The 115,343-nt window shown below is 67.5% G+C and carries 111 protein-coding genes and 1 pseudogene (2 of these 112 running past the window's edge); 62 read left to right on the top strand and 50 right to left on the bottom strand.

Annotated elements, in window-relative coordinates; genetic code table 11:
* The 8 genes from NL241_RS30910 to NL241_RS30875 form a co-directional block, all read right to left on the bottom strand.
* Positions 1-623 carry the 5' portion of an ROK family protein gene (locus NL241_RS30910; protein WP_494395961.1) on the bottom strand. 559 nt of this gene lie to the left of the window's left edge, so the window shows 623 of its 1,182 coding nt (coding positions 1-623); the start codon lies at positions 621-623; its stop codon lies beyond the left edge, outside the window.
* Positions 624-3,089 (bottom strand): beta-glucosidase family protein, encoded by a 2,466-nt coding sequence (locus NL241_RS30905; RefSeq protein ID WP_494395960.1) that lies wholly within the window; start codon positions 3,087-3,089, stop codon positions 624-626. It lies immediately after the preceding gene.
* A gap of 27 nt (positions 3,090-3,116) precedes the next feature.
* On the bottom strand, positions 3,117-3,965 hold the full coding sequence (locus NL241_RS30900; RefSeq protein ID WP_494395959.1) for a carbohydrate ABC transporter permease: 849 nt from the start codon (positions 3,963-3,965) through the stop codon (positions 3,117-3,119).
* A gap of 1 nt (position 3,966) precedes the next feature.
* Entirely contained in the window at positions 3,967-4,923 is a 957-nt protein-coding gene (locus tag NL241_RS30895) for a carbohydrate ABC transporter permease (protein WP_494395958.1), read from the bottom strand.
* Between the two features lie 2 nt (positions 4,924-4,925).
* Positions 4,926-6,221, bottom strand: a complete 1,296-nt coding sequence (locus NL241_RS30890) for an extracellular solute-binding protein (RefSeq protein WP_494395957.1) — start codon at positions 6,219-6,221, stop codon at positions 4,926-4,928.
* Between the two features lie 97 nt (positions 6,222-6,318).
* On the bottom strand, positions 6,319-7,398 hold the full coding sequence (locus NL241_RS30885) for an ABC transporter ATP-binding protein (protein WP_494395956.1): 1,080 nt from the start codon (positions 7,396-7,398) through the stop codon (positions 6,319-6,321).
* 282 nt (positions 7,399-7,680) lie between these two features.
* On the bottom strand, positions 7,681-7,956 hold the full coding sequence (locus NL241_RS30880; protein WP_494395955.1) for a hypothetical protein: 276 nt from the start codon (positions 7,954-7,956) through the stop codon (positions 7,681-7,683).
* A 19-nt stretch (positions 7,957-7,975) separates the two neighbouring features.
* Positions 7,976-8,152 carry a hypothetical protein gene (locus tag NL241_RS30875; RefSeq protein ID WP_487693167.1) on the bottom strand — a complete coding sequence of 59 codons (177 nt, stop codon included), beginning with the start codon at positions 8,150-8,152 and terminating at the stop codon, positions 7,976-7,978.
* A gap of 150 nt (positions 8,153-8,302) precedes the next feature.
* On the opposite strand from NL241_RS30875, the gene NL241_RS30870 reads away from it, so the two are divergent.
* Positions 8,303-8,944, top strand: a complete 642-nt coding sequence (locus NL241_RS30870; protein WP_494395954.1) for a response regulator — start codon at positions 8,303-8,305, stop codon at positions 8,942-8,944.
* A 3-nt stretch (positions 8,945-8,947) separates the two neighbouring features.
* Positions 8,948-10,120 (top strand): sensor histidine kinase, encoded by a 1,173-nt coding sequence (locus tag NL241_RS30865; protein ID WP_494395953.1) that lies wholly within the window; start codon positions 8,948-8,950, stop codon positions 10,118-10,120.
* Positions 10,121-10,141: 21 nt separating this feature from the next.
* Here NL241_RS30865 and NL241_RS30860 read toward each other — a convergent pair whose 3' ends face one another.
* From NL241_RS30860 to NL241_RS30830, 7 genes are all read right to left on the bottom strand, one after another.
* Positions 10,142-11,014: an EamA family transporter gene (locus tag NL241_RS30860; protein WP_494395952.1), complete on the bottom strand. Its 873-nt coding sequence runs from the start codon at positions 11,012-11,014 to the stop codon at positions 10,142-10,144.
* Positions 11,011-12,153, bottom strand: a complete 1,143-nt coding sequence (locus tag NL241_RS30855) for an acyl-CoA dehydrogenase family protein (protein ID WP_494395951.1) — start codon at positions 12,151-12,153, stop codon at positions 11,011-11,013. The genes NL241_RS30860 and NL241_RS30855 overlap by 4 nt, the downstream gene beginning before the upstream one ends.
* A 33-nt stretch (positions 12,154-12,186) precedes the next feature.
* Positions 12,187-13,608 (bottom strand): Re/Si-specific NAD(P)(+) transhydrogenase subunit beta, encoded by a 1,422-nt coding sequence (gene pntB, locus NL241_RS30850; protein ID WP_487693162.1) that lies wholly within the window; start codon positions 13,606-13,608, stop codon positions 12,187-12,189.
* 26 nt (positions 13,609-13,634) lie between these two features.
* Positions 13,635-15,161, bottom strand: a complete 1,527-nt coding sequence (locus tag NL241_RS30845) for a Re/Si-specific NAD(P)(+) transhydrogenase subunit alpha (RefSeq protein ID WP_487693161.1) — start codon at positions 15,159-15,161, stop codon at positions 13,635-13,637.
* 142 nt (positions 15,162-15,303) lie between these two features.
* A complete protein-coding gene (locus NL241_RS30840; RefSeq protein ID WP_494395950.1) occupies positions 15,304-16,641 on the bottom strand; it encodes a glycosyltransferase in 1,338 nt (445 codons plus the stop codon).
* Entirely contained in the window at positions 16,629-17,633 is a 1,005-nt protein-coding gene (locus NL241_RS30835; RefSeq protein ID WP_494395949.1) for a glycosyltransferase, read from the bottom strand. The genes NL241_RS30840 and NL241_RS30835 overlap by 13 nt, the downstream gene beginning before the upstream one ends.
* The gene (locus NL241_RS30830) at positions 17,630-18,580 is read right to left on the bottom strand and encodes a WcbI family polysaccharide biosynthesis putative acetyltransferase (RefSeq protein ID WP_494395948.1); all 951 of its coding nucleotides are present in this window, start codon (positions 18,578-18,580) and stop codon (positions 17,630-17,632) included. The genes NL241_RS30835 and NL241_RS30830 overlap by 4 nt, the downstream gene beginning before the upstream one ends.
* A gap of 43 nt (positions 18,581-18,623) precedes the next feature.
* Here NL241_RS30830 and NL241_RS30825 point away from each other — a divergent pair, with 43 nt between their 5' ends.
* From NL241_RS30825 to NL241_RS30805, 5 genes are all read left to right on the top strand, one after another.
* Entirely contained in the window at positions 18,624-19,670 is a 1,047-nt protein-coding gene (locus NL241_RS30825; RefSeq protein WP_494395947.1) for a glycosyltransferase, read from the top strand.
* Positions 19,671-19,699: 29 nt separating this feature from the next.
* Positions 19,700-20,317: a class I SAM-dependent methyltransferase gene (locus NL241_RS30820; protein WP_494395946.1), complete on the top strand. Its 618-nt coding sequence runs from the start codon at positions 19,700-19,702 to the stop codon at positions 20,315-20,317.
* A 159-nt stretch (positions 20,318-20,476) separates the two neighbouring features.
* Entirely contained in the window at positions 20,477-21,343 is an 867-nt protein-coding gene (locus NL241_RS30815; protein WP_487693155.1) for an ABC transporter permease, read from the top strand.
* Positions 21,340-22,368: a taurine ABC transporter substrate-binding protein gene (locus NL241_RS30810; RefSeq protein WP_494395945.1), complete on the top strand. Its 1,029-nt coding sequence runs from the start codon at positions 21,340-21,342 to the stop codon at positions 22,366-22,368. The genes NL241_RS30815 and NL241_RS30810 overlap by 4 nt, the downstream gene beginning before the upstream one ends.
* Positions 22,352-23,140: an ABC transporter ATP-binding protein gene (locus tag NL241_RS30805; protein ID WP_487693153.1), complete on the top strand. Its 789-nt coding sequence runs from the start codon at positions 22,352-22,354 to the stop codon at positions 23,138-23,140. The genes NL241_RS30810 and NL241_RS30805 overlap by 17 nt, the downstream gene beginning before the upstream one ends.
* A 189-nt stretch (positions 23,141-23,329) precedes the next feature.
* On the opposite strand, the gene NL241_RS30800 is transcribed toward NL241_RS30805, so the two are convergent.
* Positions 23,330-24,103: an HAD-IIA family hydrolase gene (locus NL241_RS30800; RefSeq protein WP_487693152.1), complete on the bottom strand. Its 774-nt coding sequence runs from the start codon at positions 24,101-24,103 to the stop codon at positions 23,330-23,332.
* 13 nt (positions 24,104-24,116) lie between these two features.
* Positions 24,117-24,227 (bottom strand): annotated as a pseudogene (locus tag NL241_RS30795) (CAP domain-containing protein); the annotation flags it as partial.
* 152 nt (positions 24,228-24,379) lie between these two features.
* On the opposite strand from NL241_RS30795, the gene NL241_RS30790 reads away from it, so the two are divergent.
* Positions 24,380-25,024 (top strand): TetR/AcrR family transcriptional regulator, encoded by a 645-nt coding sequence (locus NL241_RS30790; protein ID WP_487693151.1) that lies wholly within the window; start codon positions 24,380-24,382, stop codon positions 25,022-25,024.
* A gap of 10 nt (positions 25,025-25,034) precedes the next feature.
* Positions 25,035-25,505 (top strand): SRPBCC family protein, encoded by a 471-nt coding sequence (locus tag NL241_RS30785; RefSeq protein WP_487693150.1) that lies wholly within the window; start codon positions 25,035-25,037, stop codon positions 25,503-25,505.
* On the opposite strand, the gene NL241_RS30780 is transcribed toward NL241_RS30785, so the two are convergent.
* Positions 25,502-26,188, bottom strand: coding sequence for a GntR family transcriptional regulator (locus NL241_RS30780; RefSeq protein ID WP_487693149.1), 687 nt, complete (start codon positions 26,186-26,188; stop codon positions 25,502-25,504). The two genes, NL241_RS30785 and NL241_RS30780, sit on opposite strands and share 4 nt — an antisense overlap.
* Positions 26,189-26,341: 153 nt before the next feature.
* On the opposite strand from NL241_RS30780, the gene fadD5 reads away from it, so the two are divergent.
* From fadD5 to NL241_RS30700, 16 genes are all read left to right on the top strand, one after another.
* Positions 26,342-27,964 (top strand): fatty-acid--CoA ligase FadD5, encoded by a 1,623-nt coding sequence (gene fadD5 / locus NL241_RS30775; protein WP_487693148.1) that lies wholly within the window; start codon positions 26,342-26,344, stop codon positions 27,962-27,964.
* A gap of 275 nt (positions 27,965-28,239) precedes the next feature.
* Positions 28,240-29,037, top strand: a complete 798-nt coding sequence (locus NL241_RS30770; RefSeq protein WP_487693147.1) for an MlaE family ABC transporter permease — start codon at positions 28,240-28,242, stop codon at positions 29,035-29,037.
* A gap of 1 nt (position 29,038) precedes the next feature.
* Entirely contained in the window at positions 29,039-29,908 is an 870-nt protein-coding gene (locus NL241_RS30765) for an MlaE family ABC transporter permease (RefSeq protein WP_487693146.1), read from the top strand.
* 2 nt (positions 29,909-29,910) lie between these two features.
* Positions 29,911-31,140, top strand: coding sequence for an MCE family protein (locus NL241_RS30760; protein WP_487693145.1), 1,230 nt, complete (start codon positions 29,911-29,913; stop codon positions 31,138-31,140).
* The gene (locus NL241_RS30755) at positions 31,137-32,177 is read left to right on the top strand and encodes a virulence factor Mce family protein (RefSeq protein ID WP_487693144.1); all 1,041 of its coding nucleotides are present in this window, start codon (positions 31,137-31,139) and stop codon (positions 32,175-32,177) included. Before NL241_RS30760 ends, NL241_RS30755 begins: the two co-directional genes overlap by 4 nt.
* On the top strand, positions 32,174-33,763 hold the full coding sequence (locus NL241_RS30750) for an MCE family protein (RefSeq protein WP_494395944.1): 1,590 nt from the start codon (positions 32,174-32,176) through the stop codon (positions 33,761-33,763). The genes NL241_RS30755 and NL241_RS30750 overlap by 4 nt, the downstream gene beginning before the upstream one ends.
* Before the next feature lie 3 nt (positions 33,764-33,766).
* Positions 33,767-35,392, top strand: a complete 1,626-nt coding sequence (locus NL241_RS30745) for a virulence factor Mce family protein (RefSeq protein ID WP_487693142.1) — start codon at positions 33,767-33,769, stop codon at positions 35,390-35,392.
* Positions 35,392-36,546: a virulence factor Mce family protein gene (locus tag NL241_RS30740; RefSeq protein WP_487693141.1), complete on the top strand. Its 1,155-nt coding sequence runs from the start codon at positions 35,392-35,394 to the stop codon at positions 36,544-36,546. Before NL241_RS30745 ends, NL241_RS30740 begins: the two co-directional genes overlap by 1 nt.
* Before the next feature lie 3 nt (positions 36,547-36,549).
* A complete protein-coding gene (locus NL241_RS30735; RefSeq protein WP_494395943.1) occupies positions 36,550-38,112 on the top strand; it encodes an MCE family protein in 1,563 nt (520 codons plus the stop codon).
* Positions 38,082-38,696, top strand: a complete 615-nt coding sequence (locus NL241_RS30730; protein ID WP_494395942.1) for an Rv1363c family protein — start codon at positions 38,082-38,084, stop codon at positions 38,694-38,696. Before NL241_RS30735 ends, NL241_RS30730 begins: the two co-directional genes overlap by 31 nt.
* Positions 38,693-39,718, top strand: a complete 1,026-nt coding sequence (locus tag NL241_RS30725; protein ID WP_494395941.1) for an RDD family protein — start codon at positions 38,693-38,695, stop codon at positions 39,716-39,718. The genes NL241_RS30730 and NL241_RS30725 overlap by 4 nt, the downstream gene beginning before the upstream one ends.
* Positions 39,715-40,266 carry an Rv1363c family protein gene (locus NL241_RS30720; RefSeq protein WP_494395940.1) on the top strand — a complete coding sequence of 184 codons (552 nt, stop codon included), beginning with the start codon at positions 39,715-39,717 and terminating at the stop codon, positions 40,264-40,266. The genes NL241_RS30725 and NL241_RS30720 overlap by 4 nt, the downstream gene beginning before the upstream one ends.
* Complete coding sequence (locus NL241_RS30715) at positions 40,233-41,072, top strand: mammalian cell entry protein (protein WP_494395939.1); 840 nt, start codon at positions 40,233-40,235, stop codon at positions 41,070-41,072. The genes NL241_RS30720 and NL241_RS30715 overlap by 34 nt, the downstream gene beginning before the upstream one ends.
* Before the next feature lie 348 nt (positions 41,073-41,420).
* Positions 41,421-42,245, top strand: coding sequence for an SDR family NAD(P)-dependent oxidoreductase (locus NL241_RS30710; protein ID WP_494395938.1), 825 nt, complete (start codon positions 41,421-41,423; stop codon positions 42,243-42,245).
* Between the two features lie 145 nt (positions 42,246-42,390).
* Complete coding sequence (locus NL241_RS30705; RefSeq protein ID WP_494395937.1) at positions 42,391-44,673, top strand: alpha/beta hydrolase family protein; 2,283 nt, start codon at positions 42,391-42,393, stop codon at positions 44,671-44,673.
* Positions 44,670-45,473 (top strand): fructosamine kinase family protein, encoded by an 804-nt coding sequence (locus NL241_RS30700; RefSeq protein WP_494398418.1) that lies wholly within the window; start codon positions 44,670-44,672, stop codon positions 45,471-45,473. Before NL241_RS30705 ends, NL241_RS30700 begins: the two co-directional genes overlap by 4 nt.
* Here the strand turns inward: NL241_RS30700 and NL241_RS30695 are convergent.
* Positions 45,466-46,566, bottom strand: a complete 1,101-nt coding sequence (locus NL241_RS30695; protein ID WP_494395936.1) for a phosphodiester glycosidase family protein — start codon at positions 46,564-46,566, stop codon at positions 45,466-45,468. The genes NL241_RS30700 and NL241_RS30695 overlap by 8 nt on opposite strands.
* A gap of 210 nt (positions 46,567-46,776) precedes the next feature.
* Between NL241_RS30695 and NL241_RS30690 the strand changes: the two genes are divergently transcribed.
* Complete coding sequence (locus NL241_RS30690; protein ID WP_487693132.1) at positions 46,777-47,157, top strand: nuclear transport factor 2 family protein; 381 nt, start codon at positions 46,777-46,779, stop codon at positions 47,155-47,157.
* Here NL241_RS30690 and NL241_RS30685 read toward each other — a convergent pair.
* Together NL241_RS30685 and NL241_RS30680 are read right to left on the bottom strand one after the other, a co-directional pair.
* Entirely contained in the window at positions 47,154-48,437 is a 1,284-nt protein-coding gene (locus tag NL241_RS30685) for a PQQ-dependent sugar dehydrogenase (protein ID WP_494395935.1), read from the bottom strand. The genes NL241_RS30690 and NL241_RS30685 overlap by 4 nt on opposite strands.
* Before the next feature lie 16 nt (positions 48,438-48,453).
* Positions 48,454-49,215: a pirin family protein gene (locus NL241_RS30680; protein ID WP_487693130.1), complete on the bottom strand. Its 762-nt coding sequence runs from the start codon at positions 49,213-49,215 to the stop codon at positions 48,454-48,456.
* Between the two features lie 92 nt (positions 49,216-49,307).
* Between NL241_RS30680 and NL241_RS30675 the strand changes: the two genes are divergently transcribed.
* On the top strand, positions 49,308-49,751 hold the full coding sequence (locus NL241_RS30675) for a MarR family winged helix-turn-helix transcriptional regulator (RefSeq protein WP_494395934.1): 444 nt from the start codon (positions 49,308-49,310) through the stop codon (positions 49,749-49,751).
* Here NL241_RS30675 and NL241_RS30670 read toward each other — a convergent pair.
* Positions 49,726-50,850 (bottom strand): NDMA-dependent alcohol dehydrogenase, encoded by a 1,125-nt coding sequence (locus tag NL241_RS30670; protein WP_487693128.1) that lies wholly within the window; start codon positions 50,848-50,850, stop codon positions 49,726-49,728. The genes NL241_RS30675 and NL241_RS30670 overlap by 26 nt on opposite strands.
* 195 nt (positions 50,851-51,045) lie before the next feature.
* Here NL241_RS30670 and NL241_RS30665 point away from each other — a divergent pair, with 195 nt between their 5' ends.
* Positions 51,046-51,960, top strand: coding sequence for an endonuclease domain-containing protein (locus tag NL241_RS30665; protein WP_494395933.1), 915 nt, complete (start codon positions 51,046-51,048; stop codon positions 51,958-51,960).
* A 76-nt stretch (positions 51,961-52,036) separates the two neighbouring features.
* On the opposite strand, the gene NL241_RS30660 is transcribed toward NL241_RS30665, so the two are convergent.
* Positions 52,037-53,041, bottom strand: a complete 1,005-nt coding sequence (locus NL241_RS30660; protein WP_487693127.1) for a sigma-70 family RNA polymerase sigma factor — start codon at positions 53,039-53,041, stop codon at positions 52,037-52,039.
* 62 nt (positions 53,042-53,103) lie between these two features.
* On the opposite strand from NL241_RS30660, the gene NL241_RS30655 reads away from it, so the two are divergent.
* Genes NL241_RS30655 through NL241_RS30630 form a run of 6 tightly spaced genes read left to right on the top strand, consistent with a single transcriptional unit; the run spans position 53,104 to position 57,872 of the window.
* Positions 53,104-53,955, top strand: a complete 852-nt coding sequence (locus NL241_RS30655) for an alpha/beta hydrolase (RefSeq protein ID WP_494395932.1) — start codon at positions 53,104-53,106, stop codon at positions 53,953-53,955.
* A complete protein-coding gene (locus tag NL241_RS30650; RefSeq protein WP_494395931.1) occupies positions 53,934-55,019 on the top strand; it encodes an alpha/beta hydrolase family protein in 1,086 nt (361 codons plus the stop codon). The genes NL241_RS30655 and NL241_RS30650 overlap by 22 nt, the downstream gene beginning before the upstream one ends.
* Positions 55,016-55,948: an NADP-dependent oxidoreductase gene (locus tag NL241_RS30645; protein ID WP_487693124.1), complete on the top strand. Its 933-nt coding sequence runs from the start codon at positions 55,016-55,018 to the stop codon at positions 55,946-55,948. The genes NL241_RS30650 and NL241_RS30645 overlap by 4 nt, the downstream gene beginning before the upstream one ends.
* Before the next feature lie 36 nt (positions 55,949-55,984).
* Positions 55,985-56,734, top strand: a complete 750-nt coding sequence (locus tag NL241_RS30640) for a DUF2786 domain-containing protein (protein ID WP_494395930.1) — start codon at positions 55,985-55,987, stop codon at positions 56,732-56,734.
* The gene (locus NL241_RS30635) at positions 56,731-57,216 is read left to right on the top strand and encodes a TIGR04338 family metallohydrolase (protein WP_487693122.1); all 486 of its coding nucleotides are present in this window, start codon (positions 56,731-56,733) and stop codon (positions 57,214-57,216) included. Before NL241_RS30640 ends, NL241_RS30635 begins: the two co-directional genes overlap by 4 nt.
* Positions 57,217-57,251: 35 nt before the next feature.
* Positions 57,252-57,872 carry an O-methyltransferase gene (locus tag NL241_RS30630; protein WP_487693257.1) on the top strand — a complete coding sequence of 207 codons (621 nt, stop codon included), beginning with the start codon at positions 57,252-57,254 and terminating at the stop codon, positions 57,870-57,872.
* Here the strand turns inward: NL241_RS30630 and aqpZ are convergent, their stop codons facing one another.
* The 3 genes from aqpZ to ilvD all read right to left on the bottom strand — a co-directional run bounded on the left by aqpZ (position 57,873) and on the right by ilvD (position 62,096).
* A complete protein-coding gene (gene aqpZ / locus NL241_RS30625; protein ID WP_487693121.1) occupies positions 57,873-58,652 on the bottom strand; it encodes an aquaporin Z in 780 nt (259 codons plus the stop codon). It abuts the gene before it with no gap.
* Positions 58,653-58,776: 124 nt separating this feature from the next.
* Positions 58,777-60,078, bottom strand: coding sequence for an NtaA/DmoA family FMN-dependent monooxygenase (locus NL241_RS30620; RefSeq protein ID WP_494395929.1), 1,302 nt, complete (start codon positions 60,076-60,078; stop codon positions 58,777-58,779).
* Positions 60,079-60,392: 314 nt separating this feature from the next.
* The gene (gene ilvD, locus NL241_RS30615) at positions 60,393-62,096 is read right to left on the bottom strand and encodes a dihydroxy-acid dehydratase (RefSeq protein WP_487693119.1); all 1,704 of its coding nucleotides are present in this window, start codon (positions 62,094-62,096) and stop codon (positions 60,393-60,395) included.
* Positions 62,097-62,175: 79 nt separating this feature from the next.
* Here ilvD and NL241_RS30610 point away from each other — a divergent pair, with 79 nt between their 5' ends.
* Both NL241_RS30610 and ricR read left to right on the top strand, forming a co-directional pair.
* On the top strand, positions 62,176-62,817 hold the full coding sequence (locus tag NL241_RS30610) for a DUF305 domain-containing protein (protein WP_494395928.1): 642 nt from the start codon (positions 62,176-62,178) through the stop codon (positions 62,815-62,817).
* A complete protein-coding gene (gene ricR, locus NL241_RS30605) occupies positions 62,814-63,113 on the top strand; it encodes a copper-sensing transcriptional repressor RicR (RefSeq protein ID WP_487693117.1) in 300 nt (99 codons plus the stop codon). Before NL241_RS30610 ends, ricR begins: the two co-directional genes overlap by 4 nt.
* Here the strand turns inward: ricR and NL241_RS30600 are convergent.
* Positions 63,110-63,409, bottom strand: coding sequence for a thiamine-binding protein (locus NL241_RS30600; protein ID WP_487693116.1), 300 nt, complete (start codon positions 63,407-63,409; stop codon positions 63,110-63,112). The genes ricR and NL241_RS30600 overlap by 4 nt on opposite strands.
* Before the next feature lie 26 nt (positions 63,410-63,435).
* Between NL241_RS30600 and NL241_RS30595 the strand changes: the two genes are divergently transcribed.
* Positions 63,436-63,927: a GNAT family N-acetyltransferase gene (locus NL241_RS30595; protein WP_494395927.1), complete on the top strand. Its 492-nt coding sequence runs from the start codon at positions 63,436-63,438 to the stop codon at positions 63,925-63,927.
* A gap of 282 nt (positions 63,928-64,209) precedes the next feature.
* Positions 64,210-65,190, top strand: coding sequence for a L,D-transpeptidase (locus NL241_RS30590; RefSeq protein WP_487693114.1), 981 nt, complete (start codon positions 64,210-64,212; stop codon positions 65,188-65,190).
* A gap of 59 nt (positions 65,191-65,249) precedes the next feature.
* Here NL241_RS30590 and NL241_RS30585 read toward each other — a convergent pair whose 3' ends face one another.
* Positions 65,250-67,235 (bottom strand): M13 family metallopeptidase, encoded by a 1,986-nt coding sequence (locus tag NL241_RS30585; RefSeq protein ID WP_487693113.1) that lies wholly within the window; start codon positions 67,233-67,235, stop codon positions 65,250-65,252.
* 68 nt (positions 67,236-67,303) lie between these two features.
* On the opposite strand from NL241_RS30585, the gene NL241_RS30580 reads away from it, so the two are divergent.
* Together NL241_RS30580 and NL241_RS30575 are read left to right on the top strand one after the other, a co-directional pair.
* Entirely contained in the window at positions 67,304-67,885 is a 582-nt protein-coding gene (locus NL241_RS30580; RefSeq protein WP_487693112.1) for an Rv1363c family protein, read from the top strand.
* The gene (locus NL241_RS30575; RefSeq protein WP_494395926.1) at positions 67,882-68,568 is read left to right on the top strand and encodes a hypothetical protein; all 687 of its coding nucleotides are present in this window, start codon (positions 67,882-67,884) and stop codon (positions 68,566-68,568) included. The genes NL241_RS30580 and NL241_RS30575 overlap by 4 nt, the downstream gene beginning before the upstream one ends.
* Here NL241_RS30575 and NL241_RS30570 read toward each other — a convergent pair.
* The 4 genes from NL241_RS30570 to NL241_RS30555 are packed head-to-tail and all read right to left on the bottom strand — an operon-like array spanning position 68,558 to position 73,188.
* A complete protein-coding gene (locus tag NL241_RS30570; protein WP_487693110.1) occupies positions 68,558-68,962 on the bottom strand; it encodes a CoA-binding protein in 405 nt (134 codons plus the stop codon). The two genes, NL241_RS30575 and NL241_RS30570, sit on opposite strands and share 11 nt — an antisense overlap.
* Positions 68,963-68,984: 22 nt before the next feature.
* On the bottom strand, positions 68,985-69,668 hold the full coding sequence (locus NL241_RS30565) for an alpha/beta fold hydrolase (protein ID WP_494395925.1): 684 nt from the start codon (positions 69,666-69,668) through the stop codon (positions 68,985-68,987).
* Entirely contained in the window at positions 69,668-70,195 is a 528-nt protein-coding gene (locus tag NL241_RS30560) for an XRE family transcriptional regulator (RefSeq protein WP_494395924.1), read from the bottom strand. Before NL241_RS30560 ends, NL241_RS30565 begins: the two co-directional genes overlap by 1 nt.
* A complete protein-coding gene (locus tag NL241_RS30555; RefSeq protein WP_487693107.1) occupies positions 70,192-73,188 on the bottom strand; it encodes an MMPL family transporter in 2,997 nt (998 codons plus the stop codon). The genes NL241_RS30560 and NL241_RS30555 overlap by 4 nt, the downstream gene beginning before the upstream one ends.
* A 206-nt stretch (positions 73,189-73,394) precedes the next feature.
* Here NL241_RS30555 and NL241_RS30550 point away from each other — a divergent pair, with 206 nt between their 5' ends.
* The 4 genes from NL241_RS30550 to NL241_RS30535 all read left to right on the top strand — a co-directional run bounded on the left by NL241_RS30550 (position 73,395) and on the right by NL241_RS30535 (position 76,471).
* A complete protein-coding gene (locus NL241_RS30550; protein ID WP_487693106.1) occupies positions 73,395-73,877 on the top strand; it encodes a hemophore in 483 nt (160 codons plus the stop codon).
* Positions 73,878-74,028: 151 nt separating this feature from the next.
* Positions 74,029-74,388, top strand: a complete 360-nt coding sequence (locus NL241_RS30545) for a heme-binding protein (protein WP_487693105.1) — start codon at positions 74,029-74,031, stop codon at positions 74,386-74,388.
* 44 nt (positions 74,389-74,432) lie between these two features.
* Positions 74,433-75,110, top strand: a complete 678-nt coding sequence (locus NL241_RS30540) for a response regulator transcription factor (protein WP_487693104.1) — start codon at positions 74,433-74,435, stop codon at positions 75,108-75,110.
* Positions 75,111-75,112: 2 nt separating this feature from the next.
* Complete coding sequence (locus tag NL241_RS30535; protein WP_487693103.1) at positions 75,113-76,471, top strand: sensor histidine kinase; 1,359 nt, start codon at positions 75,113-75,115, stop codon at positions 76,469-76,471.
* On the opposite strand, the gene NL241_RS30530 is transcribed toward NL241_RS30535, so the two are convergent.
* The 3 genes from NL241_RS30530 to NL241_RS30520 are packed head-to-tail and all read right to left on the bottom strand — an operon-like array spanning position 76,424 to position 79,144.
* Positions 76,424-76,816 carry a DUF3054 domain-containing protein gene (locus NL241_RS30530; RefSeq protein WP_487693102.1) on the bottom strand — a complete coding sequence of 131 codons (393 nt, stop codon included), beginning with the start codon at positions 76,814-76,816 and terminating at the stop codon, positions 76,424-76,426. The genes NL241_RS30535 and NL241_RS30530 overlap by 48 nt on opposite strands.
* Positions 76,813-78,018, bottom strand: a complete 1,206-nt coding sequence (locus tag NL241_RS30525) for a M23 family metallopeptidase (protein WP_494395923.1) — start codon at positions 78,016-78,018, stop codon at positions 76,813-76,815. Before NL241_RS30525 ends, NL241_RS30530 begins: the two co-directional genes overlap by 4 nt.
* A gap of 19 nt (positions 78,019-78,037) precedes the next feature.
* Entirely contained in the window at positions 78,038-79,144 is a 1,107-nt protein-coding gene (locus NL241_RS30520) for a lysylphosphatidylglycerol synthase transmembrane domain-containing protein (protein WP_494395922.1), read from the bottom strand.
* Between the two features lie 105 nt (positions 79,145-79,249).
* On the opposite strand from NL241_RS30520, the gene NL241_RS30515 reads away from it, so the two are divergent.
* On the top strand, positions 79,250-80,386 hold the full coding sequence (locus tag NL241_RS30515) for an AI-2E family transporter (protein ID WP_487693100.1): 1,137 nt from the start codon (positions 79,250-79,252) through the stop codon (positions 80,384-80,386).
* Here the strand turns inward: NL241_RS30515 and NL241_RS30510 are convergent.
* The 3 genes from NL241_RS30510 to trmB all read right to left on the bottom strand — a co-directional run bounded on the left by NL241_RS30510 (position 80,383) and on the right by trmB (position 85,219).
* Positions 80,383-83,673 carry an MMPL family transporter gene (locus tag NL241_RS30510; RefSeq protein ID WP_494395921.1) on the bottom strand — a complete coding sequence of 1,097 codons (3,291 nt, stop codon included), beginning with the start codon at positions 83,671-83,673 and terminating at the stop codon, positions 80,383-80,385. The genes NL241_RS30515 and NL241_RS30510 overlap by 4 nt on opposite strands.
* A 77-nt stretch (positions 83,674-83,750) precedes the next feature.
* Positions 83,751-84,446 (bottom strand): NYN domain-containing protein, encoded by a 696-nt coding sequence (locus NL241_RS30505; RefSeq protein WP_494395920.1) that lies wholly within the window; start codon positions 84,444-84,446, stop codon positions 83,751-83,753.
* Entirely contained in the window at positions 84,443-85,219 is a 777-nt protein-coding gene (gene trmB / locus NL241_RS30500) for a tRNA (guanosine(46)-N7)-methyltransferase TrmB (RefSeq protein ID WP_494395919.1), read from the bottom strand. The genes NL241_RS30505 and trmB overlap by 4 nt, the downstream gene beginning before the upstream one ends.
* 122 nt (positions 85,220-85,341) lie before the next feature.
* Here trmB and NL241_RS30495 point away from each other — a divergent pair, with 122 nt between their 5' ends.
* The 9 genes from NL241_RS30495 to NL241_RS30455 all read left to right on the top strand — a co-directional run bounded on the left by NL241_RS30495 (position 85,342) and on the right by NL241_RS30455 (position 97,340).
* On the top strand, positions 85,342-86,316 hold the full coding sequence (locus tag NL241_RS30495; RefSeq protein ID WP_494395918.1) for a hypothetical protein: 975 nt from the start codon (positions 85,342-85,344) through the stop codon (positions 86,314-86,316).
* Entirely contained in the window at positions 86,313-87,728 is a 1,416-nt protein-coding gene (locus tag NL241_RS30490) for a hypothetical protein (protein ID WP_494395917.1), read from the top strand. The genes NL241_RS30495 and NL241_RS30490 overlap by 4 nt, the downstream gene beginning before the upstream one ends.
* Positions 87,729-87,981: 253 nt before the next feature.
* The gene (locus NL241_RS30485; protein ID WP_494395916.1) at positions 87,982-89,808 is read left to right on the top strand and encodes a phosphoenolpyruvate carboxykinase (GTP); all 1,827 of its coding nucleotides are present in this window, start codon (positions 87,982-87,984) and stop codon (positions 89,806-89,808) included.
* A 123-nt stretch (positions 89,809-89,931) separates the two neighbouring features.
* Positions 89,932-91,473 (top strand): fatty-acid--CoA ligase FadD4, encoded by a 1,542-nt coding sequence (gene fadD4 / locus NL241_RS30480; protein ID WP_494395915.1) that lies wholly within the window; start codon positions 89,932-89,934, stop codon positions 91,471-91,473.
* Between the two features lie 30 nt (positions 91,474-91,503).
* On the top strand, positions 91,504-92,376 hold the full coding sequence (locus NL241_RS30475; RefSeq protein ID WP_494398417.1) for an enoyl-CoA hydratase/isomerase family protein: 873 nt from the start codon (positions 91,504-91,506) through the stop codon (positions 92,374-92,376).
* Between the two features lie 19 nt (positions 92,377-92,395).
* Positions 92,396-93,433, top strand: a complete 1,038-nt coding sequence (locus NL241_RS30470) for a CoA transferase (protein ID WP_494395914.1) — start codon at positions 92,396-92,398, stop codon at positions 93,431-93,433.
* Positions 93,427-94,776, top strand: a complete 1,350-nt coding sequence (locus tag NL241_RS30465) for an amidohydrolase family protein (RefSeq protein ID WP_494395913.1) — start codon at positions 93,427-93,429, stop codon at positions 94,774-94,776. Before NL241_RS30470 ends, NL241_RS30465 begins: the two co-directional genes overlap by 7 nt.
* A gap of 20 nt (positions 94,777-94,796) precedes the next feature.
* Positions 94,797-96,245 (top strand): ATP-binding protein, encoded by a 1,449-nt coding sequence (locus tag NL241_RS30460; RefSeq protein ID WP_494395912.1) that lies wholly within the window; start codon positions 94,797-94,799, stop codon positions 96,243-96,245.
* A 39-nt stretch (positions 96,246-96,284) separates the two neighbouring features.
* On the top strand, positions 96,285-97,340 hold the full coding sequence (locus tag NL241_RS30455) for an aldo/keto reductase (protein WP_487693089.1): 1,056 nt from the start codon (positions 96,285-96,287) through the stop codon (positions 97,338-97,340).
* 5 nt (positions 97,341-97,345) lie between these two features.
* On the opposite strand, the gene NL241_RS30450 is transcribed toward NL241_RS30455, so the two are convergent.
* The 3 genes from NL241_RS30450 to NL241_RS30440 form a co-directional block, all read right to left on the bottom strand.
* Positions 97,346-97,660: a hypothetical protein gene (locus NL241_RS30450; RefSeq protein ID WP_494395911.1), complete on the bottom strand. Its 315-nt coding sequence runs from the start codon at positions 97,658-97,660 to the stop codon at positions 97,346-97,348.
* Complete coding sequence (locus tag NL241_RS30445) at positions 97,657-98,091, bottom strand: DUF6632 domain-containing protein (RefSeq protein ID WP_487693087.1); 435 nt, start codon at positions 98,089-98,091, stop codon at positions 97,657-97,659. The genes NL241_RS30450 and NL241_RS30445 overlap by 4 nt, the downstream gene beginning before the upstream one ends.
* An 82-nt stretch (positions 98,092-98,173) precedes the next feature.
* Positions 98,174-99,067, bottom strand: coding sequence for an alpha/beta hydrolase (locus tag NL241_RS30440; RefSeq protein WP_487693086.1), 894 nt, complete (start codon positions 99,065-99,067; stop codon positions 98,174-98,176).
* A 419-nt stretch (positions 99,068-99,486) separates the two neighbouring features.
* On the opposite strand from NL241_RS30440, the gene NL241_RS30435 reads away from it, so the two are divergent.
* Together NL241_RS30435 and NL241_RS30430 are read left to right on the top strand one after the other, a co-directional pair.
* Positions 99,487-100,671 (top strand): alpha/beta hydrolase fold domain-containing protein, encoded by a 1,185-nt coding sequence (locus NL241_RS30435; RefSeq protein ID WP_487693255.1) that lies wholly within the window; start codon positions 99,487-99,489, stop codon positions 100,669-100,671.
* Between the two features lie 29 nt (positions 100,672-100,700).
* Positions 100,701-102,122, top strand: coding sequence for a WS/DGAT/MGAT family O-acyltransferase (locus tag NL241_RS30430; protein WP_494395910.1), 1,422 nt, complete (start codon positions 100,701-100,703; stop codon positions 102,120-102,122).
* Here the strand turns inward: NL241_RS30430 and NL241_RS30425 are convergent.
* The 4 genes from NL241_RS30425 to NL241_RS30410 form a co-directional block, all read right to left on the bottom strand.
* On the bottom strand, positions 102,119-103,354 hold the full coding sequence (locus NL241_RS30425; RefSeq protein ID WP_494395909.1) for an alpha/beta hydrolase: 1,236 nt from the start codon (positions 103,352-103,354) through the stop codon (positions 102,119-102,121). The genes NL241_RS30430 and NL241_RS30425 overlap by 4 nt on opposite strands.
* On the bottom strand, positions 103,347-104,969 hold the full coding sequence (gene fadD12 / locus NL241_RS30420; RefSeq protein WP_494395908.1) for an acyl-CoA ligase FadD12: 1,623 nt from the start codon (positions 104,967-104,969) through the stop codon (positions 103,347-103,349). The genes NL241_RS30425 and fadD12 overlap by 8 nt, the downstream gene beginning before the upstream one ends.
* A 3-nt stretch (positions 104,970-104,972) precedes the next feature.
* A complete protein-coding gene (locus NL241_RS30415; protein ID WP_487693082.1) occupies positions 104,973-105,761 on the bottom strand; it encodes a lysophospholipid acyltransferase family protein in 789 nt (262 codons plus the stop codon).
* 66 nt (positions 105,762-105,827) lie between these two features.
* On the bottom strand, positions 105,828-106,226 hold the full coding sequence (locus tag NL241_RS30410; protein ID WP_487693081.1) for a PPOX class F420-dependent oxidoreductase: 399 nt from the start codon (positions 106,224-106,226) through the stop codon (positions 105,828-105,830).
* Between the two features lie 77 nt (positions 106,227-106,303).
* On the opposite strand from NL241_RS30410, the gene NL241_RS30405 reads away from it, so the two are divergent.
* Positions 106,304-107,083, top strand: a complete 780-nt coding sequence (locus tag NL241_RS30405) for a crotonase/enoyl-CoA hydratase family protein (protein WP_494398416.1) — start codon at positions 106,304-106,306, stop codon at positions 107,081-107,083.
* 49 nt (positions 107,084-107,132) lie between these two features.
* Entirely contained in the window at positions 107,133-107,966 is an 834-nt protein-coding gene (locus NL241_RS30400) for an arylamine N-acetyltransferase family protein (RefSeq protein WP_494395907.1), read from the top strand.
* A gap of 1 nt (position 107,967) precedes the next feature.
* On the opposite strand, the gene NL241_RS30395 is transcribed toward NL241_RS30400, so the two are convergent.
* From NL241_RS30395 to NL241_RS30385, 3 genes are read right to left on the bottom strand one after another with little or no spacing between them, the layout of a single operon-like run.
* Positions 107,968-109,047, bottom strand: coding sequence for an acyl-CoA dehydrogenase family protein (locus NL241_RS30395; protein ID WP_487693079.1), 1,080 nt, complete (start codon positions 109,045-109,047; stop codon positions 107,968-107,970).
* A complete protein-coding gene (locus NL241_RS30390) occupies positions 109,044-110,183 on the bottom strand; it encodes an acyl-CoA dehydrogenase family protein (RefSeq protein ID WP_494395906.1) in 1,140 nt (379 codons plus the stop codon). The genes NL241_RS30395 and NL241_RS30390 overlap by 4 nt, the downstream gene beginning before the upstream one ends.
* Positions 110,184-110,193: 10 nt before the next feature.
* Complete coding sequence (locus tag NL241_RS30385) at positions 110,194-110,997, bottom strand: PaaI family thioesterase (RefSeq protein WP_487693077.1); 804 nt, start codon at positions 110,995-110,997, stop codon at positions 110,194-110,196.
* Between the two features lie 76 nt (positions 110,998-111,073).
* On the opposite strand from NL241_RS30385, the gene NL241_RS30380 reads away from it, so the two are divergent.
* From NL241_RS30380 to NL241_RS30365, 4 genes are read left to right on the top strand one after another with little or no spacing between them, the layout of a single operon-like run.
* Positions 111,074-111,997, top strand: a complete 924-nt coding sequence (locus tag NL241_RS30380; protein WP_487693076.1) for a helix-turn-helix domain-containing protein — start codon at positions 111,074-111,076, stop codon at positions 111,995-111,997.
* Positions 111,994-112,524 carry a dihydrofolate reductase family protein gene (locus NL241_RS30375; protein ID WP_487693075.1) on the top strand — a complete coding sequence of 177 codons (531 nt, stop codon included), beginning with the start codon at positions 111,994-111,996 and terminating at the stop codon, positions 112,522-112,524. The genes NL241_RS30380 and NL241_RS30375 overlap by 4 nt, the downstream gene beginning before the upstream one ends.
* Positions 112,525-112,575: 51 nt before the next feature.
* Positions 112,576-114,045, top strand: a complete 1,470-nt coding sequence (locus NL241_RS30370) for a class I adenylate-forming enzyme family protein (RefSeq protein ID WP_494395905.1) — start codon at positions 112,576-112,578, stop codon at positions 114,043-114,045.
* A 7-nt stretch (positions 114,046-114,052) separates the two neighbouring features.
* Positions 114,053-114,355 (top strand): hypothetical protein, encoded by a 303-nt coding sequence (locus NL241_RS30365; RefSeq protein WP_487693073.1) that lies wholly within the window; start codon positions 114,053-114,055, stop codon positions 114,353-114,355.
* 14 nt (positions 114,356-114,369) lie between these two features.
* Here NL241_RS30365 and NL241_RS30360 read toward each other — a convergent pair whose 3' ends face one another.
* Both NL241_RS30360 and NL241_RS30355 read right to left on the bottom strand, forming a co-directional pair.
* Positions 114,370-114,636, bottom strand: coding sequence for a hypothetical protein (locus NL241_RS30360; RefSeq protein WP_494395904.1), 267 nt, complete (start codon positions 114,634-114,636; stop codon positions 114,370-114,372).
* Positions 114,637-114,663: 27 nt separating this feature from the next.
* Positions 114,664-115,343, bottom strand: partial view of a thiolase family protein gene (locus tag NL241_RS30355; protein WP_494395903.1) — the 3' portion only. Its footprint extends 505 nt past the window's final position; the window shows 680 of its 1,185 coding nt (coding positions 506-1,185); its start codon lies off the right edge, out of view; its stop codon occupies positions 114,664-114,666.

Here is a 115,343-nt window from a genome sequence, read left to right as displayed (position 1 = left end):
GACAACTCGGCCAGCATGGCGAGCTTGGCGTTGTTCTCCACCACGACGGGGCAACGGAACTCGGCACACAGTTCGTCGCGCAGGTTCACCCCGCGCCATTCCCGCATGGACAGGTCGGCGGCGACGATGCCGTTGTCGTCGACGTTGCCGGGGGTGGCGACGGTGACGGCGCCGATATCGTCCGGACCGAGCCCGACCTCGTCGAGCACATCGGCAATGGCTTGGCGGGTCAGGTCGATGCGGTCGGCGCGACCCGGCTCGCCGGAGATCAGGGTGACGGCCCTGCCGGTCGTCCGGCCCCGCAGGTCGGTGACGTGGACGGTCGAGCGGTCGTGTTCCACGTCGACGGCCAGGACGGCGCCGGCTTCGGGCCGCACCTCGAACATCCGGGCGGGCCGGCCCCGGCCACTGGAGTGCAGCTCCTGGCCGGGCGCGCGTACCCACCCGTCATCCTCCAGGGCACCGAGAATCAGTTCGACCGTGCGGCGCGACAACCCCGTGTGAGAAGCCAACGCCGCCAACGAGATGGGACCGGCCGCGTTGTGCAGGATGCTCAGCAGTGCGCCGGCGTTGGCCTGGCGCATGCCCTTGGCGTCGAGTCCGGTCATCCCGTTCTGTCCCATTCAGTCCACCCGAATCGTTGCGGCCGCGGGTAGATCCGCCGAGGAGAAGCCGATGCGCAGCTCGAACTCCCCGGATTCGTAGGCCCAACCGTGTGCCGTCGCGTCCCAGTGTGCAAACGCACGGGCCGGTACCTCGACTTCGACACGCACCGTCTCACCGGCAGGCACCCGGGCGGCCGTGAACCCGGCCAGCCACAACCGGGGGCGGTCGATGGCCGAACCCGGACGCGACGCGTAGACCTGCACCACCTGCTTGCCCTCGCGCACACCGGTATTGGTGAGCTCGACGCCGACGACTCCGGTGGACGTGACGTCGACGGCCCCGACACTCCAGGTGGTGTATCCCTGGCCGTGACCGAAGGGGTAGGCCGGCCGGCGATCGAGCCGAAGCCAGTTGCGGTAGCCGACGTGGACGCCCTCGTCGTAATGCACCTGACCGTCCACCGGTTCGATGGCCAGGATGGGGATGTCTTCGTGGCGCGCGGGCCAGGTGGTGGGCAACCGGCCGCCCGGTTCCGCGGCGCCGGTGAGCAGAGCGCCCAGCGCCGAGCCGGCTTCCTGCCCGGGGAACCACACCTGCAGCACGGCGCCCACCTGGTCGGCCCACGGCAACAGCACCGGCGCACCGGCGTTGACCACTGCCACCGTCCGCGGGTTGGCGGCGGCCAATGCCCGCACCAGATCGTCTTGGCGGCCGGGCAGCCGCAGATCCGTCCGGTCGTCGCCCTCGGCTTCCATCGCGGCGTTGGTGCCCACCACGACCACCACCAGATCGGAATCGGCGGCCGCCGCAACGGCTGTGGCGATCAGCTCGTCATCGTCGACCGCGGGCGGCAGCAGCCCGAACCGCACACCGAGGGCGTCCTGCATCCCGACGCGGGTGGCCGGCGGGTGGATGCGCAACGTCAGTGCGATGTCGGTGCCGCCGGCGATGACCGCCTCGGTGATGGGCGAGGCCAGCAGCGCCGCACCGAGATCGGTCCCCACCGGGGCGACGTCGCGGTCCAGCACGGTCCGGCCGTCGGCGACGACCTCGACCCGGCCGATGGCCCCGACCCCCAGACGAAGACCTCCGGTGGTGTCGGGCCGGTAGCGGGTGGTGATCTCCACGCAGGCGGCGGCCCGGATCGGGGCGTTGCCGCCGAACCACACCAGGTTGGTGGAGCGGCGGTCCTCCCGGTGCAGCTCGGTGCCGTCGCGGTCGAGGAAGCGCACCTGCAGTCCGGGTCGGCCGGTGGCGGGGTTGGTGAGCTGGTCCAGGGGCAGGAACGCGATACCGTCCTCGACCAGCGGTCCGTGGCAGAACTGCACCTCGGCGTCGGGGAAGGCGGCTCGAATCCCCGCCAGGGGACTGATGATCCGGCTGGGGACGACGGTCGCGCTGCCGCCGCCCTGGATGCGGGGGTGCCGGGCGCCATGGCCGACGACGGTGATGCGCCGCACCGCGGTGGGATCGACCGGCAGCACCGAACGGTTCTCCAGCAGCACTGCTGCCTCCGTGGCGGCGGTGCGGGCGAACCCTTCGACGTCCACCTCGGTGGCACCGGGCGGCACCGCCGGGGCCACCCCGTCGAGCCGGCCCAGGCGTGCCGCCAGCAGCAGCAGGCGCAGCACCTTGCGGTCCACGGCCTCTTCCGTGACCGTCCCGGCCCGTACCGCGGCCACCAATGCCTCACCCCACGGTCCGTCGGGGCCGGGCATCGCCAGATCCTGTGAATGCCGGGCACTTTCGAGCGATCTAACGCCGGTCCAATCGCCGATCATCACCCCGTCGAAACCCCACTGGGAGTTCAGCGGGGTCTCCAGGAGGTCGTTCTCGCTGGCGGTGGCACCGTTGACGGCGTTGTACGAGCTCATCACCAGCCATGCGTGGGCCTCGGTCACCGCCTTCTCGAAGGCCAGCAGGTACACCTCGCGCAAGGTCCGCTCGTCGGCCACCACGTCGACGGTGTATCGCTCGGTCTCGAAGTCGTTGCACAGGTAGTGCTTCGGAGTGGCGGCCACACCGTGTGACTGAATTCCCTTGACGTAGGCCGCGGCCAGGTCACCGGTGAGCACCGGGTCTTCACTGAGGCACTCGAAGTGCCGGCCGCCGCCGGGGGTCCGGTGCATGTTGATGGTCGGACCCAGCACCACGTCGACACCCTTGCGCCGGGCCTCGCCGGCCAGCGCCTCACCGTAGCGGTACGCGATGTCGTGGTCCCAGCTGGCCGCCAGTGCCGAGCCCGACGGCAGGCTCACCGACGGGTCACGTTCGTCCCACACCTGACCCCGGATCCCGGCGGGCCCGTCGGAGAACACGATGGGCCGCAGGCCGATTCGACTGTTGCCGTGGGTGGACCAGAAGTCGCGTCCGGTCAGCAGTTGTACTTTCTCCTCGAGGCTGAGCAGGCCGAGCAATTCGACCAGCCGAGGGTCGCAGGGTTCGGTGGGGCAGGGCAGCAGGTCACAAGATGTGGCAGTCATGGTGCTTTCGAGGTCGGAGGCCGGCGGTCACTTGATGCCGGTGGTGGCGATGCCTTGCACGAAATGGCGTTGCAGCAAGAGGAACAGCGCGATGATCGGCAGGACGATGACGGTGGCACCGGCCAGCAGCAGCCCGTAGTTCACCGAGTTGGCGCTGGCCGAGATCATCGCGATGGCCACGGGCAGCGTGTAGCGGTTCTCGGTCTGGGCAGCCACCAGCGGCCACAGGAATTCGTTCCAGGTGGTGAGGAACTGCAGGATCGCCACGGTGGCCAACGCGGGCCCGCACAGCGGCAGCACGATGGTGAAGAAGATCCGGAATTCGCCTGCCCCGTCGAGCCGCGCTGCCTCCAGCAGTGAGTCGGGGATGCCGGCCATGAACTGCCGCATGATGAAAACACCGAGCGGGGTGGCCAAGAACGGCAGGATCAGCGCGCCGTAGCTGTTGATCATCCCCATCTTGGTGACGAGCACAAAAAGCGGGATGAACGTCACCACGGTGGGCACCATGAGCATCGTCATCACCAGCGCGAACAGTGCACTGCGGCCGGCAAATTCGAGTTTGGTCAACGCGTAGGCCAGCATCGGGCAGAACAGCAGGTTGCCGCCGACCACCGCCACCGCGACCACGACGCTGTTGGTGAAGTACTGCGTGAAATCCACTTTGGTGAACAGGTCGACGAAGTTCGCCCAGGTGGGATCGGCCGGGATCAGCTGGAACTCGCCGGACAGGATCTCCCGGCTCGGCTTGAACGCACCGCTGATCATCCACGCGAAGGGCAGGATGGTCACGGCGAAGCCGATGATCAACGGGATGTAGAGGTACCACCGGTCCCGGCCGGTGCGGGGCGGTTTGTCGGTCAGCGGATTCGTCATGTCAGTCCTTCGAACGCAGCACGCGGAACTGGACCAGGGTCACCAGGGCGATGGCGATGGCCAACACGTAACTGGCGGCCGAGGCGTAGCCGTAGTTGCCGTACCCGAACTGGTTGTAGGTGAAGTAGGTGATCGACAGCGTGTGATCCAGGGGGCCGCCGCCGGTCATCACGAAGGCTTCTTCGAAGAACTGGAAGTAGTAGATCGAGATCAGCACGCAGCCCAGAAGCAGGGTGGGGCGCAGCAGTGGCAAGGTGATGTCCCGGAAGCGTTGAAAGGTGTTGGCGCCGTCCACCCGTGCTGCTTCGTGCAGTTCGGGTGAGATGCTCTGCAGCCCGGCCAGGAACACGATCATCAGCGTGCCCATGTTGCGCCAGACCGCCATGAGGATCAGCGACGGCATGGCGAATGTGGTGTCGTGCAACCAGTCCGGACCGGTGATCCCGATCCCGGACAGTGCCTGGTTGAGCAGGCCGTCCGGTTCGAGGATGTACTTCCACACCACCGCGATCGCCACGATACTGGTGACCACCGGGGTGTAGAACCCGACCCGGAACATCGACCTGAACCGCTGGATGCCGTTGTTGAGCGCCAGCGCGATCGCCAGCGCCACCACCACGGTCAGGGGGACGCCGACGATCACGAAATAGGCCGTGTTCTTGATCGCCGTCAGGAAGGTGTCATCGGAGAACAGTGCGATGAAGTTGTCCAGGCCCACGAACTGGACTGCGAAGGGGTTACGCAGATCTCGTCCGGTCATGTCGGTGACACTGAGCGCCAGGGACGCCACCAGCGGACCCACCATGAACACCAGGAAGATCACGGCGAACGGGAGCGCGAACAGCCACGCCACCAACGCTTGTCGGCGGCGCCAGGTGGGTTTGCGGCGACCGGGCGACCGACTGGGCGCCGCGGAGTCCTCCGACGACGACGCCGGCTTGGCGGAGATCAATGTCACGGTCAGCCGCCGATACCGATTCCGCTGAGGTCGCGCTGCAACCCGGCGGCGGCGTCCTCGGGAGTGACGGTGTCGCGGGCCAGGCGTTCGCCGTAGCCGGCGATGATGGTGGCGGCTTCGTTCCAGGTGGAGATCGGGGGTGTCAGACCGGTGCTCTCGAGCTGGTCGCTGAACACCGCGGTGGTGGGATCGTCGTCGAGGCCGGCGGGCTGCCATGCGGCGGTGACGGCAGGCAGATCACCGGTGAGTTCGGAGAATTCGGCGGCTTGATCGGTTCCGGACAGGAAGCGCAGGAACTTCCAGGCGCCCTCGGGGTTCTTCGCGTCCCGGAAGACCGCCAGCTGGCCGCCGTCGAGCCAGCTGGCTCCGCCGGCCGGGCCGGCCGGCAGGGTCGCCACGCCGATCTTCTGCTCGTATTCGTCGCCCAGCAGTTCCTTCAGGGCGGGCACCAGCCAGGGTCCGTTGATCACCGAACCCACCTCACCGGAGGCCAGCCGCTGTTCCACCGAACCCCACGGCTCATAGGTGCCGGTACGGCTGGCGACGCCTTCGTCGAAGAACGACTGGTATTGCGCCAGGCCGGCCTGGGTTTCGGGAGTGTCGAGCGTGAATTCCGTGCCTTCGGCGTTGAGGATCTCGCCGCCGGCGCCCCAGATGAACGGGATCAGGACCTGCTCGGTGAAACCGATCTCGCCGGTGGGCAGCAGCATGCCTTCCTGGGCGCCGTTGTCCTGCAGTGCGCGGGCGAAACCGGTCCATTCGGCCCAGGTGCGGGGCGCCTCGACACCGGCGGCAGTGGCGAAGTCCTTGCGGTAGAACAGGGTTCGGGTGTCGACGTACAGTGGCACGGCGTAGGCCTGACCGGCGATCTTGGTGGCGGCGATCGAGTTCTGGTCGAAGTCGGCCTCGTCGATCACACCGTCGGGCACCGTGGAGAACCCGCCGCTGGAGACGAACGAAGCGAGCGCCGACGGGTTCAGCAGTGTTGCGTCCGGGGTCTGCCCGGACGCGATGGCCGTCGAGATCTTCGTCGGTGCGTCGTCCCAGGGGACGGCGGTGACGGTGACGCTGGCATCGGGGTTCTCGGCCTCGAAGGCCTCGGCGAGTGCGGGCAGCTGTTCGCCTTCGACGCCCATGGCCCAGATGGTGATGTCGCCGGTGGCCGGACCGTCGGACACCGCGGTGATGTCGTTTCCTGCATCAGCGGCGGGTGCGTCGGCGTCACGCCCGCAGGCTGTCAGCGCGAAGGTGAGGCCGAGTGTCAGCACTGCGGCGCGAGTCCAGCGGTTTGTGGTCATGTGGGGCTTCCTTTTGGGGACGGGGTGTCGACAGCCGTCGACTTAGACGAGTTCGTGCGTTAAAGGGATTGATTGAAGTGCAGTTGAAAATGCGGTGTCAGCAGCGCCGGCCGGTGGACTTGGCGAAGACGTGCAGCCGGTCCGGCCGTGGCGCCACCCGGACGATGCTGTCGCGGGCCGGCGGTTGCCTGCTGTCGACGCGGAAGGAGATCTCGATATCCGAACCGGCCTCGTCCAGGCGGCCGTAGACGTAAGCGTCGGTGCCGAGGTCTTCGACGGTCATCACCCGCACCGGCACCCCTTCGGCCGCGGGCGCCAGATCCTCGGGGCGGATGCCGACGGTCACCTCGGTGTCGCCGGCGGCCGTGGCAGCAGCGAGCCGGGTGCGCTCGATCGGCAGGGTGAACCCGCCCAGCTGTGCGCCGCCGGCGGTGACGGTGGCGTCGAACAGGTTCATCTGAGGTGAGCCGATGAACGACGCGACGAATGTGTTGACGGGGGCGTCGTACAGGGCGCGCGGTGTGTCGAACTGTTGCAGGACACCACCTTTGAGTACCGCGATACGGTCGCCCATGGTCAGGGCCTCGGTCTGGTCGTGGGTGACGTAGAGCGTCGTCGTGCCCAGGCGGCGCTGGAGTGCGGCGATCTGGGCCCGCGTCTGTACGCGCAGTTTGGCGTCGAGGTTCGACAGCGGCTCGTCCATCAGGAACGCCTGGGGTTGGCGGACGATCGCCCGGCCCATCGCGACACGCTGCCGCTGACCGCCCGACAGCGCCTTGGGCTTGCGGCCGAGGTAGGGCTCGAGGTCGAGCAGTCTGGCGACCTCGGCGACCTTCGACATCCGCTCGCTCTTGTTCACGCCGGCGATCTTGAGGGCGTAGGCCATGTTGTCGGCGACGGTCATGTGCGGGTAGAGCGCGTAATTCTGGAACACCATGGCGATATCGCGGCGCTTGGGTGCCAACCCGGTGATGTCGTTGCCGGCCAGCAGGATCCGCCCGGCGTGCACTTCGTCGAGGCCGGCGACCATGCGCAACGAGGTGGATTTGCCGCATCCGCTGGGGCCGACGAGTACGACGAACTCACCGTCGGCGATGTCGAGGTCCAATCCGTCGACCGCCGGTTGGTCGGCGCCGGGATGGATACGGGTGGCTTGGGCGAAGGTCACACTCGCCATGCAGCGGTCCTTTCGAGCCTGGAAGGAGGAGGTCAGGACCGTTCCCCTGACGGCCTCGGTTTCACCATAGGTGAAATTTCGGAGTCTGCGAACCGGGTAACAGGAAATTTACGCAACTTGATTCGATAAATCGGCGGGCATGCTTCGCGGTGCTTGAAAAACCCCAGCACCCCGGCGCGAGGGGGTGCGCCGGGGTGCTGCGGAAAATACGGAATAGGAGCGATGTCTGCTACGTGACGGCACCTCCTTCGCGTCGTGGATGGGGTTGTGGAGGACGCCTCGTCAGAGGCTGGTGAGGTACTGGACGGGTTCGCCGTTGAACCTGTCCGTGTACCGAGCGGGTTCCACCGGCGTCGTCGACGCCGGTGCCGGACCAAGTGAACGGTGTCCGGTGGGAGGCTGTGCGGTGGCCACCGCCACCACAGCGGGCGCGGCGGGCTCCGTGTTGGCAGCCCAGGCCGCGCCGCTGAGGGCGACCGCACCCCCGCCGATCAAACCTGCGGCCAGCACTGGCATGGCCAGGGCGCTTGTGATCCGGCGGGAAATCGTGCGGAACATGTCCTGAATCTCCTGGTTCTCAGGCGGCGTAGCCGCTGAATCCGTCTGCGCTGGAGACGATTTGGCTTGTCCCCGGGTCGCCGGTCGCCGAGGTGGTGGCGTCCGCGACGGCCAGGGTAGTCCCGCCGAGGATGCTCAGCCCGATCATCGGGGCGGCGACGTAGCGGGCGACCTTCTGATTGGTGAAGAGCTTCATGTCCGTACTCCTGTCCTCGGGGGCGTGCTGCCGATGTGATTACTCTCCCGCGGCCGCGACCCGATGTCTGTCCACCTGCCGGCGGATGAGCAGGTTGAATCCGGTGTCCACCGATCGGGGGACAACCCCGATGTGGAAAGCTGCGTGACCATGTCGGGGCCGAAGGTCAGGGTGGTGGTCGGTGACGACCATCCGTTGTTCCGCGACGGCCTGGTTCGTGCCCTGAACAGCAGCGACGACATCGACGTGGTGGCCGAAGCGCCGGACGGTCTGGCGGCGCTGCAGGCCATCACCGAGCACCGGCCGGACGTGGCGCTGCTGGACTACCAGATGCCGGGCCTCGACGGCGCCGGTGTGGCGGCGGCCGCCCTTCGTGACGGCCTGGCCACCCGCGTGCTGTTGGTTTCGGCGCACGACGATCCCGCCGTCGTCTATCACGCGTTGCAGCAGGGCGCCGCGGGCTTCCTGCCGAAGGAGTCGACCCGCGCCGAGATCGTCAGTGCGGTCCTGGACTGCGCCAAGGGCCGCGACGTGGTGGCACCCCGGCTGGCGTCGGGCCTGGCGGTGGAGATCCGGCGCCGCGCCGAGCCGGCCGGCCCCGCCCTCAGTGCCCGCGAACGCGAAGTGCTGGGCCTGATCGCGTCGGGCCGCAGCATTCCGGCGATCGCCGAGCAGCTGTTCCTGGCGCCGTCCACGGTCAAGACGCATGTGCAGCGCCTCTACGAGAAACTCGGAGTCGGGGACCGGGCCGCCGCGGTGGCCGAGGCCATGCGGCGCGGGTTGTTGGAGTAGGGGTTGCTGCGCCCACCCGATTTGTTGGCCACCGACCCGGTCCGCGTCGCCGGTTGTCTGCGGCTGCCGCTGATCGGACTGATCGCGCTGCTGGTGTACGCCCAAGGCGTCGAACACTGGCTGCCTGCGGTGTACGCCACGGTGTTGGTGGTCTACGCGGCGGCGGCGACGGCGTGGCTGGTACTGGTGCTCACCCGCCCGATAGCCGGCTGGGCGGGTTGGGGCGTGCCCCTTTCCTGGGGTATCGACTTGGCCGCGGTGCTGGCGCTGTGTGTGGTGTCCGGGGGTGCGACGGCGTGGTTGCTGCCGGTGTTCTTCCTGGTGCCGATCTCGGTGGCGTTCCTGGACCGCCCGGCCCTGACCGCCGCACTCGGTGTCGGCACCGCGCTCTGTTACCTGTTCGCGTGGATCTTCTACTCCCGGCGCGACGACACCGTGGGCTTTCCGGACGTGGTGTACGTCCAATTCGGTTGCCTGCTGTGGCTGGCTGCGGCGACGACGGCGCTGTCGGTGGTCCTGACGCGACGTTCGGCTCGGGTGCGCAGGCTGTTGGAGGTGCGCCGACGGCTGGTGGCCGAGTCGCTGCTCGCCGATGAGCGGCACAGCAGGCAGTTGGCCGAGCAACTGCACGACGGACCCCTACAGAATCTGCTGGCCGTCCGGCTCGATCTCGATGACTTGCGCGACGGGCAGTCCGAGGCGGTGGACCGCATCGACTCCGCACTGCGCGACGCCGTGGCCCAATTACGCAGCACCGTCAGCACTTTGCATCCGACGGTGCTCGCCCAGGTGGGTCTCACCGCCGGGATCACCGAACTGGCCCGCGGGCATGAGCAGCGGACCCGGGTGCCCGTCGACATCCACGCCCAGGAGGTCGGCCGGCCGCCGGCACAGGCGCTGTTGTACCGCGCCACCCGGGAGCTGCTGGCCAACGCGCACAAGCACTCTCAGGCCACGCGCATCTCTGTCGACCTGCGCCGCAGCGGCCAGATGCTGGCGCTCACCATCGTCGACAACGGCGTCGGTTTCGACCCTGCGGTGCTCGCCGAATCGGTGGCCGAAGGGCACATCGGACTGGCCTCGCTGGTGGTGGCCGTGGAAGCCAGCGGCGGGACCATCGACTTCACCGCCACCCCGGGCGGGGGCGCGACGACCACCATCACGGTGCCCGACTGAGGTCCGATTTCTCCGCGGCCGTCACCCGTCGGCCCGGCTGGACAGAGCCAGCGCCGCCATCACCATGGTGATACCGGCGATTTCGGCGATGCTGGGACGCTGCGCCAGGACCACCGCTCCCACCACCGCCGCGGTTGCGGGAAGAAGCGCCAGCAGTAGGGCGAACCGGGCCCGGCCGATGCTGGTGAGCACCCGCTGATCCAGCGCGTACGGGATGGCGCTCGACAGTACACCGACACCGGCGCCGAGCAGCCACAGCCGCGGATCGCCGAACACCGACGCATCGACCCGCCACTGCAGCGTGATCAGCAGCGGCGCCAATACCACTGCCGCGGCCGCCATTCCGAGTGCCAACGAGTCCAGGCCGGCGCCGGTGTCGGCCACCCGTTTACCGAACAGGATGTACCCCGCCCACAGTGCCGCGGCGGTCAACGCCCAGACGACACCCACCAGATCGGCGCTGCCCTGCACACCGGCCAACAGCACCACGCCGCCCGCGACCAGGGCGACGGCGGCCAGATCACGTGGCCGGCGCGGTCCCAACGCGGCCACCGCAACCGGACCGGCGAACTCGATGGCGACCGCCGTGCCCAACGGGATCCGCGCGATCGCCTCGTAGAACGCCACGTTCATCAAAACGGTCACCATCCCGAAACCCGTTGTGATGAGCACGGATTGCCGCGTCCACGGCGCCTGGCGGCGTCTTCTCCAGGGCCGGCGCCAACACACCAGCACCGCCCCGGCCGCCGCCGCGCGCAGCCACGCGACAGTAGCCGGTTCGGTGGTCTCGAACAGGAAGACACCCACGGCGGCGCCCAGATACTGGGACAGGGCGCCGGCGATGAAGAAGAGCGGCACCGACCATCCGGGAAGCGGCCGAGCCGTCGTCGTCATCCGCCGGAGAGCCCCCGGGCGATCACCAGTCGCTGAATCTGATTGGTGCCCTCGAAGATCTGAGTGATCTTCGCCTCGCGCATGAAGCGTTCCACCCGGTAGTCGCGGGTGTAGCCGGCCCCGCCGAACACCTGCACCGCGTCGGTGGTCACCTTCATCGCGGCGTCGGTGGCGATCAGTTTGGCCACGCTGGCCTGCTGCCCGTAGGGCAAGCCGAGATCGCGGCGCCGGGCAGCGTCCAGATAGGTGGCCCTCGCGCTCACCACCGCGGCAGCCATATCGGCCAACAGGAAACCCAGGCCTTGGTGGTCGATGATCTTGCGCCCGAACGTGGTTCGTTCTCCTGCGTACCGGATGGCCTCGTCCAGGGCCGCCTGCGCAATCCCCACCGCCACCGCGGCGATGCCGAGTCGCCCGGAATCCAACGCCGAGAACGCGATCGGCAGACCCTGGCCTTCGGCACCGATGAGCCGGTCGGCGTCGATGTGCGCGTTGTCGTAGAAGGCCGACGTGGTGGGTACGGCGTGCAGGCCCATCTTCTCCTCGGGCTTGCCGAAGCTCAGGCCGTCGAGATCTTTCGGGACCAGGAAACAGGAGATGCCCTTGCTTCCCTCCCCGGTCCGCGCGAACAACGTGTAGAAGTCGGCGACCCCGCCATGGGTGATCCACGACTTCGCCCCGTTGAGCACATAGCCGTCACCGTCACGTCGTGCCGAACAGCGCAGCGCGGCCGCATCCGAACCGGCCTGCGGTTCGGACAGCGAGTAGGCGCCGATCTGTTCACCCGACAGCATGCCCGGTAGCCAGCGCTGCTTCTGCTCTTCGGTGCCGAACATCAGCAGCGGATGCGACGACAGACTGTGCACACTGACCGCGACGGCCACCGCTGCCCACCGCGCCGCGATCTCCTCGAGCACCTGCAGGTACACCTCGAACGGCTGACCGCCGCCGCCCCACTCCTCGGGTTGCGGCAGGCTCAGCAGCCCGGCCGCGCCCAGCTGCGCGAAGACCCCATCGGGGTAGGTCTCGTCCTTCTCGTGCCGGTCGACGATGGGGTCCAGCACTTTGTCGGCGATGTCGCGGGTGAGCGCGATCAGCTCGACGGCTTCATCCGACGGCAGTAACCGATCCACGGGCATGGTTGGACATCCTAGTTTCTGCCCGGGCGCGGGTTACAGCGCGGCGTTGATGGCGTCCACCCGGTCTTTGGCGTCACCGAAGAGCATCTGGGTGTTCTCCCGGAAGAACAGCGGGTTCTGCACGCCGGCGTAGCCGGAGGCCATGGACCGTTTGAACACGATGACGTTGTCGGCGTTCCAGACGGTCAGCACCGGCATGCCGGCGATCGGGCTTCCCGGATCCTCGGCCGCCGCCGGGTTGACCGTGTCGTTGGCGCCGATGACGAGCACGACGGCGGTGTCGTCGAAGTCGTCGTTGATCTCGTCCATCTCGAGAACGATGTCGTAGGGCACCTTGGCCTCGGCCAGCAGCACGTTCATGTGCCCCGGCAGCCGACCCGCGACGGGGTGGATGCCGAATCGGACATTGACCCCGCGGTCACGCAGTTTGCGGGTCAGGTCGGCCACCCCGTACTGGGCCTGGGCCACCGCCATGCCATAGCCGGGGGTGATGATCACCGAGTCGGCCGAGCCGAGCAGTTCGGCGGCGGCCTCGGCGGTGATCTCGCGGTGCTCGCCGTAGTCCTTGTCTTCGGCCGGGCCGGCCTCGATCCCGAAACCGCCGGCGATGACGGAGATGAACGAGCGGTTCATCGCCTTGCACATGATGTAGGACAGGTAGGCACCGGAGGAGCCCACGAGTGCGCCGGTGATGATCAGCAGGTCATTGCCCAGCAGGAAGCCCGACGCCGCCGCAGCCCAGCCCGAGTAGCTGTTGAGCATCGACACCACCACCGGCATGTCGCCGCCGCCGATGGAGGCCACCAGGTGCCAGCCCAGCAGCAGCGCCAGCACAGTGACGACGATGAGCAGCCACAGCTGCGGGTCGATGACGAACCAGACGGTCAGCGCGAAGAACAGCACCAGCGTGCCGACGTTGATGATGTTCTTGCCGGGCAGCATCAGTGGGGCGGATTTGATGCGGGCCGAGAGCTTGAGGTTGGCCACGATCGACCCGGTGAAGGTCACCGCGCCGATGAACACGCCGATGAACACCTCGGCGGAGTGGATGCCGAGCATGCCTTCGCTTTGCAGCAGCGCCGCCTCGGCGCCGTCCGGGTGGGCTTCGACGTGCAGGTAGCCGTTCCAGCCGACCAGCACGGCGGCCAGGCCCACAAAGGAGTGCAGCAGGGCGATCAGCTCGGGCATCCCGGTCATCTCGACCACCCGGGCACGCCACAGACCGATCGCCGCACCGACGATCATGGCGCCGATCAGCAGCCCCAGACCCAGTGGTTCGATCTCGCGGCCCAGCGCCAGCGCGACGGTCGCCACCAGGGCGATGGCCATTCCGGCGATGCCGAAGGTGTTGCCCGCCTTGGACGTTTCGTGTTTGGAGAGCCCGGCCAGCGCCAGGATGAACAGCAGGGCCGCGACGATGTAGGCAGCGGTCGCAGTCGTTTCAACGGTGAACATGGAATCCATTTCTTGGGGAAGACTGCTCAGCTGCGGGAGAACATGGCGAGCATGCGGCGGGTCACCGCGAAGCCGCCGAAGACGTTGATACTGGCCAGCAGGATCGCCACGAAGGCCAGTGCGGTGATCGCGGTGTTCTCCTGGCCGATCTGCAGCAGGGCGCCGACGACGATGATCCCGGAGATCGCGTTGGTCACCGACATCAGTGGGGTGTGCAGCGCGTGGTGCACATGGCCGATCACGTAGTAGCCGATGACGATCGCCAGCGCGAACACCACCAGGTGCACCTGCAGTGCGGCCGGGGACAGCGCGATCAGGGCGAACAGCGCCGCAGCCGCGCCGAATGCCACGCCGAGGCGGCGCTGGGTGGACATCGGCGCCTTGGCTTTCGTTACCGGGACCGGGGCCGCGGCAGCCGCCGCTGCGGGCGCCGCGGACACCTGCACCGGCGGGGGCGGCCAGGTGGTCTCGCCGTCGCGGACGACGGTGACCGAGCGCTGGACGACGTCGTCGAAGTCCAGGGTGAGCCGGCCGTCCTTCTCCGGGGTCAGAAGTTTGAGCAGGTTCACCAGGTTGGTGCCGTAGAGCTGGGAGGCCGTGGCGGGCAGCCGGCCGGCCAGGTCGGTGTAGCCGATGATCGTGACACCGTTGTCGGTGACGACGGCCTGATCCTTGACGGTGCCTTCGACGTTGCCGCCGTTGGCCGCGGCCATGTCGACGATCACGCTGCCCGGTTTCATCGAGGCCACCATGTCGGCGGTGATGATGCGCGGTGCGGGCCGGCCGGGGATCAGCGCGGTGGTGATGATGATGTCGACGTCGGAGGCCAGTTCGGCATACAGCGCCGCCTCGCGGGCCTTGTAGTCGTCGCCCATTTCCTTGGCGTAACCGGTGGCCGACACTTCGCCGGCGTTCGGGTCGACGGACACGTACTCCCCGCCCAGGGATTTCACCTGATCGGCGACCTCGGGCCGCGGGTCGGTGGCCCGCACGATCGCGCCCAGGCTGCCGGCGGCGCCGATGGCAGCCAGTCCGGCCACCCCGGCACCCACGACCAGGACCTTGGCCGGCGGTACCTTGCCGGCGGCGGTGACCTGACCGGTGAAGAACCGGCCGAAGGCATGTGCGGCTTCGACGACGGCCCGGTAGCCGGCGATGTTGGCCATCGAGGACAGCACATCCAGTGACTGGGCACGCGAGATGCGCGGTACCGCGTCCATGGCCAGCACGGTGATGGGGCGGGCGGACAGCTTCTCGACCAGCTCCGGCTTCAGTGCCGGGGAGATCAGGCTGACCAGGGTCGCGCCGTCGCGCAGCTTGGCGATCTCCTCGTCGGCCGGTGCGTTGACCTTCAAGACGACATCGCAGGCCCAGGGATCGCCGATTTCGGCGCCGGCCTCGACGTAGGCGGCATCGGAGAAGCTCGAGGCCGCTCCGGCGCCGGACTCGACGACGACGCTGTAGCCGAGCTTGATGATCTGCCCGACGGTCTGCGGTGTGGCGGCGACGCGCGTTTCACCAGGTGAAGATTCGCGCGGTATCCCGATGGTCACGTTGTGTCCGATCCGATCTGTTCAGCCCAGGCGTGGGCAAAAACGTCAGTGTAGGAAACGAGCGCCACGCTGAGAGCGCCCCGTTACCTGGGTCACAGACTGTATCGGTGTAGTTGGGAGTCACCGGGTGCGGGCGGGCCGATCACCACGACAGGTCAGGAACCGGCTCGCCGCAGGACAGGCCGAGGTCGTGGGCGGGCAGTTCGACGGTCTCGCTGAGCGCAGCGGGATCCAGTGCCCAGCGGCGGGCGCGGTTGATCGCCCAGGAGGACCGGCAGCGCACCTCGGCGCCGCCGGCACGGGCCGCGACCTCGCCGACGCCGGGCCCCGAACACCGGCGCAGCATCTCGGTGACCGACAACCGCGGGAGCACGGCTCGGCCGGTCACGTCGATGACGAAGCGGCAGCGGCGCAGGACGTCGTCGGGTACCGCGCCGTGGTGGATCCTCTGGTCCTCGATTCCGATCTCGGCCGGCAGCTCGGGATCGTCGACCCAGACGCCGACGTCTTCGTGCAGGAAACAACCGAGAGTGCGGACCAGGGACGCCGCGGTGTGGCCGGCCGCAGCGATGCGCACTGCGACATCGGGCAGGGCGTAACACAATCCGTGGGTGCGGGCATCGGGGTCGGTGATCCGGCGCGCCAGCGCCAGCGCCTCTGTGTTCTTCTGCGTCGCACGGACCCGCGCGCTGTGTTCGTCGGCGGTGCGCTCGCCCCAGTCGGGGCCGTTGTGCCACGCCACCGCCTCGCGCGCGTGGTGCAGTACCGCGCCGCCGGCCAGTGCCCGGTGCGCGAATTCCCAGTCCTCGCCGCCGTACTGGGAAAACGATTCGTCGAAACCGCCGATATCATCGAAAAGCTCTTTGCTGCAACACATCACCGAACTGATGATGTACCGGTAGGACCGGTGGTCGACCCGCAGCAGATCACCGCTGCGGGTGTACTCGTTGCTAAGCCAGGTCGGTTCGGGTAGCTCCTGCGGCGCCCATCGGCCGGACCACCAACCGGGGAGGTCGTCGGGGGCGGTGCGGCTCAGGTCGGCGTGGCGGCGCCGGCCGACCACCAGCGCCTCCGGCAGCACGGCGGGCAGGGCGACCAGGTGCCGCAGATATGACGGTTCCGGAACGGTGTCGGCGTCCAGGAAACACAGGATCTCGGCGTTGGCCGCCCGGGCTCCGAGGTTGCGCACTGCGGCGGCGCGGAAACCCAGATCGGGCTGGCGCACCACCTGGACTCGCCGCGGCACCGTCGGCGCCTGGGCCGACCCGTCGTCGGCGACGATCACCGTGAGCAGGTCGGGTGGATACTGCTGGGATTCCAGTGCCCGCAGTACGAGGTCCAGTTCTCGCTGTTGGTTGTAGTAGGGGATGACCACCGCCACCGATGGGGTACGCGCTCCGGCGTCGACGAGATCCCACCGGTTGCCCGGGACGGTGAAGCGACCCTGCGGCAACGGAATTGCGCGTGTCACCGGTGCCATGTCTGCAGTAGGTGGGCATACTGCGCCGCAGCGTCCGCCGCGGTCGGCGTGCAGACGACGGTCTCCGGCAACCAGGTGAGCTGGGGGTCGTCGAGTGCCCGTTTGATCGCGGTACGAAGACCCACCTCGGTGTCCGGATACAGTTCGAGCGCATCGGGATTGCGGCGCACCATCTCTTCGCTGTAGCGATTCACCGGGGCCAGCGGGCGGCGACCCGCGCTCAGCCAGCTGTTCAGTGAGCCCGACGCGGACACATGCCGGTGCGGTGCCACCGGCACGGTGACGTTGCGCAACACCTCGGTCAGGCCGTCGCTGACATAGCCGGTCACGCGGAACCGCACGCCCAGATCGTGGGCCCGGGTCTCGAGTTCGGTGATCAGATCGGCATGCCCGTCGGAGGCCTGCCCGATGGCGACCAGTTCGACATCAGCGGCCAGATGTGCAATGGCGCTGAGTGTTTCCTCATGACCCTTACCGGGATAGACATAGCCGAAGATGCCGACCGAGAGCTGCCCGGAAGCAACGGGTTTCGGGCGCGCTCCGGCCCGCACCGGAAGCGGCACCACCGCGACGCGCTCCGGCGCATAGGAGCCCAACAGCGCCCGCTCGTGCTCACTGCTGACCACGACGGCGTGCACGCCGTCGCACACCGCGGCGTAGGCCCTCATGCGCCGGGCGAAGTTGTGCCCGTCGGAGGGCTGGGGGAGATCATGCAGCGTCACGGTGACCCGACCGCCGGCGGCCACGGCCCGGGCGACGATCGCGCGCACCGTCGCAGCGGCGTCTTCGGGGGACGAGCCGAACAGGCGGTCGGTGAACTGCAGATGCAGTGCCGAAGGTGCGGTCTCCCAAACCAATTCATCGTGGTGCTCGGCATGCCAGAGCAGTGAGGGGGCGCCGTTGGCGCGCATGGCGTCGTGCAGTTCACTGCCGAACTGCACCACACCATGCCGCGATGGACCCACGATGAGATGGGTGACCGGCGTGCTCACGAGATCCTCGCCGCATCGAGGCCCAGGAGTTCCATCACCGGACCGTGTCGTTCGACGGCCAGGTCGATGTAGTCGGGATTGTCCTGATACCACCGCAATTGGGCTTCGTGAACCTGCTGCGGCGTTATCTCGTCGTCGTCGACCCGCCACTGATCACGTGGGGGTGCGCTGATGCCGTGCGCACGCAGCACCCTTTCCTCCAGGGGTGCGTACACCGAGGACAGAAGCGGCCGTGGTGGGGCGGCCGGTGTCGCGGCGACATCCCGGAGTGCGAGGATGCGCGATGCCAGATCCACCAACACCGGGTTGCCGGGGTGGTTGATGGTGTGGGCGGCGTCGGCGCCATGCCGCAGCAGTACGTCGGAGACACCGACATCGGTATCGCGCGCTTCCCGTCGGGCCAGCTCGGCCACACTGGCCTCGGCGACGGCGCGGATGGCCTCGGCGCCGACCTCGACATCCCACGGGTCCCCGACGCCGAGGCCGTCGCGTGCGGCGACCAGCGTGCGCAGGTCGTGGTAGGGCACCACCGGCGGGGTGACCGACCGGTCGGCGGGATGACGGACGATCACCTGGAATGGATAGAGCCCCGCGTAGCGGATCACCGGCCAGCGGACCACCGCGGCTTCCGGCCGCAGCGCAGCAGTCAGGTCCGCGGTCCCGATCGGCAGATCACGGTAGTTCTGCCGGATCGGCTGACTGATCAGCACCGCGGTGTCGGCCAGCAGCGTCCGCAGGAACGGCAGGTCGCCGGCCTCCAGTTCGTGCACCGGGGGAATCCGGGCGGTGCGGTAGGGCCGGTCGGGAACACCGTCCAGGACCCGACGCAGCGCCTCGGCCTGGCAATTGCCCACTACCAGCCACAGCGGCCTGTCCTCCGGCTGCGGAGTTCCCGGCGGCCGGTAGAAGTCGCGATAGTGCCACGTGCGGCCGAGGTCGGAGCTCACCACCGCAAGCGTAGATGCCGAGGCTGCGGGGTATAGGTGACCGGTGATTTCGCTGGCATCGGTACCCGCCGGGCACTCGTACGTACACGCCGTGCTCGACCCCGAGCACATTGCCCTGCTGTCCGATCCGGTACCGCCGGGGGCCACGGTGCCGGGTCAGTGGTGGCCGCCACGTCTGCTGGACCCGACTTTCCTGGCCGAACACATCGGAGACATCGACGTCCTGCACGTCCACTTCGGTTTCGACGCGACGCCTCCGGACGCTCTGCGCGCGGTGGCGGCGGTGCTGCGCGAGCACCAGGTGCCGTTGGTGGTGACGGTTCACGATCTGGACAACCCGCACTTTCGCGACCCGGCCGAGCATCGGGAGCGGCTCGGGGTGCTGATCTCAGAGGCATCCGAGGTGATCACCCTGACCGCTGGGGCGGCCGCCGAGGTGCAACGCCGGTGGGGTCGCACCAGTGTGGTGCTGCCGCATCCGCCGGTACTGCCGCTGGACGACATCGGCGCACCGCGCGGCCGGCGCAGCGAACCGGTGGTCGCCCTCCACGCCAAGGCGCTGCGGGCCAACATCGACCCATGGCCCGTGCTCGATGCGTTGCTCGCCGAAGACCGCGCAGGGTGGCGGTTGCGCCTCGACGTCGACGTCGAGGCGTTGCGCTCGCCGCGCTCGGCCGAAGCGGCGGCGACCCGCCTGGACCGGTATTCCGCTGCGGGCGTTGATGTTCGGGTGCACCCGAGGTTCACCGACGCCGCGCTGTGCGAGTACCTGCAGGAAATCGACGTCATGGTGCTGCCCTACCGGTTCGGCACCCACTCCGGGTGGGTGGAGGCGTGCTACGACGCCGGCGTGTGTGCGGTGGTGCCCGACTGTGGCTATTTCTCGCAGCAACAGGACTTCCCGGTCTACCACTACAACCGCAGCGAGCTCGACACGGAAAGCCTGCTGCGCGCGGTCGACGCAGCACTGACAGGCGAACGGCTGTCCGGGGCCGAGTTGCGCGCACAACGCCATCAGTTGAGCGCACACCTGCGGACCCAGATCACCGGCGTCTACCGCCGGCTGCTCAGCGCCGCGAGCGTGGCATGAGCGCCGAGACTTCGGGGTATGGAGGTGGCATGCCGAACCAGACGCAACCCGCCAGCAAGTTCGACGCACCGATCTCCAGCTGGGAGGACATCCCGGGGTGGTTCCAGTGGCGCGACGGGCAGAGCGAAGCGGTGGCCCACTTCCCGGACGGCAGCCGGTTCGTCGAGGTGGGCGTCTACCTCGGGAAAAGCCTGTGCTCGCTGGCGGACGTGGTGACCGCAGGCGGCCGCGACATCACGGTGCTGGGAGTCGACACCTGCCGGGGGAGCGGGCCGGAAGGTGTCAGCGATGTCGACGCGCACGGCCCCGCGGTGGAACACGGTGCCGGCACCATGGCCGGACTGTTGCACCGCAACGTCATCGCCTGCGGTGCGGCCGACACCGTGCAGATCCTGATCTCCGATTCGCTGAGTGCGGCCGCGTTGTTCCCCGATGAGTCGCTGACGTGGGTGCATCTGGACGCCCGCCATGATTACGACAGTGTCGTCGCCGACATCACCGCGTGGCGGCCCAAGGTGGTTCCCGGCGGATGGCTCTCCGGTGACGACTACGACGAGTACGCCTGGCCTGGTGTGGTGGCCGCGGTGCGCGACACTCTTCCGCAGGCGCAGCCCTGGTCGACCAACCAGTGGCGCGCCACCTTGTAGCCTGCCAGAGTTAAATTCGCCGTGAGTCCTACTCTGGCCTCACCGCCCACCGGCCTCTTTAATCGCCCTGTGCCTGGGACATCGGTCGTCGACTGCTGCTGTTGCTGACGCGCCTTAGCGCCAACAGCCCCTCCTTTTCAGTGCACAGAAAGTCGATCCGTGTCCGTATTCGTTGACATCACGCCCGACGAAGCCGCCTCACCGTCCTCGCCGCCGCGAACCTCGGCCGCGGGCAAGTGGAAAGGCCGACTGACCCGCGCGGCGCTGCCGCTGCTCTCGGTGCTCGTGTTCTTCGTCGTCTGGCAGCTCGTCGCACTGGCCGGGATCTGGAACCAGACCTTCGTGCCCTACCCGAGTACCGTCTGGAAAGCGTTCGTCGACGTCTCCACCACCCACGACGGGGTCCGCGGATACGCGGGCTACCTGCTGTGGGAGCACCTCTACATGACGTTGCGCCGTGTGCTCGTCGGCGTGGTGATCGGCGTCGTACTCGGCGTGCTTCTGGGTCTGCTGATGGGATCGATCAGTTGGGTCCGCAGCGTGCTGGAGCCGTGGCTGACCTTCCTGCGCGCCCTGCCGCCGCTGGCCTACTTCTTCCTTCTCGTCATCTGGCTCGGCATCGACGAGGCGCCCAAGATCACGCTGCTGGCCCTGGCCGCACTGCCGCCGGCAGCCGTGGCCACCACCGCCGCCGTCGTCGCGGCACCGGTCGGACTGCAAGAGGCGGCCCGCGCCCTCGGGGCCAGCCGCGCCGAAGTCATCCGCGACGTGGTGGTGCCCTCGGCGCTGCCCGAGACGTTCACCGGCATCCGGCTGGCGGTCGGCATGGCCTACTCCTCGGTGGTGGCCGCCGAGTTGTTCAACGGCATCCCGGGAATCGGCGGGCTGGTCAAAGACGCCAGCAACTACAACAACACCCCCGTCGTGCTGGTCGGGATCTTCGCCATCGGGATCTCGGGTCTGATCATCGACAGCCTGCTTCGCGCCCTCGAGCGGCGCGCTGTTCCTTGGAGAGGGAAAATATGAAACTGAAAGCACTGGTTGCGGCGTTGGCCGTCTCGACCCTCGGGCTTGCCGGCTGCGCGGTGGACAACTCCGGCCAGGACGCCGAGAAGCAGACCATTCGCCTTGCGTACCAGACCTTTCCGAGCGGCGACCTGATCGTCAAGAACAACAAGTGGCTCGAAGAGGCGCTGCCGGACTACAACATCAAGTGGACGAAGTTCGACTCCGGTGCCGATGTCAACACCGCCTTCATCGCCAAGGAGCTCGACTTCGGCGCCATCGGGTCGAGCCCGGTGGCCCGCGGGTTGTCGGCGCCGCTGAACATCCCCTACCAGGTGGCCTTCGTGCTCGACGTGGCCGGCGACAATGAGGCCCTGGTCGCGCGTAATGAGAGTGGTGTCAACACCATTCCGGAACTGCGTGGCAAGCGCATCGCCACGCCGTTCGCCTCTACCGCGCACTACAGCCTGCTGGCCGCACTCGACCAGAACGGCCTGACACCCGCCGACGTCCAGCTCGTCGACCTGCAGCCGCAGGCCATCCTGGCGGCGTGGGAGCGCGGTGACATCGACGCGGCCTACACCTGGCTGCCCACTCTGGACCAGCTGCGCACCACCGGCAAGGACCTGATCACCAGCCGCCAGTTGGCCAAGGACGGCAAGCCCACCCTCGATCTGGGGGTGGTGTCCACCGAATTCGCCGAAGCCCATCCCGAGGTGGTCGACATCTGGCGGCAGCAGGAGGCCCGCGCCCTCGATGTCATCAAGAACGATCCCGAGGCCGCGGCCAAGGCGATCGCCGCCGAAATCGGTTTGACCCCTGAGGAAACCGCCGAGCAGATCAAGCAGGGTGTCTACTTGACTCCCGACGAGGTGGCCTCTGCCGAATGGCTGGGCACCGACGGAGCGACAGGCAACATCGCCGCCAATCTGCAGAGCGCCTCGGAGTTCCTGGCTTCGCAGCAGCAGATCCCGGAGGCCGCGCCGCTGGAGACCTTCCAGAAAGCCATCTACACCAAGGGTCTTCCGGATGCCCTCAAGCAGTAGCGCGACCGATGGCGCTGTGCGCATACACAATGTGAGCCACCGCTACGGCCACGGCGGCAACGAGGTGACCGCCTTGGGGCCAGTGGATCTCGATGTCGAGCCCGGCGCGTTCCTGGTGCTGGTGGGCGCGTCGGGTTGCGGTAAGAGCACCCTGTTGCGGCTGATCGCCGGCTTCGAGCAGCCCTCGGAAGGCAAGGTGGCGGTCTCCGGTGCGCCGCCCACCCCCGGCGTGAGCGCAGGCGTGGTGTTCCAACAGCCGCGGCTGTTCCCGTGGCGCACCGTCGGCGGCAACATCGATCTCGCGCTCAAGTACGCAAAGGTGCCGCGGGACAGAAGGGCTCAGCGCCGCGACGAACTGCTGGAGCGGGTCGGGCTGGAAGGCACTGCGGGCCGCAAGATCTGGGAGATCAGTGGCGGCCAGCAGCAGCGCGTGGCGATCGCCCGGGCACTGGCCGCCGAGACCCCGCTGTTCCTGCTCGACGAGCCGTTCGCGGCCCTCGATGCGTTGACCCGGGAACGGCTGCAGGAAGACGTCCGTCAGGTCAGTGCCGAATCGGGCCGCACCACGGTGTTCGTCACCCACAGCGCCGATGAGGCGGCGTTCCTCGGGTCGCGGATCGTGGTGCTGACCCGCCGGCCCGGGCAGGTGGCTCTCGACATCCCGGTGGATCTGCCGCGTACGGGTGTTGATCCCGACGACCTGCGCCGCTCGCCGGAGTACGCCGACCTGCGTGCCGAGGTGGGGCGTGCGGTGAAAGCGGCCGCCGCCTAACGACGCCCAAACTCACGTTTGGGCCCATTTGTGCGAGTGCGATCCGTCCAAACGTCGGATTCGACGCGTGACGGGTCGGCAGGTGGTGGGGGGAGCATCCTCACTCGCGACCGCCGAGACCGACGAAATACCGGACCGCACTCGAACTTTCGGGCCCGTGTGTCGGTTTGGGCGGTAATCGGGCGGGGGTCAGACCAGGTCGATGACTTCGGCGATGGACGGCAGGATGCGGCCAGGGCGGAAAGGGTAGCGGTCGATCTCGGCTTCGGAGGTCGAACCCGTCAGCACCAGGATGGTGTCCAAACCGGCTTCGATACCGGCCACCACGTCGGTGTCCATCCGGTCGCCGATCATCGTCGTCTGCTCCGAATGCGCCTCGATCCGGTTGAGCGCACTGCGGAACATCATCGGGTTGGGCTTGCCGACGAAGTACGGCTCACGCCCGGTTGCCTTGGTGATCAACGCGGCCACCGAACCTGTTGCGGGAAGCGGACCTTCGGCGGACGGACCGGTGACATCGGGATTGGTGGCGATGAAGCGGGCGCCCGCACCGATCAACCGGATGGCCTTCGTGATCGCCTCGAAGGAGTAGGTCCGGGTCTCGCCGAGCACCACGAAGTCCGGCCCGACATCGGTCAGGGTGTAGCCGACGTCGTGCAGCGCCGTGGTCAGGCCGGCTTCGCCGATGCAGTAGGCGGACCCGCCCGGCAGCTGGCTGTGCAGGAAGGTGGCGGTGGCCAGCGCGGAGGTCCAGATGGCCTCCTCGGGCACGATCAGGCCCGAGCGGGCCAACCGCGCGGCCAGGTCGCGCTGGGTGAAGATCGAGTTGTTGGTCAGGACCAGGAAGGGGCGGTTCTTGTCGACGAGCCGCTGCAGGAATTCGGCAGCGCCGGGAAGCGCGTGTTCTTCACGAACCAGCACACCGTCCATGTCGGTGAGCCAGCATTGGGTGGGTGCCCGCACGTCCTCGACGGTTCTAGACCGGGGGATAGGCCGGGGGTGGGTAGACGCCGCGCAGTGCCCATGGGAACCACGAGAAGAAGTACTCGATCTCGTCGCTCGCGTCGTAATCCGGGTTCGGATCCATCAGATGCCTCCCAGCGGTACCGGTGTTTGCAGTGTAGCCACGGGACGTATCGGAACAACACACATCGGTCCGAAACCACGATGGGGATAAACTAGCCAACCAACTGATTGATTGGCGCGGCCACCGGCGGCGTCGTAAGCAGAGAGTGAACCATGGCATCAGAAAACGGGCTGACCCGCCGCGAGGAGCTGCTGGCCGTCGCCACCAAGCTGTTCGCCGCCCGTGGCTACCACGGCACTCGGATGGATGATGTGGCCGACGTCGTGGGACTGAACAAGGCCACCGTCTACCACTATTACGCCAGCAAGTCGCTGATCCTCTACGACATCTACCAGCGTGCGGCCGACAACACGCTGGCCGCGGTGCACGACGACCCCTCGTGGACCGCGCGCGAGGCGCTGTACCAGTACACGGTGCGATTGCTGACGCAGATCGCGGCCAATCCCGAGGGGGCGGCGGTGTACTTCCAGGAGCAGCCCTACATCAGCGAGTGGTTCACCGAAGAACAGGTCGCCGAGATCAAGGAGAAGGAAACCCAGGTCTACGAGCATGTCCATGGTCTGATCGACCGGGGCATCGCCAGCGGCGAGTTCTACGAGTGCGATTCGCATGTCCTGGCCCTGGGCTACATCGGCATGACACTGGGCGCCTACCGATGGCTGCGGCCGCACGGTCGCCGGTCGGCCGAGGGTATCGCCGCCGAGTTCAGCACCGCCCTGCTGCGCGGCCTGATCCGCGACGAGAAGATCCGCGTCGAGTCGCCGCTGGGCGGAAGCACCGAAAGCGCGCCTCGCTAGGATCGCGCCTATGCCACTGGTGAGCAAGACGGTCGAGGTCACCGCCGAGGAATCTCTGATCCTGGCCATCGTCAAGGACTTCGAGGCCTACCCGCAGTGGAACGAGGAGATCAAGGGCTGCTGGATCCTGCACCGCTACGACGACGGGCGGCCGAGCCAGCTTCGGCTCGACACCGTGGTGCAGGGCAACGAGGGCACCTACATCCAGGCGGTGTACTACCCGCAGCCCAACCAGATCCAGACGGTGATGCAGCAGGGTGATCACTTCTCCAAGCAGGAGCAGATCTTCTCTGTCGTCGGGATGGGGCCGGTGTCGTTGCTCACCGTCGACATGGACGTCGAGGTGGACCTGGCGGTACCGGTGCCGGCCATGATGGTGAAAAAGGTGGTCAACGAGGCCCTCGATCACCTGGCGAACAATCTGAAGGCCCGCGCCGAGCAGCTCGCATCAGCCCGGTCGACGGAACCCGGCCAGGGTTAGTCCCAGATCCCGCTGCGCTCCAGCACCGCGGTGAGTCGGGTGGCGCCGTCGGTGAACTGCCAGGTGGTGTGATCCACGGCCGCGGTGACGTCACGCGCACGCAGTGCGGCGATCAGCTTGCGGTGGTTGTCCACCGCGTCGGCGCCCCAGCCCGGGTCGGCGGCGTACAGCAGTGCCGGCATGGACCGGGCCACGTGCAGCAGGAACCAGGCGAGTTTGATGCGGCCCGCGGCCCGGTTGAACGCGCGGTGGAAGGCGAATTCCGCGGCCACCACGGCTTCGGAGTCGGCGGAGGAGACCGCCTCGGCGAGGTTGTCGGTGAGGCGCTCGAGCTCGTCGATGTCCTCGTCGGTGATCCGGCGGGTGGCGCTGGTGGCCAGTTCGCGCGCCATCGTGGATTGCAGCCAGAAGATGTCCTCGATGTCCTGGCGGGTCATCGGGAGTACGACGTAGCCGCGGTGCGGCTCGAGGCGGACCATGCCTTCGCCGCGCAGGGTCAGCAGCGCTTCCCGGACCGGGGTGATGCTCACACCGAGTTGGGCGGCGGTCTCGTCCAGCCGGATGAAGGTGCCGGGTTTCAGGGCCCCTGACATGATCTCGGCGCGCAGCCGCCCGGCGACTTCGTCGGAGAGTTGGGTGCGCCGAACGCCCCGCCGCGCTTTGGCCTCGACTCGTGCGTTCACCGTGTCCCTCGGACTCCTGATCGATCTCGACTACCGGGGTTGTCTGACAGCCGTCCACGATTTACTGTGACCCGGACAACACAATGTTTGATCAAATGTAAGATCCACGCAAGTCGGATCGCCGTGACATGGATCGCTGAAGGAGCGTCATCGTTGACCGCACAGTTGGACGGGCAGACGATCAACCACACCCCCGCCACGCAGCCTTACCTCGCCCGCCGGCAGAACTGGATCACCCAACTGGCCCGGCATGCGCTGATGCAGCCGGACAAACCCGCACTGCGCTTCCTGGGCCGCACCACCACGTGGGCTGAGCTCGACGCCCGGGTGAGCGCACTGGCCGACGCCCTGGCGCGCCGCGGGGTCCGCGCGGGTGACCGGGTGATGATCTTGATGCTCAACCGCACCGAGTTCATCGAATCCTTCCTCGCCGCCAACATGCTCGGCGCCATCGCGGTGCCGGTGAATTTCCGGCTGACCCCGCCCGAGATCGCGTTCCTGGTCTCGGACTGCGACGCGCGTGTGGTCATCACCGAACCGGTGCTGGCCCCCGTCGCCACCGGCGTGCGGGATCTCGCGCCGGCCCTCGAGACCGTCGTGGTCGCGGGCGCTCCCACCGACGACGGCGTCCTCGGTTACGAGGACCTGATCGCCGAAGAGGGCGAGCCCCACGACGTGGTGGACGTGCCCAACGACAGTCCCGCACTGATCATGTACACCTCGGGGACCACCGGCCGGCCCAAGGGCGCCGTGCTCACTCACACCAACCTCACCGGCCAGACGATGACGGGGCTCTACACCAACGGCGCCGACATCAACAACGATGTCGGCTTCATCGGGGTGCCGCTGTTCCACATCGCGGGGATCGGCAACATGCTCAGCGGGCTGACCCTGGGCATCCCGACCGTGGTCAACCCGTTGGGCGCGTTCGACCCGGACCAGTTGCTCGACGTACTGGAATCCGAGAAGGTCACCGGCATCTTCCTGGTGCCGGCGCAGTGGCAGGCGGTCTGCGCCGCGCAGAAGGCCAAACCGCGGGACCTGCGCCTGCGGGTGATGTCCTGGGGTGCCGCACCCGCCTCGGACACCCTGCTGCGTCAGATGTCGGAGACGTTCCCCGACACCTTGATCCTGGCGGCGTTCGGCCAGACCGAGATGTCGCCGGTGACGTGCATGCTGCTGGGGGAGGACGCCATTCGCAAGCTCGGCTCGGTGGGCAAGGTGATCCCGACCGTCGCCGCCCGGGTGGTCGACGAGGACATGAACGACGTCCCGGTGGGCGAGGTCGGCGAGATCGTCTATCGCGCACCGACTCTGATGGCGGGCTATTGGAACAACCCGGATGCGACGGCCGAGGCCTTCGCCGGAGGGTGGTTTCATTCCGGTGACCTGGTCCGAATGGACGAAGAGGGTTACGTCTGGGTGGTCGACCGGAAGAAGGACATGATCATCTCCGGCGGTGAGAACATCTACTGCGCCGAGGTGGAGAACGTCCTGGCCAGTCATCCGTCGATCGTGGAGGTGGCGGTGATCGGGCGCCGTCACGAGAAGTGGGGTGAAGTCCCTGTTGCCGTGGCGGCTGTCAGCGAATCGACCCTGCGGTTGGAGGATCTGGAGGAGTTCCTCAACGACCGGTTGGCCAGGTACAAGCACCCGCGCGGTCTGGAGATCGTGGACGCCCTGCCCCGCAATCCCGCTGGCAAAGTGTTGAAGACGGAGTTGCGGACTCGGTTCAGCGCCGAGCCAAAACCTGATTCTGGTGCCGAAAAGCCCTGACACGGGCCGTTTCTCGAACGAGATTCTAATTGCTGACGGGGGTGCAAAATTTGCGCTCGTGACGGAGAAGGGTTAATCGGGCCGATGCGATGCACGCCCCCGGCGCCATCGGGTACATTCCTGTGGTCCGTCTTACTACTCGTGAGTAGGGAGACGGACGACACTTACTCCGGGTCGGGCCGAGGAGAGAGCGTGCCAGATAGCTCGTCGTGTGAGCGAGCGGTGTTTCAGCGAGCCCGCGTGGACCACGAAGCCCCCATGATCCCGGTGGCAGCGTGACGGCCTCGACCGGCGGCCTGACGGGCTATGTGCGCGAGCAGCTGCGTACGCCGCTGGAACTCGTCGGCGGCTTCTTCCGGATGTGTGTGCTCACGGGCAAAGCGCTGCTGCGCCCGTTCGAATGGCGCGAGTTCATCGAGCAGAGCTGGTTTCTGATGCGCGTGGCGTTCCTTCCCACCGTCGCCGTCTCGATCCCACTGACCGTGCTCATCATCTTCACGCTCAACATCCTGTTGGCGGAGTTCGGTGCCGCCGACGTCTCCGGAGCCGGCGCCGCGCTGGGCGCGGTCACCCAGCTGGGTCCGTTGGTGACGGTGCTCGTGGTCGCGGGTGCGGGGTCGACGGCCATCTGCGCCGACCTGGGCGCGCGCACCATCCGTGAGGAGATCGACGCCCTCGAGGTCCTCGGTATCGACCCGATCCACCGTCTGGTGGTTCCGCGCGTCGTCGCGTCGACGTTCGTCGCCTTCCTGCTCAACGGTGCCGTCATCACCATCGGACTGGTCGGCGGCTTCATCTTCGGCGTCTACATCCAGAACGTTTCCGCCGGCGCCTACGTGTCCACCCTGACACTCGTCACCGGCCTGCCCGAAGTGCTGATCTCCGTGGTCAAGGCGTTGACCTTCGGGCTGATCGCCGGACTGGTCGGGTGTTATCGCGGCCTGACGGTCGCCGGTGGCGCCAAGGGGGTGGGCACCGCGGTCAACGAGACGCTGGTGCTCTGCGTGGTGGCGCTGTTCGCGGTCAACGTCGTGCTGACCACCATCGGCGTCAAGTTCGGAACGGGGAGCTGACATGTCGACAACACAAGTCCTCCGGGGCCGCTTCCCCCGCGCCTATGACAACGCCGGCCGGTTCGTCGCCTCGCCGGCTCGGTTCCTGGAGTCCGTCGGTCAGGTCGCGTGGTTCGTCATCACCGCCATCGGCTCGATCGGGCACGCCTTACGGTTCTACCGCCGCGAGGTGCTGCGGCTGATCGCCGAAATCGGTATGGGCACAGGCGCAATGGCAGTCATCGGTGGCACTGTCGCCATCGTCGGTTTCGTGACGCTCTCCGGCGGTTCGCTGATCGCCATCCAGGGATTCGCGTCACTGGGCAACATCGGTGTCGAGGCGTTCACCGGATTCTTCGCCGCACTGGTCAACGTACGCATCGCCGCTCCGGTGGTGGCGGGCCAGGCGCTGGCCGCGACGGTGGGCGCCGGTGCCACCGCGGAACTGGGTGCCATGCGCATCAGCGAAGAAGTCGACGCGCTGGAAGTCATGGGCATCAAATCGATCTCGTACCTGGTGTCCACCCGGATCCTGGCCGGATTCGTGGTGATCATCCCGCTGTACGCGATGGCGATCATCATGAGCTTCCTGTCGGCACAAGTCACCACCACGTTCTTCTACGGGCAGTCGATCGGCACCTATGAGCACTACTTCCGCACCTTCCTGCGGCCCGATGACGTCATGTGGTCGTTCGTGCAGGCCATCATCATCTCGGTCATCGTGATGCTGAACCACTGCTACTACGGCTACAACGCCAGCGGCGGCCCGGTCGGGGTGGGTGAGGCCGTCGGCCGGTCCATGCGGGCCTCGCTGGTCCTGATCGTCGTCGTCGTCCTGTTGGCATCGTTGGCGCTCTACGGCGTCGACCCGAACTTCAACCTGACGGTGTAGCCATGACCGCACCCGGACAAGTCACGTCGCCCCAGAACGCCAGTCGCACTCCGCCGTTCAAGATCGCGGGTCTGGCCCTGCTGGTCATCACCGCGGTGGTGGTCACCATGGTCTACATCCAGTTCCGTGGTGGGTTCACCAAGACCACCGAGCTCACCCTGGTGTCCGACCGCGCCGGTCTGGTGATGGACCCCGGCTCCAAGGTCACCTACAACGGCGTCGAGATCGGCCGCGTCGCCAAGGTGAATCCGCTGGAGCGCGACGGCACCACCCAGGCTCAGCTCACCCTGGACGTCGATCCCCGCTACCTCGACCTGATCCCGGCCAATGTCAACGCCGACATCCAGGCGACGACGGTCTTCGGCAACAAGTACGTGTCGTTCACCTCGCCCGAGAACCCGGAGTCGGCCCGCATCACGTCCTCCGACGTCATCGACGTGTCCGGTGTGACAACCGAATTCAACACGCTGTTCGAAACCATCACGTCGATCTCCGAGCAGGTGGACCCGGTCAAGCTGAACCTGACCCTGTCGGCCACCGCGGAGGCGTTGACCGGACTGGGCAGCAAGTTCGGCGACTCGCTGGTCAGCGGCAACACCATCCTCGACGACATCAACCCGCGGATGCCGCAGCTCCGCTACGACGTCCAGCGGTTGGCCGACCTGGCCGACGTGTACAGCTCGGCGGCACCCGATCTGTTCGATTCGCTGGACAACGCCGTGTTCACCGCCCGCACGCTCAACGAGCAGCGGGGCGATCTGGATGCCGCGCTGCTGGCGGCGGTGGGCTTCGGCAACACCGGCGGGGATGTCTTCGAGCGGGCCGGGCCCTTCCTGGTGCGCGGCGCCGAGGACCTGGTTCCCACCGCCCGCACCCTGAACGAATACAGCCCCGCGCTGTTCTGCACCGTGCGCAACTACGCCACCGTCGCCCCGAAAGTGGCGGCGTCGCTTGGTGGCAACGGCTACTCGCTGAACACCAACACCACCTTCCTCGGTGCGGAGAACCCTTACGTGTATCCCGACAACCTGCCCCGGGTGAACGCCAAGGGCGGGCCCGGCGGTGCACCCGGCTGCTGGCAGGAGATCACCCGTGAGCTGTGGCCCGCGCCGTACCTCGTGATGGACACCGGCGCCTCGATCGCGCCGTACAACCACTTCGAACTGGGCCAGCCGATCCTCACTGAGTACGTGTGGGGACGCCAAGTCGGGGAGAACACGATCAACCCATGAAAATCACTGGTACTGCGATAAAGCTCGGCGCCTTCTCGTTGGTGCTGCTGCTGTTCACGGCGGTCATCGTCATCGTCTTCGGTCAGATCCGCTTCGATCGAACCAGTGGCTACTCCGCAGAGTTCGCCAATGCCAGCGGATTACGGGCCGGCCAGTTCGTCCGGGCCTCCGGCGTCGAGGTCGGCAAGGTGTCGAAGGTGCAGCTGCTCGACGGAGGCCAGCGTGTCCGTGTCGATTTCGACGTCGACCGCACGCTTCCGCTGTACCAGTCCACCACCGCGCAGATCCGCTATCAGGACCTGATCGGCAACCGCTACCTGGAGTTGCAGCGCGGTCAGGGCGAGGGCGCCGACCGGGTGCTGCCGCCGGGCGGTTTCATTCCGCTGGCCCGCACCACACCCGCACTCGATCTGGACGCGCTCATCGGCGGCTTCAAGCCGTTGTTCCGGGCACTGGACCCGGACAAGGTGAACAACATCGCCCAATCCATCATCACGGTGTTCCAGGGTCAGGGCGGCACCATCAACGACATCCTGAACCAGACCGCGCAACTGACCAACGCGCTGGCCGATCGTGACCAGGCCATCGGCGAGGTGATCACCAACCTGAACACCGTCCTGGCCACCACGGTCAAGCATCAGAAGGAGTTCGACCAGACGGTCAACGACTTCGAGGTGCTGATCACCGGACTCAAGAACCGGGCCGACCCGCTGGCCGAGTCGGTGGCCGACATCAGCAACGCCGCAGGCACTCTCGGCGACCTGCTGGCCGACAACCGGCCGGTGCTCAAGGAGACCATCGGGCATCTGGAGACCATCCAGCAGCCACTGATCGACGAGCAGGCCCAGGTCGAGGACACCCTGACGAAGGTGCCGAACGCACTGAAGATCATCGGCCGCGCCGGTGGCGTCTACGGCGACTTCTTCAACTTCTACCTGTGCGATCTGAACCTGAAGCTCAACGGCCTGCAGCCCGGCGGACCGGTTCGCACGGTCAAGGTGTTCACCCAGCCGACGGGTAGGTGCACACCACGATGAGAGCACTGGAAGGGTCCAGCCGCGCCAAGAGCGGCATCATGGGTGTCCTCATCCTGGTGCTGATCGTCGGGATCGGGCAGAGTTTCGCCAACGTGCCGATGATCTTCGCGCAGCCGGTCTACTACGGGTTGTTCAGCGATTCCGGTGGCCTCAACGTCGGGGACAAGGTTCGCATCGCCGGCACCGATGTGGGCCAGGTCGAGAGCCTGGCCATCGACGGGGACCACGTCAAGATGGGGTTCTCGTTGGGCGGCAACGAGATCGGCACCGATTCACGGCTGGCGATCCGGACCGACACGATCCTGGGCAAGAAGGTGCTCGAGATCGAGCCGCGCGGCACCGAGACCCTGCGGTCCTCGGGCATCCTGCCGATCGGGCAGAGCACCACGCCCTACCAGATCTACGACGCGTTCTTCGATGTCACCAAGGCCGCGGCCGGCTGGGACATCGAAACCGTCAAGCAGTCGCTGAACGTGTTGAGCGAGACCATCGATCAGACTTCGCCGAACCTGTCCGCCGCACTCGACGGTGTGGCCCGGTTCTCCGACACCATCGGCAAGCGCGACGAGCAGTTCAAACAGCTGCTGGCCAATGCCAACAAGGTGGCCGGCGTTCTCGGCGACCGCAGCGAGCAGATCAACCAGCTGCTGCTCAATTCGCGGACCCTGCTGGCCGCCATCAACGAACGCGGACAGGCCATCGACTACCTGCTGGAGAACGTGTCGCAGGTGTCGCGCCAGTTCCAGGGGCTGATCAACGACAACCCGAACCTGAACAAGGTGGTCGAGCAGTTGCAGACCGTCAGCGGGATCCTCGAGCGGCACAAGTTCGACCTGCAGGACTCGCTGTCCACCCTGAGCAAGTTCACCGCGTCGCTGGCCGAAGCCATCGGCTCGGGACCGTACTTCAAGGTCATCCTGATCAATCTGCTTCCCGGACAGGCGGTTCAGCCGTTCATCGACGCCGCGTTCAAGAAGCGCGGTATCGATCCCGAACAGTTCTGGCGCAACGCCGGCCTGCCCGCCTTCCAGTTCCCGGATCCGAACGGGCAGCGCCAACCCAACGGGGCTCCGCCGCCGGCGCCGCGGGTGCTCGAAGGCACGCCCGACTTCCCGGGACCCGCGGTGCCCAAGGGCTCGCCGTGTTCGTACACGCCGCCGGCAGACGGCATCCCGTCACCGGCCGACCCGTTGCCGTGTGCCGACCTGACCGTCGGTCCGTTCGGGGACAACCCGTACGGCCCCAATTACAGTGGGCCGGTCGGGGTTCAGACCTCGGCGCCCAATCCCGACGCGCCGCCTCCGGCTCCCGGGCTGCCGATCGCCGGTGAGCCCGGCGCCCCGGTGCCGACGGTGCCGGGTGTGCCCGGTCCGCCGCTGCAGCAGGGTCCGCCCGGGGCGCGCACCATCCCGGTCGGCCCGCCGCCGGGTCCGGGACCGGTGCCCGTACCCGTACCTCCGGTGCCGCCCCCGCCCGCGCCGGTACCCGGTCCGGGACAACAGCTCTCGCCCAACACGGTGGCGCCGTTGCCCGGCAACCCGCCACTGGTCATCCCGTCCACCACGATCGACAGCACGGGAGGTTAAGCGATGTCCACCATCTTCAACGTGCGCAACATGAAGCTGCCGCACGTCTCCCGGATGGCCGTCATCATCGGCGCGCTGGTGATCGTGCTCGGCTTGGTCGGCGCGATCGCCGGGTGGCAGCTGTACAAGAAGCTCACCTACAACACCGTCGTCGCCTACTTCCCGCAGGCCCTGGCGCTGTATCCCGGTGACAAGGTGCAGATCATGGGTGTGAAGGTCGGCTCGATCGACAGCATCGAACCGGCAGGCGACCGGATGAAGGTCACCTTCAGCTACCAGAACAAGTACAAGGTGCCCGCCGATGCCACCGCATCGATCCTGAACCCCAGCCTGGTGGCCTCGCGCACCATCCAGCTGTCCCCGGCCTACACCGGCGGCCCGGAGCTGGAGAACGACGCCGTCATCCCGCTGGAGCGCACTCAGGTCCCGGTGGAATGGGACGATCTGCGCAACCAGATCACCGACATCGTCTCGCAGTTGGGGCCGACGCCCGAGCAGCCCAAGGGTCCGTTCGGTGACGTCATCGAATCGTTCGCCGACGGGCTGGCCGGCAAGGGCGAGCAGATCAACACCACCCTCAACGCCCTGTCGGAGTCCATCACCGCACTGAACCAGGGGCGCGGTGACTTCTTCGCCGTCGCCAAGAGCCTGGCGCTGTTCGTCAACGCGCTGCACCAGAGCGATCAGCAGTTCGTCGAGCTCAACAGCAACCTGGCCGAGTTCACCAACTCCTTCAGCAACAGCGACCAGGAGCTGGCCACCGCGCTCAAGGACATCGACGGATTGCTCACCACCGCACAGCAATTCATCAACGACAACGGCAGCGAGCTGTCGACCAGCATCAACAACCTGGCCAGTACCACCAACGCGATCCTGCAGCCGGAACCCCGCGACGGTCTGGAGACCGCGCTGCACATCTTCCCCAACCTGGCCGCCAACCTGGTGAACATCTACGAACCGACGCACGGTTCGTTGAGCGCCATCCCGGTGGTGGCCAGCTTCGCCAACCCGCTGCAGTTCATCTGCAGCTCCATCCAGGCGGGTAGCCGGTTGGGCTACCAGGAATCCGCGGAACTGTGCGCGCAGTACCTGGCGCCGGTGCTGGACGCCATCAAGTTCAACTTCCCGCCGTTCGGCGTGAACCAGTTCTCTACGGCGGCAACCCTGCCCAAGTACGTGGCGTACTCCGAGCCGCGGCTGCAGCCGCCGCCGGGGTACAAGGACACCACCGTGCCCGGTGTGTGGTCGCGCGACACCCTGTTCAGCCACGGCAACCACGAGCCGGGCTGGATCGTGGCGCCGGGTATGCAGGGGCTGCAGGTGCAGCAGTTCACCAAGAACATGCTGACCCCGGACTCGCTGGCGGCGTTGATGGGTGGGCCCGACCCGGCCACCGTCCCGCCGGCCGGGCCCCGGGGCGGTGCGGTGCCCAACGCCTACGACGAGACCAATCCGCTTCCGCCGCCGTGGTATCCGCAGCCGGGCCCGCCGCCTGCTCCCGCTCCGGACGTGATCCCCGGCCCGCTGCCGCTGTCGCAGCAGGTCCCTGGTCCGGCGCCGGCCGCACCCGCACCCGCCCAGCCCGCCCCGCCGGGGCCACCCTTGCCAGCTGAAGTGGGAGCCCGCTGATGCGAATCCTCACGATCTCCAGGCGGGTGGCGTGGCGCGCCCTGGTGCTGTCCGTACTCGCGATGACGCTGGCGTCGTGCGGCTGGCGCGGGGTGGCCAACGTGCCGCTGCCCGGCGGTCCCGGCACCAGTGGCGACAAGATGACCGTCTACGTGCAGATGCCGGACACGTTGGCGCTCAACGTCAACAGCCGGGTTCGGGTCGCCGATGTCTTCGTCGGCTCGGTCCGCAAGATCGAGCTGGTGAACTGGGTCGCCACCTTGACCCTGGACATCGACCCGAGCGTGAAGTTGCCCGAGAACGCCACGGCGCGCATCGGCCAGACCAGCCTGTTGGGCACGCAGCATGTGGAACTGGCTGCACCAGAAGAGGATCCGTCGTCGCAGCCGTTGCGCAGCGGTGACACCATCCCACTACAGAACGCTTCGGCGTATCCGACCACCGAGCGCACGCTGGCCAGCATCGCCACCGTGCTGCGCGGCGGTGGGATCCCGAACCTCGAGGTGATCCAGACCGAGGTCAACAACATCCTGGACGGCAACGCCGAGCAGATCCGGGCGTTCCTCGGCAAGCTCGACGTCTTCACCGAGCAGCTCAACCAGCAGCGCGAAGATCTCACCCGGGCCATCGATTCCACCAACGAGTTGCTGACCATCGTCGCCAATCGCAATGACACCCTGGATCGGGTCCTCACTGAATTCCCGCCGCTGATCAAGTATTTCGCCGACCAGCGCGACCTGTTCGCCGACGCCGTGACGTCACTCGGGCGGTTCAGCCGGGCCACCGACGAAAGCCTGTCGGCGGCGCGGGGCAACCTCGAGACCAACCTGGAGCTGCTGCAGCGGCCGCTCAAGCAGCTCGGCCGGGCCTCTCCCTATCTGGCCGGTGCCCTCGAGCTCATCCTGACCGCTCCGTTCGCCATCGACAACGTGCCGAAGGTGGTGCGTGGTGACTACATCAACACCTCGGCGACCTTCGATCTCACGCTGAGCACCCTGGACAACGCGTTCCTGACCGGCACCGGCTTCTCGGGTGCGCTGCGCGCGCTGGAGCAGGCCTGGGGTCGCGACGTGAACCAGATGATCCCCGACGTCCGCTACACACCGAACCCGAACTCGGTGCCGGGCGGACCGCTGGTGGAGCGGGGTGAATAGGCGATGCTGACTCGTTTCATCCGAATCCAGCTGGTGCTGTTCACCGTGCTGACGGTGATCGCGCTGACCGCACTGGGCTGGTACTACCTGCGGCTGCCGAGCCTGGCCGGCGTGGGGCAGTACACGCTGCACGCCGACCTGCCCGCCTCCGGCGGTCTGTACCGCACGGCCAACGTCACCTACCGCGGTATCACCATCGGCAAGGTCACCGAGGTGGAACCCACGGAGTCGGGTGCGCGGGCCACGATGAGCATCGAGGACCGCTACAAGATCCCCGTCGACGCCTCTGCCAACGTGCACTCGGTGTCGGCGATCGGTGAGCAGTACCTGGATCTGGTGTCGGAAGGCAATGCGGGACAGTTCTTCTCACCCGGCCAGACCATCACCACCGGTACTGTCCCGCGGGAGATCGGCCCCGCCCTGGATGCCGCTGACCGCGGCCTGGCGGTGCTGCCGAAGGAGAAGATCTCGGGGCTGCTGGACGAGACCGCCATGGCCGTCGGGGGACTGGGGCCGGCGCTGCAACGTCTCGTCGACGGCACGCAGGCGATCGTGACGGACTTCGATGCCAACATCGGCGACATCAACGCGATCATCGACAACTCCGCGCCGATCATCGACAGCCAGGTCGACTCCGGTGACGCGATCCGGCAGTGGGCGTCGAACCTGAACAGCATCGCCGCGCAGACCGCGCAGCAGGATCAGGCGATACGCAGCGGGCTGTCGAAGGCCGCGCCGACCGCCGACCAGGTGACGGCCGTGTTCAGTGACGTGCAGGAAGCGCTTCCGCAGACGCTGGCCAATCTGGCGATCGTGCTGGACATGCTCAAGCGCTACAACAAGGGGCTCGAGCAGACGCTGGTGATCCTGCCGCAGGGTGCTTCCGTGGCCCAGGCGGTGGCCGCGCCGTTCGAGAACGCCGCCGCGCTGAACTTCAGCCTCACGATCAACCAGCCGCCGCCGTGCCTGACCGGCTTCCTGCCCGCCAGCGAATGGCGCTCGCCGGCCGATACCACCACCGCGCCGTTGCCCAGCGGGACGTACTGCAAGATCCCGAAGGACACCCCGTCCAACGTGGTCCGCGGCGCCCGCAACTACCCGTGCGCGGACGTGCCCGGTAAGACGGCCGCCACGCCCCGGGAATGCCGCAGCGAGGAACCGTACGTGCCGTTGGGGTCCAACCCCTGGTACGGCGATCCGAACCAGTTGCTGAACTGCCCCGCACCGGGCGCGCGGTGTGATCAGCCGGTGAACCCGGGACGGGTGATCCCGGCGCCGTCGATCAACAACGGGATGAACCCGCTGCCCGCCGACATGCTGCCACCACCTCCACCGATCGTCAGTGATCCGTTGACCCCGCCGGGCAGCGGTAGCGTGCAGTGCAGTGGGCAGCAGCCCAACCCCTGCATCTACACTCCGTCACCGAACAGCGGGGCACCGACCTCGGCGATATACAACCCGCAGGCCGGCGAGGTGGTGGGACCCGACGGGGTCAAGTACTCCGTGAGCAACTCGACGAACACAGGAGAAGAGGGATGGAAGGAGATGCTGGCACCGGCCGGCTGAATTCCGACGACGTCCCCGCAGAAGACGACGACGCCCCACAGCCCGCGGTCCCCGAGCAGCAACCAGCCGAGGGACCCGGGGTGACCCGGCTGGCCGGCCGGGGATGGTTCGTCGGCGTGTGCGCCACCCTGGTGGTGCTCGCCGCGACGCTGGCCACCGGCGGCTACTTCGCTTTACGTTCCAACCAGGACGCGGAGTCGCTGACCCGCGCCGAGGCGCAGGCCACTCAGGCGGCCAAGGATTGTGTGGCGGCCACCCAGGCGCCGAACGTCGCTGCGATGGCCGAGAGCCAGCAGAAGATCCTCGATTGCGCCACCGGCGATTACAGCGCCCAGGCCACCCTGTACAGCGGTGTGCTGGTCGAGGCGTACCAGGCCGCCAACGCCCAGGTGGAGGTCACCGACATGCAGGCCGCGGTGGAACGGCACAACGGTGACGGGTCGATGGATGTGCTGGTGGCCCTGCGGGTCAAACTGTCGAATACCGAAGTGCAACAACAGGAAACCGGCTACCGCTTGCGGGTCCTGATGGCGCCCGACAACGGGACGTACAAGATCGCCCGCCTCGACCAGGTGACCACGTGACCGCTGTGCTCGACGACGACACCACCGCAGACACCGCCACCGGCCCGGACATCGTGCCCGCGAGCTGGGGCGCGCGTGCCGGCGCGTTCGGCGTCGACGTGTTCGTCGGCGCGCTGACGGTGGCGACGCTGGTGTTGGTGGCCTGGTCGACCGCACAGCGCAGCTGGCTGTGGTGGCTGTGTGTGGTGGCCGCGGGTCTGGTGGTGCTCGCGGTCGCGGTGAACCGTCTACTGCTGCCGGCGCTCACCGGGTGGAGCCTGGGCCGGGCGCTGTTCGGCCTGCGGGTGGTGCGCCGCGACGCGTCCGTGCGTTCTGGGCCCCAGCTCATCGGCCGCTCGTCCCTCGCGACCTCGACTGGTGCCGCCGTGCCAGGACCGTGGCGGCTGCTCCTGCGCGACCTGGCCCACCTGGTCGACACCGCCACCGCCTTCGTCGGTTGGCTCTGGCCGCTGTGGGATGCGCGGAAACGCACGCTGGCCGATGTTCTCGTCGGTACCGAAGTGCTCCGGATGGCAGAACGCCCCGAGAAGGCGCGCCGGCTCACCGGTTACGTCGTCTCGGGTGCCGCGGTGGTGGCGGTCGCCGCGGCGGCGCTGAGTTATGTGGTGGTGTATCAAGCGGATCTGCGGGTGGCTCAAGCGCGCGAACAGCTGGCCGTTCAGGGACCCGACCTCGTCGAGGGCATGCTGAGCTACGACGTAGCCACGCTACAAGCCGATTTCGAGCGCGCCAGGGGGCTGGTCACCGACGGCTACCGCGAACAGTTACTCGCCCAGCAGAACACGATCTCCCAGTCGGGGGCCGTGGCCAACGAATACTGGACCGCCAACAGCGCCGTACTGACCAACACCGCTGACCGCGGCACGATGCTGCTGGCGTTGCAAGGCCAGCGCGGCGCCCCGCCCGACCAACGCTTCATCACCGCGACCGTGCGCGCCGATTTCGAGAAGTCCGGCGGCCAGTGGCGGGTGGCCGGGCTGTCCGTGCTGGCCAGCCCGAACACGGCGGGGGCACCGCAGTGAGCCCGCGGCGCAGGATCGAACCGACGGCGGCGGAGGCGTTCGCCGAGCTGGCACCACCGCGGCGTCGCCGCATCGGACTGCCGGCTCTGGTGGCTGCGGCGTCGGTGGTCCTGATCGCCACGCTCGCGGTGAGTACCGTGCTGCTGATCACCCACGAACAACATCGGCGGGCCGCGGTCAAGGATGTGGCGGTGATCAGTTATGTGCGGTCATTCATGACGCAGTACACCTCCCCGGACCCGTTGCGCGCCAACGACTATGCCGATCAGGTGCTGGCGCAGGCCACCGGCCAACTGGCCCAGAGTTACCGGGAACGGATCAACGAGATCCTGGTTCAGGTGGCCCAACTCGAACCCACGCAGGGCACCGTCGTGGACGCGGGTGTCGAGCGCTGGAATGACGACGGAAGCGCCGACGTCCTGGTGGCCACCGAAACCGTCACCACCTATCCGGACGGCAGGACGTTCGAAGATGGCTCCCGGTGGGTGGCGACCGCGGTTCAGGAAGGAGACCAGTGGAAGATCAGCAATCTACTGCAGGTGATCTGACCGACGGCCCCAGTCGAGGTCGCGAGGGACGAGCGGCCGATGAGCTGGGGCCAGAAGGGGACGGCGCCAGTCGAGGTCGCGAGGGACGAGCGGCCGATGAGCTGGGGCAGTCCCGGCGTCGGCACCGGATGCCGGTGGGCAAGGCCAGACGTGAGGTGCGTCCCGAACCGGGGGAGGCGGCGGCCGAAACTCCCGCCGACGACGAAAATGACGATGCCGCAACCGATGTCGCGGAGGATGAACCTACGGAAACCGCAGAGAAACCGGCGGTGGTGTTCGCGCAGCGCCGTCGCGCACCGCGCTGGGCGCCCGCGGCGGTGGCGGCAGCCGCTGCCCTGTTCGTCGGAGCGGGCGCTTTCGCCGGAGCCACCGTGCAGCCGTACTTGGCGGAACGCGCGTTGGTGGACACCAAACTGGACATCGCACGCACCGCGGCGGAGGCGATCACGACGTTGTGGACCTACACGCCGGACAACATGGAGACGCTGGCCGACCGGTCGGCGCGTTTCCTCGGCGGTGACTTCGAGGCGCAGTACCGCAAGTACGTCGATGCCATTGCCCCGACCAACAAACAAGCGCAGGTCAGCAACAGCACGCAGGTGGTGGGCGCGGCCGTCGAGTCGGTGAACGGCGCCGAAGCCACCGCGATCGTCTACACGAACTCGACCGCCACCAGTCCGCTGTCGAAGGACATCCCGTCTTTGCGGTATCTGTCCTATCGGCTGACGATGGAGCGGGATGCCTCGAGATGGCTTGTGACCAGCATGAACACCGTCACATCCCTGGATCTCACGCCGCAGCTCTGACCGCGCGGCGCAGAACTGCCTTGCTGAAACGTCAATAAATCTGGTCACGCTCGTGTACATTTCTTACCGCAAGCTGTGAGCGGGGCGGGGTGCGACGTGTCGGGGCGCTCGTACCTCCCCGCCGCAGTGAGCAGGACTCGGGCAGTGATGCCCCACCTGAGTTCGGGGGCGGACACCGGGGAGAGGCTGGAATCGGGCCATTGGCCAGAAAGATCCCGGCTTCCCCGGTGTCTGACAATCAACCACCTTGTGTGGTGGTGGGTAGGTGCGGCGTTGCTGATCTTCCGGTTCGGTCCGCCGGCGCTGAGATCGCGGCCCACGGACACACCCCGGCGTTAGGGTCGAAGGATGTCCACAGTTCTGGTCACCGGGGCGAGTCGCGGAATCGGCAGGGCCACCGCCGAGTATCTGGCCGGACGCGGCTGGCAGGTCATCGCCGGAGTGCGCCGGCCCGAGGATGCCGCGACGCTCGGGTCGACGCCCGGTGTGAAGGCGATTCGACTCGATGTCACCGACGCCGCGCAGATCGCGGCCCTCGGTGAGCAGCTGCCGGAACGGCTCGATGCGGTGGTGAACAATGCCGGCGTTGTCGTGGGCGCCCCATTGGAGGCCGTCGAAATCGCCGAGTTGCGGCGCCAACTCGATGTCAACGTGGTGGGGCAGATCGCGGTGACGCAGGCCGTGTTGCCGCGACTGCGCGCCTCCGGTGGCCGAATTGTGTTCATTTCCAGTGTTAATGGCCAGATCGCCACGCCGATGCTGGGTCCGTACTGCGCCTCGAAATTCGCGTTGGAGGCCGCCGCAGACGCATTGCGAATGGAGTTGCGGCCGTGGCATATTCGGGTGAGCATCGTCGAACCGGCGCAAACCGCAACGGATATGTGGGACGACGCCGAGCGGACTGCCGATGACATGGAGGCGGGTATGACGCCCGGCCAGCGGGTGCTGTACGCGAAACACATTGCGGGATTTCGCAAGATGATCCCGGCGTCGCGAAGAATGGCTGTCCCCGCGGAGAACGTGGCCGAGGTCGTCGAGGCCGCGTTGACCGATCGGCGGCCGCGGGCCCGATACACCCTGGGGTGGGGGCCAAGGCTCCAGATGGCCGCCATCAACGCGTTGCCCACCAGGGTTTCCGACGTCCTGGTCCGCAAGGCCCTCGCACAGCCGTGAAGGCGGCAGCTTCAGCTAATTGACTGATGCAACAAATAGGGAGGCGTCACTGCTGCACCTGATGTGCAGCAATTGCTTCCCCAATCGTCACAGCAATGTTACGGTCCCTGAGAACAGGCTGAGAACCCCCGAAGGGACTGGTCATATGGCGTCCAAGCACCGCAAGCGCAGCCGTGCAGGAAAGAAGATCGCCACCGTAGGAGCGGCCACCGCAACGGTGACCGCCATGACCATGACCGCTGCCCCGCCTCCCCAGGCAAACGCTGACAACCACGTGAACCTTGCCGGGGCGGTGCCCAATCCCGCCCTGGTCGGCGGTTTCGCGACAGCCCTGATCGGTGCACCGGACCAGGTACCTGTGGCGTTGGCGGCCACCCCCGCCGGGCCGGGGCTCCCGCCGATGGAGCTGGCCCCCGGAGCGCCGGATCCGGCGTCCATCCCTGACCTCACCTTCGGCATCGGAGCAGGTGCCTACAACGGCTTCCAAGAGGTGGCCGCAGCGTTCGAACGGCTCGTCCTCGACAACGTCAACCTTTCCGGACTGTTGCGGGCGCTGGGCTATGACCCGGAGGAGATCGTCAATAACGCGTTGGGCACCGCCCTGACGCAGCTGCTGGCTGGAATCCCGGTCGATCTCAGCGGCGTGCCCGTTGTGGGCGCGTTCCTGGCCGGAGCGCAGATCGACAACGCGCTCAAGCTCACCCAGTTGATCGGGCTCAACCTCAGCGATCCCCTGAACCTCGCCGGCGCAGCCGCTCCAGGCCTCGAGATCATCACCGCCGGGCCGCCTTTCAGCCTGCTGAAGTTCCTGGGTGTCGACCTGGGCTGGGTGCCCGGCTATCCGAACTCGGTGGCCGACGAGATCAACGGCACCCCCTACCTCGACGTCGGCGCGTCCACCATCCTTCAATCCCTGATCAGCGGAATCCAGGCCAACACCAGCCTCAGCTTCGCGCAGCGACTCGCGCTGCTCACCCCCTTGCAGCTCGCGTTGGCCACCGTCGGTGGAGCCAGCCTGGTCGACCTCCGCATCCCCGTGGTGGCGGGGTTCGGGCTGGGTGCCTTCGCCGCGGGGATGGCCTATCCGCAGGTCGTCGCGCAATTGCCGTTCCAGCCCGGCGGGGCCCAGTACGACGGCTCGAGCACTCCGCTGGCGGGCAGCGTCACGGTTCTGCCGCTGATCCTGCTGCGCAATCCGGGCCGGGCCAACGGTGGGCTGTTCGCCCGGCTCTATCCCCTTGCGGCGCTGGCCGGAATCAACACCGTCACCCCCGACACGGAGGTGACCAACAGCTACCACCCTGACACACCGCCGTTGCTCCAACTGGCAGGCCTGGCCATCGGTGGGGCGAACCTGATCCCGGTCAAGGTCGACGCCACCGTCCAGTACGACCCGCTGTCGGATTTCCCGTCGTGGTTCAACCCGGTATCGATACTCAATGCCGGTGCCGCAGCGGTATTTCCGACGTACATTCTGCGCGGACTCACAGTCAACGGCATTGTCGACGCGCTCACCGACCAGGCATCGCCGCAGCTCGCCGAGGCGCTGGCGGCCGTCGCCGCCGGTGATCCGCTGGCGCTGAACCTCTACCTGACGCTGCCCGCCGACAGCCTGCCGCTGCTGGAGCCCATCCGGCTGCCGGTGGACTTCCTGAACCTGGTGACGGGCCTGAACTTCAACAATCCGCTTGCCACCGCGCTGGAACCGGCGCTGAAGATCCTGACCAATCTCGGCTTCACCGACGTCGATCAGGACAACGGCTACGAACGCACCCTCGACCAGGCCGACGTCATCACTCCGTTCGGGACACTGCCGTCGAACATCGACTGGGGTCGCGTCCCGGGTGACGTCTTCCAAGCGTTGCTCACCGGGATCCAGCAGGCCTGGCAGGACGGCATCATCAGCTCGACGTCGGTGGACAACCCGCTGCGCACCCTGGTGAACATCATCGAGGGCTTGATCAACGGCGGCTCCGCTCAGAGCGTGCTGCCTGCTGCCCCCGACGTCGAGGCTGTGGCCGCAGCCACGCAGGAACAGGAGACAGCCGAGGACTCCACACCGCAGGACAGCGACGTCGAGGAAGCCGACACGCCGCAGGACGCCGCTGACGACGCCCGCACTCAACTCGACGCCTCGGTGATCGAAGCCGCCGAGCGCACCGAGAAGGCGGCAGACGACGCACTCGAGCAGGTGGACACCTCGGTTCGTGGGGCGCTGAAGTCGCTGGACCACATCGCGAAGAAGGGGCGCTACGACATCCGGCGGGCCGCCCGTGGCGAAGACAAAGACGATTCGACGGACGAAACTCTCACGGAGCAGGCCGGTGCTGAATCCGACACATCCTCGGACACCGACACGGACACCGACACCGACAAGCCGGACAAGTCCGAGTCGGAGAGCGAGTCGAGTTCGCCGGCGGCGGCCTGAGCGCCGGGGGCACGGGATACTCGGACACTGTGCGGACGTTCGTCAAGCGTGACCCAGACGCGCCACCGGAATTCTTTGCTTGCGAAGCCGCCGGCTTGCAATGGCTTTCGGCTGCGCCCGGAGGTGCCAGGTGCGCGCAGGTACTGGCGCACGACCAACAGAGCCTCACTCTCGAGCACGTCGATTCTGTCGGCCCGTCTGAGTTGGCCGCCCGGGAGTTCGGCGCCCGGCTGGCCCGTACCCACGACGCCGGCGCCGACGTGTTCGGGGCGCCGCCGGGCGGCTGGAACGGCCCGGGATTCTTCGGGCCGCTGGGCAGACCGCTGGCGATGAGTTTCACCGGTCACGACAGCTGGGGCGCGTTCTACGCCGACGAGCGCCTGCGGCCCATGCTCGAACAGGCTCGACCGCAGTTGCGCCAGGACACCGTCCGTGACGTCGCGAGGGTGATCAGGCGTTGCAGCGCAGGTGAATTCGATGACGCCGACGCGCCGGCCCGGATCCACGGAGACCTGTGGAGCGGCAACGTGATGTGGTCTGCGCGCGGAGTGGTGTTGATCGATCCCGCGGCGCACGGTGGTCATCGCGAGACGGACCTGGCGATGCTGGCGCTGTTCGGCTGCCCGTATCTGGACATGATCGTGCAGGGATATCAGGCGGTGCATCCGCTGACCCCCGGCTGGCGTGACCGGACCGGATTGCACCAGCTGTATCCGCTGCTGGCGCACGTGGTGCTGTTCGGTGGCGGCTACCGCGGTCAGGTGGCCACGGCCGCCACCTCGGTGCTCGACATCAGTTGAAGGCCAACCAACTCGGGAGCGCACGCTCGCGGGAGTCGCACAACACCTCATAGGTGTCGCAGGACCCGCGGGGCGCGCCGGCCCCGGCCCACATGCCGCCGGTGTCTCGGCGCAGCACGATCGACGAGGAACCGCCGCCGTCGAGGAGCAGGGCGGTGTCACTGCCCAAGGCGCGGAACAGGTCCTGGATCTGATCGGGGGTGTAGCTGCCGCCCTGGAAGACGTACATCTCGTCTTTGGTCTTGGAGTACGCGATCGCGGTGCGCGCCGCCGAGGGCCCCGGATCGTTGAGCTGTCCGGTGTCCCCGGGGGCCAACAGGCCGATCCCGGCGACCGCCACGAACCGGCTGCCCTCGTCGATCATCTTCTGGATGACCGGCCCAGCTGCGTCGTAGTCATCAGTTGAGTTGGGCGACACCATGAATGGGGCGCCGCCCACCGGCAGGATCATCGTCGACAGCGCCGTCCAGGTCTCGTTGCCGTTGGACAGTCCTTGCTTGCCGGCGTAGGGGATGGTGCCTGTGACCGCCATGTTGGCTTTGCCTTGCCCACGGGTGTTGTCGACGTAGGTGCCCAGCGGTGAACTGCAGCCGGTGTTCTTCCACGAACCGCCGGCCTGGCTGCGTACGTCGAAGAAGTTCGCGTTGACGGCGATGGTGGGTTGCCCCAGCGCCTGCCAGGCGGCGACGGGGGTGTAGATCTCCGCGGCCTGCCACAGGCCCTCGCCGGTACGGGCGCCCGGTGTGCGCTCGCACCGCGCTTGATAGCCGGAGTGCGAATCCACCAGCAGGCGCGGCGTCAGTCGCTGGGAGGCGGCCTTGATGATCATCAGGTGGCCACCGTTGTCCATCTCGTACCAGTTCCCGGCCGCGTTGAGCATGGGTGCCGGGTGTCCGCCGCCGAAGTTGTAGACAAGATACGCGCCGCGGGTGCTGGCGATGGCCTGCGCGAGTGCGTCTTTGCCACTGGCTCGGGCGACGGGCTGACCCGAGGTAACGGTCACTCCTGCGCTGAGCAGCACGGCGGCGGTGATGGCAGCGGCGCGCCGGGCGGCGGCGATAGTGGTTCTCACGATTGCCCTTCCGGCGCACACGAGGCGATACGACAAACATCACAATAACCACAGCAACCACACTGTCAACTTTGATAACAGGCATGAAACGGGTTGGTTTCACGTGAATCACGTTGGGGCCTATCGAGTTTGCTGAACACGCCGGCCGGTGGGGTAGTGCACTACCCCAGTCGCCGGATTGCAGGGCGAGAAGACTCGGTGGGTCACGTCTGTGAAGCGAAGGAGAGTTCAATGTCGAATGTCGATATCGCCAAGGCTGCGTACCAAGCCTTCCGTACCGGTGACCTGGCCGCGCTCAAAGACACGATGACACCCGATGTGGTGTGGTGGAGTTCCGAGGAGATCCAACCCGGCGGCGAGCAGCGCGGCGTCGACGAGGTGATGGCCATGTTCATGGCCATCGGCGAGAAGTGGCGCCGCTTCGAGGTGCAGGCCAACGAGTTCATCGACGCCGGCGACCGCGTGGTGGTCCTCGGTACCACCGAGGTCGAGAACGACAAGGGGAGTGCCACCGCTCGGTGGGCTCAGGTGCTGACGTTCAACTCCGACGGCAAGCTCACTGCGTCCGAAATCCATTCCGACACTGCGAAAGGCCTCAAACTGCAGAACTAGCGCCCCGGCGGAGCAAGACGGTAGATCGCGCCCGCGTCGTCGTCGGTGATGTACACCGCGCCGTCGGGTCCGGCGACGGCGGCGACGGGCCGGCCCCAGCGGGACCCGTCGCCGGCCTGGAATCCACCGACCAGCGTCTGCTGATCGCCGAGACCACCGCCCTGCCAGGGGAAGAACGACACCTCCGGTTGCCGGGGCGGTGTGGCGTTCCAGGAGCCGTGTACGCCCACGAGCGCTCCGCTGGCATACGGCGCGGGCAGCGTGTTGTCGGTGAAGGCAAGGCCCAACGGCGCCGAGTGCGCCGGGAAGCTCTGCTCGATCGGCGGCAGCGCCGCGCAATCCAGCAGTGTGCCATCGGGATTGGTCTGCACGTCGTTGACCATCGGCATGTCGGCCGGCCCGCCCTCGGGATTGCAGTACGGCCAGCCGAGCTCGCGACCCGCGGTGAGCTTGGCCAGTTGCTCGGGCGGGTTGTCGCTGACGAACTCCGGCACCACCTGGCCGTCGCTGGGGCGGGCGATGTTGTCGCGCCCGTTGTTGGCGGTCCACAGTGAACCGTCCGGTGCGATCGCCAGACCCGTGCCGTTGCGCACGCCGGTGGCGAACGGTTCGGCGGGCCCGCCGCCTGGCGGCACCCGCATCACGCTGGCCCGCGGCGGAGTGGCGTCGCGGTCCTCGGCGGAGATGTTGCCGGTGGAACCGATCGAGAAGTAGACCGACCCGTCCGGGCCCAGCGCCACACTCTTGAGCGCGTGTGAGTACCTGCCGCGCAGGTCGGCACTCTTGGCATCGGGCAGGCCGGGCGCGATGACGCGCGGGTCGACGGCCTGGCCGTCGCGGTAGGTGTAGGCGCTGACCTGATCGCTCTCGGCGACATACAACGTGTCCTGCCGGAACGCCAAGCCGTGCGGCTGCTCCAGACCGTCGAGCAGCACGCTCGACTCTGCGGTTTCTCCGTTCGGGGTGAGCTTGAGGACCTCGCCGGTGGCGGGCACCGAGATCAGCAGCGTGTCGTCGGGCATCCACTGGGCCAGGCGCGCTTCGGGCACCCTGGCCCACACTGACATCGTCCACCCTTCCGGGATCAAAGCCCGGCGGGGTTCGTCGAACGGGGCCTGGCCCAGCTCATCGGGGACCTCGACGGTGACCTCGGCCAGAGCGGCGGCCGGCGGCGTGGTCGAAGGTGACGGCGCCGCGTGGCTGGTGCTGGATTCGGTGCTGGTGGCGGTGTTTGTCGACGTGGACGCCGAGCAGGCCGCGACCAAGAAGGTCGCGGCCATGCTGACTGCTGCTGTTCTAACCGGCAATTCCGGCATGCATCTCCCAAACAAGGATCTCGGCGGGTCCCGTGGCGGTGACCCGTTGGCCACCGGAGGCGGTGAAGCGAACGGCGTCGCCTTCGTGCAGGGCGCCGGCACCTTCGAGGGTGACTTCGCCGCGGGGCACGAACAGGTGCAGGTACGGCGCCTCCGGCAGCTCGACGGTCTCGCCGGCCTGCAGGCGCGCACCGTGCAGCGCGGCGTACTTGTTGCGAATGCTGATGGCCGTCTCGCCTTGGTGCTCGGGCATACCCGAGGCGATGGTCACCAGGTTGCCGCGCATCAACTCGTCGTCGATCTCGAGCTGCTGGTAGCCCGGCGTGATCCCGGACTCGTCGGGAACCACCCACATCTGCACGAAATGCACCGGCTCGCTATGGCTTTCGGCGCCGGTGAGGCGCCAGGAGTCGTTCTTCTCGGAGTGCAGGATGCCCTTGCCCGCTGACATCCGCTGTGCCAGGCCGGGATAGATGACTCCCGAGTGCCCGGTGGAATCCTGGTGTACCAGTGATCCGCGCATCACCCACGTCACGATCTCCATGTCGCGGTGGGGGTGGGTGTCAAAACCGGTGCCCGGCTTGACGATATCGTCGTTGTTCACCAGCAGCAGCCCGTGATGAGTGTTGCCCGGATCGTAGTGATGGCCGAACGAGAACGAGTGCTTGGAGTCGAGCCAGGCGATCTTCGTCTTCGCGCGATCGTCGGCGCGACGGATGTCAACGGTGGCGGCAGTGGTCATCAGCACTCCTCGTGAGGTGTTCGCCAGCCTAAATGCCGACGCTGAAGCGGACAACATAGATGACACGTCATGTATTCCGCTAGGCTGCGGTCATGTGGTTGTCGGCGGAGCAGCAGCGGGTGTGGCGGGCGTATCTGGCCGTGGTCAGCGGCCTGCAGCTGGCGATGAACCGACAGCTGCAGGCCGACTGCGGCATCTCGCTGGGCGATTATGACGTCTTGGTGGCCTTGTCCGAACGGGGTCCGCTGCGGGTGTTCGAGCTCGGCGAGTCCGTCGCCTGGGAGCAGAGCCGGCTCTCACATCAGCTGCGGCGGATGCGCGAGCGTGGGCTCGTCGAGCGCCGCGGCAGCGAGGACGACCGCCGCGGCGCCACCGTGTCCCTGACCCCCGCCGGTCGCGCGGCGCTGCGCGCGGCGGCCCCGGGTCACGCCGAACTGGTGCGTTCGGTGATGTTCGACGGCGTTGATGCCGAGGAGCTGGCGGTGCTGGAGCGGGTGTTCGGCGCGGCTGTCACCAATCTGACTCGTCAAACGTGATGACGCCGCGAATGTTCTTGCCGTCCAGCATGTCCTGATAACCCTGGTTGATGTCTTCGAGGCGATAGGTCGTGGTGACCATCTCGTCGACCTTCAGTAGGCCGGACTTGTAGAGACCGATCAGCCGCGGGGTCTCGATGTGGCTGCTGCCTCCGCCGAAGATGTTGCCTTTCAACGTCTTCTGCAACATGGTGAACAGGAACAGGTTGAGCTTGACGTCGGCATCGAACATCGAGCCCATGCCCGTCACCACGCAGGTGCCGGTCTTGGCCGTCAGCGTCATGGCCTCTTCGATCATGTCGCCGCGGATCTCGCCGACGGCGATGATGGTCTTCTGCGCCATGATGCCGTGAGTGAGCTCCATGACAGGAACGATGGCCTCGGCCATGGTGGGGTAGACGTGCGTGGCGCCGAACTTGATGGCCTGGTCGCGCTTGTACTCCACCGGGTCGATGGCGATGACGTGTCGGGCTCCCGAGATGACCGCGCCCTGAAGTGCGCTCATGCCGATCCCGCCGACACCGACGATGATCACCGACTCGCCGGGTTGCACCTCGGCGACATTGGTGGCCGACCCGAAGCCGGTGGGTAGCGCGCAGCCCATGATCGCGGCGGTCTCGAACGGGATGTCGTTGTCGATCTTGACCACCGAGTCCTTGTGCACCGTCATGTACGGAGCGAAGGTGCCCAGCAGATTCATCGGGGACACCTCGCGGTCGCCGGCGTGCACGCGTGAGGTGCCGTCGGCGATCGCCTTACCGCCCAGCAGCAGTGCACCCCGGTCGCACAGTGAGCGGAAGCCCTTCAGGCACGGCGGGCACTCGCCACACGCCGGGATGAACGCGAGGATGACGTGGTCGCCCTCTTCCAGGCCTTTCACGTTCCTGCCCACCTTGGTGATGACACCGGCACCCTCGTGTCCGCCGAGCGCGGGCAGCCCGATCGGGGTCGCGCCGGTGGTCAGGTGGTAGTCGGAATGGCACATGCCGGCGGCGTGCATCCGGATCTGCACCTCATCGTCGACCGGATCGCCGAGCTCGATCTCGTCGATGCGGAACGGGGTGTTCAGCTCCCACAGCAGTGCGCCCTTGGTCTTCATGGTGGGAGATCTTAATCACGTTTCTGGAACGTGTTCCAGTGATGCAGCGGATAACCTGTGTGACGTGCTAAAACCGGCTACTACGTGATGTAGCCGATAGCCGTTATCCCGAGTGTCGACTTGATTCACGGGGCCGGGCTCCCGGGGTCGCTGAGGTCAACAATCGCGTCAGTGGTCGCCGGGAGCGTCCCGGGCATGAACCTCACCGAACCGTTCCTCGGTACCGAAGCCATCGCCGCCGGACTGGTCACCAGGCGGACTCTGCGAAGCAGATACGTGAAGATGCACCGCAACGTCTACATACCGATCGGTTACGACGTCACCCCGCTTGCCAAGGCCAAAGCAGCCTGGTCGTTCTCCGGCCGGTCGGCGACCGTGGCGGGCGTGTCTGCGGCCGCGGTGATGGGCGCGCGCTGGCTGGATGCCCGACTGCCGGCAGAACTGGTGCGCGCGCAGGCGTGTGGCAGCGGGATCCGAGCGCACCGAGTGGTACTTGCCGACGACGAATTCATGACCGTGCGGGGTATGTCAGTGACGACACCCGCACGCACCGGGTTCGATATCGGCCGTCACCGCCCGAAACTCGCCGAGGCGGTCATTCAGCTGGATGCACTGGCCAGGGCCACGGGCGTGACCTCGGCCGAGATCGGCGCGCTGGCAGCTCGTCGTCCAGGCGTTCGGGGCGCGGTGCAACTGCGGCAGGTGCTCGGACTCATGGACGGCGGTGCGGAATCGCCGCAGGAGACCAAGACCAGGCTCCTGCTGGTGGAGTCCGGATTTCCGCGACCGCAGACGCAGATCAACGTGCGTGACGCGGGCGGCTATCCGTTCGCCAGGATCGACATGGGATGGGAAGACTGCAAAGTTGGTGTCGAGTATGACGGCGAGCAACATTGGACAGACCCCAGGCAGCGCGCCCATGACATCGACAGGAACGTCGAACTCGCCGAATTCGGTTGGCGCATAGTGCACGTCGGCGCTGACATGTTGCGCAACCGTCCATGGGTGGTCGTGAGGCGGGTGTGTGACGCGCTGCGCGCCAATGGCTGCCCCTGGGTGGACGGCAGTGGGATCACTGCCCGCTATTCGTGGATCGTGCTTGGGCCGTAGTGATTCGCGAGTGTGGATTTGTGTCACGCTTTGGGGGCCTAGGCGTGGCTGAAGTCCACGCTGGGCGTGCGGACGGCTACAGGCTTTCCGGCAGCCCGAACTTCGGGAACACCGAGGTGTCCAGGAACGCCACGACGTGGGACACCCCGCCGGGCTTCATATCGAGGACGTGCAGCTGGAAGGGCAGGTGCTTGTCGCCGTTGCGCATGTACATGGCCGCGGCCGGCTGACCGTTGGCGGTGGTGGGAAGCAGCACCATGTCGCCGGCCTTCTCGGCGGGGCATTTGTCCCGCGACAACGCCACGATGGCCTCGGGTCCGACATACCAGCTGTCGAACGGCGGCATCTCCCACACCGCGTCCTCGGTGAACAGCTTCACCAGCTTGTCCATGTCATAGGACTGGAACGCGTCGATGTAGCGGTCCAGCAGGTCCTTGGCTTCCGGAGATTCCGGCGGGGCGATGGTGTCGTCCTGGCTGGGCCCGATCTCGTCGAGCTGGGCGCGGGCGCGCTGCAGCAGGCTGTTGACCGCGGCGGTGCTGGTGTCCAGCGCGGTGGCCACCTCCGCCGCTTTCCACTGCAGCACCTCACGCATGACCAGAACCGCACGTTGACGGGGTGACAGGTGCTGGAGTGCGGCGACGAACGCCAGCCGCACCGATTCCCGGGAACCGACGATCACCGAAGGGTCGGTCGGGTCTTCACCGCTGACGTCGGGCAGCGGTTCCAGCCACGGCACCTCGGTGCGGACGTTGAGTTCATCGGTGGGCTCGGAGGCGGGCCCACCCAGCCCGGTGGGCAGGGGCCTGCGCTGCCGGCCTTCGAGCGCGGTGAGGCAGGTGTTGGTGGCGATGCGATGCAGCCACGTGCGGACCGAGGACTTGCCCTCGAATTTGTCGTAGGCCTTCCACGCCCGCAGATAGGTTTCCTGCACCAGGTCTTCGGAATCATGCAGGGAACCGGTCATCCGGTAACAGTGCGCCAGCAGCTCGCGGCGGTACCGCTGCGCGTCCGCCAGGAACGCATCTCGGCCTTCTTGTTCCGGTCGGTCTTGTTCCAGTTGATGCGCGAGGACGCTCACCGCCTCGACCTTACTCAGTAGGTCCGACAATTCCAGGGGAGTTGCGCGGTTACTCTGCCCAGATGGTTTCCACCCGGACGGAGCGCACGTTCACCGGCAGTCGAGGTGGCGGACGCGAGATCAAGATCGTCTACGACACCTGGACTCCCGACACCGAACCTCGGGCCGTCATCGTGCTCGCGCACGGCTTCGGCGAACACGCCCGCCGCTATGACCACGTGACCCAGCGGTTCGGCGACGCCGGATTCCTCACCTACGCGCTGGACCACCGCGGGCACGGCCGCTCCGGTGGCAAACGCGTCTACCTCAAAGACATGGGCGAGTACACCGCCGACTTCGCCACCCTTGTCGGTATCGCGGACAAGGAACATCCTGACCTGCCGAAGATCGTCCTCGGGCACAGTATGGGCGGCGCGATCGTCTTCGCCTACGGCACCGAGCACCCCGCCGATTACGACCTGATGGTCCTGTCCGGCCCCGCCATCGCCGCACAGGCCGCGGTCTCCCCGGCGCTGGCAAGGCTCGGCAAGACCGTCGGCGCGGTGTTGCCGGGTGTGCCGGTGCAGGAACTCGACGCCACCGCGGTATCGCGTGACCCCGAGGTGGTCGCCGCGTACCGGGCCGACCCCCTGGTGCACCAGGGCAAGGTCCCGGCCGGGGTGGCCCGGGCGCTGCTGCTGGTCGGGGAAACCATGCCCAAGCGCGCGAACGGTTTCACCAAGCCGCTGCTCGTGGTCCACGGTGGACAGGACCGGCTGATCCAGGCCTCGGGCAGCGAACACCTGGTCGAATGCGTAGCGTCTGAGGATGTGCATTTGAAGGTCTACCCCGAGCTGTACCACGAGGTGTTCAACGAACCCGAGCGTGACCGAGTGCTCGACGACGTGATCGCATGGATCGAGGCACGCCTGTGAAAGTGGTTGCCGGCATCCTGTTTTCGCTGCTCATGGTGCTCACCGCCGGTTGCTCGTCCTCGGAGCCTCCCGGCCCCCAGGAAGAGGGCGCCGAGGCCGGCACCTGGACCGAGACGGACGTGACGTTCGACGCGGACGGTCTGACGATCCACGGCACCTACCGGCATCTGTCCGATGACGCCCCGGGGCCGGCGGCGCTGCTGATCTCGGAGAGCGGGCAGACCGACCGCAACGGCGACAACCGCGTCGCAGGTCCCGTCGGCAACATGCGTCAGCTCGCCGAATACCTGTCCGACCACGGCGTGGCGTCGCTGCGCTACGACAAGATCGGCACCGGAGCCACCGGCCTGGGTCCCTACGCCGAGCGCCCGCAGGACGTGGGCAGCGCGGTGTACACCGCCGGCGCCAAGGCCGCCATCGGTTACCTGGCCGATCAGCCGGCCACCGACAAGGCCAAGGTCTCGGTCTACGGACTCGGTGAGGGCACCACCCACGCGATGGCGCTGGCCACCACCACGGATCCCGGTGCGCCACTGGTGCATTCGCTGGCCCTGCTGCAGCCGTTGACCGGACGCTATCTGGACCTGATCACCAACCGCGTCAAAGCCGACAATGCCGCACAACTGGAGGCGGGCAGCAAGACCAAGGAGCAGGCCGACGGCGTGCTGGCCGCCTGGCTCGGGGCCGTCGACCAGGTGCGTAGAGACGGCACTCTGCCGCCCGGTCAGCTGCCGGACGGGTTGAGCGCGATTCTCAACGCGGGCAACGTCAAAGCCGTCGCCGAACAGGACGCCATCGACCCGTTGGCGCTGGCGGCGAGCATCCCCAACGGCACACCGGTGCTGCTCACCTGCTCGGACTCCGACGGCCAGGCCGACTGCGCCGATATGAAACCGCTGGCCGACGCGCTGCGGCACACCAAGCTGACCCTGGTCGAACTGAAAGGTGTCAACCACGTGCTGCGTGACGATCCCACCGACAACGTCGCCAACTACGCCAACGGGGGTCCGCTCTCACCACAGCTGACCGACGCGCTCGGCAAGTTCGTCGAGGGCAGCGCATGACCCGCACCGTGTTCGCACAGGCCTACGGCGGGCCCGACGTGCTGGAGGTCCAGCATGTCGAGCTGCCGCAACCGTCCCCGGAGCAGGTGCTGATCACCGTCCGCGCCGCCGGCACCAACCCCGTCGACTACAAGCTCTACAGCGGGTACATGGGCGACGACCCCGCCCGGTTGCCGCTGCCGGTCGGGATGGAGGTCGCCGGTGTGGTTGCGGTGGCCTCGGGGCGGTCCTCGGGTTACACCGGTCCGTTGAAGGTCGGCGACGAGGTGATCGCCACCAACATCACCGGCGGATACTCCGACCAGGTGGTCGCCGACGTCACCGAGGTCGGCCACAAACCGGCCACCCTGAGCTTCGAGGAGGCCGCGGGGCTGCTGCTGACCGGTGGCACCGCCTGGCACCTGTTGACGAAAACCGATGTGGGGAGCGACGACACCGTGCTGATCCACGGCGCGGGCGGCGGGGTGGGCCTGATGGCGGTGCAATTGGCCGTCGCCAGAGGTGCCACCGTGATCGGCACCGCCAGTGCGGGCCGCCACGAACAGCTGCGCCGCCTCGGTGCCCAACCCGTCGAGTACGGCGCCGGTCTGGCCGACCGGGTGCGCGCGCTCGGCGCCCCGACCGTGGCCCTGGATCTGGTGGGAACCGACGAAGCCCTCGATGTCTCAACGGATTTGGTGACCGACAGGTCCCGCATCGCCACCATCGCCGGGTTCGGCCGCGCCGGGGAATTGGGTATCGCGGTCCTGACCGGGGCCGACGGTGGGCAGGAGATTCGCGACGCGTCGCGCCCGGAGCTGATCAAACTGGCGGCGGCCGGGCTGCTCAAAGTGTCGGTGGACAAGGTGTTCCCACTGGAGCGTGCGGCCGATGCGCACCGGTATCTGCAGACCGGGCACGCGCGCGGGAAAGTCGTACTGGTTCCCTAGCATTGCGGTCATGACGACGGAGCACCAAGCGCGACCATGAGTGAAGACAAGATGCTCGCCCGTATCGCGGCTCTGCTGCGGCAGGCCGAGGGCACCGACAACGCACACGAGGCGGAGGCTTTCATGGCCGCCGCCCAACGGCTGGCCACCGCCACCTCGATCGACCTGGCGGTGGCGCGTTCGCACACCGCCAAACGTGAAGCGGCGCAAGCGCCGACACAACGCACCATCACCATCGGTGAGGCCGGGACCAAGGGACTGCGCACCTATGTGCAGTTGTTCGCGGTGATCGCCTCGGCCAACGACGTCCGCTGCGATGTGGCATCAAACTCGGCGTTCGTGTACGCCTACGGGTTCGCCGAGGACATCGACGCCACCCATGCCCTCTACGCCAGCCTGGTGGTGCAGATGGTGCGCGCCTCGGATTCCTACATCTCATCGGGTGCGCACCGTCCCACCCCCACCATCACCGCGCGGCTGAACTTCCAGCTGGCGTTCGGCGCCCGGGTGGGGCAGCGGCTCGCCGAGGCCAGGGAAGAAGCGCAGCAGGAGATCATCAAAGACCAGCAGCGTTCGGCGGGTACCGCACTTGCGCTGCGCAACAAGGAGATCGAACTGCACGACTTCTACCGCGGCGCATCGCAGGCGCGTGGCACCTGGCGGGCCACCCGGGCATCGGCCGGGTACTCGTCGGCGGCGCGGCGAGCCGGTGACCGGGCGGGTAAACGGGCCCGGCTGGGCAACAGTGCGGAGCTGCCGGGCGCGCGCACCCCGTTGGACCGGTGACCGCGCGCGACAGTCAACGCTCCAAGGTGTACGGCGCCGAGGAGTTCGCCCGGACCCTGTTCGACCGCGCGGCCGAACACGGGTCCGGTGCCATCGACTTCTTCGGCACCTCCCTGACCTTGCCGCCCGAGGCCCGGTTCGGGTCCGTCCAAGACGTACAGCGTTATGTCGATCAGGTGCTGGCCTTGCCTTCCGTCCAGGCGGCGGCGCTGACCGTTCGTCCCCGCCGTGGCGCCAAGGCGGCGCACTACGAGAACCGGGACGGGGCGGGCGTCATCGCGGTACCGGAGCAGACCACCCGGTGGGCGCTGCGTGAACTCGTGGTGTTGCACGAGGTCGCTCATCACCTGAGCCCGATCGACCCGCCGCACGGCCCTGAGTTCGCCGCCACGTTCGTGGAGTTGGCGGGGACGGTGATGGGGCCCGAGGCCGGCCACGTGTTGCGGGTGCTGTACGCCAAGCACGGCGTGCGGCTACGGTGAGCCGCGTGAGCCCCACCGCCCAAGACGTCGACGAGATGCTCGATCAGCTGATCCTGCCCGAGGATCCGGTGCTGGCCGCGGCACTGGCCGACAGCGCGGCCGCCGGCCTGCCGCCAATCGAGGTGTCGCCGCAGAGTGCGCAGTTGCTGGGCCTGCTGGTCCGGATGTCCGGTGCGCGCCGCGTCCTCGAGATCGGCACTCTCGGCGGCTACAGCACCATCTGTCTGGCCCGTGCGGTGGGGCCGGAGGGCAGCGTCGTCACCCTCGAGTACGAACCGCGGCACGCCGAGATCGCGGCGGCGAACCTGGCCCGCGCCGGCGTCGCCGACCGCGTACAGATCATCGTCGGCGCGGCGCTGGACACCCTGCCCGGCCTGGCCGGCGACTTCGACCTGGTGTTCATCGACGCCGACAAGGAGAACAACGTCGCGTACGTGCAGAAGGCGATCGAACTCGGTCGCCCGGGCACGGTCATCGTGGTGGACAACATCATTCGCAATGGGCGGGTTCTCCATCCCGAAGCCGATGATCTGCAGGCCGCCGCGGTGCGCGACATGCTGGAGATGATGGGCCGCCATCCCCGGCTCGACACCGCCGCCATCCAGACCGTCGGAGTCAAGGGCTGGGACGGGTTCGCGCTCGCGCTGGTGACGTAGTCAGGCGTCGGGGCTGCCACCGGGCAGTGCGTCGTCGCGCACCGGACGGTCGGCGAGTTCCTCGGCGGTGCCGAACAGCAGCGGGTAGGCAACCCCGGCGAGCGCGGCCCCCACCAGCGGGGCCACCCAGAACGCCCACAGCTGTGCCGGGGCGCCGTCACCGTTGAAGAACGCGACCGCGGTGGAACGTGCCGGGTTCACCGAGGTGTTCGAGATCGGGATCGAGATCAGGTGGATCAAGGTCAGTGTGAGCCCGATGGACAAGCCGGCGAAGCCTTTCGGGGCGCGGTCATCGGTCGAACCGAGGATGACCAGCAGGAAGAGGAATGTGAGCACCACTTCCGTGATGAGCACGGCGGCCAGCGAGTACCCGCCGGGGGAGTGCGCGCCGTATCCGTTGGCGGCCATGTTCCCGCTGGCGGTCCAACCGTCCTTGCCGTTGGCGACCAGGAAGATGACCAGTCCCGCCGCCAGGCCGCCGAGTACCTGGCTGACCAGGTAGGCCGGCAGCACATTCCACTCGACCCGCTTGGCCAGCGCCGCCCCGAGGGTGACGGCGGGGTTGAAGTGGCCGCCGGAGATGGTGCCGAACGCGTAGACGCCGCTGAGCACGGTCAGGCCGAACGCCAGCGACACCCCCAGGAGGCCGATCCCGAGGAAGGTCCCGTCCCCGGAGACGAACGCGGCGGCGAAGACGGCACTGCCGCAGCCGCCGAACACCAACCAGAACGTGCCGATGAACTCCGCGGCGAGACGGTGAGACATGGTGGGCGTACGCATGAGTGCTGCCCTTTCATCTGCGTATAGCCGATGATCCCAGGGTCGCACGCATACATTTGCGTGGCACGGTTTTGCCTCGAATCCCGTTTCGAGACAGTTGAATTCGAAAACACCATGAATGCAATCAGAATTCGCGTAGGTGGTCCCGCAGCATGGTGGTGGTGTACTCGGTGCGCACCAGCCCGCGTTTCTGCAGCTCGGGCACCAGCCCGTCGGTGATCTCGGTGAGGTAGCGGCGGTTGAGCCGCAGCACCGGGCTGGTGAGCAGGAACCCGTCACCACCCACCTGGGCCATCACCTCACCCATTTCCTCGGCCACTTCCGCAGGAGTGCCGCAGAACGGGGTGTGGCTGGAAAGCCCACTGCCGGTGACGAGTTCACGCAGTGTCTTGTCTTTGCCCGCGGCCACGAACGCCGCGAGCGTGCCCCGCTCGCCGTTGGTGGTGAGGTCCTCGGGCAGGGGTTTGTCCAGATCGAATTGCCGGAAATCGATCTCGGTGATCGACGAGATCTCGGCCAGCATGTACTCCACGTACATCGGGTCGGTGAGCCAGCGCTCCCGTTTGGCCAGTGCCTCCTCTCTGGTGTCCGCGACGATGGGCGAGGCCAGATAGAGCACCTTGCAGTGCGACGGGTCCCGGCCGTTGGCCTTCATCCGGGCGTGGATGTCGTCGCGGTAGGCCTTCATCGACTCCACGCTGTCGGCGGGGGAGACGATGGTGTCGGCGTGCTGAGCGGCCAGCTCGCGCCCCGGCGGCGAGGCGCCGGCCTGCGCGATCGTCGGGCGGTACTGCGGTGACGGCGCGGTGTTCAGCGGCCCACGGGACTTGAAGTACTTGCCCTCGAAGTCAATGGTGTGGACCTTCTTGTGGTTGGCGTATACGCCCGTCATGTAGTCGCGCTCAACGGCGTCGGGCTCCCACGACTCCCACAACTTGCTGACCAGTTCCAGGTACTCGGCGGCCCGGGCGTAGCGCTCGTCATGCTCGTAGAGCTTGTCGAGGCCGAAGTTCTGCGCCGAGCGGTCTTCGGCGGAGGTCACGACATTCCAGCCGAACCGGCCGCGCGCGATGTGGTCGACAGTGCTGCACAGCCGGGCCAGCAGGAACGGCGGGTAGAAGCTGGTCGACATGGTGGGGATGACGCCCAGCCGGCTGGTCCCGGCGGCGATCAGCACCGCCAGCGGTACCGGATCGTGTTTCGGGTTCACCCCGTGTTTGAGGTCGTACTCCATGGTGCCGCCGTAGGCGGTCGAGACCATCAGCTTGTCCTCGATCAGCACGTAGTCGAACTTCGCCCGTTCCAGCGCGCGCGCCACCTCGACGTAGAACTCGCCGGTGAAGTCGCGGCCACCGTCACCCCAGGTGCCGTTCCATTCGTCGGCGACGAAGTTGAGGAACCAGCCGAGGTGGAATTTGTTGGTCACCCAGCACAGCCAAGACGTAGACCATTACTGGGCGGTGTCCTGGCGGTACCAGGCAGATTTCGAGTCCCCACCTTCGGCGAGCGCGCGTGTCTGGACACGAAACACCGACCCGCACCGTACAAATGTGTGCGCTCGCGCCATGGCGATGGCGGGCCTCGGGGTAACCCACCTGAGCCTCGGGGTAAAGCGGCAGGTTCGCACCGTCCAGACCCCAGCGCGCACCCGGATCTCTCCGAGCGCGAGCGCGCGTATTTGCACGAAAAAGCCCGGCGTGTTGTGTGCAGACACGCTCGCTCGCGCTGGAGGGAGGGGGGTCAGCTGCAGACTGCGCCGACGGCAGCCGAGCCCACCAACTTGGTGTACTTGGCCAGTACGCCGGTCTTGTACACCGGCGGCAGCGGCTCGAAACCGGCCTTGCGGGACTCGAACTCGGCATCGTCGACCAGCAGGTCCAACGTTCCGTTGGCGACGTCGAGGCGGATCCTGTCACCGTCACGGACGAACGCGATCGGGCCACCGTCGACCGCCTCGGGCGCGATGTGGCCGACGCACAACCCGGTGGTGCCGCCGGAGAACCGGCCGTCGGTCATCAACAGCACGTCCTTGCCCAGACCCGCGCCTTTGATGGCGCCGGTGATGGCCAGCATCTCGCGCATACCCGGTCCGCCCTTGGGGCCTTCGTAGCGGATGACGACGACGTCGCCGTTGGTGATGGTGCCGTCCTCGAGGGCATCCAGGGCGGCGCGTTCACGCTCGAAAACCCGTGCGGTGCCCTCGAACACATCGGAGTCGAAACCGGCGGACTTGACCACGGCACCCTCGGGGGCCAATGAGCCGTGCAGGATCGTGATGCCGCCGGTGGGGTGGATGGGGTTGTTCATCGCCCGCAGCACCTTGCCGTCCGGATCCGGCGGCTCGATGTGGGCCAGGTTCTCGGCCATGGTCTTCCCGGTGACGGTCAGGCAGTCGCCGTGCAGCAGGCCGGCGTCCAGCAGCGCTCGCATGACGACGGGCACCCCGCCGATCTCGTCGACGTGTTTCATGACGTAGGCGCCGAAGGGCTTCACATCGGCCAGGTGCGGCACCTTCTTCCCGATCCGGGTGAAATCCGCCAGCGACAGCTCGACATTGGCTTCCCATGCGATGGCCAGCAGATGCAGCACGGCGTTGGTGGAGCCGCCGAACGCCATCACCACGGCGATGGCGTTCTCGAAGGCCTCCTTGGTCAGGATGTCGCGGGCGGTGATGCCCTGCCGCAGCATCTCGACCACCGCTTCGCCGGAGCGGCGGGCGTACTCGTCGCGTCGTTTGTCGATCGCGACCGGCGAAGCGCTGCCCGGCAACGACATTCCCAGCGCCTCGGCGGCCGAGGCCATGGTGTTGGCGGTGTACATACCGCCGCACGCGCCCTCGCCGGGACAGATGGCGCGTTCGATGATGTCGACGTCCTCACGCGACATCAGCCCGCGGGCACAAGCCCCGACGGCCTCGAAGGCGTCGATGATGGTGACTTCCTTCTCGGAGCCGTCGGTGAGTTTGGCGACGCCCGGCATGATCGAGCCGTTGTACAGGAAGACACTTGCCAGATTCAGGCGTGCGGCGGCCATCAGCATGCCGGGGATCGACTTGTCGCAGCCGGCCAGCAGCACCGAGCCGTCCATGCGCTCGGCCTGCATGACGGTCTCGACGCTGTCGGCGATCACCTCACGCGAGACCAGGGAGAAGTGCATGCCTTCATGGCCCATCGAGATGCCGTCGGACACCGAGATGGTGCCGAACTCCAACGGGTACCCGCCCGCTTCGTGAACGCCGCCCTTGACCGCCTGCGCCAGCCGCTGAAGCGACATGTTGCACGGGGTGATCTCGTTCCAGGACGAGCCGACGCCGATCTGCGGTTTGGCCCAGTCGTCGTCACCCATGCCGACGGCGCGCAACATTCCGCGGGCGGCGGTTTTCTCGAGGCCGTCGGTGACGTCGCGGCTGCGGGGCTTGATGTCGATCTCGGAGTCTGAGGGCATGGGTGCCAGTATGCCGTTCACCCGCGGCCGCACACAGCGGTTTTGAATACCCCTTGGGGGTATCAGGTACGGTGGCGGTATGACCCCTCGGAACTTCACCCGCATCGCCGCGGCCCTGGCGGCCCTGGCCACCGCACTGTTCGTCTCCGCGTGTAGCAGCTCCCAGCCTGCCACTGATGAGCACGCCGGCCACACCCAGTCCGAGACCGAACAGGCCCCGGTGATCAGCGGCGAGCCGGCCGGCTTCAACGACGCCGATGTCAGCTTCGCCACCAACATGGTGCCCCATCACGAGCAGGCCATCGAACTCTCCGCTCTGGTGCCGGACCGGTCCACCAACCCCGAAGTGCTGGCACTGGCCAGTGAGATCCAGGCCGCGCAGGAACCGGAGATCGCCACCATGAAGGCGTTCCTGGTGCAGTGGAACGAGAACCCCGAGGCCGCAGGCGGGCACGAGGGGCACGACATGTCGTCCATGGAGGGCATGGAGGGCATGGTCGACCCGGCCACGATGTCGCGGCTCGAGTCGCTGCAAGGGGCAGAATTCGACACACTGTGGCTGGAGTCGATGATCGCCCATCACGAAGGTGCCATCGGGATGGCCGAGACCGAACTCGCCGACGGTGAGAACGTCGACGCCAAGGGTCTGGCGCAGCAGATCATCGACGGACAGCAGGCCGAAATCGATCGGATGAAGACAATGCTCGGAGGTGGTCAGTGACGGGAGAACCGGCGCCGCACGGCTATTCGCCCAACAAGGACAACTACGCCAAACGGCTGCGCCGCATCGAAGGACAGGTGCGCGGTATCGCCAAGATGATCGACGAGGACAAGTACTGCATCGACGTCCTCACCCAGATCAGCGCGGTCAACAGCGCCCTGCAGTCAGTGGCGCTGGGACTGCTGGACGAGCACCTCGGCCACTGCGTGTCCCACGCGGTGGCCGAAGGCGGCGACGAGGCGGACAAGAAGCTCGCCGAGGCCTCGGCGGCCATTGCCCGCCTGGTGCGCAGTTAGGCCTCCAGATGCTGTTCCAGGCGCTCCACTTTCGCGGTCAGCTGCCCGGTGAAGCCGGGCCGGATATCGGCTTTGAGCACCAAGCTGACCCGCGGTGAGACGGCCGCGACGGCATCGACGGCTTGTTTCACGACGGCCATGACCTCGTCCCACTCGCCCTCGATGTTGGTGAACATCGCGTTGGTCTCGTTGGGCAGACCCGAGGCCCGCACGATGCGGACCGCTTCGGCGACGGCTGCGCTGACTCCACCGGACTCGTCGCCGCCGCTGGGACTGATGCTGAACGCAATGAGCATTTGCCCAGCCTGACACACTTGCGGCCGTGACCGACGTCGTCCTGGTGCCCGCCACCGTCGAACTGCTGCACGCCCTGCGCACCGACCGCGCGGCGTTCGGGACCATCATCGGCAGCCCGGTGCCCGACGGGTGGCCGGAGTTTCCCGAGTCCATCGAATTCACCATCGCCAAACTGCGGGAGAAGCCCACTGAACACCAGTGGTGGATGCACTTCTTCCTGAGCGACGGCACCCTCGTCGGCTCAGGCGGTTTCGTGGGGCCGCCCGCCGAGGGTGTCGTCGAGTTCGGCTATGAGATCGCACCCGAATTCCGCGGCCGCGGCTTGGGCACCGCCGCCGCGCAGGCCATGCTCGAGAAGGCGAAAGCCGCAGGGGTGAGCATGGTGATCGCACACACCCTGGCCCAGGAGAACCCGTCGAACGCTCTGCTGCGCCGCCTCGGCTTCCGCTTCGCAGGCGAGGTGAGCGACCCGGAGGAAGGCACCGTGTGGCGCTGGGAACTGACTACCGCTTGCTGACCCCCGCCGGGCGATCTGCCGGGGCTTGCGAGTAGGAAGGTGGCCGACCCCTCCGGAATCGGCCGAATTCGCTGTTCGCGCGCCTCGTCTCGGCCCCATCGACGTTGCTGGCAACACCGGTTGAATTCCACCGGAGTAACGCTCGACACCGTAGCGACGATCATCCTCACAGTTCACCGTGGTGACCAGGTGCTTGTACGGCCTCGCCGGCAGCAATATCGCTCGGTAGCTGACCTACTGGCTGTGCCAGACTGGTCGTCGAGAGAGCGGAGGGAACGGGATATGCGTCGGAGAATGATCGCCGTGATCGGCGCGGTCGGAGCGGCCGCGTCACTGGTGTTGTCAGCGGCGCCGGCAGTCGCCGAACCGGTGCCTGCGCCGGTCCCGGCTCCGCCAGCACCGCCCGCACCCCCGGCCAACCCGTTCGGGTTCCCGCCGCCCCCACCGAACCTGCTCAACCCTGCCGCGCCGGCCGCCGATCCGCTGGCCGTGCCGGGGCAGACCGGCACCACCACCGGTACCGCGGCAGGCCAGAATCCACTGCCGTTCACCGGCGAGCCGCCCTTCCGGCCGCCGACGTTCAACCCGGTGAACGGCTCGATGGTCGGCGTCGCCAAGCCGATCATCATCAACTTCGCGGTCCCGATCGCCAACCGGCAGATGGCCGAGGACGCGATCCACATCTCGTCCAACCCACCGGTGCCGGGCCGCTTCTACTGGATGAGCGACTCGCAGGTGCGCTGGCGTCCGCAGGATTTCTGGCCGAAGGGCACCGTCGTCAACATCGACGCCGCGGGCACCAAGTCCAGCTTCCGCGTCGGCGAATCCCTGGTCGCCACCGTCGACAACGACACCAAGATGATGGAGATCATGCGTGACGGGGAGTTGGTGAACACCTTCCCCGTGTCGCTGGGCAAGCCCGGCTACGAGACCAAGAACGGCACCTATTACGTGCTGGAGAAGTTCGCCGACATCGTGATGGACTCGTCGACCTACGGCGTGCCGGTCACTGATGACGAGGGCTACAAACTCGACGTCGAGGATGCCGTGCGCATCGACAACAGCGGCATCTTCGTTCACAGCGCGCCGTGGTCGGAGGCCGATCAGGGTGTGCGCAACGTCAGTCACGGCTGCATCAACCTCAGCGCCGAGAACGCGCAGTGGTTCTACGACAACTTCGGCAGCGGCGACCCGATCGTGATCAAGAACTCCACCGGGCTCTATGACCAGAACGACGGGGCCCAGGACTGGCAGCTGTTCTGATCTGCTGAGCACACGAAAACGGCCGCCCCCGAAGACGGGGGCGGCCGTTTCCGTCGGGCCTAGCTCCAGATGCGGACGCGGTGCTCCGGCTCGAGGAACAGCTCGTCGCTGGGGGTGACTTCGAAGGCGTCGTAGAACGCGTCCATGTTGCGGATCACGCCGTTGCAGCGAAACTCCGGTGGTGAATGCGGGTCCACCGCCAGGCGCCGGATTGCTTCGGCCTCACGGGATTTGGTGCGCCACACCTGGGCCCAGCCGTAGAACACCCGCTGCACACCGGTCAGGCCGTCGATCACCGGCGCCTCTTTCCCGTCCAGCGAGATCTGATACGCCAGCAGCGCGATGGACAGGCCACCGAGGTCGCCGATGTTCTCACCGACGGTGAACGCTCCGTTGACGTGGTGACCGGAATCGAGGCCCCGCGGGGTGAACTGCTCGTACTGCTCGATCAGCGCCTTGGTGCGGGCACCGAACTCGGTGCGGTCGGCGTCGGTCCACCAGTCCACCAGATTGCCGTCACCGTCGTACTTGGCGCCCTGGTCGTCGAACCCGTGCCCGATCTCGTGGCCGATCACCGCGCCGATACCGCCGTAATTGGCGGCGTCGTCGGCCTCGGCGTCGAAGAAGGGCGGCTGCAGAATGCCTGCGGGGAAGACGATCTCGTTCATTCCCGGGTTGTAGTAGGCGTTGACGGTCTGCGGCGTCATGAACCACTCGTCGCGGTCTACCGGCCCACCGAGCTTGGCCAACTCCCGGTCATAACCCACTTCGTAGCCGCGGCGGTAGTTGCCGTACAGATCGTCACGCTCGATCACCAGCGCCGAGTAGTCGCGCCAGTTCTTCGGGTAGCCGATCTTGGGGGTGAACTTGTCGAGTTTGGCCAGCGCCTTCTGCCGCGTCTCCGGTGTCATCCACTCCAACTGCGAGATGCTGACCCGGTAGGCCTCGCGCAGGTTGTCCACCAGCACGTCCATTCGCGCCTTGGATTCCGGCGGAAAGTGCTTCTCCACGTAGAGCTTTCCCACCACGTCACCGAGCAGGCTCTCCACCAGCGACACTCCGCGCTTCCATCGGTCGCGGATGGCCTCGGTGCCGCTCAACGTGCGGCCGTAGAACGAGAAATCCTCGGCGACAAGGGCATCGGTGAGCATCGCGGCGCGGGAATGGATCAGCCGCCACCGCGCCCACAGCTTCCAGTCCTCCAACGGCTCCGATGACCACAACGCGGCGAACGACGTCAGGTAATCCGGCTGCCGCACCACCAGTTCGGCCACTTTCTCGGGCGTGGTGCCCAGCGCGCCCACCCAGCCGGCCCAGTCGAATCCCGGTGCCTCGGTGAGCAGATCGGCGAACGAGCGCAGGTTGTAGGTGAGGTCGGCGTCCCGGCGTTTCACCACATCCCAGTGCGCGGCGGCCAGTTTGGTCTCCAACGCGACGATCTTGGCGGCGGTGGCCGCGTAATCCACGGCGTTGCCGTCGAACACGATCGCGAACATGGCCGCGATGTGCTCGGGGTAGGCGGCCAGGATCTGTGCGTGCTGTTCCTCGCGGTAGTACGACTCGTCGGGCAACCCGATCCCGGACTGGGTGAGGTGCACCAGATACCGCGTGGAGTCCTTGGAGTCGGTGTCGATGTAGAGACCCGCACCACCACCGACACCGGTGCGCTGCAGCCCGCCCAGCACTGCGGCCAACGCTTGCGCGCTGCCGGCCTCGTCGATCAGCGCCAACTCGTCGAGCAGCGGTTGTACACCGCGCCGCTCGACGGCCTCCTCGTCGAGGAAGCTGGCGTAGAGGTCGCCGATGCGCTGCTGATCGGTGCCTTTGTCGGCGTGAGCGCCGGCGGCTTCGGTGATCAGGTCACGCACCTGTTCTTCGGCGCGGTCGAACAGCGACCGGAACGCACCGTCGGTGGCCCGGTCGGCGGGAATTTCGTAGTCGGTGAGCCAGCGGCCGTTGACGTGTCCGAACAGATCGTCTTGGGGCCGGGCGGAGGAATCAACGTGGCTCAGGTCGATGCCCGAACGAATAGCTTCTACCGTCACCCCGCCAGTCTTCCAGACACCGAGCGGGTGCTCAGTTCCGGCGAAAGCGAACAGGTAGCCTCACCGCCATGCCCGACGACGATGACGAGCAGGAATCCCGCCGGTCGGGTTACGGCATCGGCTCGGCGGTGCTGGGTCTGCTGTGCGTGGGTGCCCTGGTCCTGATCGCGATCATCTGGTCCGGGCACCGCGACGCGACCGAGGAGCTTCGGCACCGGGCGCAGGCCATGCAGGCTGCCGCTGACTGGACCGGCGTGCTGATCAACATGAATGCCGGCAACGTCGACTCCAGTCTGCAGACCCTGCACGAGGGCACCGTCGGGCAGCTCAACGCCGATTTCGACGCGGCGGTGGCCCCCTACCGAGATGTGGTGCAAGCCCTGCAGTCGAGCACCACCGGCAGCATCGAAGCCGTCGCCGTCGAATCGGCGCACAACGATCTGGACCGCGAGCCCGGCAGCGCCCCGCCGCCCGAAGACCCGTCACTGTCACCCGGGATGGCTGCGCGCACCGACACCGTGCTGGTGATCGCCACCTCCCTCAGCGAGAACTCCGGCGGTGAACCGCAGACCGTGCGCTGGAATCTGCGGCTCGACGTCTCCGAGGTCGACGGCCGGCTGATGATCTCGCGGCTGGAGTCCATGCGATGAGAAACGTGTGGCGGGTGCTGGCTTTCGACGTGCTCGCACCGCTCGCGGCTATTGGCGGGCTGCTGCTGATCGGCGTGTTCCTGGCCTGGCCGCTGTGGTGGGTGGCCGCGTGTTCGATGCTGTGCCTGTTGATCGCGCAGTCCATGGCGGTCAACTACTACCTGCTGCGCCGAGACCGCGTCACCTTCGGTACCGACGACGACGGGCCGGTGCTGCGGTTGGCGATCGTCGCGTTGACCACCGCGGCGCTGGCGGCGGCCACGATTGTCGGCTACACCCACTGGACCGTGCCCGATGACGCACTCACCGAGGATTCCGCCGAGGTGGTCCGGTTGGCGACGGCGGTGTCGGAGGCGACGGCGACGTTCTCACCGCAGGACCCGACGTCTTCGATCGACCGTGCCGCGGAGTTGATGGCCCCCGAGCAGGCCGAAGCGTTCAAGGCCAACTTCGGCGAGTCCACCGCGGACCTGGCGCGCCGCAACGTCTCGGCGCAGGCGCAGACCATCTCGGCCGGTGTCGAAGCCATCGGACCCGCAGCCGCCAGTGTGGTGGTGGTGATGCGCGGCACCCAGAACGTGCCAGGTCAACAGCCCAGCCGCGCCGTGCTGTCGCTGCGGGTGGCGTTCACCAAACAGGACGACCGCTGGCTGGTGGTCGACGTGGCGCCGGTCAACCCCTGATCAGCAGGTCGTGGTCGACCTTCAGACAACGGTCCATCACCACCTGCAGGCCGGCGGCGGCCGCATCGCGCCCCACCTGCTCGTGGAACAGGCCCTGCTGCAACCACAGGGTCTTGGGCAGGGTGGGCAGCGCCAGCACCTCGGCGAGCACCGACGGTAGTTCCTCATACCGGCGGAAGACGTCCACCATGTCGGGCACCACGGGCAGGTCGGCCAGGCTGGGGTACACCTTGTCGCCGTCGATCTCGGTGATCGTCGGGTTAACCGGGTACAGCTCGTAGTCGGTGTTGGTCCGCAGATACCGGTACACCCCGTAACTGGGCCGCATCGGGTTGGCCGAGGCGCCCACCACGGCCACCGTTCGGGTCTGCCGCAAGATCTGTTCGAGTTCCATCGTGGACTCCTCTACCCCTCTCTCAGCTGCCGTACGACAGCAGTTTCTGCGCGAGTTCGTCGGGCCGGCTCAGCGCGTTCAGATGCCCGCCGGGCACCACCTCGACCTCCAATCCCAGCCGTTCGCGGACCACGCGGCGCTGGAACTCCAGGGGGAACAGCCGGTCATCGGCACCCTGGATGACGGTCGTCGGGATGTCCGGCCAGGCCGTCAGCGGCCACGGCTGGGCGAACGGGGTGTCCGACTGCGGAGGTTCCGGCTGGGCGAGCGCGGCCGCGCGCACGTCATCGGGTACGTCATGGAAGAAATCCTCGACAGGATCGAAGTCGCTGCGGCCCAACCCAATTCGTTGCAGGTGTGCCGCGCGGGCGGCCGGCTGGCCGGTGGCCTCCCACCATTGGCCCGGTGCCTCGCCCGGTGCGGGCACCATCGGGTTCACCAGCACGATCCGCCGCGCCGCCACCCGCGTGGCGACCAGCGGCGCGGTGAACGACCCCATCGACTGGGCCACGATGATCAGGGCAGTGGCGACGTCAGCGAGCGCGGCCACCGCGACATCGGTGTACTCGGCCAGACCGGCGGAGTCGTCGGCAGCGGGCAACTCGATGGCCACGACGTCATGACCGGCGGCCTCCAGAAGAGGAACGACCCGCTGCCAATACCACCAGGCGGCGCCTCCGGCGCCGGGCAGCAGGGCATAGGTCATTACTTGTGTGGACGGTGAGCGTGCATCTTGGCGAACCGGTCGGAGAGCCTGCGCATCCGGATCATCAGTGACGCCGGCGGGCTGGCCTCGCCGTTGAGGTACACCACCAGATCGGCGGCGGGCACCCCGATCCGGGACGCGAACTCCGGCTCCGACAGACCCGAGCGGTGCAGCAGCAGACGCACGTGCCGGGTCACCTCAGCGCGTTCGTTGGCTTCCAGGTGCTGACGGCTGCGCACCAGCACCTCCGACAGCGCCTTCGAGATGCCGTGCGGTTCGGCGTTCTCCAGCACTTCTTCGACCTGGCGTGCGGTGCGGCCGAACGGGTCACGTTTGATGGCCACCACGATCCGCTGCCAGACGGTGATGTCGCCGGTTTCCAGGGCGGTACGGATGGCGGCGGTGGACCAGAACTCGACGGGCTGATCGGTGCGGGCACCGTTCTTGTGTGGAGGGGTCTCCTGCGGGCGCGTCCCCCGTGCGCCCGGTTGGAAGCCGGGTCGGCGAGCATCAGCGGCCAACGTCACCTCGCCTCCTCCAGCATCGCCACGGCCACGGCCAGACAACGCTGCCTGACCTTTTCCCAGTCTGCCTCAGCGGCGGGGCCGCCGGTGTCCTCCGCCGCGTCGAACGGCCGCGGGTCGGAAAGCCGGCGGACCAACTGGGTGGCAACCCATTGTCCGTCGGATGGTTGACCAGAGTAGTACCTGTCGATGCTCGCCAGCACGAACGCCGCCGTCTGCGGCTCCATGGCGTCCACCAGTTCGGCGAACTCGGCGAAGTCGCGGCGGTTGTTGCGGCACATGATCAGGTAGCCCTTGAGTCGCAGCGTCTCGGCGCCCGTCGGGATCCGCAACCGGTCCCCGGTGGGCAGCTGCACGTTGGTGGTCTCCATCGGGCACTGCCTGCGCAGCGCGTGCCGGAAGTCACCCTCCGGGTCGTTCTGCACGCTCAACGCGTCCAGCGCCACCGACAGCCGTCCGCGCCACATCGTCACCGGGTGTACGGGACGTTGCACCCGCACGGTGGCCTGCGCGTTGGAACCGGTTGCGCCGCTGCCGTTCTCGGTGCGCACGGCGGCGCGGTTGCGGCGCAGGGGCAGGCCCAGCCGGGCTTGCCGGGCGCTCACCGCGCGGGCGTCGTCGCTGCCCTTGACCTTGTCCTTGAACGCGGTGGTCAATGCGCTCAGCCCCGCGCAGCCGCTGAAGGCCAGCGGGTCGGCGACGGTGATGGCGTCGGGTGCCAGGTTCTGGAGCTTGGCCGCCGACTTGACCACCATCCGCATGTCGGCGCCCGGGGCGACCAGCGCCGAGATGTCGTCGGGGATGATCACCAGGTCACCCAGGTCGACCTTCGGCAGCGGCTTCTCGAAGTCGACCGACGGCAGCACCCGGCCCAATCCCTTGGGCAGCCACCAGTTCCACTGGTCGAACATCGCCATCAGCGCGGGCACCAGCACCAGCCGCACCACGGTGGCGTCGACGGCGATCGCCACCGCACACGCCACCCCGAGCTGCGCCACCAGCGGCATGCCCGCGAATGCGAAACCGATGAACACGGCGATCATGATCAGTGCCGCGCTGGTGATGGTGCGCGCGCTGGTGGACACGCCGTAGGCCACGGCGTCACGGGTGTCGCCGGATTGCAGGAACCGCTCCCGGATCCGCGTCAGCAGGAAGATCTCGTAGTCCATCGACAAGCCGAAGGTCAGCGCCAGCACCAGCGGCGGAATGGTGCTGTCGATCGAACCCATGGGCTCGAAACCGAGATCCTGCAGCCAACCCCACTGGAAGATCATCACCAGGCTGCCGTAGGCGGCGGCGACCGACAGAACGGTCATGACCACGCCTTTGAGCGCCAGGAACACCGACCGGATGGCGGCGAGCAGCATCACGAACGCGATGAGGGCCACGAAGACGAAGACCCACGGCTCCATGTGGGCGACGCGGTCGTCGAAGTCCTTGATCAGAGCGGTCGGCCCGCCGACGTCGATGGTCGCCGACTCGGCGCCGGGCACCTCCGGTAACCGGTCGCGGAGGAAGTCGACGGTGCTGCGCGCGGCGTCGTCCTCGGGGTCCACCGCGAGCACCGCGGACAGCAGGGCGCTGCGGTTGTCGTCGGAGAACACCGCCGGGGTCACCGACGCGACGTTGACCGCGCGGCCGATCTCGGCGGAGACGGCGTCCACCACGGCGGTGTTCTGCGGTGAGGAGGCATTTCCGTCGGGGAAGGTGACCAGCACCCGCACCGGTCCCAGCGCGCCGGGCCCCAATGCTTCGGCTGCGGCGGCCATGCCGCCCCGGATCTCATGGCTGGAATCGAACTGGCGCAACATGCTGTTGCCCAGCGACATCGACAGCACCGGCGCCGCGAGAACCAGCAGGAACGCCGTCGCGCACACGGCCGACAGCCACGGCCGGCGCATCACCCCGCCGATCCAGCGGGTCCAGAACCGGGACTGCGTGGTTTCGGCTCGGCGCCCCCAGTGCAGCAGCCGCGACCGCTTGGCCGCGGCGCGGCCGAATGTCGTCAGCACGGCCGGGATCAGCGTCGCCGACGTCAGCACCGCCACCGCGACGGCGAGGATGGCGCCGGTGGCCATGGAGTTCAGCACCGGGGTGTCGATCAGGTAGATGCCCGTGACCGACGCGATGACGGTGGCACCCGAGAGCACCACCGCCAGCCCCGACGTGGCCATGGCCGCGTCGGTGGCCTGCTGGACATCCCGCCCCGCCCGCAGTTCTTCGCGGAACCGCATCAGGATGAACAGTGAGTAGTCGATGGCCAGGGCGATGCCGAGCATCGTGACGGTCGACGTGACGAACACCGACATCGTGGTGACCGTCGAGAGCGCGAAGACCAGCCCCATCGTCACCACCACGGTGCACAGCCCGATCAGCAGGGGGATCGCCGCCGCGGCCAGCGACCCGAAAACCGCCAGCAGCACCATCAGGACGATCGGCAGGTTCCACTTCTCGGCTTCGGCGATGTCGTGCTTGGTGGCTTCCGAGGCGGCGGCGCCCAGGGCGCCCTGTCCGATGACATACAGCCGCACCTTGCCCTCGGCGGTCTCGCCCGGCTCCTCGCCGTTGATGCCGACCTTCGCGCGCAGTTGTTTGGCGGTGTCGACGGCGCCGGAGTTGTCGAATCCGAGTTTCAGCGACACCACATAGGGGCGATCAGGCTGTGGGGCAGGCTGCGCGGGGTTGGGCACGACGGTGACGGTGGGCACCTCGGCGGCAATGCGTTCCAGTTCCGCGACGGCAGCATTCATGTCGTTGTAGCTGGCGTCGGCGCGCGGGGCGGCCACCAGAGCCAGGGGCGAGGCGCCCTCGTCGGGGAAATGGTCCTCGACCTGGTACTGCACGTGTAGGGACTGCGACTGTTCGACTTCGAAGCCGCCACCGGTCAGGTTGCTCGACTGACTGAGGATCAGCCAGACGGCCGGCACCAGAGCCAGCAACCATGCCGTGAAGACGAGCCAGCGAACCCTGCGTAGCAGGCTGCTCAGCCGCATCATGAAGTGCTGGATGTCGATCTCCCCGCATTCTCCCCGAATGACGTGTCGCGAGCGTACCGCAGCAGCCTGGTAATCGGGTCTCGGCGAGATCTCGATGAGCGGGCTCGGATTGGCACGCTTGTGGCCGCGGATGGCACTATCTCCAGTGGCCGTGGACCAGGTCGGGGGTCCTGCAACACGAGTACAAACCCGAAGGAGCGCGCCGCATGGCCTTCCGAATCACCGCCGGTGCCGCATCGATCGCCGTGGCGGGCGCAGCCTGCGCCGCACTGCTGAGCGCGCCGGCCGCCGGGGCCGCCCCGGACCCCTGCGCCGCCAGCTCCATCGCCAGGACCGTCGGGTCCGTCGGGACCAACACGGGCATCTATCTCGAGGCGCATCCGGAGACCAATGACGTGCTGACCATGCTCGCCGCGCAGCCGGCCGGTCCGCAGTCGATCGCGGCGCTGAAGCTCTACTTCGACCGCGACCCGCAGGCCGCCAAGGATCTCCAGGCCATCCAGCAGCCGCTGACCTCGCTGACCACCAAGTGCAAGCTGCCGATCTCGCTGCCGCAGGTGCTCGGCCTGATGCAGTCCGCCCAGCAAAGCGGTGCGCCTGCTGCGGCGGCCGACGCCGGGACGTCCCCGGCCTCGCCGGTGGGCGCGGCTGTCCCGGCCTCGACGGGCGTACTCAGCGGCCTGCCGTGACGGTGCGGGCGACCTGTCGTTTCGCCGCCCGGCCGCGATAGTCTGCCCACAACCCAGGAAACTGGCCCGGGAATCTGATTAGCTTTGCGGGTCGGAATCACTTCGGGTGGATCTGACATGGCGTTCCACTACCTCTTGAAGGAGCCGATCAATGTTGCTCACAGCCCGTCGCGCGGTTGCCGGCGCCATAGGAGCCGGCGCGATGCTGCTCGCAGCGGCACCGTTGGCCAGTGCTGAGCCGCCGCCGAACTGCACCGCCGCCGACCTGTCCGGCGTCGCGTCCGGTGTGTCGGCGTCCACATCGGCATACCTGTTCACCCACCCCGAGGTGAACAACTTCTTCACCAGCCTCCACGGCCTCCCGCACGAGGAGATCCGGCCCAAGGTCGACGAGTACTTCGCCGCGAATCCGCAGATCGCCGCCGAGCTGAACGGGATTCGCAAGCCGTTGCAGGACATCCGGATCCGCTGTGGTGACACCGACGGGGACGGCGACGTCGACATCCTGTAGTGCCGCCTGGAACTGATTCGCCCGCCCGGGGGACGGCGGGCCACATGGTGCTCATGGTCGACGACGACCCGGATGTGCGCACCTCGGTAGCCCGGGGTCTGCGCCATTCGGGGTTCGACGTCAGGGTGGCGGCCAACGGCAAGGAAGCGCTTCGGCTGCTCTCCAACGAATCCCACGACGCCCTGGTGCTCGACGTCCAGATGCCCGAACTCGACGGGGTGGCGGTGGTGACCGCGCTGCGCGCGCTGGGGAACGACATCCCGATCTGTGTGCTGTCGGCGCGCGACACGGTCAACGACCGGATCGCCGGGCTGGAAGCCGGCGCTGACGACTACCTGACCAAACCGTTTGATCTCGGTGAGTTGGTGGCGCGGCTGCATGCGCTGCTGCGCCGCCGCGCGCATTCCGAGGAACCGTCGGATGCCATGACGGTGGGCCCGCTGACCATCGACACGGCCCGCCGGCTGGTCTTCGTGGCCGGCGAGCGGGTGGACCTGACCAAGCGGGAGTTCGACCTGCTGGCCGTGCTCGCCGAGAACGCCGGTGTGGTGCTCAGCCGGCAACGCCTCCTCGAGCTGGTGTGGGGTTACGACTTCGACGTCGACACCAACGTCGCCGACGTGTTCATCAGTTACCTGCGGCGGAAGCTGGAACGCGACGGGGTGCCACGGGTCATCCACACCGTGCGCGGGATCGGCTACGTGCTGCGGGACGACTCTTGAGTGTGACGTCCGAAGCAGAGGCGCCAGAGTCGTTGTGGCAGCGCTTCACTCACCGGGTTTCGCTGCGTACCCGGGTGGCGCTGGCCGCCGGCATCGCGTCGGCGGCGGTGGTCGCCGTCCTGGCGGTGCTGACGTCGGTGGTGCTGGCCAACAACGACCAGGCTCAGCTGGATCGCCGGCTCGACTCGATCGTCGATGCCAGCATGTACCCCGACCAGGTGCAGGATCCGCGTCGCGGCGTCCTGACCACCGGGCGCGCCCGGGCGGGGGGCGACGTGGTGTTCCAGCGGGGCTTTCAGCTGCCCGCTCTTCCCGAAGGCACCGAGACCGTGACGGTCAACGGGGTGGACTACCGCGTGCGCACCGTGCCGTTGAAACAGCAGGGTGTCGACGTGCTCATGTCGATCGGCATCCGGGCCGACAGCATCCTGCTGTCCAGTCAGCGCATCCCGATCTACGTCTTCGTCGGCGTGGTGGCGGTGCTGTTCGCCGGCATCCTGGGCTGGTTCCTGGCCGGCGCGGCCACCCGGCCGCTGCGCAAACTCACCGAACAGACCCGGCGCCTCGGTGAGGGCGGTGTCGAACAGATCACCCCGGTGCACGGCGTCAAGGAAGCCGAGGATCTTTCTGAGGCGATGGTCGGGATGTTGAAACGGCTGGCCGCCGCACAGCTGTCGACCACCAATTCGTTGCAGGCCGCCCAGGACTTCGCCGCCAACGCGGCCCACGAGCTGCGGACGCCGTTGACGGCCATGCGCGCCGACCTGGACACCCTGCGCATCCACGATCTGCCGGCCGACGAGCGCGCCGAGGTGGTGGCCGACCTGTCCCGGGCCCAGCGGCGTGTGGAGGCCACCATCACCGCGCTCGGCCAGCTGGCCTCCGGTCAGTTGGCCCAAGCCGAGGACCGAGAAGTCGTCGACGTCGACGAGCTACTGGACCGGGTGGCCCGGGAGAACAGCCGTTCGGCGGTGACGGCCGAGATCAGCGTCGAATGTGAGGGTGCCGGAACCATTCTCGGCTGGCCCACCGGCCTGCGGCTGGCCGTGGACAACCTGGTGCGCAATGCCGTCACCCACGGCCACGCCACCCGTATCGTGCTCTCGGCGCACCGGCAGGGTGAACAGATGGTGATCGTCGTCGACGACAACGGCCGTGGACTGCCGGTCGAAGAGCACACCGCGGTACTGCAGCGATTCTCGCGCGGGAGCACCGCCGAGACCGGCGGCTCCGGGCTGGGACTGGCCTTGGTGGAACAGCAGGCCCTGCTGCACGGCGGACGGATCGAGCTGTCCGACGGCCCGCTCGGTGGTCTACGCGCGACGCTGACCGTCGCGGTGGCGCCTGCTCCCCCCGAATGAGGACCCCACCGCTGCCCGCCACCCCAGCAGAAGCGCCGCGGTGAACGACGACGCCACCACGATGAACGGTGCGGCAACCGGACGCGAGGTCAGCGCACGCAACAGCATTCCCCCCACCACGGTGGACAGCCACACCACCAGGCCGGTGGGTGTCAGTGCTGTGGGACGGCGCCAGCCGCGGCTGAGCAGCCAGCCTGCCGCGGTGCCCGTCAAGAACGGCCATGCGGTTTCGGCGACCCCGGTGACGGTCACCCCTTCGGCGTGACTGCGGCGGCCGATGGCGCAGAAGGTGAGGACCGCCGCGGTGTCGGCGGCCAAGGCGGTGGATGTCTTTTCAAGAGTCATTGTCCGACAGAGTAATTCATCACGTCGAGGTTCAGGGGGCTGACCTCTGACTCCTCGCGGGCGGCGAATCCCGGCTCCAGCGGTGCCGGCTTCCCGGCGAGCAACGCGTCCAGGCCGGCCGGGGAAGCCAGCCGCTGATTCAGGCTGAAGGTCTTGATGACGAAGGGTAAACCGTTGGCCATCAATGGATCCGGGCCGTCCATCACGTGGAAGTGCAGGTGCGGTGCGTCGCTGTTGCCACTGTTTCCGAGCTCGGCGAAAGGTTGTCCGGTACTGAGCTCGTCGCCGGGTTTGACCGTGATGGTGCCGGGCTGTAGATGCGCGTAGAAGGCGTAGTTGCCGTCGCCGAGGTCCTGCACCACGTGATTGCCCCCGTACTCGTCCAGCGGCAGCCCGGTCGGGGCCTTCGTCGGTGTCTGCTCGGGCAGGCCGTCGCGCACCGCCACCACTTTCCCGTCGCCGGCCGCGTGGATCTGCGCCCCGAAATACGGGTAACTCTCGGTCTTGGTCGCCGCCCCGGAGAACACCCGGAAGTCGTTGCCGAGCTGCACGTAGTCGATGGCGAATCGTTCTGCGGCGTAGAGCTTTCCGTTGATCGGGTTGAGTGCCATCCGGTGGGCTGACATACCGCAGCATCCGTCGCCGTTGAGCCAGTTCGGCCCGTCGAGGGGAGGGGCGACCGACACCGGCTTGCGGCTGGACACCGCCACCGGGGCGACGGGCTGGGTGAGGGTGGCGGGCACCAGCCCGGGGACGGGTTTGGCGACGGTCAAGTCAGCCGAATGGGTCAGTTCGGTGGGTGGTTCGGCGCCGGAATCGATCGCGACGTCCATCCACACGGTCACCGACTGCCCGGCCTCCACTTTGTTGGTGGGCGTGGTCGCGCCCCCGAAAGCCCTGGTCCAGAACTTCAGGTTGTCGCCGCGCAGCGTGGCCAGCGTCTCGTCGCCGGAGCGCGCCGACAACGAGGTGATGGTGACGGGGCTGGGCAGGGTGTTGGTCAGGGTCAGCTCGTAGGCCAGGTGGACGCGGCCGTCGGTGGCGGGTACCGGGACGGGGTCGGCCACGGCCGAGCCGATCAGCGGGGTGACCATCGGCGCCGGGGCCGTGCTGGTTGCCGGCGGTGGCGCCGGATCCGACGAGCACCCGGCTGCCAGCAGTGCCGTTGCCAGCACCGTGATCGAGAGCCCGCGTATCGACATGCGCCGATCAAACCACGTGTCAGCGGTCCTGGTTCGGGTTCTGTTCGTCCGCTGTCGGCGCCCCGGCGGAGGGTTCGGGGACGTCCGGGTCGATCTGGCTCTCGGTGCGGAACATGAAGAAGAACATCACCCAGCCGATGGCGGCGATGAAGATCCAGCTCACCAGCCGGTAGATCAGCATCGCCGAGATGGCGGCGGGCAGGGTCATACCGCTGGACACCAGGCCGGGCACCAGCACGGCTTCCACCACCAGCAGCCCGCCCGGCATCAGCGGGATGGAGCCGACGGCGCGGGCGGCGGCATAGGCGACGGTCAGGCCGGCCAGCGACGGGTGGCCGCCGGCGGCGTAGGCGGCGAATGCCAGGCAGGCGACGTCGGCCACCCAGTTGAACAGTGACCAGCTGAACGCTGTGCCCAGCGTGCGCCGGCTCATGCTCACCGATTCCAGCTGCTGCAGGATCTCGCGCCACTTCGCCACCCCGGAATCGGCCGGCTTGTTGCGCAGCTGGTTGAACCAGGACAGCACCCGTACGGCGATGCTGTCGAGCAGTTCGGGTCGCGAGATCACCGCCTGGGCGAGCAGCAGCAGCAGGACGAAGCCGCCGAGGGTGAACAGCAGTGAGAAGGGGTTGTTCTTGGCGCCGAGCAGAAACGCCCCACCCAGGCCCAGCAGCGCCAGCCCCACCACTTGCAAGGCACCCGACATGACCAGCTGCCACGACGCGACCACCGGGGAGGCACCCCACATCCGCTGCTGGCGGTAGATGAAGGTCGCCGACAACACCGGCCCGCCGGGCAACGTCGTAGACAGGGAGTTACCCGCGTAGAACGCGGCTTCGGAACGCCATTGCCGCACGCCCACGCCGGCCGACTTCAGCAGCGTGCGCTGGATCTGGGCGAAGCTGTGCATCGACAACATGGCCGCCGCGACGGCCGCCAACACCCACCACCAGTTGGCATCGAGGAGACTGTGCCACGCTTTGGCCAGCTGATCCCACACCAGCGCGGCCTCGACGGCGAGCACGAGGACCACCACGGTCAGCACGGCCCAGCGGACCCACCAGTACTTGCTGCGGGTCCCCTCCTGCTGTCGGGTGGCCGGGCCGGCCTGCGCGTCGGAGGACATCGCCCTTCAGAGTAACGGCGCAAGGTGGTCGCTCCCTGCCGTTCCCGCACGGCGTGCCCGGGAATGTCGCGGTTTGGAACCGGCCGCGGCGGATACAGTGACCGGATGCTGCCACCTGCGGCCGAGGACGCATCGGTCACTCCTCTGGTCCGCAAATCCGCCGCCTGGGCCTGGCGGTTGCTGGTGCTGCTCGCGGCGGTGGTCGCCCTGCTGTGGGTGGCCGAGAAGCTTCTCGTGATCGTGGTGCCGGTGGCGCTGGCGACGATGCTGACGGCGTTGCTGCTGCCGGTGGTCGACTGGCTGGATCGCCGCGGCGCTCCGCGCGGGGGAGCGGTGGCCCTGGTGATCCTGGGCAGCTTCGCGATCCTCGGCGGCCTGCTGACCTTTGTCGTGAGCCAGTTCGTCTCCGGCCTACCGCAGCTCGTCAGCGAGGTCACCCGAAGCATCGACAGCATGCGGGAGTGGCTGGTCGAAGGGCCCCCGCACCTGAGTCGCGAACAGATCGACAACGCCGGTAACTCCGCCATCGAGGCGATACGCAACAACCAGGAGAAGGTCACCAGCGGTGCACTCTCGACTGCGGCGACCGTCACCGAGATCGTCACCGGCGCCCTGTTGGTCTTCTTCACGCTGATCTTCTTGCTGCACGGCGGCCGCAACATCTGGGCGTTTGTGGCCAGGCTCTTCCCCCGCGATGTCCGCCACCGGGTCAGCGACGCCGGACGGGCCGGGTTCCACTCTCTGATCGGCTACATCCGGGCCACCTTCCTGGTGGCGCTGGTGGATGCGATCGGTATCGGCACCGGTCTGGCCATCATGGGCATCCCGCTGGCGCTGCCGTTGGCGTCGCTGGTGTTCCTCGGCGCCTTCATCCCGCTGGTGGGCGCGGTGATCACCGGCTTCCTGGCCGTCATCGTCGCTCTACTGGCCAAGGGATTCGTCTACGCGCTGATCACACTGGGCCTCATCATCGCCGTGCAGCAGCTCGAGGCGCATGTGCTGCAACCGCTGGTGATGGGCCGCGCGGTGTCCATCCATCCGCTGGCCGTGGTGCTCGGCATCGCGGGCGGTGGCGTGATGGCGGGCATCGTCGGCGCCCTGCTGGCGGTACCGCTCATCGCGTTCCTCAACAGCGCCATCCGGGTTCTGGTGGCCGAGGATCCGGACGCCGTGAAAGCCAGGATGAAAGACGACGACGGACCCATTGTCGACGCCGAACCCGACGAAGTGCCCGAGGCCTAGAGCTTCCGGCCTTCCCGGCGCAGCAGATCCTGCGCGCTCACTCCACCGCCGCGCCGCTGACGTGTCTTCTCGTCCGCCTCACCGCGGGCGTTCAGTTTCTCGGTAGCGGCCTCGGCCTCACCGCTGCGCGGCTTCGACACCGGAATCGCGCGGGTGGCGGTGTCGTCCTCGGCTTCCGGTTCAGGGGTCTGCGCGGGTGGGTTGGTGGGAATCGGCGCGGGCGGGGTGGTGGGAATGGCGGTCGTGGCGTCGCTGTCACCCGAACCCATGGTGCGGGTGGGTTCCGCCGACGGCGGCTGCACGGGCGGCTGCTGACCGGACGCGCCCGGCTTGCCCCGCAGTTCACCCAGCCAGGACTCGATTTCGCGCTCACCGGTCCCACCCTGCGGGGGGCGCGGCGGTCGACCGGCAGTGCCGGAGACCGCATTGCGCACGGCGCTGCGGGCCGAGGCGAAACGTGTGGTCGGCGCTTCGTCGTTGCCCAGGCGTGTGTCAGCGGGACCCGGGGGAGGGGAGGGGATCCGCGTCGTGGCGGCCGACGACTCGGGTCGTCCCGCCGGTACCCGCATGGGCCCCGGCCGGGCGGCAGGATGCGTCGGATCGTGCGGCGGGCGCGCCCGCGTGGGGGCGGCCGCACCCGCACCGACCAGTTCACGATCGTCGGTTTCCGGGGTGACGTGGCGCTTGCGTTCGTCGGGCAGGTGGGTCTCACCGAGACCGGCCTTGACCTGGATGCGCTTCATCCAGCGCGGCGCCCACCAGCAGTCGTCACCGAGCATCTTCATGATGGCCGGCACCAGGAACATACGAATGACGGTGGCGTCCAACAGAAGTGCGATCAACAAGCCGAACGCCAGGTACTTCATCATCACCAGATCGGAGAAGACGAACGCCCCGGCGACCACCGCCAGCACCAATGCGGCGCCGGTGATCAACCGGCCGGTGGTCGCGGTGCCGATCCGGATGGCCTCGGCGGTCGACATTCCGCGTTCGCGGGCCTCCACCATGCGGGACACCAGGAACACCTCGTAGTCCGTGGACAGACCCCAGATGACGGCGATGATCAGACCGATCATGGGTGCCATCAACGGCTGGGGGGTGTAGTTCATCAGCCCGGACCCGTGGCCCTCGACGAACATCCACGTCAGGATGCCCATCGTCGATCCCAGTGTCAGCGCGCTCATCAGGGCGGCCTTGATGGGCAGCACCACCGACCCGAACGCCAGGAACATCAGGATGGTCGTCGTGACGATCAGCACCACCACCATCAGCGGCAGTTTGTCGAACAGGCTCTGGATACTGTCCTGTTCCAGCGCGGGGGTGCCACCCACCGACACCGTGACCCCGGGGGTCGGTGACAGGGCGCGCAGCTCTTCGAGTTTCTGCGCCGCGTCGTTGCGGTTCTCCAAGCCGTTCTGGATCACCCGGATCGAGGGATCCTTCGAGGCGCCGTCCAGGTAGGAGCGCTCCTGCCACATCGTCTCCGGATCGTTGTTCGGATCGATGAAGCCGGGGACCTCCATGGCCTTGCTGCGCACCGCGGCAATCTGGTCGTCGGTGACGGGTTTGCCGTCGGTGCTCTCGATGACCATGGTCAGGGGTTCGGTGCGGAAGCCGGGGAAGGTGCGGTCGAACTCTTCCTGGGCGGTGCGCACCGAGTTGTCCGGCGGCAGGTACTTCTCACTGATACCGCCGAGTGCGAGCTGTCCCAGCGGGATGATCAGGACGACCATCACGATGATGATCGGGATGGCGAAGACGGCGGGTCGCTTCATCACGCGGTTGACCAGCTTGCCCCAGAAGCCCTTCTCGACCTCCTGGCGCGTCTTGGTCTTCTGGGTCTTCTCGGCCAGCCAGAGCAGCCACCATTCAAACGGCTTGCGGAACCCGGGGACGTACCGCGCCAGCGACAGCAACGCGACGGCGCCGAAGACGAACACGGCGATACCGACCAGGATCCAGACGATGATCGAACTCGCGGTGCCCGAGCGGTACAGCTCGTAGAGGCCGTAACCGACCCAGGCGGCCATGGTCACGTAGCCCAGGATCAGCCCATAGAGCGCGAACTGGGCGCCCTTGTCCTGGGTGCGGCGGATCTGGTGGCGGGCCAGGTGGCCGGCGGCGATGCCGACGGGTGGGAGCAACAGACCCAGCGGAAGGGCAGCCAGCGCGAACGGGTTGGTACGGGTGGCCGCCGGATCGGAGTAGATGGTGTCGGGGGCGGTGAAGCGCAGCAGGGTCTTCACGCCCAGCGCGTCGACCCGTGGGCCCAGGATGGCCAGGGCCGCGGCCAGCACGGTGATCGACAGGATGGCCGCCAGCATCACCGAGGCGATGATCGCGTAGGTGATCGACTTCAGGAAGCCCTGCGGGAACAGCAGCAGGGGCACCGAGGACGCGACGATGATCACCGCGGAGAACACCACGGTGCGACCCGAGGTCATCATCGTTCTCCGGATGGCCACCTCGGTGTCGTAACCCTCGGCTATCTCCTCGCGGAACCGGCTCACGATGAACAGGCCGTAGTCGATCGCGATACCGAGGCCGATCAGGGTCACCACGGGTTGAGCGAAGAAGTGCACCGGGATGAACTCGGCGGCCAGACGCATGATGCCCAGCGCACCCAGAATGGTCAGGCCGCCGATGAAGGCCGGCAGCGCCGCGGCGACGACGGTGCCGAACACGAAGAACAGCACCACCGAGACCAGCGGAATGGCGGCCACCTCGGCGCGCTTCTGGTCCTCGCCGATGGTGCCGGTGAGTTCATTGGCCAGCGGTTGCAGGCCGGCGTACTTGACGTCGATACCCTCGTCGCGCAACTTCATCAGGTCGGGTTCGACCAACTTGTAGTTGTTCAGGATGGTGTCGTCGTCGTCGCCCTTGAGCTGGATCGACATGAACGCGTGCTGCTTGTCCGCATCGGACATGTTCTCGAGCAGCTCGGGACTCTTGAAGTAACCGATGGAACGGAGGATCTCGTCGGGGTGGTCCTGCTCGAGCTGGTCGAGGCTGTCGACGATCTTCTTCTGGAACGCCGGATCTTCGACCGTCTTGCCTTCAGGCGCGGCGTAGATACCGATGATGTGCGACGACGTGTCACGGCCGTATGCCTCGTCGGCCACCACCGACGCATGGACAGACTCGCTGCCCTCGTCGTAGAAACCGCTCTGCGTGACGTGCTGGCCCAGGCTGAAGCCGTAGATGCCGCTGCCGACGCACAGTGCGACCATGACACCGATTACCAAGTATCGGAAGCGGTACACCGTCCGACCCCACCAGGCGAACACGTAAGCTCCTAACCCTCACAAAATCTTGGTGCGCTGCCGCTAGGCGCGCGTTTGGCTCTGAAGTTCTCGTTGATTCGTCAAGCCCGGGACGCCAACAATGACGACAGCGGCCGGAAGGGCTGTAGCCATGCCCCTTCGTCTGGAAGCGAATCCAGCCCGATTCGCGGTAGTGGCTCCCGGAACACGCCGGGAATGTCCTCCAGGTCGACGAACTCCAACGTATCCGACGCTAGCGCCCAGCTCGCATGTTCGCGAAATCCGAGCACCTGAACTGGGGTGCCGTCGTCGCGGGCAATCTCCTCCAACGGCTGGCGGAAGGCCTGACCGTCGGCGGATGCCACGATCAGAGCCGCCAGTCCTTCGCTGCGCCGCAGCGAAATGTGGTTGAGCATGTCGATGTCGACGTCACTGTCTTCATCGACCTTGGGTTTGGCGAACACCGCGAACCCCACGTTGCGCAGCGCCTCCACCCACGGCCGCACCACGTCGGCGCTGCCCGGAGCGATATTGGTGAAGACGGTGGCCTCGGCTTCCAGGGCCGGCACGTCACCGCCGGCGGAGATGTCGGCGGTCAGCCCCAGCAACCATCGGCCCAGCGCGTCGAACCGGGGCCGGTGCGCGGCCGTGGGCCGGCCGCCGAGGATGGCGCCCAGGCCCATGTCCAAGTTGGGCGCATCCCACACCAGCAGCACCCGGCTGCGGGCGGGGGCGGCCGCGGCCGGTTCGCCGTCGAGCTGTGCCGGGTCCTCGTCGAGCTGGGTTTCGATGCTCACACGCGCTCCCACAGCAGTTCGGCGACGTCACTGCCTGCGTGGTGGGCCTTGCCCTCGTACTTGGTGACCGGGCGGGTGACGGAAATGGGCAGGTCGGCCACCCGATCGGCCGGTATGCGACGCAACCGCGGTTCGTTGTCTCCCACGTCGGCGATGTGCTCGGCGTAGCCGGCGTGGTCGGTGGCCGCGTGCAGCACCCCGCCGGGACGCAGACGGTCCGCGATCGAGGCCACGGTGGCCGGTTGCAGGAAGCGGCGCTTGTGATGGCGTGATTTCGGCCACGGGTCGGGGAAGAACACCCGCACCCCGGTCAGGGTCGAGCTGCCGATCATGTTGTCGAGCACGTCGACGGCGTCGCCGCGGATGAGCCGGATGTTCGTCACGTTCTCGCGGTCGATCGCCGAGAGCAGCTGGGCCAGGCCGCGTTTGTAGACCTCGACGGCCAGGACGTCGATCTCGGGTTCGCTTTGCGCCATCGCCAATGTAGAGGTGCCGGTGCCGCAGCCGATCTCCAGGATCAGCGGGGCCCGGCGGCCGAACCAGGTGTCGGTGTCGAGCCGCGGTGCAGGCTCTTCACCCCAGCGCGCCTGGGTGCCGATCTGCGGCCACAGCCGATCCCAGGTGCTCTGCTGGGTGTCGGTCAGGGTGGAACGACGGGACCGGAAACTGGTGATCCGGGGGTGCGGGTGCGTGGCGGGTGCGCCGGTCGGCCGGGTGGACGCATCCACCGACTCCGCTCCACGTTGGGCACACATCGGTCCATGGTCTCTCATGAAACGGAATAGACCTGCATCGTGGTGCGATTTGATACCCAACAGTTGCCTTGATCGGCCTGTCCACAGGTATCGCCGGGGCGGCTCGCGCCACACCGTGGCTGCTGCCACGATGGCTTCACATGATCGCACCCCATCAGCTCACGCTCACCGAGGCGAAGCAGCGGGTGGCCGACACGTCGCCCACCACCCCGCTGCGGGTGATGGTGCGCGGTCTGCCCGGAGTGGGCAGCAGCACCGTCGCGGCGGCGTTGGCGGGTCTGGGCCGGTTCGAGGTCAGTGAGCACATGCCCAACCAGGACATCGACGTGGTGGTGCGGGTGGTGGCCGAGGCGGTCAAACCCGAGGACCACCGCGCGGTCGTCGACTCCGGGGTCCCCGGTCTGGTGCTTCTCACCAAGGCCGACACCTGCGGGCTCGGCCCCGGCGGGCCGGTGGAGACCGCGCGACGCCGGTGCGCGGAGTTGACCGCGGTCGCCGGCGCCCCCGCCGAGCCGATCGTGGGGTTGTTGGCGCGGGCCGCGCTGGATCCCACCGTGCTGGATCCGGGGCTCATGGACGCGGTGCGGGCGCTGGCCGGGGAGCCCGCCGATCTGCGCACCGCGGAGACCTTTCTCTCTGGGCCGCATTCGGTGAGCGTGGCGCAGCGAACGCGGCTGTTGGATGCGCTCGATCTGTTCGGCATCGCCCACGCGGTGGTGCTGGCCCGACGCCACGGTGCCGTGACGGCCGACCACGTCCGCCGCGCGCTGCGCCGGGTCAGTGGGGTCGACGTGGTGGCCGCCCGGATCGCCCAGCTGGGCGCCGACGCGCGGTACCGGCGGCTGCACGAGCTGATCGCCGAGCTGGACGCGGCCGCGATCACGGACCCGTCGCTCGCCGCCTTCCTTCTCGGCGACGACGTGGTGTTGGCACGGATGGCGGCGGCCCACGAGGTGATGCGGGCCGCTGGAGTGCAGGCCGCTGGCGCCACAACGCATGTGGAGCGGGCGCGGTACTGGCGCCGCTACGGCGCGGGACCGGTGACGGTGCTGCACCGGGCGTGTGCGTCCGACCTGGTCCACGGCTCGCTTCGCCTGTGGGGTGGCGCCCGGTGACCGAGGTCGACGCACTCGTGCGCGGGATCGTGCCCACCGTGGCGCCACCGGGCGGGCGGCGCGTCGGCACGGTGCTGGTGACCGGCCCGTGGCTGGCCGGCTGCACCAGTCTGGCCGCCGCGCTGCGGAAGCGCATGCCCGACGTCACGGTCGCCGAACGAGACGATCTCGGAGGGGACCTGCCCGCGGTGGTGGTGTTCGCCGTGTCGGCGGCCGCCCCGTTGGCCGAATCCGACTGTGCGCTGCTCGACGGAGCGGCCGCGGCCACCGACGCAGTGGTGGGGGTGGTCACCAAGGTGGATGCGCACCAGCGGTGGCGCGACGTGCTCGAGGCTGACCGCGCGTTGGTCAGCAGCCACCTTCCGCGGTATCAGGCGATGCCGTGGATCGGGGTGGCCGCCGCTCCGCAGCTCGGCGAGGCGCAGGTCGACGATCTCGTGGACGTATTACGCCGGCAACTCGCCGATACCGCGCTGGAACGACGAAATCGGTTGCGGCAGTGGGAATCTCACTTGGAAGCGGCCCGCAGGGGTTATGACGAGGCCGCCGATGACCGCGAGATCCGGGCGCAACGGCTACGCCGTCGCCGCGCCGACCTGCTCAGCGAATCCCGGTTGGACCGATCGCAACGCACCATCGCACTGCGCAGTCAGATGCAGCAGGCCCGAGTGCAACTGGGCTTCTTCAGCCGCAGCAGGTGCACCTCGGTGCTGTCGGAGTTGCAGGAGGACGCCGCCGCCATGACGCGGCGCCGGTTGCCGCAGTTCCCGCCCTACGTCGAACAGCGGGTCAACGAGGTGCTCGGCGACGTCGACAGTGGAGTCACCGAGCACCTCGCCGACGTCGCGCAGGAACTGCGGTTGCCCGCGGTGCCCGCCCCGGCCCGGCCGGCAGCGCCCACGGTCGGTACGCCGGCACTGCGGTCACGCCGTCTGGAGAATCGTCTGGTCATGCTGCTCGGTGCGGGGTTCGGGCTCGGGGTGGCGCTGACGTTGAGCCGGCTGCTGGCCGATCTGGCGCCGGGGTTGGCGGTGCTGGGCGCGGTGGCGTGTGCCCTTGTCGGGCTGGGGGTCACCGTGTGGGTGATCGGCACCCGCGGGCTCCTGCAGGACAGGGCGGTGCTCGACCGGTGGGTCGGCGAGGTCATGGCCGCCACTCGGGCCGTGACCGACCAGCTGGTCGCCACACGAGTGCTCGCCGCCGAATCCGCGATGACCGCCTCGCTGGCCGAGCAGGAGGAGACCTCCCGCCGCGAGGTCGCCGAACAGGTGTCCACCATCGACGCGCAGTTGCGCGAGCAGGCTCTGGCGCGCACCCGGGCGGCCGCCGCCCGCGACGCGGCGGCGCCGGCACTGGATCGGGCGCTGGCGGCGGTACGCGCCGAATTGGGCCGCATCACTACCGGCGGGTAAACGATTGAAAAACCTGACGAATTCGGATAAATCGTTTCAACGCCGCGCGTCGATTCGAAACTGAATCGATGAACACTGCAGATAAAGCCAATCTGAATCGTTCCTGTGAGTCAATGGACATACTTCCGGTTTACCGCGGGTATGTCACCCGCGTTAACCTCTAGAACCAGGGACGTTCGTGTTCGCCATCGGGGCATCCGCTTAGCGGTATGGGCATTACGTTCTGGCGGGAAAACCTACCCAGGAGAAATTCATGACCTCAGCGACCATTCCAGGTCTGGACGCAGCACCGACCAAACACCAGGGCCTCTTGGCTTGGGTCCAAGAGGTCGCCGAACTGACACAGCCAGACCGGGTGGTGTTCGCTGACGGCTCCGAGGAGGAGTTCGAGCGTCTCGCTGCGAAACTCGTCGAGGCCGGGACCTTCGAGAAGCTCAACGACGAGAAGCAACCCAACTCGTACCTGGCGCTGTCGGATCCCTCCGATGTCGCGCGCGTCGAGTCGCGCACGTTCATCTGCTCGGAGAGAGAGATCGACGCCGGGCCCACCAACAACTGGATGGACCCCGACGAGATGCGGTCCATCATGAAGGACCTGTACCGCGGTTCGATGCGCGGCCGCACGCTGTATGTGGTGCCGTTCTGCATGGGTCCGCTCGGTGCCGAGGACCCCAAACTGGGCGTCGAACTCACCGACTCCGAATACGTCGTGGTGTCCATGCGGACCATGACCCGGATGGGCCAGGCCGCGCTGGACAAGATCGGCGAGGACGGCTTCTTCGTCAAGGCGCTGCACTCACTGGGCGCGCCACTGGAGGACGGCCAGAAGGATGTGCCGTGGCCGTGTAACGACACCAAGTACATCACGCACTTCCCCGAGACCCGCGAAATCTGGAGCTACGGTTCGGGTTACGGCGGCAACGCCCTGCTGGGCAAGAAGTGCTACTCGCTGCGTATCGCCTCGGCCATGGCCCACGACGAGGGCTGGCTGGCCGAGCACATGCTGATCCTCAAGCTGATCTCGCCGGAGAACAAGGCCTACTACATCGCGGCGGCGTTCCCGTCGGCATGCGGTAAGACCAACCTCGCGATGCTGCAGCCCACCATCCCGGGGTGGCGTGCCGAGACCGTCGGTGACGACATCGCCTGGATGCGGTTCGGCAAGGACGGCCGCCTCTACGCCACCAACCCCGAGTTCGGCTTCTTCGGCGTGGCGCCCGGCACCAACTGGTCGTCTAACCCCAATGCCATGAAGACCATCGCCGCGGGCAACACCGTCTTCACCAACGTCGCCAAGACCGACGACGGCGACGTGTGGTGGGAGGGCCTGGAAGGCGATCCGCAGCACCTCATCGACTGGAAGGGCCACGACTGGACCCCCGATTCGGGCGCCAAAGCCGCGCACCCGAATTCGCGGTACTGCACGCCCATGTCGCAGTGCCCCACGCTGGCGCCGGAATGGGATGACCCGCAGGGTGTCCCCATCTCGGCGATCCTGTTCGGTGGCCGTCGCAAGACCACGGTGCCGCTGGTGACGCAGGCGCGTGACTGGCAGCACGGAGTGTTCATCGGCGCCACTCTGGGCAGCGAGCAGACCGCCGCCGCCGAGGGCAAGGTCGGCACCGTCCGGCGCGACCCGATGGCGATGCTGCCGTTCATGGGTTACAACGTCGGCGACTACATGCAGCACTGGATCGACATCGGCAAGAACTCCGACGAGTCGCAGCTGCCCAAGGTGTTCTTCGTCAACTGGTTCCGCCGCGGCGACGACGGCCGGTTCCTGTGGCCCGGATTCGGTGAGAACAGCCGCGTGATGAAGTGGATCGTCGAGCGGGTGGAGCAGAAGGCCGGCGGCAAGACCACACCCATCGGCATCGTGCCCACCGCCGAGGATCTCGATCTGTCCGGGCTCGACGTCGACGCAGCCGATGTCGATGCGGCGCTGAAGGTCAACGCCGAGGAGTGGCGCGCCGAGCTCCCGTTGATCGAGGAGTGGTTCGAGTTCGTCGGCGAGAAGCTGCCCACCGGTATCAAGGACGAGTTCGACGCGCTGAAAACCCGTCTGGCCGAAGCGGACTGACGCAGAGCATTTCCCGCCCAAACCGACGTTTGGGCGGGAAATGTCGAGTAGATTCCGGCAAAACGCCGGTCTGGGCGCGAATACTCTTGACACGTGTCAACTGGCGCACAGTAAAGTCGGCGCATGCAGATCCGTGAAACCGCTCAGTCCACCCCGGACAAGCCAGCCATCATCATGTATCCGTCCGGCACGGTGGTGACCTTCGGTGAGCTGGAGGAGCGTGCCAATCAGCTGGCGCACCACTTCCGCGAGGCCGGTCTGGTCGAGGGCGACGCGGTCGCGATCCTGATGGAGAACAACGCGCACATGCACGCCGTGATGTGGGCGGCGCGACGCGCTGGGCTGTACTACGTGCCCATCAACAGTCATCTGGCGCCCGCGGAGGCGGCCTACATCATCGACAACAGCAACGCCAAGGCGATTGTCGGTTCGGCTGCCCTGCGCAAGACGCTGCAGGATCTCGGCGAGCACCTGCCCCAGGGGCTGCCGGACCTGCTGCTGATCGCCGACGACTCAGATTCCCAACCACAACCCCCCGGCTGGCAGCGGTATCCGGAAGCCGTTGCCCACCATCCTGTTACGCCGATCGACGACGAGATCGAAGGCGACCTGCTGCAGTACTCCTCGGGCACCACCGGCCGGCCCAAGGGCATCAAACGCGCGCTGCCACATGTGCCGCCCTCGGAGGTGCCGGGTCTGATGGCCGCGCTGGTGTCGTTCTGGATGCACCCCGACGCGGTGTACCTGAGCCCCGCGCCGCTGTACCACACGGCTCCTTCGGTGTGGTCCATGCAGACCCAGGCCGGCGGTATCACCACCGTGGTGCTCGAGAAGTTCGACGCCGAGGGATGTCTGGACGCCATCGCCAAGCACAAGGTGACCCACGGCCAGTTCGTCCCGGTGATGTTCACCCGGATGCTGAAACTGCCCGAGGAGGTGCGGCTGTCCTACGACGTGTCGAGCCTGGAGCGGGTGATGCACGCGGCCGCGCCGTGCCCGGTGGACATCAAGAAGCAGATGATCGACTGGTGGGGGCCGATCGTCGACGAGTACTACGCCTCCTCGGAGGCGCACGGTTCCACGTTGATCACCGCCGAGGAGTGGCTGACGCATCCCGGTTCGGTGGGCCGACCGCTCGCGGGCGCGTTGCACATCGTCGGCGAGGACGGCAACGAGCTGCCGCCCGGTGAGGCCGGTGAGATCTACTTCGAGGGTGGCTTCGACTTCGAGTACCTCAACGACGCGGAGAAGACGGCCAAGTCGCGACACCCGCAGGGCTGGAAGACGGTGGGCGACATCGGCTATGTCGACGCCGACGGCTACCTCTACCTCACCGACCGGCGCCACCACATGATCATCTCCGGCGGGGTGAACATCTATCCGCAGGAAGCCGAGAACATGCTCGTCACCCACCCCAAGGTGATGGATGCGGCGGTGTTCGGCATTCCCGATGACGAGATGGGGCAGAGCGTCAAAGGCGTTGTGCAGACCGTCGACCCTGCCGATGCCACCGACGAATTCGCCGCGGAGCTGTTGTCCTGGCTGCGTGAGCACCTGACGCATTACAAGTGCCCGCGGTCCATCTCGTTCGAGACGCAGCTGCCCAGAACCGACACCGGCAAGCTCTACAAACAGTCGCTGATCCAGAAGTACTCGGCCGGGTAGTTGCAGGCGGTCGCGATCGGTGACGGCTGCATCGTCACACACAACGTCGTCACACCAGACGGGTCCCGGGTCGAGGACGCGACTTTCACGCTCACGGAGGCGCCTACGGAGGACCGCCGCGTCGTCCAGGTGGCTTCGATGGCCGAGACGCTGGCGTCGCTGGAGGAGCGCGTGCGGCGGTGGCCGCACGCGTCGGCCGTCTGCGATGACGTGCTGCGTGCGGTGGACGCCGGCGCGCCGGCTTTTCCCGGCGTCATCACCGAGTCTCTGGCGTATTCGACGCTGCAGTCCGGCCCGGAGTTCGCGCGCTGGCTCGCCGACCGCGGCCCCGCCCGTCCGGTGTCGCTCCCTGATCCCGTGCTGGTCTCCCGGGATGGAGACTGCCTGCGGGTGACGTTCAACAGGGCGGCCCGGCACAACGCGTTCAGCACCGATGCCCGGGCCGCACTGCTGGACGCGTTGGCCGTTGCGCAGCTCGATGATTCGATCGACGAGGTGGTGCTCGGCGGCAACGGCCCGTCGTTCTGCAGCGGCGGCGATCTCGCCGAGTTCGGCACCTTCGCCGACCCCGCCAGCGCGCATCTCGCCCGGACCCGCCACAGCCCCGCCCTGGTGCTCGACGAACTCACGCGCCGACTCGGTCAGGCCTGTCGCGCAGAGGTGCACGGGCAGGTGCTCGGCAGTGGGCTGGAGATGGCCGCGTACTGCGGGCGGGTGACGTGCGCCGCCGATGCCGTGCTGGGGCTGCCGGAACTGGCACTGGGCCTCATTCCGGGTGCGGGTGGCACCGTCAGCATCACCCGTCGCATCGGGCGCTGGCGCACCGCGTACCTGGTGCTCACCGGGCGCACCCTCGACGCGCGCACCGCGCTGTCCTGGGGTTTGGTCGACGCCGTCGCCTGACGGTGTGACACTGTGACGGATGCTCATCCCGGATCTGCCTGACGCGACGCAGCTGCTGACCGGCCGGGCCGCGCTGCTGGGCATCGCTCCGCAGGGCCGGGTGTCGGCGGGCGGGGCCACCCGGCTGTTCCCCGCGTCCGACGGCTGGTGCGCGCTGACCTTGTCCCGGCTCGATGACGTCGCCGCGGTGCCCGCGCTGGTGGAAGCCGACGTGCCCGATCCGTGGCCGGCTGTCGAGGCGTGGGCGCTGTCGCGGACGACGGACGAGGTGGTGGAACGCGGCTGTCTGCTCGGGTTGCCGATGGCCGCACTGGGGGAGGCCGAGCCCGCGGAGCCGCGGGTGCTCGGCTGCGGCACAGCGTCCCAGGCCCGTGACGTCGCCGGACTGCTGGTGGTGGACCTGACATCGATGTGGGCCGGGCCGCTGTGCGGTCGCCTTCTGGCCGACGCCGGCGCCACCGTGGTCAAGGTGGAGAGCCCGGACCGCGCAGATGGCACCCGCGCCGGCTCGCCGGAGTTCTTCGACTGGATGAACCACGGAAAGCTCTGTTACGCAGTGTCGTTCGAGGACACCGAGCGGTTGCGGGCGATCCTGAGCGTGGCCGACGTCGTTCTGGAGGGCTCGCGGCCGTCGGCACTTGCCAGGCGCGGTCTGGGTCCGCACGACGTCGCGCCCCGCCCGGGCCGGGTGTGGCTGCGTGTCACCGGCTACGGCACCGCCGGCGACAACGCCGACCGGGTGGCTTTCGGCGATGACGCCGCGGTGGCCGGCGCGCTGGTGCACTGGCACGACGGTGAGCCGCGGTTCCTCGGCGACGCGATCGCCGACCCCCTGACCGGTGTGGCAGCCGCGCACGCCGTCGACGAGGCGGTCGGACGCGGTGGTGGTGTGCTGATCGAGGTGGCCATGGCGGCGGTGGCCGCGAACCATGCGGCGCGGCCGTTGATCGATGTGGCGCCGGTATCGCCCCCGCCGGTACCCGCCGCGGCCGCGCTGGGCGCCGACAATGCGGCGGTGGACGCGCTGGTGGCCGAAAGGTTCTTGGCCGCATGCTGATTCGACGGGCTTCGCTGCTGTCGGGCGACGTGGTCGATATCCGCCTCGGGCAGGTGATCACCGAGATCGCGGAGGTGCTGGCGCCGGCCGGTGACGAAGACGTGGTCGACGCCGGCGGCGGGCTGGTGCTCCCGGGCCTGCATGACCACCACGTCCATGTCCGGTCGGCGGCCGCGGCCATGGGTTCGGTGGTGGTGGGCCCACCGCAGGTGCGCGACGCCGGGGCGTTCGCCGCCGCTGTCCGTGCGGCGAAGCCGGACGACGACGGATGGATCCGCGCTGTCGGGTATCACGAGTCGGTGGCCGGAACCCTGACACGGCATGTGCTCGACGAGTTGAATCCCGTTGTTCCGCTGCGGGTTCAGCACCGCAGCGGCGCCATGTGGATACTGAACTCCGCGGCTCTGCAGCGCGCCGGTCTGGCCGATCACGTCGACGGCAGGTTGCTGCGCACCGAGGTGAGTCCCGCGGTGGGGCAGCGGCCGCCGTCGCTGCGCGCGCTCAGTGACACCTTGCTGCGATACGGCGTCACCGGGGTCACCGATGCCACCCCCGATCAGAGCGCCGAGGACATCGCCGGCTTGGCTGAAGCGCGCCGCCGCGGCGACTTCGCTCCGCGCCTGCACTGTATGGCGCCGCCGGACGTACGCGCGGTGGACGGTGTGACGGTGGGGCCCACCAAACGGATCCTCGACGACAGCGCTCTCGATCTCGCCGCGCTGGAGCACTGGATCCGGTTGTGCCACAACTCTGATCGGGCCGTCGCGGTGCATTGCGTGACGGTCGCTCAGCTGGTGGTGACCATTGCCGCGCTCCGCGGTGCCGGCCCCCGCCCGGGTGACCGGATCGAACACGCGGCCATGGTGCCCGCCGACTGTGTTCCCGATCTGGCGGAGCTCGGCGTCACCGTCGTCACCCAGCCCAACTTCGTCGCCGAGCGCGGTGACGAATACCTGGCCGACGTGCCCGCCGACGAACACGACCAGCTGTGGCGCCTTGCGACGTTGGTGGACGCCGGTGTGCCGGTGGCGCTGTCCACCGATGTCCCGTTCGGTGCGGCGGACCCGTGGGCAGCGATGCGGGCCGCCGTGCACCGGCGCACGCCCAGCGGCGCCGTCGTCGGTCCTGCCGAACGGATCTCACCGCGCGCAGCACTGGAGAGGTTCCTCGGCTCACCCGGCGCCCCGGCCGCCCCACGCCGCGTCGAGGTGGGTGCCCCCGGCGACCTGTGCGTCCTTGCCGCCCCCGTCGATGTGGTGCTCGCGGAGCTGCACCCTCGGCTGGTGTCGGCCACCGTCGTCGAGGGCTCGGTCGCGTCCCGCGCAACCCTGGAAAACCCGTAGTCCGGGCGCATACTTGCTGGGTGCCTGCCGAACCCGATGCCGCCGACAATTGCCACCGCGACGAGCTGCGGACGCTGTTCCTGTTCGAGTCGCTGACGGACGCGCAGCTCGAAACCCTCTGTGGTAACGGCAAAGTCGTACACTTCGAGCCGGGCCCGTTGTTCGCCGAGGGCGATCCCGCGACATGCCTGTACGTGCTGTTCGAGGGCGAGGTGGCCCTGTCCAAGCGGTCCGGCGGCACCGATATCGAGACCATCAGGACCTCGCAGCGCGGTGTCTACTTCGGCGCGTGGTCATCATTCCTGGAAGAGGAACAGACCTACGAGACGTCGGCCCGGGCGGTGGCGCCGTCGCGGATGTTCGTCATCGACGCCGGCTCCCTGGGCCGGTTTCTGCGGGAAGAGTTCCCCATGGCCTGCCACTTCCTGGTGGGGGCGACGTTGGGGCGCTCGAATCAGCACCGGATCGTCGGCCCGCACGACAGGCTGCTGCAGCTGGGGCAGCTGACCGCCGGACTGACCCACGAACTCAACAACCCCGCGTCGGCTGCGGTGCGGGCCACCTCGACGCTGCGCAGCCGGGTCGCCGGGATGCGGCACAAACTCGCCGTGCTGACCGGAGGCAGCTTCAGCCAGGCTGCCATGCACACCCTGGTCGAACTGCAGGACCGCGTGGCCGAGAGGGTCGCGAAGTCACACGACCTGAGCCCGCTGCAGAAATCCGACACCGAAGAGACGATCGGGGATTGGCTGGACGAGCGTGGCATCGCCCCGGCCTGGGAGCTGGCGTCGTGCTTCGCCGAAGCAGGGCTGGACGTCGACTGGCTGAACACCGTCGAAGCCACCGTCACCGAAGCCGACGCGGCCACGTCGCTGGGCAGTGTCGTCGAATGGCTGCACTACACCGTCGAAACCGAACTGCTGATGGACGAGATCACCGATTCCACGGTGCGGGTGTCCTCACTGGTGTCGCAGGCCAAGCAGTACTCCCAACTGGACCGCGCGCCGTTCGACATCGCCGATGTGCACCACCTGCTGACCAACACCCAGGCCATGCTCTCGCACCTGCTGACCGGCGACATCGCGGTGGAGCACGATTTCGACCTGTCGGTGCCGCCGTTGCCGTGCTGGCCCGCTGAGCTCAACCAGGTGTGGACCAATCTCATCGACAACGCGGTGACCGCGATGCGGGCCCAATCCGGCGGCACCCTGACGCTGCGTACCCGCCGGCTTGGCGACACTGTCCGTGTCGAAGTGTGCGACACCGGCCCCGGGGTGCCTGAGGAACTGCGTCAGCGGATCTTCGACCCGTTCTTCACCACCAAGCCGGTCGGTGAGGGCACCGGTCTCGGGCTCGATCTTGCTGCCAGGATCGTCGACAAGCACCGCGGAACCCTGTGGCTGGAATCGAAACCGGGGGACACCCGGTTCGTCGTGATCCTGCCGTTGGATACCCCCTCGCCGTCGTGACCCTGGAACAAATCCACACACCGCATGCTTGACCGGTAGATGGAACATTTCACCTTCGGCCGTAACAACGGCCTGCGCGTCTCGGCCCTGGCGCTCGGTGCCGGAATGTTCGGGAGCCGGTGGGGTTACGGCGCCGACGCCGCCGACCACCGGAAGATTCTCGACAAGTTCGCCGACGCCGGCGGCACGCTCATCGACACTGCCGCCACCTACCAGGTCGGCGAATCCGAAGAGAACCTCGGCACGTTGTTGGCCGGTCGCCGTGAGCAATTCACCCTCGCCACCAAGTTCGCCCTCGGTGGTGCCGAAGGGACCGGTGTGCTGCAGACCGGCAACGGGCGGCGGGCCATGTTGCGTTCCGTCGAGGACAGCCTGCGCCGTCTGCAAACCGATTACATCGACCTGCTGTGGGTGCACTGGCCCGACACCGTGACACCGGTCGACGAAGTGGTGCGCGCCTTCGACGATCTGGCTCGCTCCGGCAAGGTGCTCTATGCCGGTCTGTCGAATTTCCCGGCCTGGCTGACGTCTCGGGCCGTCACCCTCGCTGAACTACGGGGGATCACCCCGATCGCCGGAATCCAGGTCGAATACAGCCTCGCCGAGCGCGGAGCCGATCGCGAGAACCTGCCGATGGCCGAAGCTTTGGGGGTGGGCGTGGCGGCGTGGTCGCCCTTGGGCGGCGGGTTGCTGACGGGCAAGTACCGCACCGGGAACGACGGCCGCCTCACGCAGTGGGGACGTTTGACTCACACCGAGGACGACGCCCGCAAAGCCGCGACCGTCGATGCCGTGATCGCCGCCGGCGAGGCGCTCGGTGTGCCCGCCGCCCAGGTTGCGGTCGCGTGGCTGCTGGAACGGTCGCGTCGGTCCAGCACCGGGCTGGTGCCGATCATCGGGCCGCGAACCCCCGAGCAGACCGATTCGTATCTGGCTGCACTCGATGTCCAGCTGGGTGATGAGTGGTATCGAGCGCTCGATGAGGCGAGCCGCATCGATCTGGGGCAGCCGGCGAACGCGGTCGCCGAGCAACTGCCGGTGGTGCTGGGCGGAGAGCTGGAGAAGTTCCGCAGGCACCCCATCCCCAGTTCGTGATCGCTTCAGTCGTCGTTGAGCGCACTTCTCGGTGAGGACCGGTTCGTCCACAAACCGGTTTGAGTCTGCCGACGGTGATCGATGAGTTGACGGGCAGCGGCGATGTTCGCGCCCTCGTCGACGCCGCCGTGGGCTGGGGCCGCTTCGTCGCCGCCGGCGAAGTTCAACGTCTGGCCGCGATCGCCGAATGGGCCGCGGTGTTCCTCGCCGAGGAGGACGCCAGCCTGTGCGTCGTTGACGACGAAGACGATGATGTCGAAGCGAAAACGCACCAAGGTCCAAGAGCGCGCCCACCGCATCGCCGCAGGGCGCACACTCAACGCCGCCCACCTCGCGCTGGATCATCCACGGGAAATCTGAGTGCGGAGTTCAGGCCTGCGGTCTTGACCAGCGCTGCCAGCACCACGGCCGCCACGAGCAGCGCCGGGACATCACCCCAGAGGTGACCTCGGTGATGGCTGTCGCCGAAGGACTGGACGGCCATGATCACAGCGTGCACGGCACTCGACCACACCGCGAACCAGATCAAGCTGACATTGGCCTCGGGCCGGCGCGCGGCGTTGCAGAGGAAGACCCCCAGCGTCGCGTACAGGCCGACGATCATCATGAAGTAGTGCGACTCGTACGGCGCACCGTGATGCCAGGCCCAGCCGGATGGCCAGACCACCGCAAGGGGATAGAGCAGCAGCATCACCGCACCGAAGGCGACCAGTGCAATCCGGAGAAGTTTGTAGCTGTATGAGGTGGCCATCGCGCGCTCCGAAGACGGAGGAACAGGTCAGCTCACCGTACGCCCGGCCGACTGGTCTGTGCGGCCCGAACGCGAAAGGCCGTCAGCTCGCGAACGCCGCTCGTAAGCTGGCCGCCTGCTTGGCGAAGAACTGTTGGGAAACAAGCGATTTCGCGACGATCTGGTCGAACCCGTGGAAGGCGCCCTCGACCACTTCGAGATCACAGGGCACGCCGGCCGCGCGCAGCCGCTCGGCGTAGGCGACGTCCTCGTCATGGAAGAGGTCGAGTGTGCCCACGCCGATCCACGCGGGAGGCAGACCGGCGAGATCGGTGCGGCGCGCGGGCACCGCGACCGCGGGGTCGGCGTTGCCCAGGTAGGCGCCCCAACCGAAAGCGTTGGAGCGGCGGTTCCACAGCCGCACCTCGACGTGGTCGAGGTGGGTGTGGTGCGCGCTGCGGTCATCGAGCATGGGATAGACCAAAAGCTGTGCGACGGGCGAGATCTCGCCGCGGTCGCGGGCCAGGAAAGCCAACGCGGCGGCGAGGCCGCCGCCGGCACTCGCGCCGCCGATCGCGATGCGCTGCGGATCCACGGCAGGCAACCGCGACAGCCACCGCAGTGCGGAATAGCAGTCTTCGAGGCCCGCGGGATAGGGGTTCTCGGGCGCCAGCCGGTACTCGGTGGCGGCGACGGTGATGCCGAGCTCCTGGGAGAGTCTGCGGCACATCCGGTCGTCCTGCTGCGCGGTGCCGATCACGTAACCGCCGCCGTGGATCCACAGCAGTGCCGGGCCGGGCTCGGTCTGACCGGGCGGGCGATGCAGCCGGATCTCGATCCCGTCCGTCGTGGTCAGCACTTCGATGCCATGAGGTCGGCGCAACTTCTGCAGCCGTTCCAGGCGCCGCACCGCGGGCAGGATGGCCGGTCGGATGGGTGCACGAGGCAGCCGGCGTGCCGCGCTGCGCAATTCAGGATGGAAGTCGGTGAGCGCCACGGGCCCGAGACTACAAGTTCATTTTGCCGGGGGAAGGCGAAATGAATTCAGCCGGCCGCGGATGTGCCCAACAACTGCGTGCCCGCGACCGGCTGAACGAGGTCAGACGGTTTCGAGCACCTCGGTGGTCAGCAATGCCTGACCCACGCACTGATGTACACCTTTCTGATTCTGGACCGAGTCCAATATGGATCAAGATCGGTCTCGGCCCGTCTGTGACGTTTGGGAAGGGTGATGCCAGACACACCGGTGTGGCGAATTTCGTTCTGTACCACGGGATGTCGCAAGAGGCATCGCGGCCGTGCGGTGTCTGTCACAGTGTGGTAGACAGATTCCCGAGGTTGTCATTACCGAGGGGCAACCAGGGGGGAACCCACGTGAAGACGGCAGAACCCAAGGTCCGGTACCCCGGACCGACCATGTGGACCCGCGCCCGCTGGCTGGCCAAAGCGCGCCCCTCTGACTATCTACTGGCGATGAGCGTCGGGGCGGCGTCGCTGCCGGTGGTGGGCCGGTACTTCGAACCGCTCGGCGGCATGACCGCGATGAGTATCTGGGGTGTCCGGCACGCGCCGGAGTTCCTCGAAGCCTCGGCGAAATCCTGGTTCACTCCCGGAATCGGAGAGATCAAGAAGCGCGAACGAGACCAGACGCACGCCGTTTCCGACGCGGCCCTGCGGGGTGTGGTTCCCGCGGCCGATCTCGACATCACCTGGCCCGCGCCGGAACGTACGCCGCCGCTGTGGAAGGCGTTGGAACACCGCAAGAACATCCACCGCTCCTCGGTCCGATACGGCGACAGCCCTGCGCAGATGCTCGATGTGTGGCGACGCAAAGACCTGACCACCGAGCCTGCGCCGGTGCTGCTGTTCATCCCGGGCGGGGCCTGGGTGCACGGCAGCCGCATCCTGCAGGGTTACGCACTGATGGACCACATGGCCGCCCTGGGCTGGGTCTGCCTGTCGATCGACTACCGCGTATCACCGAATCATCGCTGGCCCCAACACATCAGCGATGTCAAAGCGGCCATAGCCTGGGCCCGCGCCAACGTCGACCGCTTCGGAGGCGACCGCAACTTCGTCGCCATCGCCGGCTGCTCGGCCGGTGGCCACCTGGCGGCGCTGGCGGGGCTCACCCCGGGCGACCCCGAGCTGCAGGCGCACCTACCGGAGGACTCGGACACCTCGGTCGACGCGGTGGTGGGCATCTACGGCAGGTACTGCTGGGAGGACCGCTCCACCGTCGAACGGGTGAGATTCGTCGACTTCCTCGAACGTGTGGTGGTCAAACGCAGGATCGACCGGCACCCCGAGGTGTTCCGGCGCGCCTCGCCCATCGCCGTGGCCCATGCCGATGCCCCGCCGTTCCTGGTGATCCACGGCAGTGGCGACTCGGTGATCCCCGTCGCGCAGGCCCGCAGTTTCGTCGAACGGCTGCGCGCGGTGTCGCGGTCGGTGGTCAGTTACATGGAGCTCCCGGGCGCGGGCCACGCGTTCGACATGACCGACGGGGCCCGCACCGGCGCCATGGCAACCGCAATCGGACTGTTTCTGAACCACATTCATCGAACCCACACCACCATCCCGGCCAAAGAGGTCATCTGACACCCGTCAAAGCTTGTATCGTCCCTGCTATGAAGCGACTGAGCGGGTGGGACGCGATGCTGCTGTACGGCGAGACACCCACCGTGCACATGCACACGCTCAAGATCGCCATCATCGAGCTCGGCGACCTCGGCGGCCGGAAGTTCGGTGTCGAGGAATTCCGCGACGTCATCGGCAGCCGGCTCTACAAGCTCGCCCCGTTCGGGTACCAGCTGATCGACATTCCGTGGAAGTTCCACCGGCCCATGTGGCGGGAGAACTGCGAAGTCGATCTGGAATACCACGTCCGGCCGCTGACCCTGCCGGCGCCGGGCGGCCGCCGCGAACTCGATGAGGCCATCGGCGAAATCGCCAGCACGCCGCTCGACCGCAAACACCCGCTGTGGGAGATGTATTTCATCGACGGCCTGGCCGACGGGCGCATCGCGGTGGTCGGCAAGATCCACCACGCGTTGGCCGACGGGGTGGCCTCGGCCAACCTGATGGCCCAGGGCATGGATCTGCAACCGGGCCCCGACTCGGACAGCACCGCCTACGTTCCCGATCCACCGCCGTCACGAGCCCAATTGGCGCGCAGCGCATTTCGGGACCACCTGCGTCAGCTCGGCCGGGTGCCGGCCACCGTCAAGTACACCGCCGAAGGGGTTGGCCGGGTGCGCAACAGCAACCGGAAGCTGTCGCCGGAGCTCACCAGACCCTTCGCCCCGCCGCCCAGTTTCATCAACCACCCCCTCACCAGCGAGCGCCGGTTCGCCACCGCCTCACTGGCGCTGGCCGACGTCAAGCAGACCAGCAAGCATCTCGGCGTCTCCATCAACGACCTGGTGCTGGCCATCTCGGCCGGTGCGTTGCGAAAACTGCTGCTGCGCTACGACGGAGTGGCCGATCATCCGTTGCTGGCCTCGGTGCCGATGAGCTTCGACTTCTCCAAGGAGCGGATCTCGGGCAACTTCTTCACCGGCGTGCTGATGACCATCCCGGTGGAGAGCCCTGACCCACTCGAACGGGTGCAGCGGGCCCACGAGGCCGCCGTCATGGCCAAGGAGAGCAACAACCTGATCGGGCCGGAACTGATCAGCCGCTGGTCCAACTACATGCCGCCCATCGCCGCCGAATCCATGTTCAAGTGGTTGGACAACCACGACGGGCTGAGCAAGGTCTTCAACCTCAACATCTCCAACGTGCCGGGGCCGCGGGACTACGGTCGGGTGGGCGGGGCGCTGGTCACCGAGATCTACAGCGTCGGACCGCTGACCTCGGGCAGCGGGATCAACATCACGGTGTGGAGCTACGTCGACGAATTCAACATCTCGGTCATCACCGACGGCGCCACCGTCGACGATCCTCACGAGATCACGCAGGCAATGCTCGACGAGTTCGTCGAAATCCGCCGGGCGGCAGGCCTTTCCGAGGAACTGTCGGTGATCGACAAAGCGATGGCGCAGGCTTAGCGCTGCTTGGCGTGCACCCAGGACAGGAACCGCTCGATGGCCTCGGCGGTGTAGTGGCCACGCGGTGAGCCGAAGAAGTCGAACGCATGCTGGGCGTGCGGCACCTCGCAGTAGGCCACTATCGACTCCGACACCTTGCGCAGTTCCTCGACGAACTCGCGCCCTTCGGGCACCGGGATGATCGAGTCGTCGGTGCCGTGCAGGACGAAGAACGGCGGGGCATCCGAGCGGAGCCGCTCGATGGGTGAGGCGTCGAGGTAGAGATCCCGGTGGCGGGCGAACGACGTCTTGGTGACGAACTTCTGCAGGAACTTGATGAACTGCGGGCGCCCTTCGCCTTCGGTGCTGTACCAGTCGTAACGACCGTAGACGGGCACCGCGGCGACGACGGAGGTGTCGGCGTCTTCGAAACCGGGTTGCCATTGCGGGTCATTGGGCGTCAACGCCGCCAGTGCGGTGAGGTGCCCGCCGGCCGAACCGCCGCTGATCGCGACGAAATTCGGGTCGCCGCCGTAGTCGGCGATGTTCTCCTTGACCCAGGCCAGCGCCCGCTTGACGTCGACGATGTGGTCCGGCCAGGTGTGCCGCGGACTCACCCGGTAGGCCATCGAGACGCACACCCAACCACGATCGGCGAGGTGGCTCAGCAGCGGATACGCCTGGGGGCGGCGCATTCCGATGGCCCACGCCCCGCCCGGCACCTGCAGCAGCACCGGAGCGCTGCCGTCGCGGGGCAGGTCGGAGCGGCGCCAGATGTCGGCCAGATTGGCCCGGCCGTGGGGGCCGTAGCGCACCGTGCTCTTCTTCTCGACGTATCGCCGCCGCGACCAGCCGGTGGCGAACACCCCGCCGTGTCTGCGCGCCTCCAGTGCCGGCTGGGAGGACTGCGCGATGGAGCGGTAATCCTCACCCAGCGAATTCCGAAGCGCGGCATCGAAAACCGGCTCCGAACCGACATTGCGCCGCTGGATGAACACCAGCAGCGCCCAGGTCAACGCCGTCACCCCCAACGCCACCCGGCCCTGAGTACCGCGGAAGTCGCCCCGCACCCCTCGACGCACCGCGTCGAGCACCGACCCGGTCAGGTACAGCGGCGCCATCTCGCTGGTAGGCCAGCCCAGGAAGAAGACCGGGATGGTGACGTAGCCCTTGCGTGCGAGCGGACGCACACCGTTGGCGGCGTTCGCCAACTCGACAACCGCCCGCACCAGCGGCCATCTGCGTCTACCCACGATGGGCCCGCTCCTGCAGTTCGCGGCGCAGGACCTTACCGGTGTTGTTACGCGGTAACTCATCGAGCACCGTGATCTCCCGCGGCACTTTGTAATTGGCGAGGTTGTCGCGGACATGCTGTTTGAGGGCATCGGTGGTGGCAGCGCCGGAGAGCACCACGAAGGCGGCCAGGCGCTGCCCATAGGCCTCGTCGTCGACGCCGATCACGCTGGCTTCGGTCACCGCGGGGTGGCTCATCAGGGTTTTCTCCACTTCGATGGGGTACACGTTCTCACCCCCGGAGACGATCATCTCGTCGTCGCGGCCGACGACGAACAACCGGCCGTCGGCGTCGAGGCGACCCAGGTCCCCGGATGCCATGAAGTCCTCATGGAACTCTTTGGTGGTGCCCGAGGTGTACCCGTCGAACTGACTGGTGTTCCTGACGAAAATCTGTCCCACCTCACCGGCGGGGACTTCGGCGAAGGTGTCGTCCAGGATCTTGATCTCGGTGCCTGCAACGGGCCGGCCGGCGGTGTCCGGCGCTGCCCGCAGGTCCTCAGGAGTGGCGGTGGCGATCATGCCCGCTTCGGTGGCGTTGTAGTTGTTGAAGATGATGTCGCCGAACTTGTCCATGAACTTCACCACGACGTCCGGGCGCATCCGCGAGCCCGAGGCCGTTGCGAACCGCAGTGACCTGCCGCTGTAACGATCCAACACGTCCTGCGGCAGGTCCATGATGCGGTCGAACATCACTGGCACGACGCACAATCCGTAGGCCTGGTGTTCGTCGATCAGCTGCAGTGTCGCCTCCGGATCGAACCGGCGCCTCGTCACCACCGTGCACGCCATCGATGCGGCGAACACCAATTGGGAAAAGCCCCAGGCGTGGAACATGGGCGCCGCCACCACGATGGTCTTGCCGGTGCGCCAGGGCACCCGCTCCAGAATCGCCTTGAGTTCGTTCATCCCGCCGCCGGTGCGCGCCGCGCCCTTGGGGGATCCGGTGGTTCCCGACGTCAGCAGGATGAGTTTGCCTTTGCCCGAGGGCTTCTGGGGATGCCGGCCGGCGTGCTCGGCGATCAGGCTTTCCACGGTGGGCTGGTCGCCGGCGGGGGTGTCGGTCCAGCCCAGGATGCGTACGCAGTCGGTGTTGCCGGCCAGGGCGGTGTCGACGCTATCGGCGAACTCCTGGTCGTAGATCACCACGTCGACGCCTTCACGTGTGACCACTTCGGCCAGCGCGGGCCCGGCGAACGAGGTGTTCAGCAACAGGACATCGGCGCCGATCCGGTTGGCCGCCATCAACGATTCGACGAAGCCGCGGTGGTTGCGGCACATGATGGCCACGGTGACACTCGCGGAGCGTTCCCCACCTGGCAGTGCCTGCAGCGCCGCGGCCAGCGCGTCACCCCGTTGGTCGATCTGCCGGAAGGTGAGCGTGCCGAGTTCGTCGATCAGGGCGGCGCGGTCGGGGCTGCGCTGCGCCGACATCGCGAAACCGCTTGTGACCGAGAGGCCGTCGCGTCGGGCGGCCGCCATGATGCGCAGGTACTTGTCCGGACGCAACGGCGCGATGACACCGGCGCGCACCATGGTGGCGACCAGTCCGAGCAGAGGCGGCAAATCGACCACGGGCTATCCAATCACGGGTAGTCGGCGTTCTTCGGCGAGTTTGTCGAGCGCACGCTGCATGACGAGGCGAACGTGGGTGTCCACCTCGTCGATATCGGGTTCCTCGCCGAACTCGGCGGTGATGTCGATGGGTTCGAGCACCTGCATAACGATCTTGGTGGGCAGCGGGGCGTTGACCGGGATCACTGCGCTGAGGCCGAACGGGAAGCCGATGCCGATCGGCAGGATCTTGGCGCGCAGCAGTTTGTCCAACCGCAGCGTCTTGGCGAGCCAGGTTCCGCGGGTCAGATAGATCTGGCTTTCCTGACCACCGATCCCCACTGCGGGCACGATGGGCACCCCGGCGTTGAGGGCGGCGCGCACGTAACCGGTGCGGCCGTCGAAGTCGATCTTGTTGCGGGCCGTCGTCGGGCGGTAGACGTCGTAGTCGCCGCCGGGGAAGACCATCACCACCGCACCGGACCGCAACGCCTCCTCGGCGTTCTCGTGGTTGGCGCGGATGAAGCCGATGCGGCGGAAGAAGTCCGCGGTGGGGCCGGTGAAAATCAGGTCGAAGCTGAGGGTGAACACCGGGCGCTCGTATCCGAAGTGGTCGTAGAACCCCGTGGCGAACACCGGCATGTCCATGGCGAAGAGGCCGCCCGAGTGGTTGCCCACCACCAGAGCACCGCCGGCCGGGAAGTTCTCCAGACCGCGCACTTCGGCCCGGTGGTACCCCTTGATCAGCGGCCGCAGCAGCCCGATCACCCGTTCGGTGAAACCGGGGTCCCACTTCGCGACGTCGGTGTTCACGTGACACCCCTTGCGGTATTGGAACGTGTTCTAGTTTTTTCCATGGTAGCGGTTGGGGGGCAGCCGTTACACGGCTGGTCGGATCCGCAACGCGACCCGCGGCTTGCGGCCGCCCGACAGCAGGGCCTCGACGAAGGTGATGACCCGGAACTGCAGCCCGTACTTGTGCCTGATGCGACGGGCGGCGTGCGCCACCGCGGGCTCGTCGGACACCACCTCGGCGGTGCCGCGCAGCACGGGAGCGCCGGGCTCCACCTTGCCGGTCCGGCCGCACGGGGTCAGCTCGATGCGCGGATCGCGGCGCAGCCGCTTGACCTTCCACGCGTCGGCGGGCGTCCACACCACCAGACGGTCACCGTCACCGGCGATCCACATCGGCACCGACACTGTCGAGCCGTCCCGCTTGAACGTCGTCAGTGATACGAATTTCTCGGCGGCGATCAGGCTCATCAGCTCGTCAGTCACGCGGCGAGGGTACCCACAGGTGAGCTCACCCTCGCTCCCTCACCCTCGCTCCCGTTGTGCTTACCGTGGCGTTTACCATCAGCGGCGTGAGCGAAGCAACAGAGGAAGTACTCGTCGAGCAGCGCGATCGCATCCTGCTCATCACCATCAACCGCCCTCAGGCCCGCAACGCCGTCAACGCGGCCGTCAGCCAGGGGCTCGCCGACGCGATGGACCGCCTCGACGGTGATCCGGGTCTGTCGGTGGGCGTTCTGACCGGCGCGGGCGGATCGTTCTGCGCGGGGATGGACCTCAAAGCGTTCGCCCGAGGGGAACGCGTCGACATCGAAGGCCGTGGACTCGGCTTCACCCAGAGTCCGCCGGCGAAGCCGCTCATCGCCGCGGTCGAGGGGTTCGCCCTGGCCGGGGGCACCGAAGTGGCGCTGTCCACCGATCTCATCGTGGCGGCCCGGGACTCGGCTTTCGGGATACCGGAGGTCAAGCGGGGGCTGGTGGCCGGCGGCGGCGGTCTGCTGCGGCTGCCCAAACGCATTCCGTACGCCGTGGCCATGGAGCTGGCGTTGACCGGCGACAACCTTCCCGCCGAGCGGGCTCACGAGCTGGGACTGGTCAACGTCCTGGCCGAACCGGGTCAGGCGCTGGACGCCGCGCTGGCTCTCGCCGCGAAGATCACCGCCAACGGGCCCCTCGCGGTGGCCGCCACCAAAAAGATCATCGTCGAATCCGCCGGATGGTCGGCCGAGGAGCAGTGGAACAAGCAGTTCGAGATCCTCATACCGGTGTTCGCCTCCAAGGACGCCAAAGAGGGTGCCGTGGCCTTCGCCGAGAAGCGCGCGCCGCAGTGGACCGGTACCTGAGCGAAAATCGCTTGACCTCAACTTCGGTTGAGCCACCATCATGGTGGGCATGAGCCACCCCTGTTCGACGGCGTACTTCAGCCGCCTCGGATACGACGGACCCGGGGCCCCCACGCTCGACACGCTCGAATCTCTGGTGGCCGCGCACCTGCGCACCATCGCCTTCGAGAACCTCACACCGCTGATGGGCGCACCGGTCTTCGACCTGAGCGCCGGGGCGTTGTTCGACAAGATGGTGCACCACGCGCGGGGCGGCTACTGCTACGAGCAGAACGGGCTGTTGCGCTACATGCTGACCGATCTCGGTTTCGAGGCCGACGCCCTCAGCGCACGGGTGGTGTGGATGAACCCGGACGGTCTGCAGAGCCCGCCGCCCGCGCAGACCCATCAACTCCTGGCCGTGCGCATTCCCGGCGACGACGGCCGCTATCTGGTGGACGTCGGCTTCGGCGGTCAGACCATGACCTCACCCATCCGGTTCGTCACCGATGAGACGCAACGGACCCGCCACGAGCCGTACCGGTTGCGGCAGGCCGGTCAGCAGTACGTACTGGAGACCCAGATCAAGGACGACTGGCGGCCGCTGTACGTCTTCGCCGACGAAGCCAGGCCGCAGATCGATCTCCAGGTCGGAAGTTGGTATGTCTCAACACATCCCGAGTCCAAGTTCGTCACGTCGCTGATGGCCTCGGTGGTCACCGACGAGGCCCGCTGGAACCTCAACGGTCGTCACCTCGCGGTGCATCACCGCGACGGTCGCAGTGAACGACGTGAGCTCGCCAACGCCAGCGGTGTGCTCGACGTGCTGATGAACCGGTTCGGCATCGACGTGGGCGGCCTCGGCGATGTCCACAAACGCATCACCGAGGTCCTCGACGCCTGACTCAGGTCCAGGCCCGCAGGTCGCTTCCAGTCAGCACGTCCCACAGTGCTGCGTCGCTGTCGGTCGGGGTCAACGCGGCGCGTCCCAACCGGCGGGCACAGGACTGCGTGCTGCCGTACTCGCCGACCCAGCTGTAGGCCCGGTTGGTGACCGTCCACAGCTGATGCTCGATGGTCACCCCAATGGCGCCGTGCAGCTGATGGGCCACCGTGTTGACCGCGGGGACCGTACGGCCCAGCACCACCTTCGCCAACGTGACGGCGTAATCGGTTGCGGCATGGTCGAATCCGTTTTCGGTCGCGGCGGTGACCGCGAGCTCGACGGAGGCGCGGGCCCGTTCCACCTCGCCGGCCATTCCGGCCAGGGCGTGCTGCACCGACTGGAATTTGCTCAACGTCCTGCCGAACTGGACGCGGTCGCGGGTGTAGGCCACCGACAGTTCCGCCGCGGCGTCCAGCGCACCGATGATCTGCACGCAGCGCGCCCAGGCGCCCCGGCGGGTGAGCTCGGTGACCACCACTGGGTCGAGTTCCACCGCTGACGCCGCCGGGACGTCGAATGCCGCCCGGTCCCTCGGTTCGCCGCCCAGATTGTGCCCGTCGGTGACATCGAGATCCCCGGGTTCGACCACGACCGCCTGCCACCGTCCGCCCACCGACAGCACCAGCACCACCCGCTGCGCCGCGCGCGTCCACGGCACGTCGTAGGCGGTGCCGACCAGCCGGTCACCGTCGTGATCGGCGTCGGCGACCGCTACTGTCAACGCCCCTGAGTCGGGTACCTCCAGGCCGGCCGACGACGCCAACCATGCGGCCAACAGGTCGGTTTCGGCGACCGGGGCCGCCACTGCGTGCCGGGCCAGCCCGCGCAGCAGGACGGCGGCCTCGGCCGGTCCCGCGTCCTCACCGGTGGTGAGCCGGCTCAGCCCGGTCTCCTCCAGGTGCGCCCAAGTGGTCTCGTCGAACGGCTCGGGCAACCGGTGTGGGGCTGCGCGGCCGCCGATTTCGTCGACCAGGGTGCGCAGGTCGGCGAGATCGTCGTCGACGGCCGTGGCGAAAACGCCGCCAGAGAGTGCACTCACCGCAACCCCATTCCCCGCGCGACCACCCCGCGCAGTACCTCGTTGGTGCCACCCCGCAACGTGAACATGGGTGCGTGCAGCCGGGAAGCACGAAGTAGCGCAACCAGATCGGCGTACCTGTCGTCGCTGTGGTGCACGAAGTCGAACAGATCGGTCGCGAGCTCCACCGACTCCTGCTCGAACCGGGTGCCCAGATCCTTGACCAGGGCGGCCTGGTTCGCGGCGGGTTCACCGGCGGCCAGGGCGTGTGCCACCGACACCGAGAGCTGTCGCAGTGACACCAGCCGCGCGATCAGGTGACCGATCGAGGCGGCGGTGCCGTCGTCGATGTCGGCCCGGCCGGCCAGCGCGCGCAGCAACGGCAGCAGCAGCGGCGCCGTCGACAGGATCCGTTCGGGCCCACTGCGTTCGAAGGACAGCTCGGCGGTCACCTGATGCCAGCCGTCGCCCACCTCGCCCAACAGCGCGTCATCAGCAACAAAGGCATCGGTGAACACGATCTCGTTGAAGTGGTGTTCGCCATCGGAGGTCACGATCGGATCGATGGTCAGGCCGTCTGTCCCGGTGGGCACCAGGAACTGGCTGAATCCGGCATGCCGGTGTTCGGGATCGGCCGGACTGGTGCGGGCCAGCACCACGATCTGATGGGCCAGGTGCGCACTGCTGGTCCACACCTTGCGCCCGTTGAGCACCCAGCCGCCGTCGGCGCGCGTCGCCTTGGTGGTGGCCGCCGCCAGGTCGGAGCCGGCCTGCGGTTCGCTCATCCCGATGCCGGAATAGAACTCACCGGCGGCGATGCGCGGCAGGATGCTCCGGCGTTGCTCCTCGGTGCCGTAGGTCAGCAGGCCGGGTGCAACCTGCCGGTCGGCGAACCAGTGCGCTGCCACCGGCGCACCGGAGAGCAACAACTCCTCGGTGACGACGTAGCGGTGCAGATGTCCCAGGCCGTGGCCGCCGTACTCCGGGGGAATGGTCAACCCCAGGAAGCCGGCGGCGCCGAGGCGGGCGCTGAAGGCCGGGTCGGCGCCGCACAGCCACGCGTCCACCTCGGGTTGCCAGCCGAACTCGGCACGGTCGGCGGTAAGGAACTCGCGCACCCGCGTGCGCAGTTCGCCGAGTTCTTCGGTGTCCGTCATCGAACCCCCATCACTGGTAGGCGGTGATCCGCGCGGTCAGGGCGACCTTCCCGTCGTCGCCGATGGCTTCGGCGTCCCCGACGGCAGTGCGGCGCCCCACTCGCATCGGGGTGCCAACATAACGCGACGCCTCGCCCGCGAAGAATGGCCGCAGGAAATTGACCCGAAGTGAGGCAGTCCGCATCGGCTGGCCGGCGGCAATGGCCGCTGACGCCACCAGTTCCAGCCCGGCGGACGCTACCCCGCCGTTGATGATGCCCAGCGAGTTGTTCAGGATCGGATCCACCCGCTGCGCCAGCACCGCGTCGCCGATGACCTCCACCGACATCAGGTCGGTCAGCGGCCGGCGCGGCTCGGGGACGTTGTATTCGGCGGTGCCGGTCACTTCCTGTCCCGACGGCAGGTAGAACGAGCGGACGGTGCCGCCGCCGATGACGACCTCGCCGACGGTGAACGTGCACACCGACAGCGCGGTGGCACCCTTGGGGCCCAGCGGCGCGCTGCTGGCCACCACCGGTTCGGCGTGCCCGGCCAGCAGTACGTCGGTGCCGTCGGGGCTGATCTCCACGGCCAGCTCGCTGGTGACGGTCCACTCGGCCGGGGTGCGCCTGAAGTGGTTGCTGTTGCCGCCCGCCGCGTCGAGCAGGATCGCCAGCGGGCCGATGGTGGGCGCTCCGGTGAACGGGTTGACCAGATCCGCCACCGGCATGGACATCACCGAAATGCCGTGTTCGACATCGGCTTTGACATCGCTGATGGAGAAGCGCCGCAGAATCGTGTCCGGTGTCTCGATATCGGCGCCCACGTCGTCCATCCGTGGAGACTAGCCAACGCCGAGACAGCAGGAAACGTCATGTCCACGACGCGGTGCGGTGACGATACTCGTAGGCGTGACAGCAGAACAGGTGCCCCGGGGCAGGGACCGGCTCCGTGAACTCCTCGACGCCATCGTCGAGGGCGCCAACACCAGCGTCGAGGGCATGGCACGCAGCACCTTCGTCTCGGAGTTCCACTTCTCCCGCGAGGTGCGCAGGTTGACGGGGGAGTCCCCGGCGGCACTGCGGCGGCGCATCATGCTCGAACGGGCGGCGTGGCGCCTGCAGCGCGGCGAAGGGGTGGCCGCGGTGGCCGAGGATGAAGGCTGGTCCTCGACCGAGGTGTTCTCCCGGGCGTTCCGGCGGGGTTTCGGCACGCCACCGTCGCGGGTGGGGGCCGAGTTCCGGTTGCCGGCGCCCAACGGCTTGCACTTCCACCCGCCGCAGTCGTTGTGGCTGGAGTCCAGCGCAGACGCAGTACCGGACGTGAGCGGGCTGATGATGTCTCACGACATCGCTGACACCGGGTATCTGATCGGTCGGGCCGCAGCCCTGTCGAAAGAGCAATGGCTGCAGGAGGTTTCACCGGGTCAGACCGTGCTGGAATGGGACGGCCCCGAGCCGAGTGTCGGGGCGGTGCTCGGTGCGCTGGTGTGGTCCAAGGAAGTGTGGCTGGCCAGCATCGAGGGGCGGGACTTTCCGTCACGGCAGAAAACCGACCCCGCGCTGGCGGGCCCTCGTGAGCTGGCCGCTCACCACGATGACATCGGTGCGCACTGGTCGGCGACCATCACCCGGCTGGCGGCCGACGGGCGCATGGGCGACACCGTGATCGACGCACTGTGTGATCCGCCGGAGTCGTTCCAGCTGTTCGGCATCGTCGCCCACGTACTGACCTACTCCGCACACCGGCGGCACCTCGCCCGGGCCATGCTCGCGCAGCTCGGCGTCGAGACCCACCGCGGTGATCCCCTGGAATGGATGAGAGGACCCCGATGAGCACCATCTACTACACAGCATCCAGTCTCGACGGCTACATCGTCGACAGCGAAGGCAGCCTGGACTGGCTGCTCACCAGGAACATCGACCAGAACGGTCCGTTCGGGATCGACGAGTTCATGGCGTCCATCGGGTCGCTGGTCATGGGGTCGGCCACCTATGAGTGGCTGCGCAAGAACGAGCCCGGTGAGTGGATGTACGAGCAACCCTCGTGGGTGCTGACCCATCGCCCGGAGATCATCGCTGACGGGCACCCGGTCCAGGCGTTTGCGGGCAGTGTGGCGCAGCTGCACCCCAGGCTGGTCGAGGCCGCCGCCGGGAAGGACGTGTGGGTGATGGGCGGTGGTGACATCGCTGCCCAGTTCGTCGCCGACGGCCTGGTGGACCAGGTGATCGTCAGCTATGCCCCGTGCACGTTGGGGGCGGGTTCGCGGGTGCTGCCGCTGCGGTCGGAGTGGCGGTTGGTGGAGTCGGCGTGCAACGGGGATTTTGTGGTCGCCAAGTGGGAGCCTGCTGCTGTGGTTTAATCGGAGAATCATGTTCTACCGATCCGCAAGCGTCGATAGCGAGTTCCGATAATGAGCATTTCGCTGCTGCTCGAGATGGCCGCCTCGAGCGACCCGGACCGCATCGCCGTGGTCGACGGTGACACCCGCTTGACCACCCAGGAACTGTCCGATCTGGCCGACGGGGCCGCCGGGGTCATCGCCGCGTCCGGCGCCGGTCACGTCGCCTACGTCGGCGCCGGTGGGGCCATGTTGCCGCTGCTGCTGTTCGCCTCGGCGCGCGCGGGCCGGGCGTTCACCCCCATCAACTACCGACTGTCGGCCGAGGGGATCCAGGCGCTGATCAACCGTCTGCCCGCGCCCTTGGTGATCGCCGATGCGCGCTACGCCGAGATGGTCGGCTCGGCCGGCAAGACCGTCGTCGACTCGGCGGACTTCGTGTCCGCTGCGCGTGGACACGAGCCGGCTGCCGAGTTCCCGGACCCCGACGAGGTGGGGGTGGTGCTGTTCACCTCCGGTACCACTTCGCAGCCCAAGGCCGTCGAACTGTCCCACAACAACCTCACCAGCTACGTCACCGGCACCGTGGAGTTCGCCTCCGCCGACGCAGCCGACGCGGCGCTGATCTGTGTGCCGCCGTATCACATCGCAGGGGTGGGCGCCGCGCTGTCGAATCTGTACGCCGGCCGAAAGATGGTGTACCTGACCAACTTCGACGCCGCCGAGTGGGTCAGGCTGGTCGGTGACGAGGCCGTCACCACGGCGACGGTGGTGCCCACCATGCTGGACCGGATCGTGAAGGTCCTGGAAACCGGTGAGCATCAACTGCATTCGCTGCGCAACCTGGCCTATGGCGGCTCAAAGGTGGGCCTGCCTCTGGTGCGTAAGGCCCTCGAACTGTTACCGCAGGTCGGTTTCGTCAACGCCTACGGACTCACCGAGACCAGTTCCACCATCGCGGTGCTGACGCCGGAGGATCACCGTGCGGGACGGCTCGGCTCGGTGGGCCGGCCGGTGCCCGGTATCGAGGTCCAGATCCGCGACGACGCGGGAAATGTGGTGGGCCCGGGGCAGACGGGCGAGCTGTTCGTCCGCGGCGAGCAGGTGTCGGGCAAGTACACCGGAATCGGTTCGGTGCTGGACGCCGACGGGTGGTTCGCCACCAAAGATGTGGCCATGCTCGACGACGAGGGCTATCTGTTCATCGGCGGCCGTTCCGACGACACCATCATCCGCGGCGGTGAGAACATCGCCCCGGCTGAGTTGGAAGATGTGCTGATCGAACACCCGGACGTGCACGAGGTCGCGGTGGTGGGCGCCGAGGATCCCCAGTGGGGGCAGGCCATCGTCGCCGTGGTGGTTCCGGTCGACGGCGTGCAGCCGGATCCCGAGGAATTGCGCGACTACGTGCGCCAGAGTTTGCGCGGGTCACGGACCCCGGACCGCGTAGTGTTCCGCGACGAGTTGCCCACCAACGCCACCGGCAAGATCCTGCGTCGCGAGATCGTCGCAAGCCTGGAAGACGCAACCGCACAGAAGTGAGGACCAGATGACGGTGAAGAACGGCACCCGCCTGCAAAGTCAGGTCGACGACACCCAGGTGATCGTGGTGAAGTCGGCCGACAGCCTCGGCGACCTGCGCTGTGGCGGGGCACCGATGGTCACCCTCGACGCTGACAAGAGCGGCGCCGCGATCGACCCTTCGTTTGCCGAGGGCACGGTCATGGGGAAGCGTTATGTCGACGACGCAGGCGCTGAGGTCCTGGTGACGAAGGCAGGTCAAGGCAGCTTGTCGGTCGGGGACACTCCCTTGGCGCTGAAAGAGGCCAAGCCGCTGCCGGCCAGCGACTGACGTCCGTCCCGCCTTCAGTCGCGCGCGGCCTCCACCTGCTCGTGCCTGCGCCGGGCTTCGGCGATCTTGTCCAGCAGCCCCGGCTCGTCCTGGACCAGCGCATGGTATCGGGGCTCCAGACCCCTGAGCTGTTCACCTTCTGCCACCATGCGCCGGTACACCCGCTCGCGTTCGGCGAGGTCCTCGGTGTAGCCCAGGTCGAGGTGTTCCTGCACATGACGGCGCAGGTTGGCGATGGTGGTCTTCGCCTTGCCCTTCTTGCTGACCAGCGAGGCTGCCACCGTGACCCGCCGGCCACTGCTTGGGCGCTAACTGACCTCGATCACCATGGCGGCACCCATGCCGCCGCCGGCGCACATCGACAGAACGCCCAATCCGCCTCCGCGACGGCGTAATTCGTGAATGGCGGAGGTGACCATCCGGGCGCCGGTCGCGGCGATCGGATGTCCGAGGCTGATACCGGATCCGTAGACGTTCACGATCTCCTCGTCGAGACCGAGCTCGCGGGTGCAGGCGACGGCCTGCGCCGCGAAGGCCTCGTTGATCTCGAACAGGGCCACATCGGAGATGGTGCGCCCGGCCAGTTCCAGTGCTTTCGGAATGGCGTAGATGGGGCCGCTGCCGGTGCGCTTCGGCGGAACACCGACCTGGGCCCACGACAGGATGTTGGCCAACACGTTCTGCTGGGTGTCGGGGCCGGCCAGGGCCAGCACCGCGGCGGCGTCGTTGGTGCCCGAGGAGTTACCGGCCGTCACGGTGAAGCCGTCGATCTCCGGGTGCAGCACCTTCAAGCCGGAGAGCACGTCCAATGACGTCTCGCGGCGCGGATGTTCATCCTCGGCGAACACCATCGTCGACCCATCCTGTTGGGCCACGTGGATCGGCACGATCTCGTCGACGAACGATCCGGCGTCGACGGCTTTGACCGCCCGCTGATGGCTGCGCAACGCCCAGGCGTCCTGGTCTTCGCGGGTGATGCCGTATTCGA

The organism is Mycolicibacterium sp. SMGY-1XX, assembly GCF_059132455.1.
The sequence above is the reverse complement of the archived record's forward strand: the minus strand, read 5'-3'. Positions and strand labels throughout refer to the sequence as shown.

Coding starts and splice junctions, on each gene's coding strand:
- NL241_RS30905 (WP_494395960.1), bottom strand. CDS start 3,089: ATGACTGCCACATCTTGTGACCTGCTGCCCTGCCCCACCGAACCCTGC.
- NL241_RS30900 (WP_494395959.1), bottom strand. CDS start 3,965: ATGACGAATCCGCTGACCGACAAACCGCCCCGCACCGGCCGGGACCGG.
- NL241_RS30890 (WP_494395957.1), bottom strand. CDS start 6,221: ATGACCACAAACCGCTGGACTCGCGCCGCAGTGCTGACACTCGGCCTC.
- NL241_RS30885 (WP_494395956.1), bottom strand. CDS start 7,398: ATGGCGAGTGTGACCTTCGCCCAAGCCACCCGTATCCATCCCGGCGCC.
- NL241_RS30880 (WP_494395955.1), bottom strand. CDS start 7,956: ATGTTCCGCACGATTTCCCGCCGGATCACAAGCGCCCTGGCCATGCCA.
- NL241_RS30875 (WP_487693167.1), bottom strand. CDS start 8,152: ATGAAGCTCTTCACCAATCAGAAGGTCGCCCGCTACGTCGCCGCCCCG.
- NL241_RS30870 (WP_494395954.1), top strand. CDS start 8,303: ATGTCGGGGCCGAAGGTCAGGGTGGTGGTCGGTGACGACCATCCGTTG.
- NL241_RS30860 (WP_494395952.1), bottom strand. CDS start 11,014: ATGACGACGACGGCTCGGCCGCTTCCCGGATGGTCGGTGCCGCTCTTC.
- NL241_RS30855 (WP_494395951.1), bottom strand. CDS start 12,153: ATGCCCGTGGATCGGTTACTGCCGTCGGATGAAGCCGTCGAGCTGATC.
- pntB (WP_487693162.1), bottom strand. CDS start 13,608: ATGTTCACCGTTGAAACGACTGCGACCGCTGCCTACATCGTCGCGGCC.
- NL241_RS30840 (WP_494395950.1), bottom strand. CDS start 16,641: ATGGCACCGGTGACACGCGCAATTCCGTTGCCGCAGGGTCGCTTCACC.
- NL241_RS30820 (WP_494395946.1), top strand. CDS start 19,700: ATGCCGAACCAGACGCAACCCGCCAGCAAGTTCGACGCACCGATCTCC.
- NL241_RS30810 (WP_494395945.1), top strand. CDS start 21,340: ATGAAACTGAAAGCACTGGTTGCGGCGTTGGCCGTCTCGACCCTCGGG.
- NL241_RS30805 (WP_487693153.1), top strand. CDS start 22,352: ATGCCCTCAAGCAGTAGCGCGACCGATGGCGCTGTGCGCATACACAAT.
- NL241_RS30790 (WP_487693151.1), top strand. CDS start 24,380: ATGGCATCAGAAAACGGGCTGACCCGCCGCGAGGAGCTGCTGGCCGTC.
- NL241_RS30785 (WP_487693150.1), top strand. CDS start 25,035: ATGCCACTGGTGAGCAAGACGGTCGAGGTCACCGCCGAGGAATCTCTG.
- NL241_RS30765 (WP_487693146.1), top strand. CDS start 29,039: ATGTCGACAACACAAGTCCTCCGGGGCCGCTTCCCCCGCGCCTATGAC.
- NL241_RS30760 (WP_487693145.1), top strand. CDS start 29,911: ATGACCGCACCCGGACAAGTCACGTCGCCCCAGAACGCCAGTCGCACT.
- NL241_RS30755 (WP_487693144.1), top strand. CDS start 31,137: ATGAAAATCACTGGTACTGCGATAAAGCTCGGCGCCTTCTCGTTGGTG.
- NL241_RS30750 (WP_494395944.1), top strand. CDS start 32,174: ATGAGAGCACTGGAAGGGTCCAGCCGCGCCAAGAGCGGCATCATGGGT.
- NL241_RS30745 (WP_487693142.1), top strand. CDS start 33,767: ATGTCCACCATCTTCAACGTGCGCAACATGAAGCTGCCGCACGTCTCC.
- NL241_RS30740 (WP_487693141.1), top strand. CDS start 35,392: ATGCGAATCCTCACGATCTCCAGGCGGGTGGCGTGGCGCGCCCTGGTG.
- NL241_RS30735 (WP_494395943.1), top strand. CDS start 36,550: ATGCTGACTCGTTTCATCCGAATCCAGCTGGTGCTGTTCACCGTGCTG.
- NL241_RS30730 (WP_494395942.1), top strand. CDS start 38,082: ATGGAAGGAGATGCTGGCACCGGCCGGCTGAATTCCGACGACGTCCCC.
- NL241_RS30710 (WP_494395938.1), top strand. CDS start 41,421: ATGTCCACAGTTCTGGTCACCGGGGCGAGTCGCGGAATCGGCAGGGCC.
- NL241_RS30705 (WP_494395937.1), top strand. CDS start 42,391: ATGGCGTCCAAGCACCGCAAGCGCAGCCGTGCAGGAAAGAAGATCGCC.
- NL241_RS30690 (WP_487693132.1), top strand. CDS start 46,777: ATGTCGAATGTCGATATCGCCAAGGCTGCGTACCAAGCCTTCCGTACC.
- NL241_RS30685 (WP_494395935.1), bottom strand. CDS start 48,437: ATGGCCGCGACCTTCTTGGTCGCGGCCTGCTCGGCGTCCACGTCGACA.
- NL241_RS30680 (WP_487693130.1), bottom strand. CDS start 49,215: ATGACCACTGCCGCCACCGTTGACATCCGTCGCGCCGACGATCGCGCG.
- NL241_RS30675 (WP_494395934.1), top strand. CDS start 49,308: ATGTGGTTGTCGGCGGAGCAGCAGCGGGTGTGGCGGGCGTATCTGGCC.
- NL241_RS30670 (WP_487693128.1), bottom strand. CDS start 50,850: ATGAAGACCAAGGGCGCACTGCTGTGGGAGCTGAACACCCCGTTCCGC.
- NL241_RS30665 (WP_494395933.1), top strand. CDS start 51,046: ATGAACCTCACCGAACCGTTCCTCGGTACCGAAGCCATCGCCGCCGGA.
- NL241_RS30655 (WP_494395932.1), top strand. CDS start 53,104: ATGGTTTCCACCCGGACGGAGCGCACGTTCACCGGCAGTCGAGGTGGC.
- NL241_RS30650 (WP_494395931.1), top strand. CDS start 53,934: ATGGATCGAGGCACGCCTGTGAAAGTGGTTGCCGGCATCCTGTTTTCG.
- NL241_RS30645 (WP_487693124.1), top strand. CDS start 55,016: ATGACCCGCACCGTGTTCGCACAGGCCTACGGCGGGCCCGACGTGCTG.
- NL241_RS30640 (WP_494395930.1), top strand. CDS start 55,985: ATGAGTGAAGACAAGATGCTCGCCCGTATCGCGGCTCTGCTGCGGCAG.
- NL241_RS30630 (WP_487693257.1), top strand. CDS start 57,252: ATGCTCGATCAGCTGATCCTGCCCGAGGATCCGGTGCTGGCCGCGGCA.
- aqpZ (WP_487693121.1), bottom strand. CDS start 58,652: ATGCGTACGCCCACCATGTCTCACCGTCTCGCCGCGGAGTTCATCGGC.
- ilvD (WP_487693119.1), bottom strand. CDS start 62,096: ATGCCCTCAGACTCCGAGATCGACATCAAGCCCCGCAGCCGCGACGTC.
- NL241_RS30610 (WP_494395928.1), top strand. CDS start 62,176: ATGACCCCTCGGAACTTCACCCGCATCGCCGCGGCCCTGGCGGCCCTG.
- NL241_RS30600 (WP_487693116.1), bottom strand. CDS start 63,409: ATGCTCATTGCGTTCAGCATCAGTCCCAGCGGCGGCGACGAGTCCGGT.
- NL241_RS30590 (WP_487693114.1), top strand. CDS start 64,210: ATGCGTCGGAGAATGATCGCCGTGATCGGCGCGGTCGGAGCGGCCGCG.
- NL241_RS30580 (WP_487693112.1), top strand. CDS start 67,304: ATGCCCGACGACGATGACGAGCAGGAATCCCGCCGGTCGGGTTACGGC.
- NL241_RS30575 (WP_494395926.1), top strand. CDS start 67,882: ATGAGAAACGTGTGGCGGGTGCTGGCTTTCGACGTGCTCGCACCGCTC.
- NL241_RS30570 (WP_487693110.1), bottom strand. CDS start 68,962: ATGGAACTCGAACAGATCTTGCGGCAGACCCGAACGGTGGCCGTGGTG.
- NL241_RS30565 (WP_494395925.1), bottom strand. CDS start 69,668: ATGACCTATGCCCTGCTGCCCGGCGCCGGAGGCGCCGCCTGGTGGTAT.
- NL241_RS30555 (WP_487693107.1), bottom strand. CDS start 73,188: ATGATGCGGCTGAGCAGCCTGCTACGCAGGGTTCGCTGGCTCGTCTTC.
- NL241_RS30550 (WP_487693106.1), top strand. CDS start 73,395: ATGGCCTTCCGAATCACCGCCGGTGCCGCATCGATCGCCGTGGCGGGC.
- NL241_RS30545 (WP_487693105.1), top strand. CDS start 74,029: ATGTTGCTCACAGCCCGTCGCGCGGTTGCCGGCGCCATAGGAGCCGGC.
- NL241_RS30540 (WP_487693104.1), top strand. CDS start 74,433: ATGGTGCTCATGGTCGACGACGACCCGGATGTGCGCACCTCGGTAGCC.
- NL241_RS30530 (WP_487693102.1), bottom strand. CDS start 76,816: ATGACTCTTGAAAAGACATCCACCGCCTTGGCCGCCGACACCGCGGCG.
- NL241_RS30525 (WP_494395923.1), bottom strand. CDS start 78,018: ATGTCGATACGCGGGCTCTCGATCACGGTGCTGGCAACGGCACTGCTG.
- NL241_RS30520 (WP_494395922.1), bottom strand. CDS start 79,144: ATGTCCTCCGACGCGCAGGCCGGCCCGGCCACCCGACAGCAGGAGGGG.
- NL241_RS30515 (WP_487693100.1), top strand. CDS start 79,250: ATGCTGCCACCTGCGGCCGAGGACGCATCGGTCACTCCTCTGGTCCGC.
- trmB (WP_494395919.1), bottom strand. CDS start 85,219: ATGAGAGACCATGGACCGATGTGTGCCCAACGTGGAGCGGAGTCGGTG.
- NL241_RS30495 (WP_494395918.1), top strand. CDS start 85,342: ATGATCGCACCCCATCAGCTCACGCTCACCGAGGCGAAGCAGCGGGTG.
- NL241_RS30485 (WP_494395916.1), top strand. CDS start 87,982: ATGACCTCAGCGACCATTCCAGGTCTGGACGCAGCACCGACCAAACAC.
- fadD4 (WP_494395915.1), top strand. CDS start 89,932: ATGCAGATCCGTGAAACCGCTCAGTCCACCCCGGACAAGCCAGCCATC.
- NL241_RS30470 (WP_494395914.1), top strand. CDS start 92,396: ATGCTCATCCCGGATCTGCCTGACGCGACGCAGCTGCTGACCGGCCGG.
- NL241_RS30465 (WP_494395913.1), top strand. CDS start 93,427: ATGCTGATTCGACGGGCTTCGCTGCTGTCGGGCGACGTGGTCGATATC.
- NL241_RS30455 (WP_487693089.1), top strand. CDS start 96,285: ATGGAACATTTCACCTTCGGCCGTAACAACGGCCTGCGCGTCTCGGCC.
- NL241_RS30445 (WP_487693087.1), bottom strand. CDS start 98,091: ATGGCCACCTCATACAGCTACAAACTTCTCCGGATTGCACTGGTCGCC.
- NL241_RS30435 (WP_487693255.1), top strand. CDS start 99,487: ATGTGGACCCGCGCCCGCTGGCTGGCCAAAGCGCGCCCCTCTGACTAT.
- NL241_RS30430 (WP_494395910.1), top strand. CDS start 100,701: ATGAAGCGACTGAGCGGGTGGGACGCGATGCTGCTGTACGGCGAGACA.
- NL241_RS30400 (WP_494395907.1), top strand. CDS start 107,133: ATGAGCCACCCCTGTTCGACGGCGTACTTCAGCCGCCTCGGATACGAC.
- NL241_RS30390 (WP_494395906.1), bottom strand. CDS start 110,183: ATGACGGACACCGAAGAACTCGGCGAACTGCGCACGCGGGTGCGCGAG.
- NL241_RS30385 (WP_487693077.1), bottom strand. CDS start 110,997: ATGGACGACGTGGGCGCCGATATCGAGACACCGGACACGATTCTGCGG.
- NL241_RS30375 (WP_487693075.1), top strand. CDS start 111,994: ATGAGCACCATCTACTACACAGCATCCAGTCTCGACGGCTACATCGTC.
- NL241_RS30370 (WP_494395905.1), top strand. CDS start 112,576: ATGAGCATTTCGCTGCTGCTCGAGATGGCCGCCTCGAGCGACCCGGAC.
- NL241_RS30365 (WP_487693073.1), top strand. CDS start 114,053: ATGACGGTGAAGAACGGCACCCGCCTGCAAAGTCAGGTCGACGACACC.